Genomic DNA, 97,251 nt, shown 5'->3' on the forward strand with positions numbered 1-97,251 from the left:
GACGGATGGTGGCTGCTTTCGCAAGCCAATTGCACGCCCCGCCTTTCCGGTCGCGAGGGCGCGCGAGAATTCGCCACGGCCGGCGACAGCATCAAGGAGATAACAGTTGATGACATCAATCGATAACGCCGTCATTCAGGATCGGAGCGGAAACGCCAGCGCAGTCGTCGGACTTGTACTTGTGGCGCTGGCCGACGCCCTGCTCTTCCAGCGGCCGCTCGGCATCAATGCATTTCTGTTCACCATGGCCGTGGCGGTCGGGATCCTGGTATCCGGCGCCCGCCGCCTGACAGCAGCAGCAGCCGTCGCCCTGGCGGGGGCGTCATTCGCCGCATGCGCGCCGCTGCTGGAGGCGCCATCCGTCCTGGGTGCCCTGTCTTCTTTCGCTAATGAAAATTGTAGAACTCGCCCTGCTTGCAGCTCGAGTTCAAGTGAAAGCAACCCCATTTGGGCAATAGATTTCGCCGAGTTACGCAACCGACTGAATCTTAGCCCGTGTGACGACTTCCCCAAAGTGCCTCGATTGCAATTTATGATATATTAGAAATATGTTGTCAACTAGAGTTTGCGACTGCACGACTATCCTGGATTGATCCAACGCGGCAGGCGCGGACGCCAAAGACCTTGTTTTTTTCTGCCCGCAGGGCCTGCGTGAGGCGGTCGCTCAAAAAGAATAGTCGGGTCAGGTGCGGATCACCGGACAGGTGATGCTACAAAGGAAAGTCCATCTGGACGCCGCACGGGAACGACCTCTGAGTGAGTGTCGTTCCCGTTCGGGTTCCATCCATTATGTCGTCTGTCTGCGAGCATGAATTGCAGTTAGCGAAATGGGCCGCATGCCGCGAGACGTTGGAACTCAAGCAAGCGTCGACCTGAAAGCGCCACCGTCGAGCAGGATATTCTGGCCGACAATATAGCCTGCGTACTGGCTGCAAAGAAATGCCGCGGTAGCGCCGAACTCCTCAATCGTGCCGAAGCGCCCGGTCGGATTCTCCGCATGCGCCTCCTGCCGCGCCTGGTCGATTGAGATGCCCTTCATTTCTGCCCTTCGCTGGAGAAGCACGGCTACACGATCCGTCTCATGCGACCCTGGTAGGAGGTTGTTGATCGTTACGCCATGTTTCGCGACTTGCCTCGCCGTCCCTGCCACGAAACCGGTCAGTCCGCTGCGCGATGCGTTGGACAGGCCCAACTCCGGGATCGGTGACTTTACTGATGCGGAGGTGATGTTGACGACGCGCCCCCAGCTCCTACCGATCATGCCGGGCAGAACCGCTTTCATCAGCAAGATTGGGGTCAGCATGTTGGCGTTCAGTGCGTTCAACCATTCATTCGTCTCCCAATCAGACCATAGCCCAGGCGGCGGTCCCCCTGCATTGGTGACGAGGATGTCGGCTTTCGGTTCCGCTTCGAGAAGCTCTTGCCGTCCTTCCACGGTCGTTACGTCGGCGACCACGGCATAGACTTCGGCGTTTGCCAATTCGCGAAGCTCCCTCGCGGTGGCCTCCAGCGTGTCCCGGCTACGACCGTTCAGGGTAACGATCGCGCCCGCCTCCGCAAGCTTCTGCGCCACGCCTCTGCCCAGCCCTTTTGAACTCGCGCAGACGATCGCACGCTTGCCCCTTATTCCCAGATCCATCGCAGTTCCGTCCTTCTATTGGTTTGCATCTTTTGCGATTTGTTCAACCGCATAGACGAGGCCATCGACCTCCCCCGCGGTATTGAAGTAACTGACCGAGGCTCGGGCTATTTCCTGTAGTCCGCGCGCGGTCATGTCGAAGGGCGTGTAGGGTATGCCGTTTGCCCCGATTGAGATACTCTTCTCGGCTAGCTTGCTTCTCACAACCGATGCCGAAATTCCCTCCACGGTGAAAGAAACAAGGCCCGACTGTTTCTCCCCGAGATCGCGCACCTCAACCGCCGGAATGCGCTTCAACCCTTCCCGAAGCTGGGTTGCCAGGAGGGCGATGCGGACTTGGATCGCCTCGACACCCAACTCTGAAGCCAGCGCGATCGCTTCGCCGAGCCCCAGGAGCAGTGATATAGGCGCTTCGGATGTTTCGAATAGACGGGCGTCTTTCCTCAACTCGACCTTTCCATTCACCAGAGGGCCGGAGCTCACATCGACGAAACGGGGATTGAGCTTCTCAAGGAACTTAGAGCGAACGTACAAAAGAGCCGTTCCGCGCGGCCCTCTAACGTATTTCCTGCCGGCCGCCTTGAGAACATCGCAACCTATCCTCGACACATCGATAGGGAGCTGACCAAGTGCCTGCCCGGCATCGACGAAGTATGGGATGCCAGCCGCGTTGGCCACCCGCCCGATGGCTTCGGCGTCGTTTATCAGTCCCCCGTTGGCAGGAAGCCATGTAAGCGAGATCATGCGCACCTTGTCGTCGATCATTGCGGAAAGAGCGTTCGGATCGACACTGCCGTCTTCCCTGCAGGGAATGGTCTCGATACTTGCCCCGGCATGGCTTGCCGCACGCTGCATCGATGCGACATTACCGCCCCATTCCTGTCGGCCAATTAGAATGCGCTCGCCCGACCTCAGCTGTGGCAACGCGGCAAACACGTTCCCCCAAAGGGCAGACCCCGATCCACCGAACGCAACCTCGCCTTCGTCGGCGCCGATGAACTTGGCAGCGTTGGTACGAAGCATCGCGAGTTCGTCCGCAACCAGTGCGGCAGCTTCCATCGGACCTCGCGTCGATTCCAGCATCAAGTGTCCGACAATTGCTTCGGTGACCCGCCTCGGTGGGAGCGAAGCTCCGGCGTGATTGAAGTGCCTCCGCTCGGCGCAGCCGGGTGTGTCGTTGCGCAGGCTGTCGATTTTTGCGTCGGTCAGCACCTGGTCTCCTCCAGTTCCACAACCGCATCGATCTCGACGGCTGCCCCCGAGGGAAGCGAACTGACACCAATGGCGGCCCTCGTGTGCTGCCCGGCTTCGCCGAACACCGCAACCATCAGGTCGGAGGCACCGTTTGCAACCTTCGACTGATCCTTGAACTCGCTCGTTGCCGCGACGAATACGCCAAGCTTCACGATGCGACGGACAGACGAAAGCGAGCCGTCTGTATTGGCAGCGATCTGTCCGAGAAGGTTGAGGGCTGCGATACGCGCCGCTTGCACCCCCTGCTCGTGAGATATGACCGCACCCAGGGTGCCTGCAATGATCTCACCATCCGGGGCCTTGCTGATCTGACCGGAAATGAACAAGAGGTTGCCCGTGTGGACCACCGAAATGTAGTTCGCAGCCGGAGTAGTCGGTGCGGGCAGTTCTAGGCCAAGAGTAGCCAGTTTTTCACGGATGGAAATCGTCATCGCTTTCTCCTTTTCTTTCTTGCTTCATGAAAGAAATCCGAGGAGCCCGCCAATTCAAAGCTTTGCGCCCTGCGATCGAATTCGTTAATGTCAGCCGTCATTAATCCGCGAGGCATCGGCACGTTGCGCAGTTCCCCATTCCTCCCACCCCTTTCCGCGGCCAGGGTCTTCCAGGTGGTAGCAAATCGAGGGAGCTTTCGATTGGCGGGCGAGGAACTGCTAATTACGCAAAGCGCGGTGAGCCACCACATCAAGCAGCTCGAGAGTGCTCTGGGTACTCCACTCTTTCGTCGCAAGAGTAAGAGCATAGAGCTGACCGAGGCAGGCACGATGTTTCTTGCCACCGTCGACGAGGCCTTCACTGTGCTGTCGGAGGGCACCGCGAGGGTGCGCTCGCGATCCGGGCAGACCAGGTTGCGTGTGAGCCTGCTCCCCTCTTTCGCCGCGAACTGGCTGGTCAACAGACTTGGCGGTTTCCTCAAGAGCCATCCAGCGATCGAACTCGAATTGGATCCGACCCTGCGAATTGTCGATGTAGGGCGCGGAGAAGCGGATATCGCGATTCGATTTGGCGATTTTGGCGCGAGCAAGCAGTCCTGTGTGCACCTCGCAAACGAAGATTTGTCTCCGGTGTTGAGCCCGGCGCTGTACGGAGACGGCTCCCAGTTTCAATCCCCCCTGGACCTTCTCAACCATGAGATACTGCAGGCCAAGAGCGGCCTCGAATGGCAGCTGTGGTCGGAGGCAGCCGGATTTCCACTTGAGAAGGCCAAACAGACCCGCCTGACGGACTACAACATTGTATTGCAAGCTGCTCTTGATGGTCAGGGTGTCGCCATGGGGCGAGGCCTTCTTGTTCGGGAGCATATTCGGACGGGGCGGCTGGTCAGGCCCTTGTCAGCTTCCTTGAGCTCACAGAAAGCAGCGTACTGGGCAGCCTTCGACCCGCTCTCGAGGAAACTTCCAGCGATAGACGCTCTTGTCGGCTGGTTGAAAAACGAGATGACCCTATCGGCGCAGAGAACGTCCGGCACCATTTTTTGATCGATGCAATCGCCGTCCCAGCGGTAAGATCTGCCGGCGGATACCTCTTGGCGCGCCCCACCAAGTATTTCTGCACAATGCCCGAATTTTGGATGAACATGCAGGCCGGCTTTAACCTCAAGACAGAGGAAATTCGTCAAGTTTGTTAAGTTCGTAAACATACGGCGGCATTCGGGTAGTGCAGGTTCGCGTCCTGCCGGGCCCACCATTATCACCTCGAGCGTCACTACCCTGCCCGGCACACCCAGAAGCGATGATCAGTACGGCCCGTATTCGGTGCCATTCATTCCGTGGAATAGAGCTCCTCCTCGCGCGTGTTTAGCATTCCCGCCAATGTGCGCAAGCCGCTGTCGAGCTGATCCATCGTCGGGGTCCCGACGGCGCGCGGTTATAATGCTTTGGCAGAAACTTATAACATTGACAGTTTGCTCACAGCGTTATAAGTTCTTGGCAGAAAATTATAACGGCGACCAAGATGAGCGACCACGACTTTGGTCAAAGGGAAGCGCGCGTCAGGCAGATCGCTGCGCTTGTCGGCGCTTTCAAAAGGACGAAATGCCAATGATGAGAGAGATCGACATCAGCTATCGGACGATGTTCGCGGAGCTGACGCAACGGACGCTCGACGGTCAGTTTTTGGCAGACTTCCCCATGGAAGGATGGTTCGTGACCGTGACCGTCAAAGACCGCAATTACTGGTATTTCGACCTCCCAGATGGCGAGGGCAAATACAAGCGAAGCTATGTCGGTCCAGAAAGCGACGAAGAGATCACGGCACGGGTGAAGGCGCACAAGCAGATCAAGGACGATCTCCGGGAGCGGAGGCGCATGGCGAGCACGCTACGTCGCGCCGGTCTCCCCGGTCCCGACACCTTCGCGGGCGATATCACGAAGGCGCTTGCCGACGCCGGCTTGTTCCGGCTACGTGCGGTGCTGATTGGGTCGGTGGCATTCAGCACCTATGCGGGGATGCTTGGCGTCCGACTGCCCTCGTCTGCCATGCAGACAGGCGACGCGGATTTCGCGCAAGACTTCGCGATCTCGGCCGGGGTGCAGGACAGCCTTCCGCCCATTCTAGATATCCTCCAGTCGGTCGATCCTGATTTCCGGACCGTGCCGCACCAAGCGGACAAAGCCAAGGTGGTCGCCTTCCAGAACGGTAGGGGCTACCGAGTGGAGTTCCTGACTGGAAACCGAGGATCGGACGAATACACGGGCAAGCCGTCTCCCATGCCCGCCCTCGGCGGCGCTTCGGCAGAAAACCTCCGGTTCCTGGACTTCCTGATCTACGAACCTGTCCGCACGGTGCTTCTCTTCCGCGAAGGCGTGAACGTCCTGGTCCCCGCTCCCGAGCGGTATGCCGTCCATAAGCTTATCGTTGCCTCGAGAAGGCTCACTGACACGCTAGGACGCGTGAAATCGGACAAAGACCTGGTGCAGGCCTCCCTACTATTCGAAGCCCTAGTAGAGACGCGCCACGAATACGAGTTAGTCGATGCTTGGGAAGAGGCGTGGGATCGGGGAGATTCTTGGAAGGAAGGCCTTTGCAACGGCCTCTTGAGGCTATCAGCCAAAGGTGTGAAGGCGCTTGGTAAGGCGCTCGGATCGAAGATGCCTGACTTGGAAAAGTTGAGAGCTGATGATCGTTCCAAATGACTTCCCCGGCCACGCAAGCCGCTCCTTCGCGCCGCAACGGCCGTCGGCGTCGCGGATCGCCAGCAACGGCCTCTGGTCTCACGTCGACACGAACAGCGTCCCCGGCGTGCGTTTGTCAGCCTTCCCTAAAGCAGCCACCGTGGGCATCAACGCCGGTGGCCGTGCGGGTGACTAAAAAACCGGCCACGAAAAACAGCATTCCAGTCGATACATTATGCGATTTTGGAAGCACATAACGAGAACGCGCCCACGTCCAGCGTTCACGCAAGACGCCGAATTTGGTTCATGACAGCATTTCTTCAATCAACGAACCCGGACAGCAACAACCAGTCACTTAAGCCAGCGTGTAGGCGGTCTTGACGGTTGTGTAGAATTCGGCGGCGTAGCGTCCCTGCTCGCGCGAGCCGTGGGACGAGCCCTTGCGGCCGCCGAAGGGCACATGGAAATCGACGCCAGCCGTCGGCAGGTTGACCATGACCATGCCGGCCTCGGCATTGCGCTTGAAATGGGTCGCATGCTTGAGGCTGGTGGTGGCGATGCCGGAGGACAGGCCGAAGGGGGTGTCGTTGGCCACCGCGAGCGCCTCGTCGTAGTCCCTGACGCGGATGACGGACGCGACCGGCCCGAAGATCTCTTCCCGCGAAATGCGCATCTGATTGGTCGCCTCGGTGAACAGCGCTGGCTGCAGGTAGAAGCCGGGCGTGTCGCGCTTCAGCAGCTCGCCGCCAAAGGCGAGCTTGGCGCCCTCCTGTTTGCCGATGGCGATATAGTCGGTGTCCTGGTTGAGCTGGCCCTCATCGACCACCGGGCCGATATGGGTGCCGGCCTTCAGCGCGTCGTCGATTGTCAGCCCCTTGATCCGTTCGCCCATTGCGGCCACGAAACGATCGTGAATGCCCTCGGTGACGATGAGGCGGGAAGACGCCGTGCAGCGCTGGCCGGTGGAGAAGAAGGCGGAATTGACCGCCGCTTCGACCGCAACACTGAGATCGGCATCGTCGAGCACGACGAAGGGGTTCTTGCCGCCCATCTCCAGCTGGTATTTGCGATTGTGCTCGACCGAGGCCAACGCGACGCGTTTTCCCGTGCCGGTCGAGCCGGTGAAGGTGATGGCGTGCACATCGGGGCTGTCGAGCATCGCCTGGCCGACGACCGAGCCCTTGCCCATGACGAGGTTCAACACACCCTTCGGCAGGCCGGCGCGGTGGAGAATGTCGACGATGGCCCAGGAACTGCCGGGCACCAGCTCGGCCGGCTTGAAGACGACGGTGTTGCCGTAACAAAGCGCCGGCGCGATCTTCCAGGCGGGAATGGCGATCGGGAAGTTCCAGGGCGTGATGATGCCGACGACGCCGACCGGCTCGCGGGTGATCTCGACGCCGATATTGGGCCGCGCCGAGGGCAGCACCTCGCCGGCCAACCGCAGGCACTCGCCAGCGAAGAAGTCGAAGATCTGGCCGGCGCGCACGGTCTCGCCGATGCCTTCGGCAAGCGTCTTGCCTTCCTCGCGCGACAGCAGCCTGCCGAGCTCGTCCTTGCGGGCGAGGATCTCGTCGGCGGTCTTCCTCAGGATCGCGTGGCGCTCGAGGATGCCGGAGTGCGACCAGGCCGGAAACGCTTCCTTTGCAGCGGCGATCGCGGCGCGGGCATCGTCGGCAGAGGCGCGGGCATACTCGCCCACCACGTCGTTAGTGTTCGAAGGGTTGATGTTCGCAACCCCGTCGCCACCGACCCATTCGCCGGCAATCAGGTTCTGGTGGATGGTCATGGGCTTTCCTCTTTTTCATTCTACGACGAGGGCCGCCTCCGCGCGAAGGCGGCCCACTTTTCTCACTGACGCTTATGTTTTCCGATAAGGGTTTCCATCATAGCCATTTCCTCTGGTGTCAGGTCATGGAGTGGCGAGCGAACCGGACCGGCATCGAAGCCCTGGAGCCGCACCCCGGCCTTGATGGCCGAGACGGCATAGCCCTTCGCACGGCTACGGATCGCCATGAACGGATAGAAGAAATCAATCAGGATTTTCTCGCACCTGGCGCGTTCGCCCGCGCGCAATGCCTTGTAAAAATCCATGGCGAGGCCGGGCACGAAGTTGAAGACCGCCGAAGAATAGGTGGTAAAGCCTGCACCAAGGTAGGCCTCAGCGAAGAGTTCGGCCGTCGGCATGCCGCCAAGATAGGTCAAGCGGTCCCCCATCTTGGCTGTGATCTGCCGCACGAGGCCGATGTCGCCGGTGCCATCCTTGAAGCCGACGAGGTTCGGGCAAGCGTCGCAAAGGCGCGCCAGCGTATCGGCCTGCAGAACGGAATTGTCGCGATTATAGACCATCACGCCCATACCCGTGGCCTGGCACACGGCCTTGATATGCCGGTAGAGCCCTTCCTGCGGCGCATCGATCAGGTAGTGCGGCAAAAGCAGGATGCCGTCTGCGCCGGCCTTTTCGACGGACTTGGCGATCGAGACGGCGATATTGGTGCCGTAGCCGCAACCCGAGACGATCGGCGTCTTGCCGGCGGCTTCCTTGGCCACGCGGACGATCTGCGGAATTTCCTCCGGCGCCAGCGAAAAGAACTCCCCCGTACCACCAGCGGCAAACAGCGTGGCCGCCTCGAAGCCGGAAAGCCAGTTGACGTGTTCGGCATAGCTTTTGGCGTTGAAATTGCCCTCCGCATCAAAATGCGTCACCGGGAATGAAAGCAGACCGGCGCCAAGCGCATGTTTCAATTCTTCAGTTTTCATGGGTGTGACCCTCCTTTGAAGGAAGCATCGGGGAATGCCGATGCCCCTGGTTGATCTGGTTGGCTGGGGGACGCTTCCTCAGGCCGCGAGCGACCGCACCATCGCGGCAAGGCGGTCGAAGGCACCCTCCAGCTCGCGGTCGGAGGCCGCAATTGACAGGCGGATGAAACCGGGCGCGCCGAACGCGGCGCCGGGTACGCTCGACAGGCCGAACTGTTGAAGCAGATGGGAGGCAAGGGCCATGTCGTCGGCGATCACCGCTCCTTCCGCCGTCGTCCGGCCGAGCAGCTTTGTAACGCCGATGAAGGCATAGAAGGCGCCATCCGGCGGGGTGAACTCGAGCTTGTCGATCTGCGCAAGACGCTGCGAAACGATCTTCGCCCGGCCGGCGAAGGTTTCCGCCGCTTTCGCGACGAAAGCCTGGTCACCTGTCAGCGCGGCGAGAGCCGCCACCTGCGCCACCGTCGAGACGGATGTCACGCTCTGCGACTGCATCTTGTTGAGCGCGGCAATCAGGGTTTTCGGACCGGCGGCATAGCCCACACGCCAGCCGGTCATCGCATAGGCCTTTGAGACACCGTTGACGATCAGCGTCCTGTCACGCAGTTCGGGGCAGGCCGACACAAAGGATGCGAAGGGTACGTCCTTCAACAAAATGTGCTCGTAGATCTCGTCCGAGAGCACCAGGATCTGCGGATGGAGGGCGAGCACCTCCGCAAGCGCGCGATATTCATCGGCGGAATAGATTGCGCCCGTCGGATTGGACGGCGAATTCAGCATCAGCCAGCGCGTCTTCGGCGTGATCGACGCCTCCAGCCTCTCGGCGGTGATCTTGAAGCCGGCGTCAGGCCCGCAATTGACATAGACCGGCTCGCCGCCATGCAGGGACACGATATCGCCGTAGGATACCCAGCAGGGCGTGGGGATGATGACCTCGTCACCGGTTTCCAGCGTCGCGAGGAACGCGTCAAACAGGATCTGCTTGGCGCCATTTGCGACCATCACCTCGTCGATGGCATAATCCAGCCTGTTTTCCGTCTTGAACTTGCTGACGATTGCCGCGCGCAGGCTTTCCATACCCGCCGGCACGCCATAGCGCACCCTGCCCTTGCGAATGGCTTCGCAGGCTGCGTCGGCGACGTGGGCTGGCGGCTCGAAATCCGGCTCGCCGAGCGACAGATCGATGATGTCGCGGCCTTCGGCAGCCAGTTTCTTGGCGGCCATGGCGATCGCCATGCTGGGGGACGACTTGATGCCCCCAGCGCGCTTGTTTTCGAACTTCATCTCCGGCTTCCTTGAATTGATCTGGCATTTGGGACAGGACGACGCTCTCGCCTCGCCCGGTCCCCGGGAGGACTATCTGGCGACGACGTAATCGAAAGCACTGTCGCGCTTGGCGGCAGCCGGATCGCGCTTATCGGCCGGACCATAGCCGCCACCGCCGGGAAGCTCGAGGATGAGCCGGCGCCCCGCCGGCACATGCTGCCGTCCCTTCGACGTAAGGCGTGTGCCGTCATCGAGCAGCACGGCTCCGGGGGCACCGTTCTCGCCGCCCTCACGGCCGCGCGCCGGATGCTCGACGCGGTCGAACATGGCGTTGAAATGAATCTCGTGACCTTCGGTCGGCGAGATTTCCACGACCTGGCCAAGGCCGCCGCGGAACTGGCCGGCGCCGCCCGATCCGTCGCGCAGTTCCTTGCGCCAGAAGATGACCGGGCCGACATGCTCCGTCGCCTCGATCGACATTGAGTGCACGCCGCTCGGGAATGCCGTCGCGCTCAGGCCGTCAAGCGTCGAACGCGCACCGGCGCCGCCGCTGTTGAACAGCAGCACTTCGGCGCGCTGACCGCCGTCGGCCGGGGCCTTCTCGCCCTGCAGCGGGCGTACACTGACATGCAAGTTCCAGAGCGCGCCCGCCCCTTCCGCCGGCACGCGGCCCGGCAGTATCTTGTGCACGGCGCCGAGCACGGCATCGGGAACGAGATGGCCGAGGACGTGACGCACAGATACAGGCGCCGGATGCTGCGCGTTGAGGATGCAGTTCTCCGGCGCTATGACGCGGAACGGCAGCAGGGATGCGTGATTGTTCGGAATCTCTGGCGCGATCGAGCACTTCAGACCATAGCAGGCATAGGCTGCGGAATAGATGAACGGGCAGTTGATACCCTTCGGGCTCGGCGGCGACGTGCCGTCGAAATCGGCTAGGATATGGTCGTCGGCCACATCAAGGCGAACGGCGATATCGATCGGCGAGCCATAGCCATCGACGCGCATTACATTGGAATAGGAGCCCTTCGGCAGGGCCGCGATCCGCTCCAGCGTCGCATCGTAGCTGCGATTGAAGATGAAGTCGGCCAGCGTTTCCAGATCCGCAAGATCGAACTCGTCCATCATGTCCATCAGGCGGCGATGGCCGATCTCGTTGCAGGCCGCGAGCGAGTAGACGTCGCCGACCACCTGATGGCTTTCGCGCACGTTGTTGCGGAGAATGTTCACGAGATCCTTGTTGACCTTGCCACGCTCCGCAAATTTCATGATCGGGACGAAGATGCCTTCCTCGTAAACCTCGTTTGCATCCGGGCCGAAGCCACGGCCGCCAACATCCACCACATGCGCGGTGCAGGCGAAGTAGCCGACCAAAGAACCGTTGCGAAAGCTCGGCGAGACGACGGTAAAGTCGTGCAGGTGGCCGGTGCCCTTCCAGGGATCATTGGTGATGTAGACGTCACCTTCGAAGATGTTCTCCGGACCGATATCGCGGATGAAATGGCCGACGGCTTCCGCCATGGCGTTGACGTGGCCGGGCGTGCCGGTCACCGCCTGGGCGATCATCTTACCGCCGCGGTTGAACACGCCGGCGGACAGGTCGCCGGATTCTCGTACGCTGGTGCTGAAGGCGGTTCGGATCAGCGTTACGGCCTGCTCCTCGACCACGGAGATCAGCCGGTTCCACATGATCTGCATGTGGACGTCGGAAAGTGCATTGGTTTTCATGGATTATCCTCCGTTCAGGCGGCTTGCTTGGCGCACACGAGCAGGCAGCCATCGGCCTGCATGACGACCTCGCGGCTCGCCGTAATGATGGTCGAGGTTTCGCGTTCGGTGATGACCGCCGGACCTGCGACCCAGTCGCCCGGCTTCATGTCGTGGCGGGAGACGACCGAGGCCTGCTGGAAGCGGCCTTCCTGGACATCGAAAATCTCGCGGGTGCCGCGCACCGTAGCGCCGCCAGCCTTCCCGACCTTGCTGATCCTGGCCGGCGGCGTGACTTTCGATGTCGCTCTCAGCGACCAACTGACGATCTCGACATCGAGGCCGCCAATCACTCGGCCGAAGAAATGCTCGTACTGCGCGTCGAAGAGAGCGCGGAATAGGGCACCATCGACATCGGCATAGTCACGCACATCGATCGTGATGGGAACTTCCCAGCCCTGGCCGACATAGCGCATGTATGCGGTACACTCGAGATTAGGATCGGCATCCGGTGCGCCGGAGCGCACGAAGGACGTCGCTTCCGCGACGAGCTCCGAAATCGTCCGGTTGATCGCATCTGCGTCGAAACGGCTGAGGCGGCTATAGGCGCTGCGAACCGACTCGAAGCCGAAGGGCGCGCGCAGGAACCCGATGGCCGAGCCGACGCCGGCTCCCGGCGGGATCAGTAGATTCGCCATGCCGAGCTTCTCGCAAAGGCGGGCGGCGTGGATGGGCGCGGCGCCACCGAAGGCGATCATGGTGAACTCTGAAAGCTCCTTGCCATTTTCGACTGCATGCATGCGGGCGGCGTTGCTCATGTTCTCGTCCACGACCTCGCTGAGGCCGTAGGCCGCAGTGGCAATGTCGGTGTCGAGTTTCGACGCGATGTCGGCATGCATCGCCCGATCGGAGGCGGGCGCATTAAGCTTCATCGCCCCGCCTGCAAACTCGTCGGCATCGAGGCGGCCGAGGATCAGGTCGGCGTCAGTTACCGTCGGGCTTTCCCCGCCACGGCCATAGCAGGCCGGCCCCGGTTCGGAACCGGCACTGTGCGGCCCGACACGGATCTGACGCATACTGTCGACGGTGGCGATCGATCCGCCGCCGGCGCCGATCTCTACCATCTCGATAACCGGGATGGAGATCGGCATGCCGCTGCCCTTCTTGAAACGCCAGGTGCGGGCCACCTCAAAGGTTTTCGAGGTCTTCGGCGTCTGGTTCTCTATCAGGCAGATTTTTGCGGTCGTGCCGCCCATATCGTAGGAGAGGACCTGATCGAGCCCGTAACTGCTGGCAATATGCGCGGCGAAGATCGCGCCGCCCGCCGGACCGGATTCGAGGAGGCGAACCGGAAACTCGATAGCGCTCTCGACGCTGATGATACCGCCGCCCGAATGGATCATGAAGACCGGGCTGCGCATGCCCTCTTCCGCCAGCCTGCCGACGAGACGATTGAGATAAGACGCCATCAGCGGCTTGACGAACGCGTTGGCGCAGACCGTGTTAAAACGCTGGAACTCGCGCATCTGCGGCGAGACCTCCGAGGAAATCGAAACGGACAGATCCGGCTTCCTCGCCAGCAATCGGTCGCGCACCGCCTTTTCATGCGCGCCATTCAGGTATGAATGGATGAAGCCGATTGCGACGCTTTCATAGCCTGCGGCGATAATACGGTCGCAGAGGGCGTCGACCTCGGCAAGATCGAGCGGCTTCAGGACACCACCGTCGGCGCCGATCCGCTCGTCGATGACGAAGCGTTCGTTGCGGGGCACAAGCGGCGCAGGCAGCACAATATTGAGATCATACTGTTCGAAGCGGCTTTCGGTCCGCATCTCGATGACATCGCGAAAGCCCTTGGTGGTGATGAAGGCAGTGCGCGCGCCGCGCCGCTCGATCAGCGCGTTCGTCGCGAGCGTCGTGCCATGGATGACGGTGTCGATCTCTGACAGTTCGACGCCTGCCAACTCGGCGACCTGCCGGATGCCCCTGACGATCGCGTTTTCCGGATAGGAATAATCGGTCAGCACTTTGATCGAATGGAGCGTGGTGCCTACCTCCATCGCAACGTCGGTGAAGGTGCCGCCGATGTCGACACCGACCCTGATCTGCATACCATCTTTCGCCATTTTCTTGACTTTGCTCCGTGAACGAACTTCTCTTCCACACCGCGCCCAAGGGCTTGCTTTCGACATGCGGTGGGCATTCCCCGCCCGCACTTGCAGGCGGAGGCTAAAGCTCTTCGATTGTTGATGTTTCGGGGTGCCCTGCGCAGCGGTTGCGCAGGGCAGGCGCGTTATTGCTTGCCGGTGAAGTCTACGCCCGGCAGCGTTGTCGGAAGTTTTGCGCGATCGACGCCGATCCATTTCTTGTAAAGTGCGTCGAGCGAGCCATCAGCCGTGTGACTGGTCACAAAATCGGTGAGGAAGTTGAGCATTTCCCGGTCGCCCTTGCGAACGGCCATGCCCTGAAAATTATCGGCCACCTTGTACTTGCGCTCGAACTCCGCTTCGTGTCCCGTCTCCTTGATGACGAGACCGTAGGTCACGCTGCCAAGGATGGCGTCGACCTGGCCGGACAGGAGGGCCTGCACGGTCGTCGCATCGTCGTCAAAGCGTTTGATCTCGGTCGTTGGCGGTGCAGCCTTGACGAGGATCGGCTCGAACACGCTACCACGGTTCACGCCGATGACGTATTTGCCAAGGTCGTCGTTGCCCTTGATCGCCGCATCCTTCTTTGCCCAGACCGTGATATCGTTCGACGAGTAGGGGATGACGTACTGGATGACCTTGGCGCGCTCCTCGGTGATCGTCATCGATGGCACGAGGAAGTCGACATTGCCGTTGACCAGCAGCGGAATGCGATTCTGCCCGGTGATGCGCTCGAACTTGACCTCTACACCAAGTTCCTTGGCGATCAGCTTGGCGATTTCGATGTCGAAGCCGTCATTCTGGCCATTCTGGTCGATGAAACCCCAGGGGAACTGGTCCATCTGCACGCCGATGGTCGCCGTGCCCTTGGCCTTCAGTTCCTCCGGTGTTATGGCCAGCGCCGTCGTCGCGAACAAGGTCGTGGCCAAAAGCGCGGCGGCAAACACGCCGGGAACGTTCGAACGCGAAAAGGGCAATGCTATCTTGAACATGTGGTCACCTCTGGTTGGTTTTGTCATGCGTTCTTGTTTTACCGATCGGCATTCAGCCGCCGTTCGATCCGAGCGCTGCTGAAGGTCAGCGGAAGGCATATGAAGAAGTAGACGAGGGCGACTGCGCCATAGACCTGCAGCGGCTGGAACGTGATGTTCGCCATCAGCTGGCCGGACCGGGTGAGCTCCGTCAGTCCGAGCAGAGCAGCAAGCGCGGTACCCTTGATGAGGTTCACAAGGAAGCTGATTGTCGCAGGCAGGCCGATGCGGAACGCCTGCGGCAGGACGACGTCCACCATCCGGTGCACATAGCCGATCCCGAGAGCGCGGGCGGCCTCACTCTGGCCATCGGGAACCGCCTGGATGCTGCCACGCCAGATCTCGCCTAGGAACGCGCTGGTATGCAGCGAAAGCCCGATCGTCAGCGCCACCCAGACATCCACCTTAAGACCCAGAAGCGGCAGGCCGAAATAGACGAAGAACAGCTGGACCAGCAGCGGGGTGCCCTGAAAGATCTGAATGTAGGTGGCCATCAGGATACGCAGCAGCCTCCACTTGCTCGTGCGGCCGAGCGCCACGCCCAGCCCGAGCGCGCCGCCGAAGGTGAAGGCGAGAAGCGTCAGGACCACCGTCCAGCGCGCGCCCTCGAGCAGAAAGAGGAACTCTCCCCAGCCAAATTGACGGATCATCGCAAGGCCCTCACTTCGTCGGATAGGAGAAATAGACCCTGCCGATCACGCCAAGCGCGGCAGAGAAGAACTGGGACAGCACGAGATAGATGACGCCAAGCGTGAGATAGATCTCGAAGCTGCGGAACGTCTGGGAATCCAGGGTCTGGGCGAAGTACGTCAATTCCTCCGCCGAGACGGAAGACACCAGACTGGAGTTCAACATCATCAGGATGAACTGGCTGCAGAGCGCCGGGTACACCGCACGGATAGCCGGACGAAACACAACGAAACGGTAGATGTCGGCCGTGTGTAGGCCGAGCGCCCTGCCAGCCTCGATCTGCCCGGGTCGGATCGACTGTACTCCGCCGCGCACGATCTCCGCGGCATAGGCCGCGCAGTTAAGCGTCATGGCGAGGATCGCCGCCTGTTCCCCACTCAGCCGGATACCGATGGCCGGCATGCCGAAGAAGACGAAGAAGACCTGCACGAGGATCGGCGTGTTGCGGATCAGCTCGATGTAACCGATCGCCATCGCCCGAAGAGCGTTGCTTTTGCTCATGCGCATCAGCATGAACACGATGCCGAGGTTCAGGCCGAAGACCATGGAGAGCGATGACATTCTCAGTGTGCCGATCACGCCCTCCAAAAGCATGGGCCATGCGGCAAAAACCGGTGCGAAATCGAAGGAGTAGTTCATCGGCCGCCCTCAGTGGTTGAGGATCTGGCTGAGGAACGCCCTGGTGCGTTCGTGGCCCGGATTATTGAAGAAGACGTCCGGCTTGGCGCTCTCGATGATCTCGCCGCGGTCCATGAAGATGACACGGTGCGCGACGGCACGCGCGAACCCCATTTCATGCGTCACGCAGATCATCGTGATACCGTCGTCGGCAAGCGAGATCATCGTGTCCAGCACTTCCTTGACCATTTCCGGATCGAGCGCCGAGGTCGGTTCGTCGAACAGCATGATCTTCGGATCCATGCAGAGCGCGCGGGCGATCGCTACGCGCTGCTGCTGGCCGCCGGAAAGCTGAGCGGGGTATTTCTGCGCCTGCTCGGCAATGTGCACGCGCTCCAGATGCCGCATCGCTTTCGCCTTGGCATCCGCCGCCGACGCCTTTCGGACCCGGCGCTGGGCCAGCATGCAGTTTTCCAGAACGGTCATATGGGGGAAGAGGTTGAACTGCTGGAAAACCATGCCGACGTCGCGGCGAATGTGATCGGCGTTCGACCCTTTCTGGTTGAGCGCAGTTCCATTGACGACGATCCTGCCCTGCTGGACTTCCTCAAGGTGATTGATGCAGCGAATGAGTGTGGACTTTCCCGACCCTGACGGGCCACAGAGGACGATATGCTCGCCCCGCGCAACGTTGAGTTCGACGCCCTTAAGTACCTGCAACGGACCATACCATTTGTTGACACCCGTCATTTCGATGGCTTTTTCGTTGCTTTCATTCTCGCCCATGGCCAATTCCCTTTCCTGTAACCGTCAGGATTTCGCTGCGACTTCAAACACGGCGTCCACTTCGACCGACGATCCACGTGGAAGCGATCCGGCCCCCAGTGCCGTGCGCACATGACGCCCCTTTTCGCCCAGAATTTCGACGAAAAGGTCGGACGCACCATCGACGATCGCGGGGTGACCTTTGAAATCCGCCTGCGCGTTGACGAAGCCACGGACCTGAACGCAGGCCACTACCCGGTCGAGATCGCCGTCGAGCGCGTCGTTGACACGGGCAAGGATGTTCAAGGCACAAAGCCGCGCCGCCTGATAGCCCTCTTCAAGCGAGACATCCTGCCCCACGACCCCGGCAAAATGCTCCACGCCGTCAATCCGAGGGATTTGCCCGGAAACGAAGAGAAGGTTCCCGGCAAACCGATACGGAATGTAGTTGCCTGAGGGCGAGGCAATCGAAGGCAACACGATGCCGAGCTCGGAGAGGCGTGCGGAGACGTCACCCATAGCGGTTTTCCACCTGATTTTGTGCGCGCGCCGTTGCGCGCAGTTCCTGTTCCCGGAGCTATTCGCCACGTTCGCTTGAGGATCGTGGCGCTGGCTCGCTTTTTCTGACGAAGAGATTAGTGAAATAGTATCTCATGTCAACATAAAAGTTAGAGATACTATCTCTTTGCTCTGAGAAACCAATCCAGCGGGATTAATCACAAAATATCAGATAGTTAACCACTAAGCATTGGTTCTATAAAACTGTGAATTCTCGCCAACGTAAAAAAAAATTTCGCAACGAGCTCCAAAAAAAGCCAGAAATGAGATGGCCAGGCCCCACTATTCGGCAGAGAGTGCGCACACCTGACGAGCGAAAATTTCAGTTGAGGTAGCATCACCTCACTGCGTCATGCTACCTTGTCAAAGACACAACAAATCCCTATCAGTTGGCAAACGTCGCTCACGCGTGCGACCAAGCAGACGGGTGGAATCTTGAGTACTTTGGCAAGCCGGACGATACAGGCCCTGAAGGCCCATATCGTCGACAATCAACTGGACAAGGGCCACAAACTTGGATCGCTGAATGAACTGGCGCAGCAGTTTAACGTCAGCCGCACGATCATCAGGGAGGCCGTCTCCGCGTTACGGTCGGAGGGAGTTGTCGAGGCACGTCATGGCGTCGGTGTGTTCGTGCACGAGAAACCTAAGCCGGAAGACCCATACGACTACGATCCGGAACTTGTCCTGGCGCCCTTGCAGCGCCTGAAAACATCATTCATGGACCTCCTTGAACTGCGGATGGCATTCGAGGTCCATGCCGCAGGCCTTGCTGCGACTCGCCGTTCATGGGCGCAGGAATCGAATATCTGGAATGCCGCACGGCAGTTCGAAGCCTCGCTCGACGACGAGGCCGCCCTCGACCACCTGGATTTCGTGTTCCACCGATCGATCGCGGAAGCGACGAATAACGGCGCCTTCATAGAGTTCTTTAACCTGATGAGCCTCCAGATCCTCCCCCAACCGGCTTTCTCGAAACAGGTGAACCCCGAGCTCATCACACCAGAGTATGTGCAGAACACGGTTCGGGAGCACAGGGCGATCTGCGAAGCGATCAGCACCGGCAATTCCGAACAGGCCCGTGAAGCGATGCGGGCGCATTTGAACCGTAGCCACTTACGCTACAGGGGCTTCTCGAATGGTGGCGCTTCTCCCTTGAGCAATGTCGCGCGGGATGAATAGAAGGCGATCGCTTGACCAGATTGAACTGTCGACATGCCAACGGCCAACGTAAGACCTGCAGAAAACGTCGACATGGTCATTTGGCCACTATGCAGGTATTGATGGATTGAGAGTGCAACAGGAAATAGCGCCCCTCCTCGCGAAACGCCCTTCCAGTCGATACATTATGCGATCCTAAACGCACAAACCGGAAACAAACCCGGCACATGATAGTGGCGGCTTCCTACTTTACCTCCCCATGCAGATCCTCCTATTTAAAATACAAATCATCGAAATTCAGTTGATCTGGGGAAATAAAAGGGTCGTGCAGTTTGTTACTTGACGGCGCTGGCGCGACAAGCGGCCTGTTCAAGATCATGCGGCTTACGTCAGCTTCCTTTGGGACAGCTGTTGTGGCATCCATGCTGCCGCCGGAGTGACTTCAGCCTTTTGTCAGGCGACCGCCTGTGCACCGGTGATTTCCACCAGCGATCCACACATGAAGGCTGCCTCGTCGGACGCAAGGAAGGCGACGAGGGCTGCGACTTCTTCCGGCTTGCCAATGCGGCCAAAGGGAACGAGTTTGTCAAGGTCAGCAATCGTTCGTCCGGAGCGCTTTACACCGGCTTCCAACATGGGCGTGTGAATTTCGCCCGGGCAGACGGCATTGACGCGGATCTTGTTCGGCGCGTAGTCGCGGGCAAGGTTCTGCGTGAAGCTCGCCACGGCCGCCTTCGTCACGTTATAGGCGATGTGGTTCGGCGCCGGATAAAGCCCCCACTGGGATGCCGTGTTGACGATGGCGCCGCCGCCCGCCTGGATCATGTGGGGCAGCGCCGCCTGGCAAAGATGGAAAATCGCGTCGACATTGACCGCAAAGCTCAGCCGCCAATCCTCCCGCGTCAACGAGAGAAGATTGCCGCGGCGGTTGATGCCGGCATTGTTGCAGAGCACATCGATGCGCCCTTCGGTCGAGATCACATTGTCGATGATGGCGCGGCAACCCTCAGCGCCCGAGATATCGCTGGCGAGCGCCCGCGCGCTGCCGCCCTTGCCCGCAATCTCCGCGACGGTCGCCTCGGCGCCCTCCCCATTCATGTCGGTGACGATGACCCTTGCGCCCTCGTCAGCGAAACGGGCACTGATCGCCCCGCCGATGCCACCTGCTGCGCCGGTGACGATTACGATCTTGTCCTTGAAACGCATGGAAATTACCTCAGATAGCTGCCGCCGTTCACGTCAAGCACAGCGCCATTGAGGGAGGCCTGCGAAGGACGGAAGGCAAATGCGGTGATCTCGCCGATCTCTTCAGGCGCGGCCATCCTGGCGATGGGAATGCCGGCCAATGCCGCAGCCTCGCCATGCTCGGCGATATAGGCTTCGGCCATTTCGGTGCGCACCCAGCCGGGCGCCAGTGCCACCGCGGTCACGCCTTCATGTCCGTGGCTCTGCGCGATGGACTTGGTGAGGTTGATCAGTGCCGCCTTCGAGGCTCCGTAGGCCATCGCGCTGGAGGTGTAGCCGCGCTGTCCGGCGCGGCTTGCCATATTGATGATCCGCCCACCGCCATGGGCGCGGAAATGCTGGATGGCGAGTTTCGACAGATCAACCGCCGAAAGGAAGTTGACGCGCATTTCACGCGCCCAGACCCGCTGCCATTCATCCATGGGCGCATCGACTGCAACCTCGGAGCGGATGCCGGCATTGTTGACCAGCCCTGTGAGCCGGCCAGCAACGGAGACGGCCTGATCCCACAGGGCCTGAGGGCCGGCCGGGTCCGACAGATCGGCCGGCACGCACCAACCTCTGCCGTCGAGCCCGTTCACAAGCGCTTCGGCGGCATCGCGATTGCGGCCGTAGTGGACGACGACATTCGCCCCATCAGCCGCGAGAGCATGGCAGATCGCCTGCCCGATGGCGCCGGTTGCACCCGTTACCAAAACGGTTTGTCCCTTGAGGTTCATAGCTCCCCCACCTGCGGTCCCCACGTGTCCGACATGGCAAAACCCTGAGCGAACCGATCATGCGGATCCAGCCGCAACTGCTGCCGGCCGAAGACGTAGCCTTGGCCCGTGATACGCGGCAGAACCGCCGGGCGGTTGCCGACCGTGGTCTCGCCCAAGATCTCGGCGGTGAACGTACCACCTATGATACTGCGCGAGAGACGTCTGTCGCCGGTTTTCGCCTTGCCCCGCGCATGGAGCACCGCAAGATTGGCGGAGGATCCGGTACCGCAGGGCGAGCGATCCACGCGACCGGGTTTCAGCGTCGTGCATGTTACCACTGAGCCATCCTGCTGGTAGTCGCGGAACATCACGTAAGCGATCTCGTTAAGTCCAGGGATGTCCGGGTGGCTTACCGCGATCTGATCGGCGAGCAGCGACTTGATCTCGGTTCCGGCTTCGGCGAGCGCCCAGGCCGCATCTGGCGCGATGCGAAGCCCGATCTGATCCACGTCCATCAGTGCATAGAAGACGCCGCCAAAGGCGATGTCGCCCTTAATACGCCCCCATCTGCGCGTGTCGATCGCGGCGTCGAGTTGCTGAACAAAGGCGGGAACATTGTCGAGGCTGACCGAAAGGCATCGACCGTTTTCGCAATGCGCCCGGGCGACGATGAGCCCGGCGGCGGTGTCGAGCCGCACGACGGTTTCCGGCTCGCACATTTCCACCCGACCACTTTCCAGGAGCGCAGTAACCACGCAGATGCAGTTGGACCCCGACATCGGATGGGCGCGGTCCGGCTGCAAGACGATGAAGGCAGCATCGGCGTCCGGCCGGGTCGGATCGAGAAGCAGGTTTGTCGTATGAACGACCTGCGCTCGCGGTTCGCGCGTCAGGAACAGGCGCAATGACGGATCGACATTGTTCAGATGGTTCATCTTCTCAAGAATGGTCGCGCCCGGAATAGCTGGCGCGCCACCGATCAGGACATTGCCGCTTTCGCCCTGGCAATGGACAAGCAGGATATCGAGGGACTTGTCGAAGGTCATTTCAGATACCATCCCCAGGGTGCATCGCTGACGAGGCGAGTGATCTGTTTGGTCTCGAGATAGTTGTCGAGGCCCCAGCGACCAAGCTCGCGGCCGATGCCGGACTGCTTGTAGCCGCCCCACGGCGCCTCGGTAAAAGTCGGTTGCGAGCAGTTGATCCAGACGATGCCCGCCCGGAAGGCAGCGGCCACACGCTCGCATCGTTCGTCATCGGTCGACATGACTGCGGCGGCAAGCCCGAAGCGTGAGTCGTTGGCGAGGCGGATCGCCTCCTTCTCGGTCTCGAAGGGACGGATGCAGACGACCGGTCCGAAGATCTCCTCGACCCAGGCATCACTCTCGAGCGTCATATCGGTGAGGATCGTCGGCGCGACCCAGAAGCCCTTGTCGAAGCCATCGTATCTACCGCCACAGGCAACTCTTGCGCCCTGCTCGACGGCGCGCTCGATATGGCCGAGAACATCCTCATACTGCCCCTTGTTGACGAGCGGCCCGAGCAGCGTGCCCTCTTCGAGACCGTTGCCGATCCGGATTTTCCTGGCTTCCTCGACCAGCCGGTCCAATAGCTTCGGATAGAGCGGCGCCTCCACCAGCACCCGCGAAGTCGCCGAACACACCTGGCCCTGGTTCCAGAAGATACCAAACATGATCCATTCGACGGCCTTCTCGATATCGCTGTCGGCAAAGACGACGAAAGGAGACTTGCCGCCGAGTTCGAGGCTGATGCGTTTGATGTCCTTGGCGCCGGCGGCCATGATGCGGGAGCCGACCGGGCCCGACCCGGTGAACGCCACCTTGTCCACCTGCGAATGCTCGACCAGCGCCTGGCCGACGACCGAACCCTTGCCGGAGAGGATGTTCAGCACGCCTTTGGGAAGGCCCGCAGCCTCCGCGATCGCACCCAGTTCCAGCGCGGTCAGCGAGGTGGTTTCGGCGGGCTTCAGGATCATGGTGCAACCCGCCGCAAGCGCCGGTGCCACTTTCCACGAGGCCATGAGCAGCGGATAGTTCCATGGAACGATAGCAACCGCCACTCCGAGCGGCTCGCGCACGGCCTTGGAGACGAAGCGCTGGTCCGCAAGCTTCACTTCTTCGACTTCGCCATCGAGTTCCTCAGCGAGATCGGCATAGAAGTCGAAGCAGCCGGCGGCGTCCGCCAGGTCCCATTCGGACTCGGGCAACGGCTTGCCGTTGTCGCGTGTTTCCATGTGCGCCAATTCCGGCAGTCGATCACGGATGCCTTGTGCCATGGCGCGCAGATATCTTGCACGCTCCTTGCCCGAAAGGCGTGGCCAAGGCCCATTGTCGAAAGCCTCGCGGGCCGCCTTGACCGCTGCGTCGGCCTCTGCGACGCCGGCGGCAGCGATGTGGTGAAAGACCTCTTCGGTCGCCGGATCGATCACGGGAAGCAGGCTTCCGTCGGCTGGTGCGATCCATTGTCCATCGATGAAAAGCTTGTTCTGCATGGTGTCCTCACATGGAATGCGTTTGTGCGGTCGCCCTTTAGAAGCGGTCGACGCGATAGGGGAGCATGTCGATGGGTGGCGTCCGGCCAGTGATGAGGTCGCCCATCAGGCGCGCGGTCGTGGCCGCATAGGTGACCCCCAGATGCCCATGGCCGGCGGCGTAAAAGACGCCTGGAGTTTTGGCCGAGGCCGACATGACAGGCACGGTGTCTGGAAGCGCCGGACGATGGCCCATCCACTCGGTAAAGTTCTCGCAGCGCAGGTTCGGCAACGCCGTTTGGGCCCGCCGCACGGTTATCTTCGAGCGGCGATAGTCGGGTGCGGCGTCGAGGCCCGCCATTTCGACCGTGCCGCCGACTCGGATACCGCCTGCCGTCGGCGTGACCATGAAGGCGCGGGCTGGCCAGATGATAGAGTGGCGCATGGAAACGCCGGGAGCCATGATCTGGGTATGATAGCCACGCTCGGTTTCGAGCGGCATCGGTTCGCCCAGCATCTTCGACAGCAGGCCGCTATGGGCTCCCGCTGAGATCACAACCTCATCGGCGGCGATTGGATCTCCCCCGACGAGCCGGACGGCAGTGACGCGGGAGGAGCGGTCGAAGCCAGCCACGGCGCAGCGGCGGAATTCTCCACCGAGTGCGGTGAACCTTTGCGCAAGTTTGTTCACCAACCGAAACGGATCGCGCAAACTTCGGTTCTCGGGGAAGAGGACGGCGAGACCGATGCGGTCCGACAGCTCCGGTTCGAGCTCCCGCGCCTCAGCACCCGTCAGGCGCTGGTGCGGAAAGTCGAAACGCTCGAGGATTTCGATATGTTCGCGGTCGGCGCGAAACTCCGCTTCGTTGCTGTAAAGCGACAGGCAGCCCTCTTCTGTCAGTTCGCCTTCCAGCCCCGTCTCGCGCAGCAAGGGCAGGAGGTCGTCATAGACACGGCTGCAGAGAGCTGCCCCTTCGGCCTCCAGTTGTCGAAGCCTGGCCGGTCGCGAGGCGGCGACAAAACGTGCAAACCAGGGGAGCAGTTTCGGCATGTAGCTCGGGCGGACACGGACGGGACCTTCCGGATCAAGCATCCATCCGGGAATCTGCTTCCAGATCGACGGGCGCGAGGCAGGCATGAACTCGGTCACCGCGATCGACGCCATGTTGCCGTAGGAGGCGCCGCGCCCCACCTCGCCCTTGTCAAGCAAGATGACCCGCCGCCCTCGCTTTTGCAGTTCGTAGGCGATGGTTGTGCCGATGATGCCTGCGCCGACAACCACGGTGGTCATGCTAGCCTTGCTCCTGCTCGTTTTCCTTGGATGGCGGCCGGACGTCAGCCCGGCCGCACTCGATTACCAATTGAGGATCGGTTCCATGGCGGTGCGGAATTCGGCTTTTTCCTCGTCCGTGAGCGGACCGAGGGGCGCTCGGCACTCGCCGACCGGCGTGCCCTGCACTTCGCAACCATATTTGAGCTTCTGCACGAACTTGCCCGATTCCAGGATGTTCATCGCCTTGTAGAGGGTCGCCATTTGCCTCTTGGCTTTGGCGAGATCGCCAGACTTGAAGGTGCGGTCGAGATCGCAGACGGCTTTCGCCATGCAGTTGGCCGGGCCGCAGATCCAGCTCTCGGCGCCCCAGATCATGAAGTCGAGCGCGATGTCGTCCGATCCGGAAACCAGCTGGAGGCGTCCCTCGTAGCGGGTCGCAATGCCGATGGCGCGCTGAAGCGACCCGGAGCTTTCCTTGATGCCGATGATGCGCGGATCGTCGGCGAGCGCGTCAAGAACCTCCCAGCCCAGCTCAACTCCGTCCTTATCCGGATAGCTGTAGAGCACGATCTTCATGTCGGTCGCTTCAAGGACAGCCTTGAAGTGCGCAACTAGCTCGGCCTGCGTGGGTTTCGTATAAAAGGGCGTTGCGAGAAGCACGGCGTCGTAACCCATCGCCTTGGCGCGCAGCGTGTTGGCAATGACGCCGGCCGTCGATGGCGCGTTGGTGCCGGCGATCAGGATCTCGCCAGGCTTGGCGAATTCCTTGACGAACTTCAGCACCTCATCGCGCTCTTCATCGGACATGAAGCTGTATTCGCCCGAGGAGCCGCAAGGCACCCAGCCCGTGACGCCTGCTGCGCGCAGATTGGCCAGATGCTTTCCAAATGCGGCAAAGTCGATCCTACCTTGACGGTCGAAGGGGGTAACGAGGGCTGGCAAGACGCCTGAAAGTTTCATGGGACTATCTCCATTCGGGGGTTCGAAGGGTGGCGTCAGAGAGCCAACCGCTTGAGAATGCGTCGCTCGATGACCGTGACGGCGCGCGTCAGCGGAAAGGCGATGACGAAGTAGATGAGTGCGACGATCGTCAGCACCTCGATTGGCCGGGCCGTGTTGTTGGAAATGTTCTGGCCGACGAACATGAGGTCCGCCATACCGACGGCCGAGACGAGTGCGCTTTCCTTGAAGAGGCTGACGCAATTTGACAAAAGCGTCGGCGCGGCGCGTAGCACGGCTTGCGGAAGGACGACGTTGGTCGTGCGCGCCCAATGAGAAAGACCGAGCGCCACGCAGGCATCCAGCTGCTCGCGGCCGACCGATTTGAGCGAGGCCCGGAACGTCTCGCTGCTGATCGCCCCCATATAGAGCGTCAAGGCGATCACGCCGGACGTCATGTTGGACAACTCGACACCGAGGATCAGCGGCAGGCAGAAAAAGATCCAGAAGAGTTGAACAAGCACGGGCGTGCCGCGGAAAAATTCCACATAGACACTCGAGGCTGCACGCAGGATGGCATTTTTCGAGGTCCTCGCAAGCGCAACAAGAAAGCCAAGGGCGCAACCGAGCACGATGCAGATCAGCGTCAGTTTGAGCGTCATCCAGAGGCCAAGAAAGAGAGCCTCCTGGAACTTGAGTACGACGGCAAAATTGAAGGTCATCGTTTGTCTCCCTCAGCTTGCCAGGGCTTCGCGGCGGCGTTCCAAATAGCCAACGATCTGGGAGACCGGGAACGACACGGCGAAGTAGAAGAGTGCAACGATCGTGAAGGTTTCGATCGGGCGGTATGTCTGCGTGGCCAAGGTCTTGCCCTGGTACATCAGGTCCTGGACGGCAACGATCGCGACCAGCGCGCTTTGCTGGAAAATGCCGATCCCGTTGGTCAAAAGAACCGGTATCGAATTGCGGACCGCCGTCGGCAGAACAATGTAGAACACCCTCTGGAACGGGGTCAGGCCGAGCGCCACGCCGGCGTCAAGCTGCTCCCTTGGAACCGCCTGGATGGCGGCACGATAAGCCTCCGCGTTGAATGCCGCGAGATTGAGCCCGAGCGCCAGGATGCCCATCGTGACCGATCCGAGGAACACGTTGAAAAGCATCGGGACGCAATAGAAGAACCACACGATCTGGATGATCGCTGGCGTGCAGCGGAAGAACTCGATGAAGAGTGTGACCGGCAGCCGGACCACCGGCGAGCGGCTCATGACAAGCAATGCCAGCACGAAGCCGAATGTCAGTCCGATGGCATTGGCAGCGATCGTCAGTTCGATCGTGACGAGCAAACCGTCCCACAATGGTCCGAAATTGCGAAAGACGGACGCGAAGTCAAAACTGTAGTTCATCGTTCGTCCTTCAGTGCTTGATGTGGAAGACCCGCTCGATGAACTCGCGCGTTCGCTCTTCTCTCGGAGAACCGAGCACCTGTTCCGGCGGACCGTCTTCCACGACCACACCGCCGGCGCAGAAAATCACGCGGGAGGCGATATTCTTGGCGAACCACATGTCGTGGGTCACGATCACCATCGGCATCTGCTGCTTGGCAAGCTGCAGGATCACCTGCTCGACTTCAGCCACGAGTTCCGGATCGAGCGCCGAAGTGACCTCGTCGAAAAGCATCAGCTTCGGATCAAGCATCAGGGCGCGGGCAATCGCGACACGCTGCTTTTGACCGCCGGAAAGCTGCGCCGGATAGCTTTTTGCCTTTTGCGCAAGTCCGAAACGCGTCAACAGCGCCATCGCCCTTGCCTCAGCCTCGGCCTTCTTCTCCCCCCTCACCTTCATCGGCGCGAGGATCAGGTTGCCGATGACATCGAGATGCGGGAAGAGCGTGTAGTGTTGGAATACCATGCCGATCGAGCGACGGACCTTGGCATCGATCGCGGTCTTGCCGTTGCCATTGGCCGAAATGTAGGGCTTGCCGCCAAAGACGATGGACCCGCCGTCGATTTGTTCGAGCCCCATCAGCACGCGCAGGAGGGTGGACTTGCCGCCGCCGGACGGCCCGATGACGACTACGCGGTCGCCCGCCTTCATCTCGATGTCCAAGCCCTGCAGCACCTTCACGACGCCGCCATAGCTCTTGTGCAGTCCTTCGATCTTAACCAGGGGTGCGGTATCCGACATCGTCCAAAACTCTCCACCTCAGGGACAGGGAACGGAGCCGCCACAGGCAGCTCCGTAGGCTTGGTGACCGGGCTCAGTTGCCGGCCTTGAGGACTTCGTCCACGGCCTTCTTGATCAGGGCATCCACGTGGCCGGTCGCGACCCGCTCCTCGAGGAAGATGTTGACCACTTCGACATCTGACGCCGAAAGCTGATGCGGCAATCCGAACGCCACGCCCTGCTGGGCGAGCGCCGGCGCCGGATTGAGCGCTACCGCCCAGTCGGGGTTCGACTGGGTGAAAAGCTGGTTTGTGTCGGAGGCATCGACCAGGATGTCGGCACGACGCGAAACGACCGCAAGGCGTGTTTCGTCGTTGGTCGGCAGGCGCAGGATCGTCGCTGTCTTGACCGCGGCGGAAATCGCCTTGTCCTGGGCCGTGCCGGACATGACGGCAAGCGTGACGTCCGCCTTGTCGATGTCGGCAACGGAAGCCGCACTCGCTGGGATCTTCGGGTTGTCCTTGTTGTAGGCGAGTGAGATCTGGTACTCCATCGCCGGTACTGAGAACTGGACAGCCATGGCCCGAGCCGGCGTACGATTCAGCGCCAGGGAGACGTCCCATTTTCCGGCCTGAAGGCCCGCAACGATGTTGTCCCAGGTCGTGTCGACGAATTCGGGCTTCACCTGCAGAACTTCAGCGAATTCGCGGCAGAGGTCGGCAAAGAAGCCGGAGTACTCGCCGCTTGCAGGATCGCGCATCACATAGGGCGGCGCAACAGCCGCTCCGCAGCGCAGCGTGCCGCTCTTTTGGACACCCTGCCAGTATCCTTCGGCCGTTTCAGCCATCGCCGTAGTCGACAGCCCAACCGCCAGGGCGAGCGCGGCCGTCGCCCGCAGAGCGGACGTCATCACATTTCTGAACATGTGCATTCCCCAATTTTGAGCGCGTGAGACGCGCGGTTCGACCTGTCGGCTTTGGCCGTTCTTAGTGTTTTCGTGTCGGCTCCGTGTCGACTGACAAAACTATGTCGTCTCCGTGTCGACAAAGTCAAGCGAAAAGTTTACGATTGCTGCGTGCCGATTTTTCTGGCCCAATGACCGGAAGAGACGGAAAGGGGCGTAAGTGTCTGACGAAATTGAAATGAAACGGGTGCGCGGTACGGGCTGGAAAAGTGTCTACGACACGCTGCGCAATGAGATCCTTGCCCTCACCTTGCCGCCGGGCCAGTTGCTCGACGAAATGACGCTCGCCGAGCGCTTCGACATGTCGCGTTCGCCAGTGCGCGAAGCGCTCATACGGCTTGCCGGCGAAGACCTGGTGGTCACGCTTTCCAACCGCAGCACCATCGTCGCTCCCATCGAGGTGGCGAGCTTTCCGAAATATGTCGAGGCGCTCGACGTCGCCCAGCGCATGAACACTCGGCTGGCGGCAGCGTTGCGCACCGAGGCGGACCTGAAGATCATCGCAAAGCGTCAGAAGGAATTCGAAATAGCGGTCAAAACCGGCATTCACCTGAAGATGTCGGAGGCCAACAAGCAGTTTCACATGGCGGTCGCCTATGCGGGCAAGAACGGCTATCTGGCGTCGTTCTACGAGCGACTACTGAACCAGGGTCAGCGCATGCTTCACCTCCATTTCGAATACCTGGAGCGCACCGGTGACGGTTATCTTTTGACCGACGAGCACGAATTGATGCTGGAGGCGATCCGCGCCAAGGATGTCGAGCGTGCAGACGAGCTGGCGCATGCCCATACCCGCCAGTTTCAGAACAACTTCATCGCCTTCCTGCGCGAAAACTACACGACCGAAGTGTCTTTCGGGCCGCTTGCGGCGGCGGAGTAACCATGCCCCTGCCCGAACGCATAGGTTTTATCGGCACTGGCGCGATCACGGATGCGATGGTGCGCGGCCTTCTTGCAGAACCTGCCGCAATTCCGCAGGTCGTCGTGTCTCAACGCAGCGCGGACATTTCGGCCAGGCTTGCCTCCGATTTCCCGCAGGTACACGTGTCGCCAGACAACCAGGCGATTGTTGACGGCTGCGACACGGTCGTGCTGGCAATCCGTCCGCAAGTCGCCGAAGGGGTTATTCGTCCTCTGCAGTTTCGCGAGGGCCAGAAGATCATCAGTGTCATTGCGGCAACCGACCGGCCAAAGCTCCTCGACTGGATCGGCACAGAGGTCCGCCTCACCCAGGCGATCCCCCTGCCCTTCGTCGCCCGCCGCAAGGGCGTCACCGCGGTCTTTCCGGCGGACGCAGGCACGGCCGCAATCTTCGACGTGCTTGGCAACGCCGTCGAATGCGAGACCAAGGCGGAATATGACCTTCTGGCCGCAGCAAGCGCATTGATGGCCACCTATTTCGGCATCCTGCACCGCACGACCGAGTGGCTCGCCGAAAATGGTCTGCCGGAAGATAAGGGCCGCGCATATCTCGCGCCGCTCTTTGCCGGTCTTTCCGAAGCAGCACTTCACGCTGGTACAGATGTCGACTTCTTCGAGATGAGCCGCGAATTTGCCACCAAGGGCGGCCTCAACGAACAGGTTTTCCGGGATTTCGACGAGCGGGGCGGAACCGAAGCGCTGACGCGAGCGCTAAGCAGTGTGTTCGAGCGCATCACCAACCGTTAGCAGACGGCTCTCGCCACGATCGAACCTCAGACCAGGCATGCGGCGGCCGACGACCCACATGAGGCGCTACCCGCGTTCCTGTCAAAGAAGGGACCGACAACCCTGCCGAGCCCGAAAACCGCAGTGCGCGTGCATGCGCGATTGCCGCAAAGGGCGACGCTGGATAAGCTCCAGCGGCAAAACGCAGACCACTCAGCTGACGAGGATGACTATGGCAAACGGTACCGTTAAGTTTTTCAACCAGGACAAGGGTTTTGGCTTCATCACGCCTGACAACGGTGGAGCGGACGTCTTTGTCCATGTGTCGGCGGTGGAAGACGCAAGCCCTCTGCGCGACGGTCAAAAGGTCAGCTATGAGCTTGGCCAGGACCGCAAGACCGGAAAATCGAAGGCCGAAAACGTCAGGTCAGCCTGAACGTCGCATCCTACGCCTCGGGAATTCGCTTCATTGCATTCGCTCACCTGCCCGGCCGCGCCAGCGACCGGGCAATGTCGATGATGTCGTCACGTGACGCGGTCGGGTCTTCCTTGTTCCAGGCAACACCAAGCCCGATCTTGAGATCGACGCCGCGCACCGGCCTGAGCTCGAAGTTGCGATTGGGCAGATCCTTCGTCCATTCCGGCGCAAAGCCGATGCCGAGGCCTGCGGAGACCAGTGACACCAGCGAGAAGGTGTCGTCGCAGCTATAAGCGATGTTGCAGGTCAAACCATGGATCTCGAACATCTCGGAGAAATAGCGCTCCGAGTAAGAGAGGTTTTGACGGGAAAAGGCGATGATCTTTTCCGAGCGAAGGTCTTCGATGTCGATCTCGCTGCGAAGCGCCAGCGGACTCGTCTTTTCGACCGCCAGCAGATAGCGCTCATGCGCGATCGAGAAGAAGCGCAAGGAGCCGATGTTTTCGACCGGACGGATAAAGCCAAGATTGATCTGGCCATTTTCGATCGACCGGATGATGTCGTTGGTCGAGCCGCTCGTCACATGCAGCGCGACATCCGGAAACTTCCGGCCGATACGGGCCAGGAACGCCGGCAGCACGCCTGTCGTTGCCGGATAGACGGTTCCGATCCTAATCGTGCGCGCCGCCTTGCCGGCAACTGAGCGCGCCACCTCAACCGACAGTCCGACATCGCCAATGATCCGGACCGCCCGATCGTAGAACGCCTCCCCCGCCCGCGTCAGTTCGACCTTCCGCGTCGACCGCTCCAACAGCCGGACGCCGAGTTCCTTCTCCAGCGCCTGGATGTGGGAGCTCAACGCCGGCTGAGCGATGCACATCCGCGCCGCCGCCCGATTGAAGTGCAGTTCTTCGGCCACCGCAACGAAGTAGGAAAGTTGGCGTAGTTCCATATGAGTTACACCGAAATCACGGATATTATCTGAATTTAAGATAACTGAAAATCAGATATAAATGAAGCCCCCATCTCAAGGCAGGTGGGAAAATCGTGGCCAAGACTCTCGGTACGGGACGGCATAGAGCGCTGATTGCGCTGCTTATTGCAAAGCGTGAGTCTGCAGGACTTACGCAAACAGAACTTGCGGCAAAGTTGGGAGAGTATCAGTCCTTCGTGGCGCGCCTTGAAAGTGGTCAACGTCGCGTGGACGTCGTCGAGTTTCTGGAGCTCGCAGACCTCTTAGGCTTCGATCCCCACGAAGCATTGGATCGGCTCTCCCGCATCAAGGAATGATCTGAATTATCGGCGGCCTGAAGGCATTCCAGTCGATACATTATGCGATCTTATTGGCCCAAAAGTGAACATACGCGCAACAAGCCGTCCACGACGCTCGTGAAGTACGGCTCCGTGTTGCTCAGGCGGACGTCGCTCGCATCTTAAGTGAAATGCATCATGCCAATGGGCAGGGGCAGCTTCCGGCAGTATGCAACACTTCGGCCGGCCTCCTGCCGGCCCGGTGTCGACGCGCGTCACGCCGCCTTCAGCCCATGCGCTCTGACGCGTAGGAGCCCGGAGATGCAGGAAACACCACAGTCTTGTTGCCGTCGATGAACACACGTCCGTGGATGTGGGCGTGGATCGCACGCGCGAGCACCTGGCTTTCGACGTCGCGCCCGAGACTCACGTAATCCTCGCCGCTCTGCGCATGGGTGACCCGAACGATGTCCTGTTCGATGATCGGCCCCTCGTCCAGATCCGCCGTGACGTAGTGCGACGTCGCGCCGATTAGCTTCACACCCCGCTCGTAGGCCTGCTTGTAGGGATTGGCGCCCTTAAAACTTGGCAGGAAGGAGTGATGGATGTTGATGATACGGCCGGACATCTTGCGGCACATTTCGTCGGACAGAACCTGCATGTAACGGGCGAGCACGATGAGCTCCGCACCGGAATCCTCCACGATCTGCATCTGAGTTGCCTCGGCCTCCGGCTTGTTCTCCTTGGTGACCTTGATGCAGTGGAATGGGATATCGTGGTTCACGACGACCCGTTGATAGTCCAGGTGGTTCGAGATGACGCCGACGATGTCGATCGGCAGCGCGCCGATCCGCCAGCGATAGAGAAGATCGTTGAGGCAGTGGCCAAAGCGGCTCACCATCAGGATGACCTTCTTCTTCTCGGTCTCATCGAAGAACTCGGTGTTCGCCTCGTATTTCTCCGCGATCGGCTTGAAGCCTTCACGAAGCTGCTCAAGGGTGCGCCCCTCTTTCGGCTGGAAGCTGACGCGCATGAAGTAGCGGTCGGTGTCAGCGTCATCGAACTGGGCGCTGTCGGAAATGTTGCACCCATTCTGCGAGAGATAGGTGGCAATGGCTGCCGTCACCCCGCGTATGGAGGGGCATGCAACACGCAGGGCATAACGAGGGGCGGTGGTCGTCATTTCAGATGTCCTTGAGTCTTAGGCCGCAATGGCCAAGATGTGATGCCGACGGAAGGCTGTCAGTGTGTTAGAGAGCAGGCAGGCGATAGTCATCGGTCCGACACCGCCCGGAACGGGGGTGATCGCGCGTGCGTGACCCGCCTCCCCGTAAACAACGTCACCGACGATCCGCGACTTTCCGTCTACCTGTATCCGGTTGATGCCGACGTCGATGACGACAGCGCCGGGCTTGATCCAGTCTCCGCGGACAAGACCGGCGCGGCCGGCTGCTACCACCAGAATATCAGCCGCACGGCAGAACTCTGCCGTGTTCTTCGTCTGCGAATGGACAACGGTCACGGTGCAGTGAGCGTTCATGAGCATCTGGGCCATCGGTTTGCCGACGATGTTCGACTTGCCGACGATGACGGCGTGCATACCCGCCAGGTTCTCGCCCAGGGTATCCTTCAGGAGCATCATGCAGCCCAACGGCGTGCACGGAACGAGCGCCGGATTTCCGGTCGCAAGCCGTCCCGCGTTCGAGACATGGAAACCATCGACGTCTTTGTCCGGATTGATCGCCTGGATCACCGCATTCGGATCGAGATGCGCGGGCAAGGGCAACTGCACGAGGATACCATGGATCTCCGGATCCACGTTGAGGCGGTTCACGAGTACAAGAAGCTCGGCTTGGGTGGTTTCCGCAGGCAGACGATGCTCGAAGGACTTCATGCCAGCGGCCATAGTCTGCTTATGCTTGGATGCCACGTAGAGGGCGCTAGCCGGATCTTCCCCGACCAGAACCACCGCCAGACCGGGAACAACGCCGGTCTCGGCCTTCACTGCCTCGACGTCAGCTTTGACGCGCTCCAGCAGCCCTGTGGCGAACTGCTTTCCATCGATGTCCGTGGCGCGTGTGAATCTGTCCATTGGGTTACGTCTCCATTGGATTCAAGCTCGAACCAGCAAGCTGCTCTGAGAATAGAAATGCCGCGCGTTCGATTTGCCCGCGCGGCATCGAATGCGTCCGGCGTTGGCGGATTACTGCCCGTAGACCGGGAACGTGTTCGTCAGCTCGGCTATTTTGGCCTTGGCGCCTTCGACGACGTCGTCGGCCTTGCCGGCGACCTCGGCGTCAATGAGGTCCGCGATCACGGTACCCAGCACTCGGAACTCCGCCTCCTTCAAGCCCCGAGTCGTTGCCGCTGATGAGCCGAGGCGCATACCGACCCATTCCGGAGGACGCGGGCTGTCGCCAGGGATCGGGTTCTTGTTAGAGGTGATATTCGCCTTGGCGAGCAACGTCTCAGCCTGTTTTCCAAGCAGTCCCTTGCTCGCAAGATCGAGGAGGACGATGTGGGTGTCGGTCCCGCCCGAAACGATCCGGACGCCGCGTTCGGCAAGCGTGTTCGCGAGAACCTTCGCGTTTGCGACCACCTGCCGTGCGTAGACCTTAAAGTCATCGAGCATCGCCTCGCCGAGGCAGATCGCCTTTGCCGCAAGAACGTTGCTGTGCAGCGACCCCTGAACACCGGGGAAAACGGCGGCCTGCAGTTTCTTGTACCACTCCTCATTGTTGGTGAGGATTAAGCCCCCGCGGGGACCGCGAAGCGTCTTAGTCGTGGTGCATGTCACAATATCCGCATGCGGGAACGGCGACGGATGCACGCCGCCTGCAACGAGACCTGCGATATGGGCCATGTCGACCAGGAAGTATGCGCCGACCTTCTTCGCGATCCTCGACATGCGTTCGAAGTCCAACTCTCGCGGGTATGCGGAACCGCCTGTGATCAGCAGTTTCGGTCGGATTTCCTCGGCAAGCCGCTCCATCTCGTCGAGATCAATGACTTCGTTCTGCGGATTGACGTTGTAGTTAGTGGCGTCGAACCAGCGACCCGAGAGGTTCGCTTTCATGCCGTGCGAGAGATGACCGCCTGCTGCCAGATCAAGCGAAAGCACCTTCTCGCCTGGCTTCAGGAGCAGGAAGAAAACGGCGAGGTTGGCCTGGGTGCCCGAATGGGGCTGCACGTTGGCGTAACCGCAGTTAAAGAGCTGTTTGGCGCGGTCGATCGCCGCCTGCTCCGCGATATCGACGAACTGGCCGCCACCATGGAAGCGGTTGCCGGGATAGCCTTCAAGCGTCTTGTTGGTGATCTCGTGCCCCAGTGCGTCGAGGACCGCGCGGCTGACGATGTTCTCCGAGGCGATCAACTCGATCTGATTTTGTTGACGGCCCCGTTCCGATGCAAGGGCATCGGCCAGGAGAGGGTCAACTTCTCCAACAGTCATAGTAAAATGCGCTCTGGTGGCGTGATCCATCTCGTTCTCCAATCTCTCGAAAATCGTGAGTGGAGCCTAGTTCGATCGAAAGGCCAGAAAAAGTTAATAATAATTGTATATACGTTCAGATGTGCTAATGATTTCGAGAGAATTCTGGGAGGTAGCCGTGGACATCGGACGCTTGCGCGCTCTTCGGGAGCTGTCGATACGGAAGACCATGGCTGCCGTGGCGGAGGCACTTTATGTCTCGCCCTCGGCAGTTTCGCAGCAGATATCCCTTCTTGAGGAGGAGGTCGGAATCCGGCTCGTCGAACGGCGCGGTAGAGGCGTTGTCATGACTCCGGCAGGCCACCAGCTCGTGCAGCGAGCTGAGAAGATCCTCACCGAGATTGAATCGGCGAAGGCCGATATCGCTGAACTGAAGAGCGTCGTGTCCGGAGAGCTTCGCGTCGCTGCCTTCCCATCGGTCGCAGCGGCTATCATCCCGAAGGTGGTTTACGACCTCGCTGAGCGCCATCCTCACCTCACCGTACAGTTCGACGAGATGGAACCTGCAGAAAGCGTCGCCGCACTTCGGAGTTGGCAGACGGACGTCGCGATCATCGACGACCTCAACATGCCAACGGGCGCACTCGACCCGAATATCGAGACGATCTTTCTGATGGAGGACGTCTTCAACGTGATGGTGTCCAAGGATCACCGCCTGTCAGACCATCCCACAGTTGGTCTTCGGGAACTCCGCGACGAGCGCTGGGCGATCGACACGGCATCGGACACCTATACCAGGATGCTTGCCGAAGCCTGTCAACGGGAAGGCTTCAAGCCCAACATTGTCGCGCGGTGCAAAGGATTCGAAGTCACCATCGCCTTGATACGGCAAAACTACGGGATTTCGATCCTGCCTGGTCTCCGCGCAAGCTACGATCTTGAGGACGTCTGGGTGTGTCGGCTTGTGCCAGAAATCCGGCGACGGATTTTCCTCGCCTTCCGGCGAGAGGAGAAGCGGAGCCCCGCACTTCAGGTGTTCCTGGATCGTATAGCTGAGAAGCCGCCCCTCTCGTAATTCGACCTCCTCGCGGCATCTCTTGAGACGACGCATTACCAAGCCCTTGCCGCACCCGCAACGCCCTCAAGTCGTGCCCCCATCCTCCGTGTCTCCGCGTCTTGCGCTTGTCCCCGCCAATGCTGGTGTCGGGAAACGTCGCTCCATCGAGGGTCGGAGGGCGGAAAGCAACAGTTTTGCTAACGTATCCATCAAGGAGAATTAAGTATATTTGAATTGAGCCGCTTCCTATGATCCTAACGCCAACTGATGGGACTGGGAGCGAGGATCGCACGTCGACCGTGGCCAATAACGGGACGACGCGTCCAGAATGGCGACAACGCCACTAGCGTCCGACCAACTTTCGATCAGGCCGACCCTCATTGCTTGGCATCACCTTCGCTATCGCGATCCGAAAGGGGAACCAAGATGAATCTATTGAAAATCCTGACCGCCGGGGTGTTTGCAACCGTCGCATTCAGTGCCGCCCAGGCATCCGCATCGGTGCTGGATACGGTCAAACAGCGCGACGTACTGAACTGCGGCACGGACAATACCGCTCCGGGATTCGGCTACCTCAATACGACGACAGGCCAGATGGAGGGTCTCGACGTCGACTTCTGCAAGGCGGTAGCGGCCGGAGTCCTTGGCGACGCGTCCAAGGTGAAGTTCGTCACCGTAACCGACAAGAGCCGATTTGACGCCGTGCTGACGGGCCAAGTCGACGTCGTCTTCGCACACACCACGATCAAGCCGGCTCGTGAATCATCCATCGCGATCGACTTCCTTCCGATCAACTTCTACGACGGCACGGGACTGATGGTGAAGGCGGACGCCGGGATCAAGGAATTCGGCGATCTCGACGGCGCGACGATCTGCACAACGCAGGGGTCCGCGACAGAGACCGTCCTGACGGCGGCCTTCAAGGCGCGTGGCTGGAAGGACTCCAAGGTCCTGACCTACGAAAACCTGGAGAAGCTTTTCTCCGCACTCAATTCCGGCCGTTGCAACGCAATGAGCACCGACAAGTCCGCGCTCGCCGCCTGGGCCGGAAACGCGCCTGCGCCCACCGACTATCTCATCCTCCCGGACACGCTGGATAAGTCACCGTTCGGCGGCTTCGTCATCGCCAACGACTCCAAGTGGCGCAACGCGCTGCGCTGGATTGAATATGGCCTCTTCCAGGCTGAAGAATCCGACATCTCGCAGGCCAATCTCGCCGAGAAGCTCAAGAGCGAAGACCCGTTCGTCCAGAAGTTCCTGGGTGTCGATGGCGGCTATGGCAAGGACTTCGGTCTCTCGGACGACTTCATCGCTCAGGCGATCAAGGCCGTCGGCAACTACGGCGAAGTCTACGACCGCAATCTCGGCCCGAAGACCAAGATGTATCTTGATCGCAAGGGCACGCCCAATGCGCTCTGGACGCAGGGTGGAGCAATCTACTCCCCGCTCTGGAACTGATGCATGCCGAGGGTCGGGGCTCAAGCTCCGGCCCTCCGGTACTGGGAGCTGAAAATGACAATCCATGAAACGAGTGCGGTCCGCGGCATGGTAGACCATGATCACCTGAAGTCACGGCGCCTGCGCAACCGAATACGACACGAGGCAATCCAATTTGGCGTCATCGCCATCGTCGTGGCGCTCCTCGGAATGCTGGCCTATGCGGTCAAGTCCGGACTGGCGGAGAAGGGCATCCGGTTCAGTTTCTCGTTCCTTGCGAACACGGCGGGCTTCGACATCAGTGAAGGCTGGACTCTAACCTCCGGCGAGAGCTTCCTTCCCGACTTCACGCTCTTTTCGCCCGACATGACCGTTGCTTCGGCTTTCGTCACGGGCATCTTCAATACCGCGAAGGTCGCGATCCTTGCGATCATCCTCAGCACCGTTCTCGGCACGATGCTCGGGGTCGGCCGCCTCTCGACCAACTGGGTCGTGCGCAATCTCTGTTTCTGGATCGTCGAATTCGTACGCAACACGCCGCTGCTGATCCAGCTCGTATTCTGGTATTTCGCTGTCGTCCTGCGCTTTCCGCCCATTGCGCCGCGTCTGCGTTGCTGCAGCCGTCATCTGCTTCGCACTTCTCTTCGTCAGGGGCGGCGTAGAACTGAACTTCCCGGTTGCCAACAAATTCAAGGCCAGTGGCGGCACCAGCATCAGCCCGGAAATGGCGGCTCTCCTCCTTGCGATCGTCGTGAACAGCGCGTCGTTCATCGCCGAGACTGTCCGAGGTGCTATCGACGCGCTCCCCAAGTCTCAATGGGAGGCCGCAGCGTCACTCGGACTGAGCCGACGGTACACCGTGAACGACATCGTGCTTCCCCAGGTGTTTCGCGTGGTCCTGCCGTCCTTCGGCAACCAGTACATAAGCCTGACGAAGAACACGGCGCTGGGCATCGCTGTCGGCTATCCCGATCTCTTCAACATCTACGGGACGATCGCCAACCAGACAGGCCATAGCCTCGAAGGCATCATCATCGTGATGGCATCCTATCTGATCCTGAGCTGGATCATCAGCACGCTCGTCTACTGGGCAAACCGCCGTCTGAATCCAACGGGAGTTCCGCGATGATCGCCACCTCAATCAAGTGGACCCGTCACAACCTTTTCGGCAAGCCCTTGGACGTCGTCCTGTCCCTGCTTGTCATTCCGGGCGTCCTCTGGCTCGCCTACACAATAACCGACTGGGCATTTGCGTCAGCGAAGTGGGACATCGTCGTGCAGAGCCTTCGGGTTCTCATGATCGGCGTGTTTCCGGCAGACCAGGCGTGGCGTGCCTGGACTGCTTCGGCAATCATCGGCGCAATCCTCGGGGCGGGCCTCGGCTGTGTCTTTTGTTTCAAGCCGCACCACGGCCTCGTTCTTCTGCTGGTGCCGGTTCTGCTGCTGATCGTGGATGGCGGTCTCTCAAACGCACTGCCCGCCACCGGCATCATCGCATCGACCATACTTGGCTGGGCACTGACATCCTATGTGCCTTTGTCCCGAAAGGTCCTTCCGGCCGCCGCGTTTACAGGGTTCATCGTTATCGTGGCCGTCATGGCCCCTCCTGGCGTCGGACTTTGGGGTGGATTGCTGCTCAGCGTGCTCCTTACGCTCGTAACATCGGTTCTTTCCCTGCCGATCGGAATCCTTCTTGCCTTCGGTCGCCAGAGCCGCCTGTCGAGCCTGAGGATCATCTGCACCTGGTACATCGAAGTGATGCGTTCGGTCCCTCTGATCCTGGTCGTCTACTGGATCTGGATCCTGATGCCGGTATTGGCGCCCCAGTGGGGATTGGCCGACGTCGCGCGTGGCATGATCGGCTTCACGATATTCTACTCGGCCTACGTGGCCGAATACGTTCGAAGCGGCCTTCAAGCAGTGCCACGGGCGCAGACCGAAGCAGCGCGTTCTCTTGGCATGAGCGAGTTCGATATCAACCGCTCCATCGTCTTGCCGCAGGCGCTACGGGTTGTCGTCGCCCCGTTGGTCGGCAACGTGCTCGACATCTTCAACTCGGCACCGCTGGTGTTCATCATCGGCCTCACGGACTTCCTGCGCGCCGGGCAGATGATCCTCGCGAACCCGCAGTACGGCGACCGGACGTTCGAAGTCCTCTCGTTCCTTCTCGTTACCTACTTCGTGATCGGCTCGATGATCACCTATGCGGCAAGAAAACTCGAAGACCACATGGCAACTGGCACCCGCTGATCCGATGAACAACGGAGACACAACGATGAACGCCATCGTCGAAATGAAGAGCATGAACAAGTTCTACGGCACTCACCATGTGCTCAAGGACATTGACCTGGCCGTCACCCGGGGTGAAGTCATGGTCATCCTCGGAGCCAGCGGATCCGGCAAGTCGACACTGATCCGATGCGTCAATGGTCTTGAGATGTATCAGCACGGCCGCCTCGTCGTGGACGGCTTCGAGATGCCGGTCGAGGCGGACCGGAGACTTGGCGGTGAGCGCGAACTGGCTCAGATCCGCAAGGGCGTTGGCATGGTGTTCCAGCAGTTCGGTCTTTTTCCGCACAAGACCGTGCTCGACAACATCACTATCGCTCCGATGCGCGTGCGCAAGAAGTCGCGCGAAGAAGCCGAGGCGACGGCGATGAAACTTCTCGACCGCGTCGGGCTGAGAGCGCATGCTAACAAGTATCCCGGGCAACTGTCCGGCGGCCAGCAGCAGCGCGTGGCAATCGCCCGCTCGCTGGCAATGGAACCGCACCTGATGCTGTTCGACGAGCCCACCAGCGCACTCGACCCGGAAATGGTCGGCGAAGTCCTCGATGTCATGCGCGAGCTTGCCTCCTCCGGCATGACGATGATGGTCGTGACGCACGAGATGGGTTTCGCACGGGAAGTGGCTGACCGCGTGGTCTACATCGACCAGGGATCAATCCTCGAGATCGGCAAGCCCGACGAATTCTTTGACAATCCCAAGAACGATCGCGCGCGCTCCTTCCTTGCGCGTGTCCTTAAGCACTGATGGGGGAGCCGTATGTCCCGCTCCACGGAAACATTGGAAATTGACATGAACGCAATTCTGCCTGCCGAGCCCGCTCGCGACGACGTCCTCGCTGCCCGCCCTACGCTTTGGCTCAATCCACTGTATCGACAGCAGGCGATCGAGTCCCCGGACCTGCCGATTTCGACGACCGACGTTGATCAGGCTCGCTCGAACTGGCAGCGCCTTGCCCCCCTCCTCGCCAAGTGCTTCCCGGAACTTAAAGCCACTGAGGGTGCAATCCGTTCCGAACTGGTCGAACTCAAGGAACTCCGCGAGGCGCTCGGCTACGGCACGCGAGAGTTCGGAAATGTGTTCATCAAGGCTGACAGCCACTTGCCCGTCGCTGGTTCGATTAAAGCACGCGGCGGCGTCTACGAAGTCTTCCTGTTTTCCGAGGGCCTGGCGCGTGAAAACGGGTTGCTTGCGGACGGAGAGGACATCCGCAAGCTGGCTACCGATGAAGTCCGGATGTTCTTCTCGAAATACACCGTTGCTGTCGGCAGCACGGGCAATCTGGGCCTGAGTGTCGGGATCGCCGCACGTTCTCTCGGTTTCAAGGCGACCGTGCACATGTCTTCGGACGCCAAGGTCTGGAAGGTCGAGCGTCTCCGGAAGCTTGGCGTCGAGGTCATTCAGCACGAAGCGGACTACACGACTGCCGTCGAGAACGCCCGCGACATCGCCGACGCCGATCCAACCATCTATTTTGTCGATGACGAGCAGTCCAAACATCTATTCCTGGGCTACAGCGCGGCTGCATCGGAGCTGGCGGAGCAACTGGACGAACGCGGGATCAAGGTCGATGCCGACAATCCACTGTTCCTCTATCTGCCCTGCGGCATCGGTGGCGCGCCCGGCGGCGTGGCATTCGGGGCCAAGGCGATCTTCGGCGACAATGTGCATGCTTTCTTCGTCGAACCTGTGCAGTCGCCATGTGCCCTCGTCCACATGATGTCCGGCTCGCAGGAATTGGTTTCGGTCTATGACGTTGGGCTGACGAACAAGACGGAAGCCGATGGCATGGCTGTCGCCCGAATGTCCGCTTTTGTGGCGACAGTGATGCGCGAAATGCTCGCGGGTGTCTTCACCGTCGCTGACGACGAACTGCTCAAGCTGGTTCAGACGGCATGGATTGCACAGGGCCAAAGGTTGGAGCCGTCGGCTGCAGCGGCTCTTTTAGGACCACGGTTTCTGGTCGGCCATAAGGAGGGCCAGAGGTTCCAGGATAAACACGGCCTCGGCGACAAGATGGCGAAGGCCACCCACGTTCTTTGGACGACGGGAGGCTCGTACGTTCCCGAGGAACAGTTTCAAGCCTTTCTTCGGCAAGCGGGAGCGCTGGGGTACTAACTTCAACTAAGGTACATCGCCCCAAGCAACCCGCGCCGGTGCGCGGGTTCCGCTCGATACATTATGCGATCCTGAACGCACAAAACCGGAACATAGGGAAACCGCTGCCCCAAAAGCCTGGAAACCAGGGCAGCACTGGATATCGACACCGGCGAACCTACCCGGCCGCACCACGTTCCTACAGAAGCGACGGATTGGGTTTCATGATCCCAGAAACTAGCGTTCGTCCATCGGTTTGGCTCACCACATCCGGTCCCCTGTGTTGGGAAACGCGACCTATCGATCGTGAAAATGTCAGCCCTGGCGTTTTCTCAGATCTGGCTTGAAGCTGATCAGCAAGGATTTCAGCTCGATTTCGCGCACGCGCCGAGCCGCCTCACTTGGACTGAACCAGTCGAGAACGCGCTGCCCTCGCTCTTTGAAATTGGGGCTGATTTCAGTCACTTCAATCTGGAACAGCTCCACAATGCAGGGAGTGACATTGCCTTCGCTAAGTTCCTTTAGGTAGGTGTAGCGGCCGACCGGATCCTTTTTTACCCGACCACGCACACCGGCTTCTTCCCATGCTTCGACGGCAGCCGCCTCGTAGGGCTTCTTGCCCTTCATCGGCCATCCCTTGGGAATGACCCATCGTCGGCTTCCGCGCGAGGTAACTACCAGGATTTCGATCTCGGAACGGTCTTCCTTGTAGCGAAAACACAAGGCACCGTACTGCTGGCCAAAACCTTTCCCAAAAAGGGCATCCGGGGTTTGAGCGAGCTGCTGGAGCAACGTCTCTGATTTGCCCGCATCGGGCCTAACGCCTGGCTTCGCTGACTTCATGGCAATCGAGGTTGTCAAATTTCGCTTTCGGCCTCAATGGCCTTCCGACAAACGCGGCTTGATACTTGAGCAACCTCCCCAAGTTCGATCGGCTGCATGAGCCGGTAATTAAGCGCTTGAATCCTGGATCGAGACGGTGCTTCATCTCATTCCTGACCGGCTTGCATGATCCGAAGCGCCCGGATGATGTCCGCCGCGTCGCGCGCGACGACGCCACCTGCAAGTCGATCAGAACGTCCCGCGCGCGCCGACTACCAAACCGTCCGGCCTGCTCACGGATATCGCGGATCGTGTCGACAGATTGGTCAAGAAGACGGCTCATTTCGTTCGGTGCCAGCTTCTCGACCTCATTGGCGGCTCTGATCAATTCGGAGATAAAGGCGGGGACGGAGGACATGGCGGGCAAACGGGCGGTCTTGCTTTGAGACTTCGATATTGGATTCGTTGCTCGTCCTTCGGGTCTGATGGGCGTCAATGATGCGAGCCGCTCAGATCACGATGCGCCAAACCGCGATAGCAATCTTTCAAGCTGCTTGTTCTGCAAACGCAGTTTTTCTGTAAGCTGCCGTCTCAGCTGCCGGACCTCTTCATCCAGAGCAGCAACTTCCTCGGACAACGTCGGCGGCGACCGCACATCCCAGGGCGCCTCTCGGGGGCGGATGTCTTCAGCCACAGCAACGGGTCTGGCGCCTGTCTTCCTGGCGCGCCGCGGGACTGTCTGCGGGCGCCGCTGGGCCGATGGTGCGACTTCCGAGGCGTGATCGACGGCGCGAGGCCGGTCGACCCTGATGGCCGCAGCCACCTGCTCGATTATCTCAACTGGGTCAACAACGTTCCCGGTCAGGTCTGCCGTCCGGCTCGACGCGTCAACTGTCGGGGTTGCAGCACCTTCCGCCCGATCCAAGGGTGCCGGAGTGCCTTCTTCCGGAGCTGCGGATAGTCTGTTCTGCTTCGCAATCTCGGCCTCCGGCGGGCTCGCAGACTCCTTGGCTGTCCGGCCAAGCGACGCCAGTTCAATCAAATATTTCCAGGGTGACTTCATCGTGCGCCCTCAGCTCAACCGCTCGCACCGGCACCCATTGCGAGGCCGCTCAGCAACCAAAATGTAGGGAGGGGGCCGATCGCGAACTCCAATCGGCCAGCACCGGGGATCAGGCAAGACCAAGGCGCTTGCGTAGATCCGCGTTTTCGGCCCGCAGTTTCTCGGCCAGCGTCTTGCGCAAGCGCGCATTCTCTTCTTCGAGGTGAAGCAGGTCCGTAATGTCATCAAGAACCGGAGCTACCACTGGGGTGGCTTGCTTCTGAGCTGAGGTTTTACCGGCGCCCTTGGCTGCTTTCTTTGCCCGGGTCTTGCCGACGGTCTCGACCAAGGCCACGTCGTCGGCCGACCTCGAGGCATTCTTCCGGCGTCCCCTTCCCGCCTTGGCACCATCTGCCGTCGGAGCGGTCTCGGCGGTTGCTTCCGTAGCGACGTTCTTCGCCCTTGGCCCCCGGCGTTTCTTCGCCGGCGCAATTTCTGCCGGGGTCGTCGTCTCGACGGTCTCGATATTGTTCTCGTCTGCCATGAGTTGTTCCCTCTTCAACTAGCAGTCTTATTTCAAACGCGGACAGAGCAGAGTCAATGAGACCAATCGGACCGGAAACGCGTAAGTGACTCACCATAACCTGCGGTCTAGTTGCGCGGTGAGCAACGGTACCGCCGCGGCCCCCGGGGCGCCGAGACGAAACTCCTGTACCAGACGCGCGAGAACAAAGGAGGTCGCAGCCGTGACGACAATCCTCAGCCAGGAGTGAAGGACGCCGCGCGATCGAGGCGTATCTATCCCATCCGTCTGTTCACGGATTGCTACCAACCGAGCGTGGAGCTCTGCGACCACGCCGCGCAACTCCGCGATCTCTTCCGCAGGGGAAAGAACGGCTTCTGCCACCGAGGGATCTTCGGCGGGACTTTCCTGCTCAAGCTCGTCCAGGTGCTCCCGCAAATGCGATGGGCTCTCAAATCCCCTGGCTTTAATATTTGTCATCGGGCTTTCTCTCGTTTTGCCGCCACTCGATCCTAGTGAAACTCATGCGACTGACGGGAGTTCCCCCGAAGCCACACAAAGAAGATCTTGAGGGAGACCGCACCGGCGCCGAAATGCCGCTGTTCGCCTCCCTCGTCCTGCTCGACAGCCCAGAGGGGCGCGAGATGCTGCGGCGCTACGCGGTTTCGTATTTCGACTTGGCTCAGGTCGCGAGTCGGGGCTTTGTGACACGCCGACCTGGGCGCCAATGGCGGCTGGGGGCCGAAAGTTCGGGCTCGACGACGCTGGGATCCGGGACGTCAACCGGTGCGCCATCGCCTTCGCCCGCGATCTGCGTGGCGCCCATTGTCATTCGGTTTGCAAATTTTAATGCCAAGCAAACAATTAACCATTACCCTGAATTGGTATGAACCAATTTACGTAGCGCGGTCGGGGACGGGAACGAAAGCTGCGCGCTCCGGGGGTCTGCCAACTTTCGCGCTAAAGGGGGTCAGCTTGCACATGAATGATTGGAGCAAAGACGCACGGGGAAATCTTCGAGCATCAACCGTCATCGATTGGAAGGCCGAAGCCGTCACCGCAGACGGGAGTGGTGACATCGTCTTGAGGATCGAATTCAGTGTTGACCCGGGGCGAACGGATGTGTCGTCACTGCAGTTTAGATTGACCGAGCAGCAGGCAAAAAGCATGGGTGCGGCGTTGAGTTCAGCCTCTAACCAACCACCGCAATCGTCGGATCTGATCTACCGCAGCGCCCGACAGCGTGTGCGTACATAGGCGCGGAGCAACAAATGTAGCGCGGCGCCTATGCCAATTGGCATCCCGCGGTTCAATCCGTTCAAACCCATCGCAAGCGAGTACCCTTCGCTGTAGCGCCAAGCATCACGAGCCTGCCAGAGGTACGCAATGAAAACTGACGAAATGTCGCTCAAGTATTTCACTCTCCGGCCCGATGGGGCTGTTGTGGAGATTGAGTTGAATCAGGATATCGCCGCCACGCTCGCACGGCTTCCTGATGATCCTTCGCTTTACTTCGATCTTGGCGAACCACACCTCCTTATTCCGCTGAAGCAGTTGGTCAACGCGCGTGCGCGCGAAAGAGGCATCGTCAATGCCAACCGCCATATGTTGGCCGCGGCGAAAGGCAATCAGGAGAAACGCAAACCCCTGACGGTTCACTCCTTGGACAACGCGCTGTGGCTCGTGGTGGACGGCAATTCGACTTTGCTCAACGCTCGTCATTCGAAGTGGCGGGCGATACCTTGCTGCACTAGATAGTTAGATCCCACTGTCTCGATCACCGGAATCGGCCTCAAGGGTCGAAACAAAACCCACGATGAGCAGGCGGAGAGAAACCCGTGGCGGCCGGCTCGCACTAGAAACCGGGCGACCGCACTAGGACGAGAGAAAGCAGTGTCGACATCCCGCGTTCGCGTCATCGATCTGGAAACGGCCGGCAATGGACCGAACGACGTTTGTGAGATCGGGTGGCAGGATGTGGTCCTTGAAGACCATGGACGTTGGGCCGTCAACGATGAACGTGGCGCACTGATGGTCAATCCAGGACGGCCGATTTCGCCCGACACGATGGCCATCCATCACATTCTCGACGAACAAGTCGCCGGCGCGCCCTACTGGAAAGATGTCGCGCCAGGAGTGTTGCGTCCGCCCGGCAGGATCGACGCTCTTGCTGCACATCGTGCGGCCTTCGAGCAGCGGTACTGCACCACTCGCCTGACCGGCGGCTCACCCTGGATTTGTACCTGGAAGTGCGCCCTACGGGTTTGGCCCGAGCTCCCGCGGTTTTCCAATCAGATGCTCCGCTACCAGCGTATGCCGGAAGGTCTCGTTCACGAGATAGGACTGCCGGCCCATCGAGGCATGCCGGATGCCTATGTCACGGCTCATCATCTGCGCGACCTGTTGAACGCGACATCGCTCGATCAGTTGCTGGCGTGGAGCGCCGAGCCGGGGCTCCTGCCGCGCGTGCCGTCCGGGCCAGATCGCGGGAAGGGTTGGGATCGTCTTAGCACCGAGACGCTCACGGAATTTCTTCACGATAGAGATAGCGATATCCGTTTCAGCGCCCAGACCGAGTTGGCAAGGCGGGGTGAACTCGAGCCGCCCGCTGTTATCGAGCCAGTGCAGCGAACCTTGCTATGAAAGCGACCGACGCGTCGCGCACGCGCCGGAGGGTGGGCGATGCCAAGGTGGCGCTTGGTGAAGATGGCCCTATCTGGTGGGACGACGGCGAACCGGATCTTAGCCGGCGTCTCGTGAAGAACACGCAGCCTGCGCTTGCACATCTGCCGTCGTAAGGCACATTGCCCCCACCCAGCATCGACAGGACTTTGGCTTGAAGACCCGCAAACCGCTCATCCTCACCGCCCGGATCGCGGAGACAGACCTTGAACCGTTCGATCGCCTTCGAAAGGCGCATTTTCCGTCGGATCGAAACTTCCTTCGAGCTCACCTGACGATGTTTCAGCGGCTACCGGGTGAACACCTCGAGCGGATCGTCGGAGAATTGCAGTCTGCTGCCACCAAGCGTGGCCAGATTCGCGCGGAGGTAGCCAGTGTTCGCCATCTCGGCGCGGGTGTCGCGTTCACGATAAGAAGTCTTGCACTTGAGCAGCTCTATGCAGAGTTAAGAACCGCTTTCATGCCATGGTTGGGTGGCCAGGACATGCAGGGGTGGCAGCCGCATATCACCGTCCAAAACAGAGTTTCGAGGACAGCCGCAGACACCTTGCACCAACAACTTACACACGATTTCAAACCGCGATCGGTGATGCTGGAAGGCCTGGACCTCTGGAGATATCTAGGCGGGCCTTGGCAGCTCGAACGAACGGTCAGTTTCGCAGTGGTGCCCGCTCTCCGTGCAGAGGCCATAAATGCCGGTTCAGCGATGCTCGAGGACGATCGTCGATATCGAACCATCTATTCGAAAAAACCGTTGCGAGTATCCGCAAAACTGCCATGAGGCGCGGCCGGAGAGATTCCTACGCGGCATCCAAACCATGAGATCCAACAACACGTCGGTCTGCCATTCACGAACAGAGGCTCAGTCAGGACTTCGGATCGCCCTCACGATAGCGGCAGTGGAGGCCGGCGCGGCAATGGTTAGCAGCGGTCATCTGCCGCTGGCGTGGCTCCGCACTCCGGACATGATCTCCGGCACCTAGGGGCTAACACATGCGCCGTACGGGCCGCTTTGGTAGATGTCGCACGTGACGAGTTCTCCGATGGCAACGGCACAGAGATTTCGGTCTCGGTGCGGAGCGATGAGAGGAAACTCATTTTCCGTAGCGAGTCTTACGTTTTGCGTTGGCTCAATTGACACCGTTGAGGCGATGAGACTGGAAGCAGCCCTGGGCAGTCCGGGGTGCGGCCTGTTGGGACAGCCAGTCATCCGCCCCTACGCGATGGCGGCCCCCGCGGCTTGAGGTGCCAGATGCATGCCACCGGCCGGCCCGACGCGTTCTACCCGCGGCCGGCGTTTTTAAGACTTCTGTCTTGTCCTAAAAACGAACGACGGTCGCCCCGGCCAAGGCCCCCAAGGGTGGCCGGACGCTTCCGCATAGGCGATCGTATACAATACGTATATCATATGTTGACAATAGTGTATTTTAGGATTTCCTTACAGTATTCCGGCTGCGCCAATTCGCGCCGGGAATGCCAAAAATGGGGAGTGAGATGATCAACAGACGCTCGACATTGAAATCGTTGGCGCTCGGCGCCGTTTCGATCCTGGCAATTACAGTCGCAAGCACCTTTCCCGCACAAGCGGAGAACAAGGAACTCAAGATTGGCTTTGTCGGCGTGACCAGCGGTCCCGCCGCAGCCTGGGGCACATCCAATGTTCGCTCGATGCAGACACGCGCCGATTGGCTCAACGAGGCCGGCGGCGTGAAGATCGGCGAGGACACCTACAACATCACCATCGTGACCTTTGACGACCAGAAGGATCCTAAGCGGGCCATCGCCGGCATGGAGAAGATGGCCCAAGAAGGCATCCACTATGTCGTCGGACCGAATGTCGATGACGGCGCGGCGGCCGTTCGTCCCGTGGCGGAATCCAAGGGGATTATCTATTTCCCCTACGCCTTCCCGAAATCGCTTTATGTCGCACCGGCCGCGAACGCGGTCCTCGGCATGGTCGCCAACTATCAATCCGGCCCGGCGATCTACAAATATCTGAAGGAAAACAAGGGCGTGAAGAAGGTGGCTTTCATCGCCGCCAACGAATCCGACCCAATCAGCCAGCGTGACAGCGGCGTCGCTGCCGCTAAGGAACTCGGGCTGGAAGTGGTCGCCGAGACCGACACCTACCAGAACGACACACGCGACTTCACACCGGTGCTGACGCCGATCGTCCAGTTGAAGCCGGATCTGCTCGTCCTGTCCGGTGTGGCCCCCGCCAACGCACCCCTGCTCATCCGCGCGGCGCGCGAACTCGGCTATGGGGGCCTGATCTCGGCCGAAACAGCACAGGATGCGACCGTGCTGCAGGAAGGCGCGGGCGAACTCGCCAACGGCTTCATCTCCGTCGGCGGCGCTTCGACCCCGGAGATCCGTACGCCATTGATGGAGGAGTTCATCGATCGCTACACCAAGAAGTTCGGCGAATACAACGACGAGTCCAACACCAAGGTCTATGCACTCGAATACATCATCGAGACGCTGAAGGCGAACCCCAAGGCAATCGACAATGTCGAAGAGTTCAAGAAGACCATGGACAGCTTCTCCGCGCCTAACCCCTACGCCAAGGGTGGCACGCTGAAATATGTCGGCATGACCTCATTCGGCCAGAAACGACAGGTTTCGGTACCGATGGTGGTGACCGAGTTCGAAAACGGAGCCTTCAAAACGTTGTTCGTCGGCGAAGTGGACTGACATGACCTGATTAAAAGTCAATCGAGGTTCGGGGCCGGTCCCGGACCTCCCCGTCGACCGGATTTGCAGCCATGGAACAAGTCATTGCCAACGGTCTCTATCTGGGTGCCCAATATGCGCTGATCGCGCTCGGTTTGACGCTGATCTTCGCGCTTATGAACGTTCTCAACTTCGCGCACGGACAGATGTACGTGCTGGGCGGCTTCGTGACATACTCGGTTTACGGCCAGCTCAAGCTGCCCTTCGTGGTCGCGCTGATCTGTTCGGGGGTGACGCTGGCGGTCGTCGGCGCGCTGATGGAGAAATTCCTTTTCCGGCCGGTGATCAGACGCAGCAAGCGCGAGGAAAGCACGATGCTGCTCGCCGCTGCCACCGCATTCTTCCTCGATGCCATCATCCTGCTTCTGTTCGGCGAGAAACAGCGTGGCGTGCCGAAGATCGTCAGCGGCGTTTTCATCTCCGACAGTGTGATCTTGCCTTACGATCGTATCGTCGTCGGCGTGGTCGCGATACTGATGATCGCCGCCTTCATGCTCTACATGCAATACAGCAAACCGGGGCGCGCCATGCGGGCACTGGCGCAAGACCGCATTGCCGCACAGTTGATGGGCGTCAAGGTCGAGCGCTATTCGATGATCGGCTTCGCACTCGGGGCGATGCTCGCCGGGGTCGTCGGCGGCTTACTCGTCAGTATCACCGGCGTCAATTCCGGCATCGGCGGACCGATCTCGATCAAGGCCTTTCTGATGGTGATGATCGGCGGCGCTGGCGTGGTTGCCGGCGCCATTGCCGGCGGCTTCATCCTCGGCATGATGGAATCGGTTGGTCTCACCGTGCTGCGCGCATATGGCGACGTCACCTATCTCGTCATCTTCGCGTTGCTGATGGTCTTCCTGAGCATCCGCCCGAACGGGCTGATGGGCAAACCGTGGGGCTGATGCGATGAAAACATCCGCAACTCCCAAAATCGTCGCGGCCGCACTCTTCCTACTCGTGCTTCTCGTCGGGGTGCCGTTGCTCATCAGCGCCACCGGGCGGACCGATCTCTATTACACGCTGACCTCGGTGGCGCTGCTCAGCATCATCAGCGCGGGCGTGTGGATCACCTTCTATATCGGCCGCATCAACATCGGCCAGGGCGCCTACGCGCTGATGGGCGGTTATGTTTCCGCCATCCTGGTGATGAACTATGGAGTGTCTTTCTGGCTGACCCTGCCGCTGGCGGGCCTATTCTGTGCTGCGGCAAGCGTTCTCATCGGGCTGCCCATTCTGCGCCTGCGCGGCGTTTATTTCGCCATGGTGACGCTGGTGCTGACGGAAGTGGCGCGCCTGCTTGCCCTTGCCATACCGATCACCAACGGCGCCAAAGGCATTGTCAGCATCCCCTTGCCCACCGGTATAAGCTTTTTCGGCATCACTCTCGTTCCGGATTTCTCGAACCTCGCCAATCCCCGGCTTGCCTTCTACATCGTCGCCGTGTTGCTGATGGCGCTGTGTTTCCTCGGTCTCTATCGGCTTGCCCATTCGCGCATCGGCCAGCTCTGCCAATCGCTGCAGCAGAACGAGGAGCTCGCCTCTTCGATCGGCGTCAACATCGCCTACCTCCGGGTCGTCGCCTATGCGCTCTCGTCCTTCCTCGGTGGTGTGGGTGGGGCGATGTTCGCGTCGATCTCCCAGTCGATCTATCCGTCGAGCTTCACGGTCGCCGACTCGGTCAATTTCATGCTCAATTGCTTCCTCGGTGGACTCGGCTATGTGCTCGGACCGATGCTTGGAACCTTTGTTCTTTATTTCGGCTGGGACGTGCTGTTCCAGACGGGCGAATACCAGCTCCTGATCTTCTCGACGGTGCTGATCCTGCTGATGCTGGTCCTGCCCAACGGTCTGCTGAGCCTGGCCTTGCCCGGCAAGAGGAGCGTCTAGCGCCATGGCCGACATTCTAGAAATTATCGGCCTTACCAAACGTTTCGGCGGGCTCGTCGCAGTCAACGACGTCTCGTTTTCGGTGCGCGAGCGCGAGATCCTTTCGGTCATCGGGCCAAACGGCGCCGGCAAGTCGACCCTGTTCAAGCTGGTCGCCTCGTTCCTGCGACCGACCGAAGGCGAAGTGAGGTTCAAGGGGAAGCGAATCTCCGGGCTCTCGCCGCACATCGTGGCCCGCAAGGGTGTTGTGCGGACCTTCCAGGAGACGACGATCTTCAAGAACATGACCGTGCGCGACAATGTCGTGACGGCGCATCACTTGCGATCGAGCGCCACCCTCGCCGGCTTCTACTTCGGCAGTGCCTCGGCACGCAGCGATCTGGACGCGTTCGGGAGATCCGCGGACGAGATCCTCGACTTCCTTGGGCTGGGCGCGATGCAGGCCGAGATTGCCAGCAACCTGCCCCACGGGCATCTCAGGGCGCTCGGTATCGCCATCGCACTTGCCACCGATCCGTCCGTGATCCTGCTCGACGAGCCCTTCGCGGGCATGAACCACGACGAGACCAGGCGCGCGGTCGAAATCGTGCGAAAGTTGCGTGATCGCGGTATCACCGTACTCCTAGTTGAGCACGACATGCCGGCCGTCATGAACATTTCCGACCGCATCGTCGTACTCAACTTCGGCCTGAAGATCGCCGAGGGTACTCCTGCAGAAATCAAGCAGAACCCGGACGTCATCGAAGCCTATCTCGGTGTCGAAGACGAATCGATCGGATTGTAGGCCATGGAACCGCTCCTCAAATTGGATGACGTTGAACTCTACTACGACCACGTCTACGCCCTGAAGGGCGTGTCGATCGAGGTTAAGGAAGGCGAGACCGTCGCCCTGATCGGGGCCAACGGTGCGGGCAAGTCGTCGATCCTGCGGGCCATCACCGGCCTCAGAAAGATCCGCAAAGGTGAAATCCGCTATCGCGGCAACCGCATTGACGGCGTCGCGCCCGATGAGATCGTCCGTATGGGTATCTCGATGGTGCCCGAAGCGCGTCGTGTCTTCCCGTTCATGACGGTGCGCGACAACCTTCTGATGGGCGCCTTCACCCGCTCCGACAAGGTCGAGATCCAACAGAGCATGGACATGGTGCTGACGCGCTTCCCGCGACTCAAGGAGCGTTACGCGCAGCAAGCGGGGACGATGAGCGGCGGCGAGCAGCAGATGCTGGTTATCGGCCGAGCACTGATGGCGCGCCCTCGCCTATTGCTGCTCGACGAACCGTCGCTTGGCGTCGCGCCGAAGCTGGTCCAGGACATCGCCCGTTCTATCGTGGCGATCAATCGCGACGAAAAGGTCAGCGTGCTGCTTGTCGAGCAGAACTCGCGCATGGCGCTGCGCATCTCCCAGCGCGCCTACGCGTTGACGACCGGCAAGGTGGCGCTCAGCGGCGATTCGGCCGAATTGCTAAATGACGACCGCGTCAGACATCTCTATCTCGGCGGCGAAGTGTAGGCGGGACCGGATATGCGCATCCTTGTCATAAACCCTAATACGACGGCCTCGATGACCGACAAGATCGGCAAAGCAGCAAAAATCGCGGCGTCGGCGGGAACCAAGATCATCGCAGTCAATCCCAAGGACGGCCCACCAAGCATCGAGGGCTATTTCGATGAGGCCTTCGTGGTGCCAGGCATCCTCGCCGAAATGTTCAAGGCAGAAGATATGGACGCCTTTGTGATCGCATGTTTCGACGATACGGGTCTCGATGCGGCGCGCTGCGCTACGAGCGCGCCGGTCATTGGAATAGGCGAAGCGGCGTTTCACCTTGCAACGCTGATTGCCGGCAAGTTCAGCGTCGTCACCACGCTCGCGCGCTCAGTGCCGGCGATCGAGCACAATCTATCGAAATACGGCCTATCCTCTCGCTGCGCCAAGGTCAGGGCCTCGGATGTCGCCGTACTTGACCTCGAAAAGCCGGGTTCTGAAGCCCGTCAGAAGATCTCGGTTGAAATTGCCCGTGCGATGGCCGAAGACAAAGCCGAGGCGATCGTACTCGGTTGTGCAGGGATGGCCGATTTGGCCCACCAGCTTTCCAGCGAACATGGGGTGCCGGTGCTCGACGGTGTGGCCTGTGCGGTCAGGCTTGCCGAAGTTATCTCGAGCTTGGGTCTTAAAACCTCGAAGGTCGGCGGTTATGCCACGCCGCTCGTCAAGCAATTTGCTGGTCACTACGCGCCATTGTCGCCGGGGTTGAGCAAGCTTCGATAAGGATGCATCGGGATGCCCAAGGATGTTGCCCGTCGGCGGGCGAGACAAAAGACGAGCCCCCCAGAAGCGATGAATATGTCGGCGATACACGATCCGGAAACCCACAGTCGGATGCCGGCCACGCGCTGGTCGCCGATTTATCACGGCCTCCGGGACGCAGTCGTCGGTCATCGGCTCGCTCCGGGCACGAAGCTACCGGAAGACGAGCTCGCTTCGCTTTATTCGGTCAGCCGCACGGTCATCCGCGCCGCTCTTCAGGCGCTTGCCCACGACCGTCTCGTAAGACTAGAACCCAATCGCGGTGCCTTTGTGGCCCAGCCGTCAACCCAAGAGGCGCGCGAGGTTTTCGAAGCGCGCGCACTGATCGAACCCAGAGTCGCCGCCCTTGCTGCGCAAGTGGCTAAGCCGGAGGACGTTTTGCTGCTGCGTCGCCATCTCGACAAGGAGCATGAGGCGCTGCATGCCGGCCGCGACAGCGACGCGATCATGTTGTCGGCGCGATTTCATGTGGGTATCGCGGAAATTGCCGGGCATTCCATTCTGACCGGCTTCGTCCGTGATCTCGTCTCCCACTCCTCCCTGATTATCGCTCTTTACTGGAAGCGGCGCGACACTACCTGCGAAAGCCACGCGCATCATGCGCTTGTGGATGCCATCGAAGCAGGCGAATCCGACAGGGCCGCGGACCTGATGAAGGAACATTTGCTCGATCTTCTATCTGGCCTGGAGCTCGCTCGATCGCCAAAGAAGCCGCAGAGCCTTGCAGAGATGCTACGCTGATTTCACCGCTGGGCCTTCCCAAGCGATAAGTCGAGGAGCGCAAGCGACGCCGGTTGAGGCCGAAGAAGGGATTTTCGACGCCCCGCCGTGTCAGAAATGCCAACATAAGCGACGAGGAGCACGACCCTGAGCGATTGCCGTGTCAAGCTGTTTGCGACGAACGTCTGGCAGACAACCGAGAACCAATAAAAAGCAAAATGTACGGCAGGCATAAGCTAGCCGTCCAAAGTATAGCGCGTTGGAGCGGCTTGCCAAAATACATCGACTGGAACAGAGGACCTTGCACACCATCGACAACCCGTGCGCACGAGGTTGTCACCCATGTCTTAGGAACAAACTTTACCTGTAATTGCGCAACCGAAAAGCACACGTTAAAAATGAGATTCATGCTGGTTTTATTGCCGCGCAATTCCTCAATTTTAAGAACGCGCACCGTGGTTGAGCCTCCGCCCTGCGGAGGCTCAACCCAAAATGGGGTCCCGGCTTTCATCAGACGCTAGAAGATCAGCCACCGCCCCTCACCTGCCCGACCGCGCCAGCGACCGGGCGATGTCGATGATGTCGTCCCGTGCCGCGGTTGGGTCTTCTTTGTTCCAGGCAACACCAAGCCCGATCTTCAGATCGACGCCGCGCACGGGCTTAAGCTCGAAGTTGCGGTTCGGCAGATCCTTCGTCCATTCCGGGGCAAAGCCGATGCCGAGGCCCGCTGAGACCAGCGATACCAGCGAGAAGGTGTCGTCGCAGCTATAGGCAATGTTTCCGGTCAGACCATGGGTCTCGAACATCTCGAAGAAATAGCGCTCCGAGTAGGAGAGATTCTGACGGGAAAAGGCGATGATCTTTTCGGAGCGAAGGTCCTCGATGTCGATCTCGCTTCGAAGCGCCAGCGGGCTCGCCTTTTCGACGGCCAGCAGATAGCGCTCATGAGCAATCGAGAAAAAGCGCAAGGAGCCGATGTTTTCGACCGGACGGATGAAGCCAAGATTGATCTGGCCGTTTTCTAGTCCGCGGATGATGTCGCTGGTCGAACCACTTGTCACATGCAGCGTGACATCCGGAAACTTCCGACCGATGCGCGCGAGAAACGCCGGCAGCACGCCGATGGTCGCCGGATAGACAGTTCCGATCTTGATCGTGCGTGCCGCCTTGCCGGCAACCGACCGCGCCACCTCGGCCGATAGTCCGACATCGCCAATGATCCGGACCGCCCGATCGTAGAACACCTCCCCTGCCCGCGTCAGTTCGACCCGCCGTGTCGACCGCTCCAGCAGCCGAACACCGAGCTCCTTCTCCAGCGCCTGGATGTGGGAGCTCAACGCCGGCTGAGCGATGCACATCCGCGCCGCCGCCCGATTAAAATGCAGCTCCTCGGCCACCGCAACGAAGTAGGAGAGTTGGCGTAGTTCCATGTTCGCTCTCCAATCACCGGGCACGACACGTCGTATTCGGCAACGAAGAATGCCGCTGCAGAGCACACGTTTCTGAGAAATATGTAGAATATATTCTATGGATTAACGCTACGCAAGGTGGTGGCGATGCCTTATGGACACCCGCGCGCGCATAGCCTGGAATCTCCGGCGAATTAGAACTTCGAAAAAGATCACGCAGGAGAATCTGGCCGTCGATGCGAATGTCGACCGGACGGCGATCAGCGGAATAGAGCGCAGCGAATATAACCCTTCCGTCGACCTTCTCGATCGCTTAGTGGCCGCACTAGGTATCGACATCTCGGAGCTATTTGCGGTTCCAGCGGAATCAGCCCTACCGCCGGATCCGTTGAAGGCCGGCAGGAAGCCGAAATAGCGCCTAAGTCAACGGAACCCGAGTTCCGTTGGATACATTATGCGATCCTCGTGGCCCAAAGGGTGAACATCAAGGCCTGCAGGGCTCTTGGAAGCACAGTTCTGTCCGGCCCGTAAGGCGCGCCCACGCTTAGGTCTGCAAACGACAGCATTGCGCCGCCATTTCAGCCGTAGAAGCAAACTTTGCTTCTACCTGAAGCGGACATTGCTGTATGCCGAAGGTCGCGTTGGCGCTGCCGCCTATCGCAGATGGTCGAGCAGCTCCTTGGCATCGACAAGGTCGAGCGTATCGAAGCCTTCGGTGAACCAGGCGTAGACGGGGCCGAGAAGGCTTCGGCTCTCTTTGTCGCGCCGCTTGTCGATGTAGAGGCGCGCGAGGCTTGTTGCAGCTCTCAGCTCCGGCAATTTCGTACTCTCGGAGCGAGCGGCCATCAGAGATTGCTGAAACCATCCCTCAACGGCATCGTCGTGCGCATGCAGCCGCGACAACAGCTCACCCTTCGTGCGCAGCAACTCAGGCAGCAGATGCTTCGTGCCGGATTTGGCGATGATGCCGAACGCCTTCTCCAGCAGGGTCAACCCCTCGCTTGCGTCGCCGAGCTCACCGTAGGCTTGCGCGAGGACACAAAGATAAAAGTTCATGCCCGCCTCTGCGCCGGTCGCGGCAATTCCTTCGACCGCCTTGCGCATTTCCTGGATACCGTCCTGCAATTCTCCTTGCTGGGCGAGCGCCCAACCAACGTGGAAACGGGCTGTCCCTGCCAAGAGCGGCAAGTCGAATTTAATGGCTACTTCAAGTTGCCGTTGCGCCCATTCAAGTCCAGCCTCGGGTTCGCGCCGCAGGAGATGGACAAAGGCCAGGGTGGACTGCGCGACGGCAATTGTGACGGAATGGGATTCTCGCTCCGCCAGCGACATCCCCTCTCGACCGCGCTGAAGAGCCTGGTCTGGATACCCACGAATCCAGAGCATCATCGCAGAGAAGTTCCGGCAACAAACGCCGGGATCATGGCCTGTGTAGATATAAGTCAGACGATGATCCCTGTCTGGGTCGTAGGTCGCCATTCCCCAGTCTGCGTGCTTCTCCGCGGCTAGATAGTCTCCCATGTAGAATTTGGTCGCCCACAACTGATGATGCGCTTCGAGGAGAAGGTCTAAATCATTCGCGGACTGAGCGATCTGCAGACATTGACAGCCGAGGTCATCGGCCTCGCGCAGATGCCCGGATACCATGTGGTATGAGGCTTCGCCCCGAACCGCGACGAAGAGCTCTTTGCTATCGGCCAGTTTCTCGCAAAGTTTGCGTGCCGACGAGAAGGCGCGCAGCACTTCCGGAGCGCCCCAACCTTTAATAGCCATTGCGGCCACTCCCATGGCATTGTGCAAATGAATTTCGCGCCGTAAGCGGGCCTCGGTGCCGGGCAGGGACGCGACCAGCCCCAACCCGTTGCCGAGGTGGGCCATGGCTTCGACATTCGCCGATCGCTTCAGTGCCTGCTGCCCAGCCTTCAGCCAGTACGCTCCGCCCTGGTCGGCAAGCCCGGCGGCCGTGTAGTGATGCGCGAGCGTCTCAGGCTCGATCTCGGCAACTTCCGGAAACTGCGCTTCCAGCGTTGACGCGATGATCGCGTGGATCTGGTGTCGCCGCCTCTTGAGCAGACTCTGATAGGCGGCGTCCTGCACCAGTGCATGCTTGAAGACGTAGGTAGCTTCGGGGACGACGCCGCTTCGAAAGACGAGCCCGGATTTTTCCAGATCTTGAAGATCATCGCTGAGCATGGCGGCATCAGTTCCGGTGACGGCGGCCAGCAGCCGATAGTGAAAGACGCGACCGATGCACGCGCCGATCTGAGCCACGCTCTTGACCGAGGAGAGTCGATCGAGGCGAGCCATCAATGAGTCTTGCAGCGTTGACGGAATGGCTGATAGGACCAATGGGCCTGTCAATCGATAGTGATTGCCAGCCTCGACAAGGAAGTCTGATTCGAGAACCGTGTTGGTCAGCTCCTCGACAAACAGCGGTACGCCTTCGGTTTTGGCGAGGATGTGGTTGGTGACCTCCGATGGCAGGATCTTGCCGCCCGTTATACGGTGTATGATTGCCGCTCCCGCATCTCGCCCGAGACTGCTGAGCGGTATCGGCGTCACATGTGACAATTCCAGCCAAGGCGGCCGGAATTCGGGACGAAAGGTGACGATGAGAAGCACTGGCAGGGAGCGCAAGCGGTCAACGAGCATGTCGAGCCACTGGCCCGTCGTCGGGTCGATCCAGTGAGTGTCCTCGACGACGATCAAAACAGGTTGGTAGGCCGCGATCCCTTCAAGCTGTTGGATGAGCACCCTTAGCGTGCGGGCCTTCTGCGATTGCGGTGTCAGTTTGATCGGTGGATAGCGGCCGGTGAAGTCGATCGAAAGCAGGGCAGCCAAAAGCGGGCCTACTTCAGTCTTGTCCGCGACCGATTGGAGCATGAATAACTCGAGCTTGTCGAGCTTCGTGCTCGCGCTGTCGTTTCCGCCGAGTCCGGCAGCGCGTCCAAGCTGCTGGATCACGGGGTAGAGCGGGCTGTTGACGTGGTACGGAGTGCAGAAGTAACGCAACCGTGCGTGCGGCTCGGCCATCAATCGCTCTTCCAACGCGGCAGTCAGCCGCGACTTGCCAATGCCCGGTTCGCCCGACAGCATCACCGCCTGGCCTTTACCTGCCCGAGCCTGCCGCCAGCGCTGAAGCAGAAGATCGAGTTCCTCCAATCGCCCCACCAGCGGTGTCGCGACGCCGTGCAGCGCATCAAAACGCCCCTCCGTATCAGCCTCGCCGATGATGCGCCAGGCGGGGACGGGCGTTGCGAAGCCCTTGAGCTGCTGGAGACCGAGATCGATCATCTCAAACAACCCGACAACCAGCCGCTGGGTACCGGCAGCGATCACGATGGTGTTTGGCTTGGCAAGGGCCTGCAGGCGTGCCGCGAGGTTGGGCGTCTCGCCAACCACCGCTTGCTCCTGTGCTGCTCCTTCGCCAATCAGGTCGCCGACCACGACGAGACCGGTGGCAATGCCAATACGGGCTGCAAGGGATTCGCCCAACAAGGGGGGCGTCAACCTGGCGGTCGACGCCGCTGCCGCCAGGCCGGCCCGCACGGCCCGTTCGGCATCGTCTTCATGCGCCTTCGGCCAACCGAAATAGGCGAGCACGCCATCGCCCATGAGCTTGGCCACATAGCCCTCGTAGCGTGCAATTTCCGCCGACACGGCACTTTGGTAGACACGGAAGACGTCCTGCATTTCCTCCGGGTCGAGCCGCTGTGACAGCTCGGTCGAGCCCACGAGGTCAATGAACATCACGGTTAGCTGCCGCCGCTCGGCTTCGTGCCCCGGCGGCGCTGGGGCGGACACGGAACTCGCTGGCGACATGGTGTCATCGACCATTGCCGCAATCGCCGCCAGAACCTTGCGACGTGGGCCGATGGGTAAACCCAGCTCTCTCAGGTCATCATCACTGAGATGCCGAAGCGCATCTGAATCAACTTCGTTGGCGGTGAACGCATCTATGTACTTGTCCAACCCGAGGCGGGCCAGCCAAGCCGCGATGTCCGACATGACAACCACCTCGCTGCGAGCAAGGATAGCACGACTGCCGCACATCGCACATAACACTTGGCCATTGCCAAGCTGATCTTCGTATCAGCGTCAATGATCCGGACGCGCCTGTTGCGGTGGAAGACATGTGGGCGCTTGTTCACGAGCGTATCCCCGGAGGCTATCTCGGCATCTTAGACAACCAGACGCCATAGACATGTGAGGATGGATTGCAACATTGCGTCCGTTTTCGAAGGTGTGGCACCAGAACCAGACCAGCGGGAATCGGCCCCAATTGAGACGCTCGGTCATATTGGCCAAGTATCCGCTCCTGACGCTTCCTGGCGTTCAGATCAAGGGCAGTAACGCGAACTTCTCCACTCGACTGAGGCGACGGGAAGCCGACAACATGCCGCCCGGTCCGGATGTCTCCTATCCCTCGCCTTGAATGGCTTGGAACCACCGATCGCGGCTTGGCCTCCATGAGGCGTGGCCGTCGCTTCTATCTGCGTATGCGAGTCAAATCATTCCGACAGCGCACACTCACTGCACGGGCTTCAGGGCAATTGACCTCTGGCGGCACATGAAATTCCCGATTTCTGCACTTCACATCTCAGCGTACCACAGGTGCCGTAGCGCCGGCGGCTCGAACTCTTGCGCCTAGGTCATCCAATAGGAATACTCTGCTCGGCGGCCATCATCCGATGGGGCGGATCATCCCCCTTCCGTCGGCTTACGCGCCAGATGACGTTGCCGACGTCGTCTGCCACAAGCAGCGCGCCGCTCTTGTCGATCGCTACTCCGACCGGACGACCCATCGCCTTGTTGTCGCGGCCGATAAAGCCCTTGAGGATATCCTGCGGCCGGCAACCTGGGCAGCCGATCCGCCCTCGATCTCCTGGGGAGTCCAGTCATTTGGGCCTGCGCGCTTGGCTCACCATAAGCAAGGCTGGGAGGTCCCACCTCTGCATTGACATGCAACGGATGTTTTCCGAAGGGACTCCCTGGCAAGCGCCTTGGATACCCAAGGTTTTCGACCAGGTTGCCGAGATTGCTACCCGGTTTCCCGACCGCACAATATTCACTCGTTTCGTGACGCCGTCATCGCCAGAGCGACCAGGAATGTGGCGAACCTACTGCGCATGATGATGATGATGATGACCGAGCTCGACCCGATTCTAGTTGACTTTATTCCGGAACTGGAATGCCTGATTCCGCCAGCACGCGTCTGTGACAAAGTCACCTACTCACCTTGGATCAACGGCCAGCTTCATCGCGCTTTAACCGAGCAGGATATCGGAACGCTGGTTGTGACAGGAGGGGAGACGGACATCTGCGTGTTGGCGACAACCATCGGGCCGTCGATCTTGGCTACAAATAATCCTGGTTAAGGACGCGCTCTGGAGTTCTGCCGTCAAACCCACGACGCGTAGCTTCAACTCTTAGACCGATTCTCGAGGGGAACGTATCGGCTTGGCAACGGTTGGGTTCGGTGAAAGGAGGTTGACATGAACCAGATTATCTATCTCGTCGGCCTTGTCGTTATTGTGGTCGCAATCCTCGCCTTTTTCGGGATTGGCTAAGATCGTTCATAAATCTCCGCTCAGCAGGCGGGAGCTTTGCCGTCCTCGAAGGCAACCGGACGTTCCTGATCATCATGACGCTGGGACATTCATCGGAGGCAGGTTGCTCAGAATTGCGATGCAGTACTGTTGGCTGCGTTGGCAGCGATCCTTTTGCTTTCCGCGTGGAAGGTCTGGCGGCACTAATAGCATGCCCACAGCCTGCAGCCATCGGAGATGGTCCAGGTCATGTTCCCGCCCCAAGGGGATAATCGCCTCCTGGCCAGCCTGCGCTCCGCACAGTAATTTAGGCAATTCCCAGCAAGTTGGCGGTCGACAGCACATGGCTGCCTCCCTCTACGAGCCCATAAACGTCTATAAGCCGCTAGCGCCGGACAGCGGCGTCGTCGATGCGCGATGAGAGAATTTGACTGTGGACGGTATCAGGTTGCCGCTTCCCTTCACAAACGCGAATGACGGTGGTGGGTGTCTTTCAAGGTTACACACGGGCGGCGGAGCAGGCAGGCAGCTCAAATGGTGAAGCCTCTGTCATTGATCGCCCGGTGATGAAGGCCACCTCGTCAAGCATTGCAAGGGCCACCGCGCGAGTTACATTTGATACTTGAAAAGCACAATCGTATGCCCTCGGGTCCACCATTTTGGGGAGAACCCCATGACCGCCTCCCTCGACCATGCACCGGCTCATGCGAATACTCTGCGCCAGTTTCTCGTGCTCACCCTTGGGTCGGTAGGCGTTGTCTACGGCGACATCGGAACAAGTCCGCTTTATGCCTTCCGTGAAGCGCTTCGCCCGTTTGCGGAGGGTGGTCTGGGGCGCGAAGAGGTCGTCGGTCTCATTTCGCTGATGATCTGGACACTGACGATGATCGTCACCTGCAAATACGTGCTCTTCTTGCTCCGTGCCGACAACGATGGCGAGGGTGGCACGCTGTCCTTGCTTGCCTTACTCCTCAAAAAGGCCCCGCGATATGCGACGGGCATGTTCGTGGCAGGTATCCTGGGTGCCGCCCTTTTCATCGGCGATGCCATGATCACGCCGGCGCTCTCAGTTCTTTCGGCCGTGGAGGGGCTGAAACTCGTCACGCCAGCTTTTGATGATTACGTCCTGCCGATCTCGGCCGCCATCATGGTGCTGCTGTTTGCCGTGCAGTCCCGCGGCACGGGAGCCGTCTCCAGCTTCTTCGGGCCGATCACTCTCGTCTGGTTTTTCGTTATGGGAGCAGCCGGGGTCGCCCATATTGGGGACGATCTGGCGATCCTCGCAGCCTTCAATCCCATCCATGCGGTTACCTTTTTGTGGAGTGCCGGTCTTGTCGGCTTCATCGTGCTCGGCGCCGTCTTCCTCACGGTGACAGGAGCCGAGGCGCTGTACGCCGATCTCGGCCATTTCGGTCGCCACCCGATTCAGGCGGCCTGGTTCGCAATCGCGTTTCCGGCACTGGCATTGAACTATCTCGGACAGGGCGCGCTGGTGCTGTCCCATCCCGAAGCCATTTCCGATCCATTTTTCCTGATGTTCCCGCGCTGGGCCCTTTTGCCCGTGGTGATCCTTGCCACTGCCGCGACGATCATCGCCAGCCAGTCGGTGATCACCGGAGCGTTTTCGCTCGTGCGGCAAGCGATCCATCTCGGCTTCCTGCCAAGGTTCGAGATCTGCTACACCTCGGAAACCCAGACGGGCCAGATTTACCTCCCATTGGTCAACACCGCGATCCTGACCGGGGTACTTGTCCTCATGTTTGTATTCGGCAGTTCGGAATCTCTTGCCCCCGCCTATGGCGTATCAATCACCGGCGCCATGGTGATCGACACAATCCTCGCCTTTGCGTTCGTCCGCAACCAGTGGAATTGGCCGGCCCTCACCGCTATTGCGGTCCTGCTTCCCCTGTTTTTGCTCGAATTGGTCTTTCTCGGCGCCAACTTGTTCAAGATACACGATGGCGGTTACGTGCCCATCCTCATCGCCGGCACACTAATGACGATGATGTGGACCTGGCGCAAAGGCGTCAGCCTCCTGCGCCAGAAGACGGCCCGGCAGGAAATCCCTCTCAACCAATTCATAGCCGCAGTCGAGCGAATGTCCGAACATGCTCCCGTGATAGTACCGGGAACCGCTATCTTCCTGACCGCTACACCCGACAGTACCCCTGCGGTCCTCTTGCACAACATCAAGCACAACCACGTGATTCATCAGCACAACATCATTCTGACCATCAAGACGGCCAGAGTCCCCTATGTCCCGGAAAAGGATCGCTACACGCTCACAAAGCTTTCCGAACGGTTCAGCAAGCTGGAGCTACGCTTCGGCTTCATGGACGATCAAAATGCATCGCAGGCGCTCGCACAGTGCCGGAAGGCCGGCCTCAAGTTCGAGATCATGACGACGTCATTTTATCTTGGCCGGCGCAAGCTGGTTGCCGACCCGCACTCAGGCTTGCCGAGATGGCAGGACAAGCTGTTCATAGCGATGGCGAACTCTGCGATTGATCCCACCGACTATTTCCACCTGCCCGCAAATCGCGTTGTCGAGTTGGGAGAACAGGTTATCATTTAGGTGCGCGCGTACTGCGCGATAACCTGGCCGGGTAATGACGAATCCATGCTTGCCCTGGCGCGCGACAACGCATTGGCCATCAGCGCCGACGACACGTTCCTGATCTTCCTGGGCGACGGATTCCCGTCAACGTGCTGGAACGCCGAACGTCGTGAAGTTCCTGGAGCTCGCTGTTCTCTTGGGCTTCGATCCGCACGAAGCAATGAAACAGTTATCTCGAGGCCAGGAATAGCACTACGCAGGCGATCCGATATGAAGTGGGATCAGGAGCGTTCCACTCGATACATTATGCGATCATTTTGGCCCTCCCCCCCCGAACGTGAACAACCTAGCAACACGCCGTTTGCACGGGGCTCGTGAAGGACGGTTCCGTCGCCTCCATTGCGGTTCTCGGGGGAGGAGCCTGACGGGAAAATCGTGCCCCACAGCGGTCTTCTGATTTTGGCCGGCAGTGGTTAGCTGTACGTTGACCTGGAAGCTGGATCCCACCACCGCGAGCGCGCCACCCGGTTACCTTTCTTGCAATTATCAGCTAACTGTTCGAATGAGTCATCCCGGTCTTCGGGCCGACCAACAGCCATGTCGTCATCTTGCCCTTGCCCTTTATGTCAACGGGCCCCCGACATTCGAATTCGAATTGATCGTTCGCCTGCGCGTAGGTCTCAGGAGAAACCTGGACCCGGCCGGGCACGCCTGTAGTCTCCATCCGCGATGCGACGTTCACCGCATCGCCCCAGACATCATAGAAGAACTTCTTCACTCCCACGACGCCCGCAACAACCGGGCCGCTGGCTATGCCGATGCGAATGCACACGGTGCGTTCATGCGGATCATGCAATCGGCCGGCAGCATTGAGCATTTCGATCCCAAGACGAACCAGGGCAGCGGCATGATCCGATCGCGCCACGGGCACGCCGCTGACAACCATATAGTTGTCGCCCGTGGTTTTGATTTTCTCTAGGCCATGGCGCTCAACCAGCTGATCAAAGGCCGTGAAAACGTCGTTGAGGAATTCGACAAGTCGAACAGGCGAAGTTTGGCTCGCTTCGGCGGTGAACCCTGCCATGTCGGCGAAAAGAATGGCTCTGTTGCAAAAATCCCGTTGATGTCCGAACGAACGCCGAAGATTTGCAGCGAGACTATTGATGAGCGATTTCAAGTGGCGCCATTTTCAGGGTGAAGTGATTTTGTGGGCGGTGCGATGGTATTGTCGGTATGGGGTGAGCTACCGCGACCTTGAGCATATGATGGGAGAACGAGGTGTGCCCGTCGACCATTCCACGATCTATCGTTGGGTCCAGAGATATGCGCCGGAGATTGAAAAGCGGCTGCGCTGGCACTGGCGCCGGCCGCGGTCAACGAGCTGGCGCGTAGACGAAACCTATGTGAAAGTCCGGGGACAATGGACCTACCTTTACCGGGCCGTCGACAAATTCGGCAACACGATCGATTTCTATCTGTCCCCGACTCGCAATGCCAAAGCCGCCAAGCGCTTTCTCGGCAAGGCGTTGAATCGCCTGAAGGACTGGGAACAGCCAACCGTCATCAACACCGACAAGGCTCCGACTTATGGCATTGCCATTGCCCAATTGAAGGCCGAAGGCAAATGTCCCGGAGGCCTTGTGCACCGGCAGGTCAAATATCTGAACAACGTCGTTGAGGCCGATCACGGCAAGCTGAAGCAACTGATCAAACCGGTGAGAGGATTCAAGACGCTGAAAACGGCCTATGCGACGATCAAAGGTTTCGAGGTCATGCGCGCTTTGCGCAAAGGACAGGCCGCGATCTTCAACCTGACGGGTGACGTCCGTGGAGAAGCACGCATCGTTGAACGCGCTTTCGGCGTCGGACCGAGTGCGCTGACGGAGGCTGTAGCACTGCTCGCTCAGAATTTCGAAAGCCGCGAGGCTGCCAGGTAATCGACGTCCCGACCAACGGCCAACATAACCAAAATGGGAGTTTGCAACAGAGCCCTCGCGACCACAGGGTTTTCATCCGTTCCCTGCCATTTCGGGTTTTCCGAACAGCCTAGCCCGTCACAATGCGCTGTGACCAGCGGAAACCGATCTCGTGGAAATACAGGTCGGCGTGCTGCGGGCTGATATGATGAAAGACACCGGCAATGGTGCGGCGGATGCGGGCATTGAAACCTTCGACCGAATTGACATGAACGGCGTCACGAACGTATTCGCGGCTGGAATGCTTCACAGTGTCATGCCTGGCATAGTTCTCGCCAAGGGCTATGAACGCTGTCGCCTCATCGCTCATCAAATAGGCGTCGGGGTCGATCTGCGCTTCGGCGGCGCGCGCCGCTGCACGGAGCGAAAGACCCGTCACCACCGCAGCACGCGCGTCACCGGCCGGAGTGCCGGGTGTGACGTCATCTGGCCGCTGCACGATCACCATGACCGGCGTCTTCTGGGTATTCGGTAGACCTTTTCGGCCTCGTCCAGGTGGTGGATCGTCCGGATTTATTCTTGCTCGTCCACCGAGATAAAAATGGTCGATCTCCACCGTGCCATCGAGCATGTGTTCGCGCGCCGCCATGAGACGCAGCGCGTGTCCCATCCGCCAGGCCGTGGGTTGGCTCACGCCCAGAGCCTCGGCCAGGCGCACCGAGGACAAACCTTTATCCGACTGCAGCATCAGCCACATGCCCCTCAGCCAGACACTCAGGGGAAGCTTTGTGGAATGCAGCGGCGTGTGTGTCGTCACCGTAAACTGGAAGCGACAATCGCCGCTGGAGCATTGATAGAGACCCGGACGCGCACGCCGCTTGCCCATATCGCGCCCGGCGATCGCGATCGAGCGCTTGTAACCACAGGCGGGGCACTCCCAGTATCATCCAAATGCCCACAAGCGGGACGCGGCAACATCCGCAAGGACCGAAAGTGCCAGCGACGCAGAGTCTCGCGCAGGGCCGAACAGGCCGATCGGCGCCTTGATACGTGCCAGTTCGATTTCGCTGTGCCCCAGTCTCAACAATCGGTCGAGACGCTGTCGGTGCGTCCGCCTGCTCCCCAGAGCGCCAAGGTAAAAGCATGAGGTTTGCAGCGCCGCTTCAAGCACCGGAATTTCCTGCTCCAAGTCATGATGCAGAAGCAGGACGGCCGAAAAGGGGTCAACGATCTCTCGGATCAAACTCGATCCTCTGTCTGGAGCCAAGACAGTTACCTCAAATCCCGAACATTCGGCGAGGCGTGCAACGCTTCGCACTTCGATCGTCTGCCCTGAGATGATCACTTTTATGCTGGGACGATAGACGGTCAAAAAACTGCCGCCTACCCATCTGGCGCGGTCCGCCGGGCTGGCCAGCACCAGCGACTGTCGCTCTGGCCAGTACCGGAGACCGATGGCTTGGCGTTGCTTCAGGTATGTGAGGGCTTTTTCGATTTCTTCGACGCGTCGCAAGACATGGATTGCGACCGTGATCCCGCCTCCGCAAGGAAGCACAACGTCGAGGAACGGGGATCCATCACCGAACGACACGGTACGGTCGCATCCGTCTACCATGGCAAGAAGTGCTTCAGCGGCGACCGCAGCTTCGACACATCCACCGGAAACGTACCCCGCAAAGCGACCGTCGCTTAGGATGATCACCTGAGAGCCGAGTGCACGAGCCGCGCCGCCGCGAATCTCGACGAGTGTTGCTATCGCAACCTGTCCTGCCTTGAAGGCGTCAGCGGCGAACGTGAGGAGTTCAATCGGTTCATCCGTGAGAAGCGCTCTGACAGGTGTTGGCAGCGCGTGAAGTGAGATATCGTTCATCAGATCCATACGGTCGACCGGCGCCGCCTCCTCGGCGCCAGCTTTAACGGCAAGAATGGAGGCGCCCCGCTTGCCGCGCGGTGTCTTCAACTGCGCGGCAACGGCGATTCAGGTGGGATTACCCTCCCCGGCAGCTTGTCTCAGTCTCAAACCCGCAACAACGCCTTGATCGCGCGGCGTTCGTCCATCGCACGGTAACCTTCTGCGACGTCAGCGAGGGGAATTTCGAGATCGAAGACCTTACCCGGGTTTATTTCCCGGTTAAGCACCAAATCCATCAAGTACGGAAGATAGCGACGGACGGGAGCCGGGCCGCCCATCAGACTCTTCTGGGCAAAGAACAAGGTCTGTCCGTCGATCTGAACACCATGGGGAACTCCGACAAAGCCGATGTGCCCCCCGGGTCGAGCGCAGTTCATCGCCTGCGTCATGGCTTCTTGCGTTCCTACGCATTCAAGCACGGATTCGCCGGTCAGTTCCTTGATCCGGGCCACACCTTCGTCGCCTCGTTCCGAAACGATATGTGTGGCGCCGAATTCCAGCGCGAGATCCTGACGGGCTTTGTGGCGGCTCATGGCGATGATCTTGTCGGCCCCCATCTGCTTGGCGGAAAGCACACCCATCAGCCCGACGGCCCCGTCGCCGACGACGACCGCCGTCGAACCCGGCTGGACTCGTGCCGCATCTGCTGCATACCAGCCCGTGCCAAGAACATCCGAAACGGCTAAAAGGCTCGGAATGAGATCGTCGGCCGGCATCTCCGGCGTTGCGACCAGGGTGCCGTCAGCAAGAGGAATTCTGGCATAGGGCGCCTGCGCACCCGACATGAACTCGCGCTGTTCGCAGGAGGATGGAAACCCGAAGCGGCAATGGGGGCATGTATTGTCGGAGATGCAGAATGATCCCACGACAAACTGGCCAGGCTTCACCGTCTTGACCTCGTCGCCGACTTCGACGACCACGCCGCAATATTCATGACCCATATGAGCCGGCCCGCCCATCGGCTGGAGCCCGCGGTAGGGCCAGAGATCGGAACCACAAACACAGGACGCCGCCAGCTTGATGATAGCGTCGGTGGGCTTGAGGATTTTCGGCTCGGCGACCTCCTCACAACGGATGTCGCCTTTGCCGTGCAGAACCGTAGCCAGCATGCTTCACTCCCTTTCGATGGTGTCAGGACAAGCGCTCGATGCGAAGCGGAAATTCGCCGCGCGTCAGCAGGGGCTCGACGCCGCCATCAACGCGACCGAGCCGGATGAGATCTCTGGTGGAGACGTAATTTCCGTAGAAGAAGGCGAGATTGCCCCACGGGATATAGTAGCAGAGGTCCCCGGGGGCTGTGTCTGGAAAGGGGCCTCTTGCTTCCAGGTTGAGCTTACGCGGCATATAGGCAATTTTCTCATTGCCGAAATCCGAGAACGTCAAATCGAGCGGAAGCATCGAGGCAAAGTCACGTGCAGACTGATTGTCGTAGAGTGTCACCGTGACGTCGTGGTCGGCAAAAATGAAGCGTACCTTCATGTTCGTCTCCTCAGTCCATCCGAGGCGCGGCTGGATCGCGCCGTCAACGCCACCGCTGAGCAAAGTCGGTGTGTGAGCGCGCGGGCCTGTTTCATTTTGAACGCTCCCAATCAATGCACGCCGCCCAAGCGGCCACCGACGAACCCAGCAGAAGTGCTGCCGCCAAAGTGAACGAACTCCACCATCCGCTCCAGTCGAACAGGATCCCACCAGCAGCCGCGCCAACGGTAATGGCAAACTGGATGACAGCGACCTGGAGGCCCCCGCCCGCCTCCGCGTCGTCGTGGAGAACCCTGCTCAGCCATGTTCCCCATCCGACAGGGGCGGCGGTGCCAAAGAAGCCCCAAGCAATTAATAGAGCAGCGACTGCGGTTTTTTCCGAGCCCAGTGCAATGAGCATTACAGCTATCGCCGCCATGACAAGGGGAATGCCGATAACGATCGAATAGAGACGCGTAGCAAGCAGCGAACTGATGCTCCAGGTCCCGATGACGCCGGCGAGGCCCATCAACAACAGCACCAGAGACAAAGCGGAAACGGAGTAGCCTGAGACGGACTCGAGGAAAGGTCTTAGATAGGTGAACAGGGCGAATTGGCCCATGAACAGCAACAGAATTGCTGTCATGCCAATCGCAACCTGCCTGCGCTTGAGCAGTCGGAAAACATTGCCGGTAGCGCTTCTTTGGCGCGGCGGCAGCGAGGGCATGCTCAGCCATTGCCAGACAAGCGCAGTCAGTGCCAGCGGTACCACAAAAAAGAATGCCCCACGCCAACCAATGTAGTCGCCCAGAAAGCTGCCCAGCGGTGCGGAAATTGTCGCCGCAATCGCGTTCCCAGCATTCAGGATCGCAAGACCCTTCGGCACAGCGCTCGCCGGCAGAAGGCGCATGACAATCGCGGTAGACATCGACCAAAAGCCGCCAATTGCGATACCGAGCAAGGCGCGGCCGATCATCAGGAGTGTGTAGTTCGGGGCAAACGTAACGATGAGCCCCGAAACGACCAAGAGAAGCGACAACGAGGACAGGACGGCCTTGCGATCGATGTTGCGTGTGATGCCTGCGATGAACAGGCTTGTCACCACGGCGAACAGTCCCGAAATCGAGATTGCCTGTCCGGCCTGGCCCTCGGTCATGGCAAGATCGTTTGCGATCGGCGTCAAAAGACTGACGGGCATGAACTCAGAGGCGATCAGCACCGCGACGCACAGTGCCATGGAAACAACGGCGCCCCACGCTGCAGCGGGACTCGTTATCGTTTTATCGTATGTCACTTGTGTCATGATGTTTCGCCCTTCAGCTCACGGGTGGTTTTCTCCCTCCCAACTGACTAGCATTGTGGAAGCAATCGAATTAGCCGCCGCGCTTCGCTTGCATTAATGGAAGTGACCCATAAATCCGCGACCGCGCAAAGTACCGGGTGGCAACGCCGCGTACGACGCCGCCACACGCCGGATTGTTTCCAAAGCCCTAGTGCGAGCCAAGGAACTCGATAATCGCGCGCCGCTCTTCGGCGTTGTTGAAGCGCTGCGTCATGCGCGTTCCGCGGACCATCGCGCCGGGGTTTGTCAGGTAGGTCTCCAAGGTCTCCGGCGTCCACGTCACGCCGGATCCTTTAAGGGCGGGAGAATACTTGAAGCCCTCGACACTTCCGGCCGACCGGCCGATCACACCCTGCAGATGAGGTCCAACACCGTTCCGATTGGTGGCAAGTTGATGGCAGGCGCCGCAGCGCTGTTCAAACAACCGCTCGCCTGGCGACGCGTCCGTTCCTAGGGCATAAGCAGGCGCACAAGCGCCTGCCATCACGAGAGAGGCCAATGAGGCAAGGATGAGCGTTTTCAACCGTCGACTTCCTTGAGATCGAGTTTGGACAGAGGCAGGCTTCGGATGCGCTTGCCGGCGAGCACGGACAGAGCGTTGGCCACCGCCGGTGGGACCCCAGGTAAGCCCGGTTCACCGATACCGCCCATGGGCGCCCCGCTTTCTACGATCCGGACATGGACCCGCGGCATGCGATCCGGAGTCAGGATCTGATAGCCGTCGTAGTTGCGCGCTTGCGGCATGCCGTCCACGTAGACCACTTCTTCAAGGAGGGCCGAGGAAAGACCAAGGGCAACGGCCGAGTTCATCTGCGCTTCGATGATTGCGGGATTGACGATGCTGCCCGGATCGATTGCCACCCAGACATCGTGGACGGCGATGTCACCGTCTCGCAGCGATACTTCGGCGATCGTCGCAACCTCGCTGCCAAAGGGTGAGGCCATGGCAACCCCTCTCGCCCGCCGGGTGCCGTCTTCGGCAACAAACGGACCTCGTTTCCACCCGCCGGCGAGATCGGCCACCGCTTCAAGAAGCGTCCTGTGGCGCGGACTGCCGGCCAGCAGACGATGACGCAACTCGTAAGGATCCTGCTGACCTGCATCGGCCAACTCGTCGAGGAACGTCTCGTAGAAGAAGTCGTTCATCGAGTGGCCGACGGAACGCCAGAAGCCGATGATGGCGGGATCATCCACGTGGATCTGACCGACACGGCGGTTGGGGATTGCATAGACTTTGCCGGCGATACCCTCGACGGCGGAGCTGTCGACCTTGTCGGGCTGGCGACCAAACCAGCGGCCCGTGGGTCCTTCTCCGACCGCGACCGCCGAGAGTGCCACCGGCATACCTTTGGCATCAAGTCCGCCGCGGAAACGGACCGCCGCCATCGGCCTGAGCGCGTCACGCAAGAACTCCTCCTCACGGCTCCAAAGAAGCTTGATCGGACGCCCGACCGCCTTCGCAAGCTGGATCGCCTGGGGATACGGGTTCGCTGTCTGATAGAGAAAATGCCGCCCGAAGAAGCCACCGAGCATCGGCGAATGAATGATAACCTTTTCCGGAGCAATGCCAGCAAACTTCGCGGCATCGGCCTGGAACATCTCGGGTGCCTGGTTGGGTAGCCATAACTCGAGGGATCCATCCTCGTTCCAGCGCGCGAGCGCCGATGGGGGTTCGAGCTGGCCGTGCACGAGATAAGGCGCGTCATAGACCGCCTCGACAACGCGAGCTGCGCCCGCAAGCGCACCAACCGCATCGCCCTCCGTTTCGAAGGCTACGCCGTCGCCGGACGCCGCTTTCAATTTCGCCATATGCGCTGCGGACGAAAAATCGGCTGGCATCGGGTGCGATGCCGTGGAAGCGGCCTCAGTCCAGTTCACCTGCAAGGCCTCGACAGCGCGGCGGGCGCGCCACCAACTGTTGGCGACCACGGCAACTGCGCCCGGAAGTCTGTGGACGGAATGGACGCCGGGCATGCCGCGAACCTCAGCTTCATTCTGCATGGCCCCTGGCTCGCCGCCGAGCCGCGGGCTGTGCTGGACAGCGGCGTAGAGCATGCCGTCGATCTTCTGATCGATGGAGTACTTCGCCTTGCCCGTTGATTTGTCGCGCGCGTCAAGCCGCGCAAACGGCTTGCCGATCCAGCGGAAGTTCGCCCGATCTCGGAGCGGAACCTCAGCCGGCAATGGCAACGCGGCAGCGTCGTCGGCTATTTCGCCATAAGGGACCGTACGACTTGATGCGGCGTGGATCACTTTGCCTGGTTCAGTCGAAAGCTCGGATACAGGCACGCCAAGCTTTGCTGCCGCCGCCTGAAGGAGCATGTGCCGCGCGGACGCGCCGAGTTTGCGCATCGTGTCGTAGCTCATGCGGACGGACATACTGCCGCCTGTGAAACGCCCGCCGCCCGTCAGGAGGTAGTCGGGACCGGGCGGCGCACCTTCGACAACGAAGTTCGCGGGATCGACATCCAGCTCCTCACCGACGATCTGCGCCATGGCGGTGAAGATCCCCTGCCCTCCTTCGATGAAGGCACTGCGGAAAAGGACGGTGCTATCGGGCCGGATTTCCAGGAATGCCGCAACCCGGGAGCCCGGCGTGATAGCCGCAGGCGCGGCCGCCAACGCGCGGGTCCGGCTCGCCGGAAGGGTAACGCCAAGAACAAGCGCACCCAGGGACGCGCCAAGAAAGCCGCGACGGGATACCTTGAAAGGCTTGCCGTTCTCGCTGGCCAGAACCTCGGGGGCAATGGGCCTCATGTCATTCATGGTGCACCTCCGATCAAGCTTGGGCGGCGTCGCGGACGGCCGCGGCGATTGCGTTGTAGGTGCCACAGCGACAGAGGTTGACCATCGCGCCGGCAATGTCGTCATCACTCGGTTTGGGCGTTTGCTTCAAAAGCGCGGTGGCCGCCATAACCTGGCCGGACTGGCAGTAGCCGCATTGGGCGACCTGGTTGGAGACCCAGGCCTCGACAACTTTCTGGCCGATCGGATCATCAGCAACGGCTTCGATCGTCATAATCTCGGTGCCGGCGACGCTTTCTACGGGTGTGACGCAAGACCGCGTTGACTGCCCATCGACAAGCACCGTGCAGGCGCCGCATTGGGCGAGGCCGCAACCATATTTCGTGCCCGTCATTCCAAGCTCGTCGCGCAGAACCCAAAGCAGCGGCGTATCGGGTTCGATGTCGACCTGATGTTTTGTCCCATTGATCGTGAGTTCCATAGTGGTCTCCTCGGGTTGCACGTGATGCCTCGAACCAGGGCCGAACTGTCTCACCGCACACGCTAGCAAAGGACGCGGCTATGGATTAGTTGCCGTGCTTCGCTTACATTTATCGATGTGACGCATAAATGGGCTAGGGCAGGACCAAGCGGGAAGCGATGGCCAGAGAAGACTTCAACGACCTCCTATGGTTCCTCGCCGTTGCTGAGGAACGAAACTTTACGAGGGCGGCCGCCAAACTTGGCATAACCCAGTCGACGCTAAGCCATACGATAAAGCGGCTTGAAACCAGAATGGGGCTAAGACTGCTGACACGTACCACTCGAAGCGTTGCGTTGACCGAAGCCGGAGATCGCGTCTTTCAATCGCTTTCGCCCAGGATATCCGCCATCAGGAGCGATTTGGCGGCACTTACGGCGTTGCGCGACACGCCGTCGGGTACGATTAAGATCACCCTGTCGGACCATGCGCTCGAAACCATCGTTTGGCCAAAACTGCAGCCGGTCCTTTCGAAATATCCCGACATCAAGATCGAATTGAGCCGTGACAATGGCCTGCGCAACATCGTGGAGGATGGCTTTGACGCTGGCGTGAGGCTGGGCGAGAGTATCGAGAAAGATATGATCGCGGTCAGAATTGGACCCGACTGGCGTATGTTGGCCGTCGCCTCGCCCAGGTATCTTGCCGGTCGAGTCGTTCCCCAACATCCGCAGGATCTGATGCAGCACGACTGCATCAACATGCGGCAGCCAACCGGCGGCGGCCTCTATACCTGGGAATTTGAGAAGAACGGGCAGGAGCTTCGCGTCAGGGTCGACGGACAACTCACGTTCAACACTTCCTACCCCATGGTAGATGCTGCGCTGGCTGGCCATGGAATTGCTTTTTTGCCGGAAGACCTGGCGACCACACATATTGAAGCGGGACGTCTGGTCGCGCTGCTGTCAGACTGGTCCCCACCCTTCTCCGGCTATTATATTTACTATCCGAGCCGACATCAGAACTCGCCGGCATTCAAGGTGGTGGTGGACGCATTGCGGTATCAAAGATCGTAAGTGCGGTTCACAGGTGCGTTTCAATCCACTTGCTCCATCTCGCTCGGGACCGCGTGCTGACGCCGGCTCGCTCCCCTTCCACTTTGCTGCTGTTCGGTGGGAGGGAGATACCAGACCGCGATCGGTCGGCGACGCCCGCGCACGAAGCGGACCTGGTCTGGCTGCAGTCCCTGGACAATGGACGCCGGGTTCGAGCTTTGAGCTCTTGCTGCGGTAAGGAGATCCTCGCTGACTGCGAGTGGCGTGCCGATTTTGCGCGTCAGCCGTTCGAGTCTGCTTGCAACGTTCACGGTGTCACCCAATACGGTGTATTCCAGGCGGCGCTCGTCTCCGATATTTCCGACGATTACCTCGCCATAGTGAACGCCGATGCCAACCTCAATGACATAGTCGCCGCGAGCGACGCGCTGCTCATTCCAGAGCCGGATCTGCTCCAGCATTTCACGGGCGCATAACAGCGCTCGCGCTGCGTCATCGGGCCGGGGACGTGGCGTGCCGAAGTGCACCATGATCTCGTCGCCGATGTATTTGTCCACTGTCCCGCCATGGTCAAACGCAACGGTCGCCAGGCGGGCATGGAACTCCTTCAGCAGCTTCACGAGATCCTCCGGCGCAAGCCGCTCCGATATTTTGGTAAAACCAACCATGTCGGCAAACAGGATCGCGGCAGTCTGGAGCGTGGGTTCCCCGAAGCCGCTCGGCACGCTCGACAGCTCACGCACGATGTTCGGCGAAAAGTAGCGTGACAAGGCACTGCGCTGAGCTTCTGCTGCAACCTGCCTGCGCACCAGCCTGCGTGAGCGCCAAACAGAAATCGCAAGGATGACCGTGACAAGCACCAGGAACATCGTCTGATAGGAGAGGTTGATCAGGCTGACAGAGCGGGGATCGAGCACCAGCGCAATGATGTCTGCGTCACTAACGCCACCATTCAGCAAATCACTTCCATAGGCGATCGAGTTGGGCCGCGTGGCGATCCAGCAGTAGGCAATGTTCCAGATGACGATCGTGACCACGCCGCTCCAGATGACCAGGGCCGGCGAGTAGCTGAGCGCCATGCTCACAAGGAAAACGCCCAGATACAGGAAGTTCGGCAGCCGAAGATTGAGTTGAGACGTCCAGCCTTCGACAGCGAACGGCGATGGCGTCACAAAGATATAGGTCAAGACCGCGGCATCCACGGCCACGAACAACCAAGTCGCCACCGTCGCGTAGCGACTGTTGCGAGCCAAGCCAAAGGAAACTGCATTGAGAAGTGCAAACGCTACGATGGCCACCACATAGAGGCCCGAGCGGTCGAGAGGCACGGCAAGGAGCGCCCCCGCTGCGAGCGTGCCGAGGGCGACCAGTCGGCCCCAGAACATATAGGCGAGACCCTCATTGACTTCGCGGTCGATAGCGTCTCCAAGCGCATTCGACGAGCCGGACGAAGCGCCCCTTTCACCTACCGCGAACCGCTTGCTCGCGAGCCGTGCGACGCCCCTCAAGGCTGTCCTCCAAAGCTGCAGGTCTGCATGAAATCGCATTCTCGTCGATGCTTTCCTTGAAAAAGATCCGTGCGGTTGCCGAGGTGGTGCGCGCTCCGTCCGATGTGGTGGGGATTATAGCCGCCATCGCCAGGATCGATTAGAGCTGGAAACGCGCAAGCGGTTATGATGAGGCTCAATGAATTGTATCGACAGCCACACCCCACTCCCGCTCTTTCCGAGCACGGTCCCGCTGTCGAGTTCGATCGCGTATTCTACTCCTGGCAACCAATGGACGTTCCAGCCCACAGAAAGCGGAGGCAGTATCCTCGACGCTTGCCGCCTCGCGCAGCATTCATGAAATACACCCATGACTGCAAACGATCCGACAGAGGTAATCGGATCACGTTCGGCCAGTTATAGTCGCCGATATCGAACGAATGCGCGGCGTTTCGCCCCGCGACCGTTGCATCGGGCAGCGTGTCCCAGTTGAAGTGTCGAAGAGAATCGAACAAATGCGAAGCCCCAACCGCCAAATGACTGCGATCCTTTTCGCAACCTTCTTCACTACTTTGGCTCCCAGCGCCTTCGCTCAGACAAAGCATCGCAAGGCGACGCCTGTAGTCGGCACGGTGGTGCGGTTCACCGGCGGATCGACGTCGGTGGACGTAAAAATAGGCGAAGACAACCCAGCAGTCCGTGACTTTCTTTCAATGCTCCCGCTCAAGCTGAAGCTTGAGGAGTTCGCCGGTCGCGAAAAAATCAGCTATCTCCCTCGGAAACTTAAGCACACCGGATCACCCGGATCCGATCCTGAAGACGGTGACCTCATCTACTTCATTCCCTGGGGAAATCTCGGCTTCTATTACAATACGGCCGGAATCGATTACTCGAACCAAACCATTCACATCGGCACCTACAAGGCGTCGTTGGGTACACTCGAGAAGCTTGCGGACCAGCCAGTCACCGTCAAGATTCTCCAATAGCGGCTGCCATGGCGCCACAGTCATGCGTCGAGCAAACCACGATCAGGCAGCGGGTCGAATAGTTGCTGAAGGTTTTTTGAATGCACGGCGAGAAGTGACGGTTGCCACCCTGTGTGTTCCGGCCCGCGTTGGAAAACCTTGGAAAGGCGGAGGCCCTGGGACGCCTCGATCTATCGGCGATTGACCGTCGACGGCGCACCCCTCGCCTTGAAAGGAATCGAACCGCCGACAGCCAAAAGAATTGGCGTAGGATTTACTCGTCGCCGAGCTCAAAGGGCCATATCTGGGCACCGTGCAGAATGCGCAGAATGCGAACGCGGTCGACTGTCACCGTGTAGGCGGCGATGTAGGGAGTGCGAGGAATTACCAACTCCCGCGTTCCCTCAATTCGACCAGGGCGGCCGCTTTCGGGAAAGTCGAGGAGACGCCGAACTGCATGCGCAATCTCCTCGTCGACGTGCACCGCCGCTTTCGGGTTTTCACTTTCAATGTAGCTGAAGATAGCGTCTCGATCGTCAAGCGCATACTGCGCCCAGACAAGCCTCATCGGTCGCCAGCCCCGGCCTTACGCAGAGCTGCCGCCCGGCGCTCGCGAAAGCGAGCCTCAGCATCAGCGTCCTCGTAGTCAGGTCGCGTGTCCTCAAGTGCCTCCAACACCTTGGCGCGGAACCAGGCATCATGGGCGTCACTGCTACCGACCAACTCCAGCGGAAGTGAGCCTTCGTTCGCCGTTCGCGTTAGAAGGATACGAACGGCATCCGAGACCGTCAGCCCCATGTTCTGCAGGACAGCGGTGGCGCGGTCCTTAATGTCGGCATCAATCCGCGTCTGGACCAGTGCATTTGCAGCCATCATAGATCTCCTTCATGAGACGAATGTAGTGCAATTGCATGACATAATCCAGTATCGTGCGCCTAGTAAAAACTTCAGCCTCGGCCATCCGCGTTCCCGACGATACATTATGCGATCAATTTGGAACAAACAGTGCACACGGGGACGTTTAAGGCGTACGTTCAATTGAAGAACTTTTCGACCAGGTCTCCGTGCGCCTCAGTTAAACGCTGCGGGCATGCGCTCATCGTGGGGAGAGCCTCCGGCGCCCCTGTTTTGACAGGTGTGTGCGCAGTCAAAACACCTTTCCTTCCCTCAGATGGGTGGTCGTCCCGTTAACCAGGTGGTCGCCCAGCACCCTCGCCTTGTGCGAGAGGGGGTTGTGGTTGAGTACGGTGCGGATGTTGCGCCAGTGCCGATCGAAGTTGTTGTTGCGGGACGTCGCCGAGCCGCCGCCGAGCTCAAACATGCGCTCCGCACTTCGCAATCCGAGCTGGCCAATTACAAGCTGCGCTTGCGCTGTCGCACGGGAGCTGGCGATCAAGGCGTCCTCGATCTCGGCGTCCACCCCCTCGCCAAGCGCGGCAACTGTCTGATCGAGGGCAACTGCCGCCGCGGCAATCGCCGTGTCGATCGCGAAGGAATTGGCCGAAATTTCGCCGATGACCTGCTGGACGAAAGGATCCTGATTGGCCGTTTCGGCGCTGCTGTGGGCGGCGGAGCGCGCCTGCTTGCGGACATAGGCAAGTCCATCGGAAAGGACGTTGCGCACTGCGCCGGCAGCACTTGCCGCCAGGTGCAACTGTCGCAGCGTCGAGCAATGGCGCCCCACGAGATTGTCGAGGGCGCGGCGGGCCATCTCGTGCGGGAACACCTCGACATTGTCGAGGATCACGCCTCCACTTGCAGTCAGCCGCTGTCCCATGCCATCCCAATCGTCGAGAATGGTGATGCCCTCCCTGTCGACCGGCAGGAGAACACTGACGGCCTGCCCTTCCTCGTCCAGCGCACTGAACGAGGCGAAGTCGGCGAAGGCCGTGCCTGTGGCGTACCATTTGCGGCCATTCAGCCTGTAGGTGTCGCCCTGCCTGACGGTCGTCGTCGTCACCTGGCCGGGACGCGCCGTACCTTGTTCGGTATGGGCGCCGCCAAAGAGTTTTCCAGCAAGGATCAATTCAATGGCCCCTGCATCCCGCTCGCGCGGCTCGCTGAGGATGACGTTTTCGACATAGTTGAAATGCGACCTTAGGGCGTGCGCCACGTTGGAATCGGCTGCACCGATTGCGGCGATCATCTCGATATAGTCGGCGACCGACCCGCCCGGTCCCCCGAGTGCGACCGGGATGCGCAAGGTTCCAAGCTCCAGTTCGCGGAAGAGCTCGAAAGCTTCGAAGGGAAGCTTGCGCGACAGATCTCGCTCGGCCGCGCCCTTGGCGACCTCGGACACAAAGCCCGGAACGCGCGCGAGAAGTTCCGCGCGTGTCGGACGGGAAACGGTCAGCACCTTGGTTATCGTCACACATCAACTCCGAGACTGAACAAAAGGAGCGTGCAGCCGGGTAGCACCTCGGCTGCACGCGCGCCTTCGATGATCACGCGTCGAGATCATTTACGATTGCCCGTCGAGATAAATGTCTGCGCCGTTGCTCCAAAGATGCTCGACGCCGAGCTTCAGGTTCTTCACCCGCTTGTCGTAGACGGTGATGACAGCCGGTGTGACGATATCGAGCGTCGGCAGATCCTGAACGACCAGCTTCTGGAACTCGTTGAAGAGCTGCAGGCGCTTCTTTGGATCGATCTCAACGGCCGCCGTCTCGAGCAGTCGGTCGACGTCCGGATTGGAATACTTGGAGCCGTTGGTGAAGGGGACACCCGGCTTGAAGTTCTTCGACCAGTAGAGGCGCTGGACGCCGACGGTCGGATCGTAGAGGTTGCTCATGCCTTCGATGGCGATGTCGAAGTCGCGATCGGTGAAGACGCGCTTCACGAAGGTCGCAAAGTCCTGCGTTCGCAGTTCCACCTTGATGCCGACCTTGGCAAGCGCCTGTGCGATATATTCCGCGGTCTGTTTGGGAGGACCTGACGGCTGGGTCGGATCGATGAACAGCTTGAAGCGGAAACCGTCAGCGCCGCGGGCGTAGCCTGCCTCGTCAAGAAGCTTCTCTGCCTTGGCAGGGTCGAACTCGTACTTGGGAAGGTCCGGCGTGTAGAACTTCGCGAGATCCGGGCTCACAGGCCCGTCGAGCCGGGTCGCGTAGCCGAGATAGACGGTGTTGACGATGAAGTCCTTGTCGACCGCATGGGCAATCGCGTGGCGGACCTTGATGTCGGCCAGATACTTGTTTTCGAGGTTGAACTCGGCGCGGGCGATGCTTGGCGAATAGGGCGCCGGGTCGGTATCGACGACAAGGTTCGGATTGGCCTTCAGCCGGTCGATGTCGGTCAGCGGCAGGTTGGCCGTCGAGACCTGCACCTCGCCGGTTTCGATCGCCGCAACGGCTGCGGCCGGATCGATGATGAAGCGGAAGATGATCTGGTCAAGATATGGCTTGGGCGAACCCCAATAGTCCTCGTTCCGCACGAAAAGCGCGTGGCTGCCGCGCACCCATTCGACGAACTTGTAGGGGCCGGTGCCGACCGGCGCGACGTTGTGCGGGTTTTCCGCGATCTTCGTGCCCTCGTAGAGGTGTTTCGGAACGATCGGCGCCTCGAAGCTGGCAAAGGCGGTCAGCAGATAGGGAGCTGGTTTGGCAAGGATCAGTTCCACCTCATGCGAATTGAGGACATTTGCCTCCTTCACATGGGCGAAGGTCGCCCGGCCGCGCGGATGGTTTTCCTTCAGAGCGAGGATCGAAAAAGCAACGTCCTCGGCGGTGAAATCCTTGCCGTCGTGCCAGCGAACACCCTGGCGCAGCTTGAACCAGTAGCGCAGGCCGTCTTCGCTCACCGTCCACTCCGTGGCAAGCAACGGCTGAGGATTGAAATCCTTGTCATAGGTCAGCAGGCTTTCGGTCGCCTTGCCGCTGATGTAGTAGGCAGCGCCCGCGCTATGGGCAATGAGCACGAGAACCGGCGGCTCGGTACCGATATTGATCGATACGCTGCCGCCGCGCGTTGGCTCTTCGGCGGCGAACGTGGGCACCGGCAGCATCGGCACGGCAATCGCGGTCGCGAGCGCAACGGAGGATAGGAGGAACGCGCGGCGCGTCGACTTCAAAGTCCCGGTCTTTCTAGATGTCATCTGAATATCCCCAAGCAGGCGAAGCACAGGCCACGCCGATTTCTCCAGCACCCACCAGGGTGATCGCCAGACCTTATAAAATCTACTATATTTATCGAGATAGTGTAATTCTAAAGTCCGCGGCTTTTCTGAAAAAAGCTACTCAGGCCACTCCGTTTGCCGCGTCCCTGATGTTCACACGGAGAGGGTGACGCGCCGGCAGGACCGTTTCGATGGAGGAAAAGTTCTCGTTTCGATGAGCGCGCGACAATCCATCCCAAGATCCACCGGCAAAACGCAATCGACAAAATACATCAAATAAATAGATTACATCATTCACGTGCTTGCTTTCCGAAGGAGTTCCCATGCGACCCGAATTTATCGGCCACACGTCAAACAGGGAGGGGTCCGACATCGTCCCCGCCTCCGGTCCGGTCATCGATAAGGCCTACATCCGCAATCATGTTCAGGCGGCGGAAGCGGCGGGCATCGACCGTCTGCTGATCGGCCAATTCGCGCAATGGCCCGACAACAACCAGATCGCCGCCTATGTCTTCAGCCAGACGGAACGGATCGGGGCGCTGCTTGCCCACCGGCCCGGCCTGATGGCCCCGACACTCGGCGCGCGCCAGCTTGCCACCCTCGATCAGTTCTCCGAGGGCCGCTTGTGGGTGCATATCATCACCGGCGGATCCGACACGGACCAGGCTCGCGACGGCGACTTCGAGGATCACGACACCCGCTACGCCCGCACCGACGAGTACCTGCAAGTGCTGAGGAAAGTCTGGGAGAGCGATCAGCCCTTCGATCACGAGGGGCGCTTCTACAGGTTCAAGGGCGCCTATAGCCAGGTGAAACCGTTCCAGAAGCCGCGCATCCCGATCTCCTTCGGCGGCTCGTCGGACGCAGCGATCGCCGTTGCCGGCAAGCACGCGGATGTCTATGCGCTCTGGGGTGAACCGCTCGACGGTGCGCGGGAAACCATTGGCAAAGTGCGGGCGGCGGCGATCGCCAATGGTCGTGCGGCCGAGGATGTCCGCTTCACCCTCGCCTTTCGCACCGTGGTGGCGGAAACCGAAGACGCAGCCTGGGCAAAGGCGGCGGATATCCTCGATAAGGTCAAGTCGCAGGTTGCGCGCTCGGCCGGCGGCAATGGCGAGAAGCTGCCGTCGAACGTCGGTTCTGTTCGCCTGCGGGAGGCCGCCAGACGCGGCAAGGTGCTGGACAAGCGGCTCTGGACCGAGGTCGCAGAAGCGAGTGGCGCCGGCGGAAACTCGACCGCGCTGGTCGGAACGCCCGAACAGGTCGCCGACGCCATCCTCGACTACTATGACGCCGGCGTTTCAAACTTCCTCGTCCGCGGTTTCTACCCGACGGAGGATACCGTCACCTATGGCCGCGATGTCGTGCCCCTCGTCAAAGCCGGTATCGCTGAACGCGAAGCGAGAAAGGTTGCCGCCGCATGACCACGCCGCTCGATATCGTCGACATCCATGCCCATCTCTGGCCGCCAGCCTGGCGCCCCGGCGGGAGATACGAAAAGCCTGCTGGTGCATTTGCGCCGGACATACACCGAAAGATCACCACGCCCCAGGCGCTGGTCGATGAGCTTGAACAAAGCGGTGTATCGCTTGCCGTGGTCACCGCGACGATCGAAAGCCTCTTCGGAATGAAAGGGAGCGTGCCGCTCGAAGCGGTCCGGGAAGCCAACGACTGGCTGGCGACGCTTTCTCGCGAGCATCCGACACTCACCGGATTTGCCGTCGTCGATGCCTTCGCCGGCGATGAAGCGGCACGCGAGGCCGAACGGGCGATCGTGGAGCTGGACCTTTCAGGACTGGTTATCGACTCTTCGCGCGACGGCAAGTTCATCGCCGATCCCGCAGTCCGACCAACACTCGAAGTCGCGGCGCGTCACAGGGTTCCGGTTTTTGTGCATCCCGTTGCCCACCCGGACGCCGGGGTTCTGATCGACGGCGCCGGCAATCTCGGCAATTCGCTCGGGCGTGGGTTGATGAACGGCGTCGCCTTCCTGTCGGTCATCCAGTCTTCGCTGCTCGACGAACTGCCGGACCTGCATCTGGTCTTTGCAACACTCGGCCTTGGGGCAATCGTCCAGGCGGCACGCGGCGGCATCTATGCTCGCTCCCACCGTGAAGCGGGGCGACGGCCCAATATCTACTTCGACACGATGGGGCATGATCCGGACATCGTGCGCACGCTGACAGGCTTTTTCGGCGCAGACCGCGTGCTTGCCGGCACGGACTGGCCAATTCTTCCCGCGCTCGATGCGGACTCGTTGCGGCAGAGCTTGGCGCAATCCGGGCTAAGCGATCAGGAGGCACGTCTCGTTGCTGGCGGCAACGCCCGGCGCCTCCTCGGCCTGCGCCACGATCAGGCGGTGGCGGCGGAATAAACCCGGGCAAAACGAAGACCCGGATCAATGATCCGGGGCTTTTGCAACTCGACCGCCATCTGCCTGACGGCGCCGACACGAAACCTGTCAGGCAACGCGCTGCGAACGGGCAAGCGGAATGATCTCGGCTTCCGCAGCTCCGAAACGCGGCTCGCGTCCCTCGAGCGGATGGCCTGGATCGGTGAAGCCCGGGGTTGACGGATGACCAGGCGCGACGAGCCGGTCGACCAAAGCCTCGTCTTCCGCATCGAGCTTGATGTCAAGCGCGCGGATATAGGCATCCCAATGCTCTTCCGTGCGCGGCCCTGCGATGGTCGAGGTGATCAGCCGATTGTTCAGCACCCACGCGAGCGCAAAATCGGCGGCCGCAATTCCCTTGGCCTGAGCGTGCGCTGCGATCTGCTTGGCGATCGCAATCGATTCCTCGCGAAACTCGACGTCGTGCATGCGCTTGTCGCCACGCCCGGCGCGTGTGTCCGCAGCCGGGGCTTCGCCCGGATTGTACTTGCCCGTCAGAACGCCGCGGGCGAGCGGGCTGTAGGATACGGCACCCAGACCGTAGGCGGCAGCCGCCGGCAACTGCTCGGCCTCGGCGGTGCGGTTGACGATGTTGTAGAGCGGCTGGCTTGCAATAGGCCGGTCAATGCCGAGCTGGTCGGCGAGATGGGCGACTTCCGCGATGCGCCATCCCCGGAAGTTCGAGACCCCGAAATAGCGCAGCTTGCCGGCCTTGATCAGGTCGGCGATCGCCCGCACCGGCTCTTCGAGCGGAGCATCGAAGACGGCGCGGTGGAAGTAGAGAATGTCGATGTAGTCCGTGCCGAGATTGCGCAGCGAGTTTTCGACTGTCTGATAGACCCATTTGCGCGAATAGCCGCCGAGGTTCGGCCCCTTCGCACGCGAATTGACGAACTTCGTCGCCACGACCCAATGGTCGCGATGCGCCTTGATGCCGCGTCCGACCACCTCTTCCGACTTGCCGTCGTGGTAGACGTCGGCCGTGTCGATGAAGTTAATGCCTTGCTCGCGCGCCTTGTCGATGATGCGGAAGGCAACGTCGTCCGGCGTCTGGTTGCCGAACATCATGGATCCGAGCGTCAGCGGCGACACTTTGAGGGCGCTGCGCCCAAGATAGCGATACTCAACCATTCAGTTTCTCCATTTCAGTTGATGTGATCCGCGACATGACAGGCCACCTGATGGCCGGGTTTGATCGTGCGGAATTCGGGTTCAGTGACGCGGCAAAGCTCTGTCGCCAGCGAGCATCGGGTGTGGAACCGACAACCCGATGGGATGTTGCTCGGGCTCGGCAGGTCGCCGCCAAGAGGAGCCGCCTGCCTTGGCCGCGAGGGATCGGGAACGGCCGCCATCAGCGCACGGGTATATGGATGGCGTGGGTCGGACCAGAGCGTCTCGTTGTCGGCGCTTTCGACGATCCGGCCGAGATACATGACCAGAACCCGGTCGCAGAAATAGCGCACCACAGACAGGTCATGGCTGATGAAGAGATAGGAAAGACCGAACTCCTTCTTCATCTCCACTAAAAGGTTCAGGATCTGCGCCTGGATCGACAGGTCGAGCGCCGAAACCGGCTCGTCGCAGACGATCAGCTCCGGGTTGAGCAGCAGCGCCCGGGCAATGCCGATCCTTTGCCGCTGGCCGCCGGAGAATTCGTGGGGGTAACGATTGATGGCATCGGCGGGCAGCCCGACCTTGGCGATGATACCGGCGACAGTGCGCCGCCGCTCCGGCCGGCCGCCAGCCTTGTGGACGACCAGCGGTGCTTCGAGGATTTCACCGATCGTGTGGCGCGGATTGAGCGAGGCGAAGGGATCCTGGAAGATCATCTGGATCGACTTGCGAACGTTTCGGAGCCGCCCCTGATCAAGGGTCGTGATGTCTTCGCCCTTGAATTCGATCCGTCCAGCGGTCGGATCGACCAACCGCAACAGCGTCTTGCCAAGGGTCGATTTGCCACAGCCGCTTTCGCCGACTAGCCCGACGGTTTCACCGCGCTCGACCACGAGATCGACGCCATCGACGGAGCGCAAGAGGCCGTCGCGGGTGTTGTAATGGGTCTTGAGATCAGAGGCTGAGAGAAGCGGCATCGGGGACGGCCTTGAGGGACGAGGTGAACGGGCAGGCAACGAGCCTCTCCGGCGTCTGAGCAATCAGCGGCGGCACCTGATGGCCGCAGCTCGCACGCGCCTGGCGACAGCGCGGCCTGAAGGGACAGCCGGCCTCGCCGGCCGCCGAGACGATCGACCCGGGGATCTCGGTCAAGCGACCGCTCAGATAGTGAAAGTCGCTCTTCAGACGTGGCGAGGCCGAAAGCAGCCCGCGCGTATAGGGATGCAGCGGATCGTTGAAGAGATCCCCGGGGAGAGCCTGCTCGACCTTGCGGCCGGCATACATGACGACGACCTTGTCGGCCCATTGCGCGACGACGCCGAGGTCGTGGGTGATCAACACCACCGCCATCTGCAGTTCGCGTCTGAGCGTGTCGAGCAGGTCGAGCACCTGCGCCTGGATCGTCACGTCGAGCGCGGTCGTCGGTTCGTCGGCGATCAAGAGTTTCGGCCGGCAGGCAACGGCCATGGCGATCATAACCCGCTGTCGCATGCCGCCCGAGAGCTGGTGGGGATAGTCGTCGACCCGCTTTTCGGCGGCCGGGATGCGCACGAGCCTCAGGAGTTCGATCGCCCGTTCGCGCGCCGCCCTGCCCGAGAGCTTCTCATGCACCTTCAGCACTTCGCCGATCTGCCGGCCGATCGACATGACGGGATTGAGGCTCGTCATCGGCTCCTGAAAGATCATGGCGATCTCGCGCCCGCGCAGCTGCCGCATCTCGCGCGCATCGAGACCGAGAAGATCGCGGTCGTCAAAGACGATGCGGCCACTGGTGACCCGTGCTGTGCGCGGCAGCAACTGCATCAGGGCAAGTGCCGTCAGCGATTTGCCCGAGCCGGATTCTCCGACGATCGCCAGTGTCTCGCCGGCGCTGACCTCAAAGGAAAGATCCCGGACCGGTTCAGCGCGCGGAAAGCCGATGGTGAGGTTTTCGACCTGAAGCAGCGGCGCCATCGTCAACGATCCTGCGTGAAGCGGGGGTTGAGGGCATCGTTCAACCCGTCGCCGATGAGATTGAGCGCAAGCACCGTGAAGACGATCGCCAGGCCCGGAAGGGCCGTCAGGTACCAGGCCGTTCTGACCAGCTCGCGACCGGTGCCTATCATCGAGCCCCAGCTCACGACATTGGGGTCGCCGAGACCCATGAAGGAAAGTGCGGATTCCATCAGGATTGCGGTTGCGACCATGACCGATGACGTCACGATGATCGGCGGCAGCGCGTTCGGCAGGATCTCGCGGAAGATGATCCGTCCATGGCCAAAGCCGAGGCTGCGGGCGGCCATGACGAAATCCTTCTCGCGGATCGCGCGAAACTCGGCCCTCGTCAGCCGCGCGACCGTTGGCCAGGAGATAACGGCGATCGCAAGCGTCACCGTCGTGGCCGAGGGTTGGACGATCGCAACCAGAACGACAAGAAGCACGAAGCTCGGCAGGGTCTGGAAGATCTCGATGAGCCTCACCAGAAGGTCGTCGACCCAGCCGCCGAAATAACCGGCAATCGCGCCGACGACCACGCCGAAGGTGAGGCCGAGGGCCGTCGCCACCAGCCCCACGAACAGGGAGATGCGCGAACCATGCAGGATGCCGGCGAGCACGTCGCGCCCCAGTGAATCCGTACCGAGCGGGAAAGCCGGATCCTGGCACGGCCACAGGAACGGTTTTCCGACCATCGACAGGGGGTCGTCGGGGTAGAGCACCGGCGCCAGCAGCGCGACGGCGATGACGAGTGCAAGGAATGCGGTGCCGAACAGCGCATTGGGGTTGGCGAAGAAGACCTTCAGCGCCCGGTGCCCATTGGTGACGGCGACCGCAGCGTTTGGCTGGGAACGCGCGTCAGGCGCCTTCATGTTTGACCAGGACGGACGTTCCGGCGCGGTTGCCTGCTCGTTCGTCGCCGGAGCAGCATAGGCGCCGCCGGTGACAGCAGGAAAAGCCCCGAAGTCGGTGGTGGACATCAGCGCGCTCCAATTCGAGGGTCGAGCCAGGCGTGGACGAGGTCCACGGCGGCATTGGCAATGATGACGAGAAGAGAGGACAGAAGCAGGATGCCGAGCAGCACGGTGAAATCCCGGCCCATGACCGCCTCGAAGGCAAGCCTGCCGAGACCCGGCCAACTGTAGACGGTTTCCACCACCACGGCGCCGCCGAGCATACCGCCGATATGCATGCCGGCCATGGTCGTGATCGGGATCAGCGCGTTGCGCAGAATGTGCCTTGCCGTCACGCCAAACGGCGTCAACCCCTTGGCATAGGCGGTGCGGACGAAATCTTGGTTCTTGACTTCGAGCATGGCGGCACGGGTCAGCCGCGCGTAGATCGCAACGTAGAACAGCGCGAGCGAGGTCGCCGGCAGCACCATGTAGCGGGCCTTGTCGAGCAACGCCGGGAATCCTTTCAGCTGGGATCCGATCGTGCCCGCACCGCCGCTCGGCAGCCAGCCGAGCTTGACCGAAAAGAGCACGATCAGCATCAGGCCGATCCAGAAGCTCGGGATCGAGTAGAAGAGCAACGAGAACACCGACAGCAGGCGGTCGGGGATCCGGCCCGCAAAGGTCGCCATCAGCGATCCGAGGATGACACCGAGCAGGATCGCGATGAGGAGCGCGACCGCCATCAGCGTCAGTGTTCCGGGCAGCCGCTGGGCAATCAGATCGGCGACCGGCATGCCGTAGCGCGGGGAAAAGCCGAGGCTGAATTGCGCGAGGTTGCCGAGATAGGTGGCCAATTGTTCGAGCACCGGGCTATCCAGCCCGAAGCGGGCTCTCAGCGCCGCAACGCTTTCTTCGGTCGCCGAACCCGCCTCGCCGGCCAGAACATCGGCCGCGTCGCCGGGAGCCAGCTGCAAAAGGAAGAAATTCAGGATCACAATTCCAAGGATCGTCGGAACCGCCTGCAGAAGCGTTCGTCGAAGCGTTCGCGCAATTCTGATCAGCACCGGCATCGATGTCGCCTCTCCGTTTGGCCGTCCGCCAACAGCGAACCTTCACCTCGGCCTGACCCTTCGCCGCGGATGATTTTTATAGTTGACTAATTACATAGTCTTTGTCAAATCTGTTTTAGTAATTTCGCCCTGAGATTAGCCACTTACAGGAACACTATTCCTGCGATTTATTGCTATTTGAACTCGTATTGGAATACTAATCCGAAATCGGTACAGCTCTCGCAATGAGTGACTAGGAAGACGCACTCGAACGAAAAACCCTTCCCGGCACATCCCATTGAAGACAGCGGAGAAACCCCGTGACACGCAAAAATGCCATCTCGCAAATCTGGTACACGCGCTGCCCTGTCCCGACACCCGTGGGGCTCGCCACCCAGCTCGGCCTGCTCGACAAGGCGTTTGCCGCGGAGGGCATTACGCTTAACTCGATCATCGACAGCAAGGACCGCTCCGTCCGATCCAGCCACTTCGATCACCATCTCGATTATTCGTTTCGCCATGGCGGCAACGTCCCGCCGATCCGCGCCCGCTCGGAAGGCAACCCGACACGCCTGGTCGGCATCACTTGGACCGACGAATTCCAGGCCATCATCACGTTGCCCGGGACCGGGATCAAAACGACGCGCGATCTTGTCGGCCGACGCTTCGGCATTGCGCGCCGACCACCCGGTATCATCGACTTCATGGCCGCAACGGCGCTGAAGGGCCTGGTTTCCGCTCTGTCGCTCGAAGGGCTCACGCCCTCCGATGTCCAGATCGTCGATATCCCGCTTTCCGAAAGCGTTCTTGATGGCAGGGAGGGCCCGCAGCTCTACGGCCTCAGAAACCGGCAGGCCTACGGGCCGGAAGTGGCCGCACTGCTGCGCGGCGAGGTGGACGCGATTTATGTCAAAGGCACGCCCGGTATTGCCGTTGCCAATCTCTTTGCGGCTCACACAATCGCGGAATTCGGTTTCCACCCGGACCCGAAGATCCGCATCAATTCCGGCTCCCCACGGGTGCTGACCGTCGATGAACGGCTGGCGGAAGATCGTCCTGACCTCGTCGCCAAGCTGATCGCGACGCTAAAGCAAGCCGGCGCCTGGGCCGAAGAGCACCCCGAAGAGGCGCGCCGCTTCGTTGCTCGCGAAGTCGGCGCATCCGAAGAGGTCGTGGCTGCGGCCAACGGTCCGGATCTGCACAGGCATCTCGGCATCGGCCTCGAACCGGAACTCGTCGCGGCGATCGGGCACTACAAGGACTTCCTGCATCAATGGGGGTTCCTGGCCGAGAACTTCGACATCGACGCATGGGTCGACCACCGTCCCTGGGCGGAACTCGACATCCGCGCTGTCGCCTGAACGAGAGCAACAAATGACCGATCCCACACGTTTCGAGCTGGTGATTGCCAAGGCCGAAGAGCTCGGAAAACGCTTCGCCCTCACAGCGCGCCACTACGATGAAACCGGCGAATTCCCTTTCGCCAATTTCGACGCGCTCCATGAGGCGGGACTGCTTGGCCTGGTAACGGCGCCCGAGCACGGCGGCCTCGGCGGCGGATTGACGGAGGCGCTCGCCGTCATCTCGGCAATAGCCCGCGGAGAGCCGTCGACCGCCCTCGTTCTTTCAATGCACTACAACCAGCACTATTCGGTGCGCACCTCAGGCAAGTGGCCACAGCACCTGGTCGAGCGTGTTACCAGGGCCAATCGCGAGGGCGTCGCGCTGATCAATGCCGCGCAGGTGGAGCCGCGCGTCGGTTCGCCATCGCATGGGTCGTTGCCGGAAACCATTGCCCGGCGCGTTGGCGACCAGTGGCGCATCACCGGCCACAAGACCTATGCCACCGGCATCCCGCTGCTGCGCTGGGTGGCGGTCCTTGCGGTCACCGACGAGCCGGAGCCGAGGCTGGGTTCGTTCCTCGTACCGACGTCGGCCGATGGTATTCGCGTCGAAAAGACCTGGAACGCCACGGGCATGCGGGCAACCAACAGCGACGACCTGATCCTCGATGACGTCGCGATCCCGCTGGAGGATGTTCTCGACATCGCGCCGGCGAGGGAGGGCCTGAAACGCGACGAACGCATGGGTGCCTGGTATTTCAGCCTTGTCCCGGCAATCTATGACGGCGCCGCGCAGGGCGCCCGCGACTGGCTGATCGACTTTACCACCTCGCGGGCACCGGCAAGCCTCGGCGCACCGCTTTCGACTGTCCCCCGCATTCAGGACGGCCTTGGCGAGATCGAGGTCTTGCTGACAGTCAATCGCAGGCTCCTGCGTTCGATTGCCGAGGATTTCGATACGGGGCGCGCCTTCGGCGCTGACGCTGCCGCGGTCAAACATACGGTGATCGCCAATGCAATCACGGTGACAACCCTTGCCCTTGAGCTTGGCGGCAACCCCGGCATCAGCCGCGACAATCCGCTGGAGCGTCACCATCGTGACGCCCTCTCTGGCAAGGCGCACGCGCCGCAGAACAACCTCATCCGGACGATGCTCGCCAAGGCCGCGTTCAGCCGCCACGCCGCAGCACCTGCCGTTGCGCTGGAGCCGGTGCCGGTTCGGTCTCACCACCAGCCCCGCCTTGCGGTCGTCGGCCGCAGCTAGGAGTTTTATGATGTCTTCCCTCGATTCCGTCTGGTACACACGCTGCCCCGCCCCGACCCCGCTGTCGATCGCCCATCAACTCGGCTGGCTCGACAAACAGTTTCAGAACGCCGGCGTTGCCGTGCGCTCGATCCGCGACAGCAAGGATCCGTCGGTCCGGCAGAGCCACTTTACCCATGCGCTGGATTACTCGTTCCGGCAGGGCGGCAACATTCCACCGATTTGGGCGCGATCCGGTGGTCGCGAGACACGCGTCGTCGGCATCACCACGACAGACGAATTCCAGGCGATCATCGCGCTTCCAGGTTCCGGCATCGCTGTGGCGAAAGACTTGAAAGGACGCCGCATCGGCGTGCCACGCAAACCCAATTCCGACGTCGTAGACTTCCAGCGGGCCACCGCCTTGAAAGGCATCGTCTCGGCGCTTTCGCTCGACGGCCTCGATCCCGGCAATGTCGAACTCGTCTATCTCGACACCGAGGAGGGCAACCTGGTCGAACGGGGTAATGCCGCCTTCCTGGGCTTGAAGCGCCGATATCCCTATGGCGACGAACTTTTGGCCCTGGCCTCGGGCAAGATCGACGCTTTCTTCGTCAAGGGTGCCGAAGGTATCGTGCTCGCCAATCAGATCGGTGCAGTGGTGGTGGCGGAATTCGGCTTCCATCCGGATCCGAAGATCCGCATCAACAATGGCACGCCGAGACCACTGACGGTCGACGCTCGCTTTCTTGACGAACATTTCGACCTCGTTGTCGATCTTGTGTCGACCGTCGCCAGCGTCGGCGATTGGGCGGCCTCGAACCCGGATACGGCTGTTCGCTTCATCGCCAACGAGATCGGCGTCGGCGAGGACGCGGTCTGGGCTGCCAACGGCCCGGACGTCAATCTCCATCTTGGATTGGCACTGGACGAACTCCAGATCGCCGCGTTTGATCACTTCAAACGCTTCCTTCTCGATTGGGATTTCATTCCAGCCGATTTCGACGTCTTCAGTTGGATCGATCACCGGCCGCTGGAGGCCGCATTGCAGCGGTCCGCCGCATGAGCGCCACGCCGATCCTCGTTACCGGCGCCACGGGCAAACTCGGGCGGCTGATCGTCGAGCGGCTAGTGGCGCTCGGGCAACCGGTTCGCGTCTTTACCCGACGCCCGGAGACGGCACGTGCCCTGTTCGGCGAGACTGTCCAGATAGCCGCAGGCGATTTCGGCGACCGCGCCGCGCTCGACGCGGCCGTTCGAGGTGTGGAGCGCCTTCTTCTGCTGTCCCCCATCAGCGCCAGACTCGTGATGGATCAGACCGCTGTCGCCGATGCTGCCGCCGCCGGAAACGTTGCCCGCATCGTCAAGATATCGGGCTCCGACTGGACGATCGAACCGGCCGGCAATTCGATCTCCGGGGCCGCACACGCTGCCGTCGAACGTCACCTGCAAGGCCTGCCGGTGGAGACCGTTTCGCTTCGGCCCAACGCCTGGATGCAGGTCTCGCTCGCCAACACCATCAGGCACGCGGTCACGAGTGGCCAGGTCGCCACCGCCAACCTCGACGCCGGCATCGGCTACATCGACGCCCGTGACATTGCCGATATCGCCGTGCATCAACTCCTGGCCGATCGCGTCCGGGGCCGCACGCTCAGCCTCACCGGCCCGGACGTAGTCTCATTGCGTCAGGTCGCTTCTCTACTGACGACAGCCTTGAAACGGCCGATTGCCGCCCTCGAGAAGCCACCACAGACGGTTCCCAAAGATGGTGACTTCGAACACCGCGCCGTTGCGCAATTTTCAAGGTTGATCGCTGCCGGCCGTGCCGCGACGACGACCGACATCGTACCGACACTGCTCGGCCGCCCGCCCCGGACCGTCGAAGCGTTCATCTTGGAACAGGTCGCTACAGCGGCTGCAGTTCCCGAGTATCAGCCATGACCATACCCTTCGTCGACGTCGCCATCATCGGTGGAGGACCGGGCGGCCTCGCCCTGGCGCAGGGCCTCAGGAAGAACGGCATCGACACCGCCATCTTCGAGCGCGACCCGGTCCGCTCGGACTATGTACAAGGCTTCCGAATGCGGATCCGGCAACGCGGTATTGACGCGCTTCAGGCGAACCTGCCGGCCCATCTCTTTCACGCTTTCCTCGATACGCTTGGGCTTGCGCCGACCGAGAACCTGGTCCTCGACGAAAGGTTCAACCGTCTGGAGGATGCCGGACAGGCGGCCCCAGAGCCCGAAGATACCCACATCGAGAAGTCGGTCAGCCGGATCACACTCCGCCAGATCCTTCTGTCCGGGCTCGACGGCGTCTTTCACACAGGCAAACGGTTCGAGCGCTACGAGCAGCTTGCCGACGGAACGGTGCTTGCGCATTTCTCCGACGGCTTGGCCGTGCGCGCCAATCTTCTGGTCGGGGCCGATGGAGCGGGATCGGCGGTACGCCGCCAGCTCCTGCCGGACCTCAAGAGCATCGACACCGGCGTGCGCCGGCTGGCCGGCAAGATCACGATCGACGAGGCTGAGCGACGGGGCATCTCACCGCTTCTCACGGAGTTCAATACCAACATTCGCCCGCGCGACGGCCGCGGCCTGATGATCACCAGCCACCGGGTCGATCCATCCGTCTATGCCCGCTACGACTTTGTCAGTGCAGAAGACCCCGGCCACCGCGACATCCCCGGCTTCCACTTCAACAACTCGACCAGCTACACCTGGTGGAACACGGCCTACGATACCGACGAGCTCGGGCCAGACGAGGAGCTTGAATCTCTCGACGGTGATGCCCTGCTCGAAACGCTCCTTCAGCGCATCGGACACTGGGACGAGCGCATCCTGAAGCTCATTCGCCACAGCGACCCGTCGACGGTGGCCTTCCTCAAGGTCAAGAGCTCCACCCCCGGCGCGGTATGGCAAAGCGGGCCGGTGACGCTGCTCGGCGACGCGATCCACGCGATGACCTATTTCCGCGCGCTTGGCGGCAACACCGCCCTCTACGATGCCGGATTGCTCGTTCGCGAGCTTGTCGCCGCACGGCGCTTCGGCAAGCCACAGCTTGCCGCCGTGAACGACTACGAAAACGCCATGCGCGAACACGGCTACGAAGCCGTGCGGTCCTCGCTTTCCGCCATGCAGCGCAATGTCGGCGCCAATCGACCGCTCAAGGCGATACCTGCCCTCTAGCCCCCAGGAAAATCGATCATGTCTATCGTCGTCTTCGGTGCGTCCGGAAATATCGGCAGCAACATTCGCAAAGAGGCCCTGTCGCGCGGCCATCGGGTGACCGCGGTAACACATGCCTCCGATGTGGAGCCTGCCGAACGCCTGACCGTTCTGAAAGCGGATATTGCCGACCCGGAGGAGGTGGCAAAGATCGTGGCCGGCCACGACGCGGTCATCAGCGCCTATAGTCCTGGTCTTCGTCGGCATTCGGCGGAAGATGCGGCGGTTCTCATCGAGAAAGCGCATGCCTCCCTTTTCGAAGGCGTCAAGCGCACGGGCGTTGGCCGCATCATCATCGTCGGCGGCGTTGGAAGCCTGGAGGCAAGCCCCGGCATCGACGTCGTCGACAGCGATTTTTATCCCGCCGAACACAAGGCCCATACCCTGCGCAACCGCGAGATCCTTCGCAGCTTGAAACGCGGCGAGCACGACCTCGACTGGACCTATGTCTCCCCGCCTCTCTCCATCAAATCCGGCGAGAGGACCGGCCGCTTCCGGCTCGGCGAAGATGCGCTGCTGCGCGACGAAGCGGGCGAAAGCCGGATCTCCGAAGCGGATTTCGCCATCGCCATTCTCGATGAACTCGACAAGAGACAGTTCATCCGCCGCCGTTTCACCGCGGCCTACTGAAGGACCTTCATTCGCATGCCCCGAACGCTCAACATCAATGTCGGCATCAATACTACCGGCTACCTGCCGGCCGCCTGGAAATACCGCAGCGGCAGCCGCCATGACATCTATGATCCGCAATACTACAGACGCCTGACCGAACTCGCCCACAAAGGTCGGTTTGACGCCGTGTTCTTTTCCGATCATCCGGCATTGATGACTGACCCGGACAGCCGGCCATTCCATACCATCGACCCGCTGATCCTCTGTACGGCGCTTGCGGCACAGGTGCCTGACATCGGCTTTGTCGCAACGATGTCGTCCACCTACAATTCGCCCTACAATCTTGCCCGCCGCACCCAATCGACCGACATCGTTTCCGGCGGCCGCCTGATCATCAACATCGTCTCCTCCTTCAATCCGAACGTGGCCGCCAATTTCGGCTCCGCACCGCTGCCTCCGAGAGCGGAGCGCTACGCGAAAGCGTCCGAATTCCTCGACGTCGCCAAGAAGCTCTGGGCGAGCTAGGATCCAGCCCGGGAAGGCGATGTGCCCGACGAACGGTTCTGGGATGCCGAGAGTGCGCATTCGATCGACCACGAGGGCGATCATTTCACCGTCAAGGGACCGCTGAATGTGCCGCGCGGCCCGCAGGGCCATCCGGTGATTGCGCAGGCGGGTGCGTCCGAAGGGGGCATCGAGCTCGCCGCCCGCCACGGCGAGATCATCTATTGCAACATCCTCTCCCGGCCGGCCGGCCAGGCCTTCGGCAAGAAGGTCAGGGATCGCGCCGCAGCGCTTGGTCGTGACCCCAAGGGTATCCGGATCGTGCCCGGGGTAGTGGTGATCCTCGGCGAGACGAAAGAAGAAGCCTTGCGCAAGCACGAACTCTTCAGCGGCGCCGGTTCGGAAGACGGCCTGATCGCACGGTTCGTCAAGGAGAACGGCATCGATCCTGACGGTTTCGATCCAGACGCGGCGCTGGATGCCGAGCGCTTTATCCCGGATCCCAACCGTCTTCAGGCGGTCGGTATGGGTCTCGGGCTTTCCGATCTGCTGACACATGAGAAACTAACGGCAAGGCAGGCAGTACGCCGCTCGGAGGGGCACCACCGTCTGCTGCTTGGAACGCCGGAAGAGGTTGCCGATGCGCTCATCGATCTTTGGGAGGACGGGACCGTCGACGGCTACACGCTTCAGCCGCCACGAGCGCCTGACGATATCGAGGAGTTCGTAAAGAAGGTCGTCCCCATCCTGCAGGACCGCGGTGTCTATCGCAGCCACTATGAAGAGCGAACCGTCAGGGAGCGCTACGGTCTGCCTTTTCCGGCTGATTGAAAACCAAAAACCGGCGAATCCCGCAGATATCTTGATTCTGGATATTGAGGCGAACGGCCTTACCGAAACCGTGGACGTCTTAAAACTCCTGACCTGCGACGCTGTAGGCCAAGTCTTATTCCCTTTGATACATTATGCGATCTTCGTGGCCCAAAAGGTACATTCTAATTTGAAGTGCGACATGCCAATGATTTCAATGGTTTCCCCTTGGAGATTTTGGCATGTCCCGACGCTATTCGCAGCTGAATCTGGCCGATCGACGCCGCCTCTTCCACTTTGTC

General features: G+C 60.4%; 90 protein-coding genes and 5 pseudogenes. 42 read left to right on the forward strand and 53 right to left on the reverse strand.

The features are described 5' to 3' along the window. The first annotated feature begins 109 nt into the window (after positions 1–109). Entirely contained in the window at positions 110–544 is a 435-nt protein-coding gene (locus tag IB265_RS20055) for a hypothetical protein (protein WP_192495090.1), read from the forward strand. Positions 545–856: 312 nt separating this feature from the next. Here the strand turns inward: IB265_RS20055 and IB265_RS20060 are convergent, their stop codons facing one another. Genes IB265_RS20060 through IB265_RS20070 form a run of 3 tightly spaced genes read right to left on the reverse strand, consistent with a single transcriptional unit; the run spans position 857 to position 3,324 of the window. Beyond that, the gene (locus tag IB265_RS20060) at positions 857–1,639 is read right to left on the reverse strand and encodes an SDR family oxidoreductase (protein ID WP_057251577.1); all 783 of its coding nucleotides are present in this window, start codon (positions 1,637–1,639) and stop codon (positions 857–859) included. A 15-nt stretch (positions 1,640–1,654) separates the two neighbouring features. After that, on the reverse strand, positions 1,655–2,851 hold the full coding sequence (locus tag IB265_RS20065; protein ID WP_309140398.1) for an aminotransferase class V-fold PLP-dependent enzyme: 1,197 nt from the start codon (positions 2,849–2,851) through the stop codon (positions 1,655–1,657). Continuing rightward, entirely contained in the window at positions 2,845–3,324 is a 480-nt protein-coding gene (locus IB265_RS20070) for a RidA family protein (protein ID WP_057251578.1), read from the reverse strand. Before IB265_RS20070 ends, IB265_RS20065 begins: the two co-directional genes overlap by 7 nt. Positions 3,325–3,411: 87 nt before the next feature. On the opposite strand from IB265_RS20070, the gene IB265_RS20075 reads away from it, so the two are divergent. Continuing rightward, positions 3,412–4,368: a LysR substrate-binding domain-containing protein gene (locus IB265_RS20075; protein WP_256436660.1), complete on the forward strand. Its 957-nt coding sequence runs from the start codon at positions 3,412–3,414 to the stop codon at positions 4,366–4,368. A 561-nt stretch (positions 4,369–4,929) separates the two neighbouring features. Beyond that, positions 4,930–6,024 carry a GSU2403 family nucleotidyltransferase fold protein gene (locus tag IB265_RS20080; protein WP_192495091.1) on the forward strand — a complete coding sequence of 365 codons (1,095 nt, stop codon included), beginning with the start codon at positions 4,930–4,932 and terminating at the stop codon, positions 6,022–6,024. Positions 6,025–6,358: 334 nt separating this feature from the next. Here the strand turns inward: IB265_RS20080 and IB265_RS20085 are convergent, their stop codons facing one another. From IB265_RS20085 to IB265_RS20130, 10 genes are all read right to left on the reverse strand, one after another. Next, entirely contained in the window at positions 6,359–7,792 is a 1,434-nt protein-coding gene (locus IB265_RS20085; RefSeq protein ID WP_192495092.1) for an aldehyde dehydrogenase family protein, read from the reverse strand. Positions 7,793–7,854: 62 nt separating this feature from the next. After that, positions 7,855–8,763 (reverse strand): 5-dehydro-4-deoxyglucarate dehydratase, encoded by a 909-nt coding sequence (kdgD, locus tag IB265_RS20090; RefSeq protein WP_192495093.1) that lies wholly within the window; start codon positions 8,761–8,763, stop codon positions 7,855–7,857. Positions 8,764–8,841: 78 nt separating this feature from the next. Continuing rightward, on the reverse strand, positions 8,842–10,047 hold the full coding sequence (locus IB265_RS20095; protein WP_192495094.1) for a pyridoxal phosphate-dependent aminotransferase: 1,206 nt from the start codon (positions 10,045–10,047) through the stop codon (positions 8,842–8,844). A gap of 72 nt (positions 10,048–10,119) precedes the next feature. Beyond that, on the reverse strand, positions 10,120–11,757 hold the full coding sequence (locus IB265_RS20100) for a hydantoinase B/oxoprolinase family protein (RefSeq protein ID WP_112997247.1): 1,638 nt from the start codon (positions 11,755–11,757) through the stop codon (positions 10,120–10,122). Positions 11,758–11,771: 14 nt separating this feature from the next. Next, a complete protein-coding gene (locus IB265_RS20105; protein ID WP_057248672.1) occupies positions 11,772–13,862 on the reverse strand; it encodes a hydantoinase/oxoprolinase family protein in 2,091 nt (696 codons plus the stop codon). A 167-nt stretch (positions 13,863–14,029) separates the two neighbouring features. Continuing rightward, the gene (locus IB265_RS20110; RefSeq protein WP_057248671.1) at positions 14,030–14,875 is read right to left on the reverse strand and encodes a transporter substrate-binding domain-containing protein; all 846 of its coding nucleotides are present in this window, start codon (positions 14,873–14,875) and stop codon (positions 14,030–14,032) included. A gap of 38 nt (positions 14,876–14,913) precedes the next feature. Continuing rightward, a complete protein-coding gene (locus IB265_RS20115; protein ID WP_192495095.1) occupies positions 14,914–15,564 on the reverse strand; it encodes an amino acid ABC transporter permease in 651 nt (216 codons plus the stop codon). Between the two features lie 10 nt (positions 15,565–15,574). Beyond that, positions 15,575–16,243, reverse strand: coding sequence for an amino acid ABC transporter permease (locus tag IB265_RS20120; protein WP_192495096.1), 669 nt, complete (start codon positions 16,241–16,243; stop codon positions 15,575–15,577). 9 nt (positions 16,244–16,252) lie between these two features. Continuing rightward, positions 16,253–17,008, reverse strand: coding sequence for an amino acid ABC transporter ATP-binding protein (locus IB265_RS20125; RefSeq protein WP_057248668.1), 756 nt, complete (start codon positions 17,006–17,008; stop codon positions 16,253–16,255). A gap of 24 nt (positions 17,009–17,032) precedes the next feature. Beyond that, positions 17,033–17,506 (reverse strand): RidA family protein, encoded by a 474-nt coding sequence (locus IB265_RS20130; RefSeq protein ID WP_058325940.1) that lies wholly within the window; start codon positions 17,504–17,506, stop codon positions 17,033–17,035. A 474-nt stretch (positions 17,507–17,980) separates the two neighbouring features. Here IB265_RS20130 and IB265_RS20135 point away from each other — a divergent pair, with 474 nt between their 5' ends. Then, entirely contained in the window at positions 17,981–18,727 is a 747-nt protein-coding gene (locus IB265_RS20135; protein WP_058325941.1) for a FadR/GntR family transcriptional regulator, read from the forward strand. Between the two features lie 432 nt (positions 18,728–19,159). Here IB265_RS20135 and IB265_RS20140 read toward each other — a convergent pair whose 3' ends face one another. The 10 genes from IB265_RS20140 to IB265_RS20185 all read right to left on the reverse strand — a co-directional run bounded on the left by IB265_RS20140 (position 19,160) and on the right by IB265_RS20185 (position 28,443). Beyond that, positions 19,160–19,912: an SDR family NAD(P)-dependent oxidoreductase gene (locus IB265_RS20140; RefSeq protein ID WP_057248666.1), complete on the reverse strand. Its 753-nt coding sequence runs from the start codon at positions 19,910–19,912 to the stop codon at positions 19,160–19,162. Positions 19,913–19,917: 5 nt separating this feature from the next. Next, complete coding sequence (locus IB265_RS20145) at positions 19,918–20,670, reverse strand: SDR family NAD(P)-dependent oxidoreductase (protein WP_113736936.1); 753 nt, start codon at positions 20,668–20,670, stop codon at positions 19,918–19,920. Next, complete coding sequence (locus tag IB265_RS20150; protein WP_113736937.1) at positions 20,667–21,698, reverse strand: proline racemase family protein; 1,032 nt, start codon at positions 21,696–21,698, stop codon at positions 20,667–20,669. Before IB265_RS20150 ends, IB265_RS20145 begins: the two co-directional genes overlap by 4 nt. Further along, positions 21,695–23,164, reverse strand: a complete 1,470-nt coding sequence (locus IB265_RS20155) for an aldehyde dehydrogenase family protein (protein ID WP_113736938.1) — start codon at positions 23,162–23,164, stop codon at positions 21,695–21,697. Before IB265_RS20155 ends, IB265_RS20150 begins: the two co-directional genes overlap by 4 nt. Positions 23,165–23,201: 37 nt before the next feature. After that, the gene (locus IB265_RS20160; protein ID WP_192495097.1) at positions 23,202–24,434 is read right to left on the reverse strand and encodes an FAD-binding oxidoreductase; all 1,233 of its coding nucleotides are present in this window, start codon (positions 24,432–24,434) and stop codon (positions 23,202–23,204) included. Between the two features lie 63 nt (positions 24,435–24,497). After that, complete coding sequence (locus IB265_RS20165; RefSeq protein WP_192495098.1) at positions 24,498–25,376, reverse strand: dihydrodipicolinate synthase family protein; 879 nt, start codon at positions 25,374–25,376, stop codon at positions 24,498–24,500. Positions 25,377–25,411: 35 nt separating this feature from the next. Continuing rightward, complete coding sequence (locus tag IB265_RS20170) at positions 25,412–26,077, reverse strand: amino acid ABC transporter permease (RefSeq protein WP_057248660.1); 666 nt, start codon at positions 26,075–26,077, stop codon at positions 25,412–25,414. Positions 26,078–26,089: 12 nt separating this feature from the next. Further along, a complete protein-coding gene (locus IB265_RS20175; protein WP_057248659.1) occupies positions 26,090–26,758 on the reverse strand; it encodes an amino acid ABC transporter permease in 669 nt (222 codons plus the stop codon). A gap of 10 nt (positions 26,759–26,768) precedes the next feature. After that, entirely contained in the window at positions 26,769–27,539 is a 771-nt protein-coding gene (locus IB265_RS20180) for an amino acid ABC transporter ATP-binding protein (RefSeq protein ID WP_057248658.1), read from the reverse strand. 73 nt (positions 27,540–27,612) lie between these two features. Next, complete coding sequence (locus IB265_RS20185) at positions 27,613–28,443, reverse strand: ABC transporter substrate-binding protein (RefSeq protein WP_192495099.1); 831 nt, start codon at positions 28,441–28,443, stop codon at positions 27,613–27,615. A gap of 199 nt (positions 28,444–28,642) precedes the next feature. On the opposite strand from IB265_RS20185, the gene IB265_RS20190 reads away from it, so the two are divergent. The 3 genes from IB265_RS20190 to IB265_RS20200 all read left to right on the forward strand — a co-directional run bounded on the left by IB265_RS20190 (position 28,643) and on the right by IB265_RS20200 (position 30,565). Further along, positions 28,643–29,362 carry a GntR family transcriptional regulator gene (locus IB265_RS20190; RefSeq protein WP_192495100.1) on the forward strand — a complete coding sequence of 240 codons (720 nt, stop codon included), beginning with the start codon at positions 28,643–28,645 and terminating at the stop codon, positions 29,360–29,362. Between the two features lie 2 nt (positions 29,363–29,364). After that, on the forward strand, positions 29,365–30,150 hold the full coding sequence (locus tag IB265_RS20195; RefSeq protein ID WP_192495101.1) for a pyrroline-5-carboxylate reductase: 786 nt from the start codon (positions 29,365–29,367) through the stop codon (positions 30,148–30,150). 211 nt (positions 30,151–30,361) lie between these two features. Beyond that, positions 30,362–30,565, forward strand: coding sequence for a cold-shock protein (locus IB265_RS20200; RefSeq protein WP_192494983.1), 204 nt, complete (start codon positions 30,362–30,364; stop codon positions 30,563–30,565). Between the two features lie 43 nt (positions 30,566–30,608). Here IB265_RS20200 and IB265_RS20205 read toward each other — a convergent pair whose 3' ends face one another. Then, positions 30,609–31,499, reverse strand: a complete 891-nt coding sequence (locus IB265_RS20205) for a LysR family transcriptional regulator (RefSeq protein WP_192495102.1) — start codon at positions 31,497–31,499, stop codon at positions 30,609–30,611. Positions 31,500–31,594: 95 nt separating this feature from the next. Here IB265_RS20205 and IB265_RS20210 point away from each other — a divergent pair, with 95 nt between their 5' ends. After that, positions 31,595–31,837 (forward strand): helix-turn-helix transcriptional regulator, encoded by a 243-nt coding sequence (locus IB265_RS20210; protein WP_192495103.1) that lies wholly within the window; start codon positions 31,595–31,597, stop codon positions 31,835–31,837. 247 nt (positions 31,838–32,084) lie between these two features. Here the strand turns inward: IB265_RS20210 and purU are convergent, their stop codons facing one another. From purU to glyA, 3 genes are all read right to left on the reverse strand, one after another. Then, positions 32,085–32,981, reverse strand: coding sequence for a formyltetrahydrofolate deformylase (gene purU / locus IB265_RS20215; protein WP_057248653.1), 897 nt, complete (start codon positions 32,979–32,981; stop codon positions 32,085–32,087). A gap of 18 nt (positions 32,982–32,999) precedes the next feature. Next, a complete protein-coding gene (folD, locus tag IB265_RS20220) occupies positions 33,000–33,890 on the reverse strand; it encodes a bifunctional methylenetetrahydrofolate dehydrogenase/methenyltetrahydrofolate cyclohydrolase FolD (RefSeq protein WP_057248652.1) in 891 nt (296 codons plus the stop codon). A 111-nt stretch (positions 33,891–34,001) separates the two neighbouring features. Then, positions 34,002–35,279 (reverse strand): serine hydroxymethyltransferase, encoded by a 1,278-nt coding sequence (glyA, locus tag IB265_RS20225; protein WP_305853079.1) that lies wholly within the window; start codon positions 35,277–35,279, stop codon positions 34,002–34,004. A gap of 127 nt (positions 35,280–35,406) precedes the next feature. Between glyA and IB265_RS20230 the strand changes: the two genes are divergently transcribed. From IB265_RS20230 to IB265_RS20255, 7 genes and pseudogenes are all read left to right on the forward strand, one after another. Then, positions 35,407–36,303 (forward strand): LysR substrate-binding domain-containing protein, encoded by an 897-nt coding sequence (locus IB265_RS20230; RefSeq protein WP_040962667.1) that lies wholly within the window; start codon positions 35,407–35,409, stop codon positions 36,301–36,303. Positions 36,304–36,711: 408 nt separating this feature from the next. After that, positions 36,712–37,743, forward strand: coding sequence for a transporter substrate-binding domain-containing protein (locus IB265_RS20235; RefSeq protein ID WP_057248650.1), 1,032 nt, complete (start codon positions 36,712–36,714; stop codon positions 37,741–37,743). A gap of 345 nt (positions 37,744–38,088) precedes the next feature. After that, positions 38,089–38,238, forward strand: a pseudogene (locus tag IB265_RS36860) (ABC transporter permease); the annotation flags it as partial. A 208-nt stretch (positions 38,239–38,446) separates the two neighbouring features. Further along, on the forward strand, positions 38,447–38,851 hold the full coding sequence (locus IB265_RS36865) for an ABC transporter permease subunit (RefSeq protein ID WP_246806002.1): 405 nt from the start codon (positions 38,447–38,449) through the stop codon (positions 38,849–38,851). Next, the gene (locus tag IB265_RS20245) at positions 38,848–39,972 is read left to right on the forward strand and encodes an amino acid ABC transporter permease (protein ID WP_192495104.1); all 1,125 of its coding nucleotides are present in this window, start codon (positions 38,848–38,850) and stop codon (positions 39,970–39,972) included. Before IB265_RS36865 ends, IB265_RS20245 begins: the two co-directional genes overlap by 4 nt. 25 nt (positions 39,973–39,997) lie before the next feature. Then, positions 39,998–40,756: an amino acid ABC transporter ATP-binding protein gene (locus IB265_RS20250; protein ID WP_057248647.1), complete on the forward strand. Its 759-nt coding sequence runs from the start codon at positions 39,998–40,000 to the stop codon at positions 40,754–40,756. Positions 40,757–40,801: 45 nt separating this feature from the next. Then, positions 40,802–42,127, forward strand: a complete 1,326-nt coding sequence (locus tag IB265_RS20255) for a D-serine ammonia-lyase (protein WP_192495147.1) — start codon at positions 40,802–40,804, stop codon at positions 42,125–42,127. 294 nt (positions 42,128–42,421) lie between these two features. Here the strand turns inward: IB265_RS20255 and IB265_RS20260 are convergent, their stop codons facing one another. From IB265_RS20260 to IB265_RS20275, 4 genes are all read right to left on the reverse strand, one after another. Further along, complete coding sequence (locus IB265_RS20260) at positions 42,422–42,949, reverse strand: NUDIX hydrolase (protein WP_192495148.1); 528 nt, start codon at positions 42,947–42,949, stop codon at positions 42,422–42,424. Further along, positions 42,924–43,355 carry a hypothetical protein gene (locus IB265_RS37795; protein ID WP_246806004.1) on the reverse strand — a complete coding sequence of 144 codons (432 nt, stop codon included), beginning with the start codon at positions 43,353–43,355 and terminating at the stop codon, positions 42,924–42,926. The genes IB265_RS20260 and IB265_RS37795 overlap by 26 nt, the downstream gene beginning before the upstream one ends. 745 nt (positions 43,356–44,100) lie before the next feature. Continuing rightward, positions 44,101–44,514 carry a SyrB-like regulator gene (locus tag IB265_RS20270; RefSeq protein WP_192495105.1) on the reverse strand — a complete coding sequence of 138 codons (414 nt, stop codon included), beginning with the start codon at positions 44,512–44,514 and terminating at the stop codon, positions 44,101–44,103. Between the two features lie 90 nt (positions 44,515–44,604). Then, on the reverse strand, positions 44,605–44,973 hold the full coding sequence (locus IB265_RS20275) for a hypothetical protein (RefSeq protein WP_057248642.1): 369 nt from the start codon (positions 44,971–44,973) through the stop codon (positions 44,605–44,607). 906 nt (positions 44,974–45,879) lie between these two features. Between IB265_RS20275 and IB265_RS20280 the strand changes: the two genes are divergently transcribed. From IB265_RS20280 to IB265_RS20330, 11 genes are all read left to right on the forward strand, one after another. Beyond that, positions 45,880–46,251, forward strand: a complete 372-nt coding sequence (locus IB265_RS20280; protein WP_192495106.1) for a hypothetical protein — start codon at positions 45,880–45,882, stop codon at positions 46,249–46,251. A gap of 135 nt (positions 46,252–46,386) precedes the next feature. Continuing rightward, positions 46,387–47,136, forward strand: coding sequence for an exonuclease domain-containing protein (locus IB265_RS20285; protein ID WP_057248638.1), 750 nt, complete (start codon positions 46,387–46,389; stop codon positions 47,134–47,136). Continuing rightward, positions 47,133–47,291: a hypothetical protein gene (locus IB265_RS20290; protein ID WP_156414582.1), complete on the forward strand. Its 159-nt coding sequence runs from the start codon at positions 47,133–47,135 to the stop codon at positions 47,289–47,291. Before IB265_RS20285 ends, IB265_RS20290 begins: the two co-directional genes overlap by 4 nt. Before the next feature lie 38 nt (positions 47,292–47,329). Further along, positions 47,330–47,956, forward strand: a complete 627-nt coding sequence (locus IB265_RS20295; protein WP_192495107.1) for a 2'-5' RNA ligase family protein — start codon at positions 47,330–47,332, stop codon at positions 47,954–47,956. Positions 47,957–48,669: 713 nt separating this feature from the next. Next, positions 48,670–49,869: an ABC transporter substrate-binding protein gene (locus tag IB265_RS20300; protein WP_192495108.1), complete on the forward strand. Its 1,200-nt coding sequence runs from the start codon at positions 48,670–48,672 to the stop codon at positions 49,867–49,869. 71 nt (positions 49,870–49,940) lie between these two features. Beyond that, positions 49,941–50,807 (forward strand): branched-chain amino acid ABC transporter permease, encoded by an 867-nt coding sequence (locus IB265_RS20305; protein ID WP_192495109.1) that lies wholly within the window; start codon positions 49,941–49,943, stop codon positions 50,805–50,807. Between the two features lie 4 nt (positions 50,808–50,811). After that, positions 50,812–51,792, forward strand: coding sequence for a branched-chain amino acid ABC transporter permease (locus IB265_RS20310; RefSeq protein ID WP_192495110.1), 981 nt, complete (start codon positions 50,812–50,814; stop codon positions 51,790–51,792). Between the two features lie 4 nt (positions 51,793–51,796). Next, entirely contained in the window at positions 51,797–52,576 is a 780-nt protein-coding gene (locus IB265_RS20315; protein ID WP_113131756.1) for an ABC transporter ATP-binding protein, read from the forward strand. 3 nt (positions 52,577–52,579) lie between these two features. Continuing rightward, complete coding sequence (locus tag IB265_RS20320; RefSeq protein WP_113131755.1) at positions 52,580–53,302, forward strand: ABC transporter ATP-binding protein; 723 nt, start codon at positions 52,580–52,582, stop codon at positions 53,300–53,302. Positions 53,303–53,314: 12 nt separating this feature from the next. After that, positions 53,315–54,058: an aspartate/glutamate racemase family protein gene (locus IB265_RS20325; protein WP_113131754.1), complete on the forward strand. Its 744-nt coding sequence runs from the start codon at positions 53,315–53,317 to the stop codon at positions 54,056–54,058. Between the two features lie 69 nt (positions 54,059–54,127). Further along, complete coding sequence (locus tag IB265_RS20330; protein WP_375293078.1) at positions 54,128–54,838, forward strand: GntR family transcriptional regulator; 711 nt, start codon at positions 54,128–54,130, stop codon at positions 54,836–54,838. A gap of 518 nt (positions 54,839–55,356) precedes the next feature. Here the strand turns inward: IB265_RS20330 and IB265_RS20335 are convergent. Further along, positions 55,357–56,247, reverse strand: a complete 891-nt coding sequence (locus IB265_RS20335; RefSeq protein WP_113131752.1) for a LysR family transcriptional regulator — start codon at positions 56,245–56,247, stop codon at positions 55,357–55,359. 133 nt (positions 56,248–56,380) lie between these two features. On the opposite strand from IB265_RS20335, the gene IB265_RS20340 reads away from it, so the two are divergent. Further along, positions 56,381–56,641 carry a helix-turn-helix domain-containing protein gene (locus IB265_RS20340; RefSeq protein WP_113131751.1) on the forward strand — a complete coding sequence of 87 codons (261 nt, stop codon included), beginning with the start codon at positions 56,381–56,383 and terminating at the stop codon, positions 56,639–56,641. 239 nt (positions 56,642–56,880) lie between these two features. On the opposite strand, the gene IB265_RS20345 is transcribed toward IB265_RS20340, so the two are convergent. Then, positions 56,881–60,234 carry an adenylate/guanylate cyclase domain-containing protein gene (locus IB265_RS20345; RefSeq protein ID WP_192495111.1) on the reverse strand — a complete coding sequence of 1,118 codons (3,354 nt, stop codon included), beginning with the start codon at positions 60,232–60,234 and terminating at the stop codon, positions 56,881–56,883. A 644-nt stretch (positions 60,235–60,878) separates the two neighbouring features. Then, positions 60,879–61,094: pseudogene (locus IB265_RS36875) on the reverse strand (hypothetical protein); the annotation flags it as partial. Between the two features lie 94 nt (positions 61,095–61,188). Between IB265_RS36875 and IB265_RS20350 the strand changes: the two are divergent. The 3 genes and pseudogenes from IB265_RS20350 to IB265_RS20360 form a co-directional block, all read left to right on the forward strand. Further along, positions 61,189–61,643 (forward strand): annotated as a pseudogene (locus IB265_RS20350) (cysteine hydrolase); the annotation flags it as partial. Between the two features lie 805 nt (positions 61,644–62,448). Then, positions 62,449–64,350: a potassium transporter Kup gene (locus IB265_RS20355; RefSeq protein WP_192495112.1), complete on the forward strand. Its 1,902-nt coding sequence runs from the start codon at positions 62,449–62,451 to the stop codon at positions 64,348–64,350. After that, a complete protein-coding gene (locus IB265_RS20360; RefSeq protein ID WP_309140404.1) occupies positions 64,351–64,710 on the forward strand; it encodes an adenosine-specific kinase in 360 nt (119 codons plus the stop codon). A gap of 172 nt (positions 64,711–64,882) precedes the next feature. Here the strand turns inward: IB265_RS20360 and IB265_RS20365 are convergent, their stop codons facing one another. After that, entirely contained in the window at positions 64,883–65,509 is a 627-nt protein-coding gene (locus IB265_RS20365) for an adenylate/guanylate cyclase domain-containing protein (protein WP_246806005.1), read from the reverse strand. Here IB265_RS20365 and IB265_RS20370 point away from each other — a divergent pair. Then, positions 65,496–66,269, forward strand: coding sequence for an IS6 family transposase (locus tag IB265_RS20370; protein ID WP_057248636.1), 774 nt, complete (start codon positions 65,496–65,498; stop codon positions 66,267–66,269). The two genes, IB265_RS20365 and IB265_RS20370, sit on opposite strands and share 14 nt — an antisense overlap. A 112-nt stretch (positions 66,270–66,381) precedes the next feature. Here the strand turns inward: IB265_RS20370 and IB265_RS20375 are convergent. From IB265_RS20375 to IB265_RS20410, 8 genes and pseudogenes are all read right to left on the reverse strand, one after another. After that, positions 66,382–67,182 (reverse strand): annotated as a pseudogene (locus tag IB265_RS20375) (IS1595-like element ISRm32 family transposase); the annotation flags it as partial. Positions 67,183–67,191: 9 nt separating this feature from the next. Then, a complete protein-coding gene (locus IB265_RS20380) occupies positions 67,192–68,118 on the reverse strand; it encodes an XdhC family protein (protein WP_057248796.1) in 927 nt (308 codons plus the stop codon). A 146-nt stretch (positions 68,119–68,264) separates the two neighbouring features. Continuing rightward, on the reverse strand, positions 68,265–69,269 hold the full coding sequence (locus IB265_RS20385) for a zinc-dependent alcohol dehydrogenase family protein (RefSeq protein WP_192495113.1): 1,005 nt from the start codon (positions 69,267–69,269) through the stop codon (positions 68,265–68,267). A gap of 22 nt (positions 69,270–69,291) precedes the next feature. Continuing rightward, positions 69,292–69,675: a cyclophilin-like fold protein gene (locus tag IB265_RS20390; RefSeq protein ID WP_375293079.1), complete on the reverse strand. Its 384-nt coding sequence runs from the start codon at positions 69,673–69,675 to the stop codon at positions 69,292–69,294. A gap of 55 nt (positions 69,676–69,730) precedes the next feature. Continuing rightward, on the reverse strand, positions 69,731–70,921 hold the full coding sequence (locus tag IB265_RS20395) for an MFS transporter (RefSeq protein WP_057248634.1): 1,191 nt from the start codon (positions 70,919–70,921) through the stop codon (positions 69,731–69,733). Positions 70,922–71,108: 187 nt separating this feature from the next. Next, positions 71,109–71,483, reverse strand: a complete 375-nt coding sequence (locus IB265_RS20400) for a cytochrome c family protein (protein ID WP_192495114.1) — start codon at positions 71,481–71,483, stop codon at positions 71,109–71,111. Next, the gene (locus IB265_RS20405) at positions 71,480–73,726 is read right to left on the reverse strand and encodes a xanthine dehydrogenase family protein molybdopterin-binding subunit (RefSeq protein WP_192495115.1); all 2,247 of its coding nucleotides are present in this window, start codon (positions 73,724–73,726) and stop codon (positions 71,480–71,482) included. The genes IB265_RS20400 and IB265_RS20405 overlap by 4 nt, the downstream gene beginning before the upstream one ends. 13 nt (positions 73,727–73,739) lie before the next feature. Next, positions 73,740–74,186: a (2Fe-2S)-binding protein gene (locus IB265_RS20410; RefSeq protein ID WP_057248632.1), complete on the reverse strand. Its 447-nt coding sequence runs from the start codon at positions 74,184–74,186 to the stop codon at positions 73,740–73,742. A 158-nt stretch (positions 74,187–74,344) separates the two neighbouring features. Between IB265_RS20410 and IB265_RS20415 the strand changes: the two genes are divergently transcribed. Continuing rightward, positions 74,345–75,241 carry a LysR family transcriptional regulator gene (locus tag IB265_RS20415; protein WP_057248631.1) on the forward strand — a complete coding sequence of 299 codons (897 nt, stop codon included), beginning with the start codon at positions 74,345–74,347 and terminating at the stop codon, positions 75,239–75,241. 20 nt (positions 75,242–75,261) lie between these two features. On the opposite strand, the gene IB265_RS20420 is transcribed toward IB265_RS20415, so the two are convergent. Then, a complete protein-coding gene (locus tag IB265_RS20420) occupies positions 75,262–76,728 on the reverse strand; it encodes an adenylate/guanylate cyclase domain-containing protein (protein ID WP_210334535.1) in 1,467 nt (488 codons plus the stop codon). 515 nt (positions 76,729–77,243) lie between these two features. Here IB265_RS20420 and IB265_RS20425 point away from each other — a divergent pair. Further along, positions 77,244–77,693: a cyclophilin-like fold protein gene (locus IB265_RS20425; RefSeq protein ID WP_200964158.1), complete on the forward strand. Its 450-nt coding sequence runs from the start codon at positions 77,244–77,246 to the stop codon at positions 77,691–77,693. 253 nt (positions 77,694–77,946) lie between these two features. Here IB265_RS20425 and IB265_RS20430 read toward each other — a convergent pair whose 3' ends face one another. The 4 genes from IB265_RS20430 to IB265_RS20445 all read right to left on the reverse strand — a co-directional run bounded on the left by IB265_RS20430 (position 77,947) and on the right by IB265_RS20445 (position 81,765). After that, positions 77,947–78,240: a type II toxin-antitoxin system mRNA interferase toxin, RelE/StbE family gene (locus tag IB265_RS20430; protein ID WP_057248628.1), complete on the reverse strand. Its 294-nt coding sequence runs from the start codon at positions 78,238–78,240 to the stop codon at positions 77,947–77,949. Beyond that, entirely contained in the window at positions 78,237–78,545 is a 309-nt protein-coding gene (locus tag IB265_RS20435; RefSeq protein ID WP_192495117.1) for a type II toxin-antitoxin system RelB/DinJ family antitoxin, read from the reverse strand. The genes IB265_RS20430 and IB265_RS20435 overlap by 4 nt, the downstream gene beginning before the upstream one ends. Before the next feature lie 274 nt (positions 78,546–78,819). Next, complete coding sequence (locus IB265_RS20440) at positions 78,820–80,043, reverse strand: acyl-CoA dehydrogenase family protein (RefSeq protein ID WP_192495118.1); 1,224 nt, start codon at positions 80,041–80,043, stop codon at positions 78,820–78,822. Positions 80,044–80,133: 90 nt separating this feature from the next. Beyond that, the gene (locus tag IB265_RS20445) at positions 80,134–81,765 is read right to left on the reverse strand and encodes an ABC transporter substrate-binding protein (protein ID WP_057248793.1); all 1,632 of its coding nucleotides are present in this window, start codon (positions 81,763–81,765) and stop codon (positions 80,134–80,136) included. A gap of 344 nt (positions 81,766–82,109) precedes the next feature. Between IB265_RS20445 and IB265_RS20450 the strand changes: the two genes are divergently transcribed. Continuing rightward, a complete protein-coding gene (locus tag IB265_RS20450) occupies positions 82,110–83,210 on the forward strand; it encodes an LLM class flavin-dependent oxidoreductase (protein ID WP_192495119.1) in 1,101 nt (366 codons plus the stop codon). Continuing rightward, positions 83,207–84,160, forward strand: a complete 954-nt coding sequence (locus IB265_RS20455; protein ID WP_192495120.1) for an amidohydrolase family protein — start codon at positions 83,207–83,209, stop codon at positions 84,158–84,160. Before IB265_RS20450 ends, IB265_RS20455 begins: the two co-directional genes overlap by 4 nt. Before the next feature lie 87 nt (positions 84,161–84,247). Here the strand turns inward: IB265_RS20455 and IB265_RS20460 are convergent, their stop codons facing one another. Genes IB265_RS20460 through IB265_RS20480 form a run of 5 tightly spaced genes read right to left on the reverse strand, consistent with a single transcriptional unit; the run spans position 84,248 to position 89,231 of the window. Beyond that, positions 84,248–85,309: an aldo/keto reductase gene (locus IB265_RS20460; RefSeq protein ID WP_113131739.1), complete on the reverse strand. Its 1,062-nt coding sequence runs from the start codon at positions 85,307–85,309 to the stop codon at positions 84,248–84,250. 14 nt (positions 85,310–85,323) lie between these two features. After that, positions 85,324–86,268: an ABC transporter ATP-binding protein gene (locus IB265_RS20465; protein ID WP_192495121.1), complete on the reverse strand. Its 945-nt coding sequence runs from the start codon at positions 86,266–86,268 to the stop codon at positions 85,324–85,326. Next, the gene (locus IB265_RS20470; protein ID WP_192495122.1) at positions 86,246–87,244 is read right to left on the reverse strand and encodes an ABC transporter ATP-binding protein; all 999 of its coding nucleotides are present in this window, start codon (positions 87,242–87,244) and stop codon (positions 86,246–86,248) included. The genes IB265_RS20465 and IB265_RS20470 overlap by 23 nt, the downstream gene beginning before the upstream one ends. A gap of 2 nt (positions 87,245–87,246) precedes the next feature. Then, the gene (locus IB265_RS20475) at positions 87,247–88,245 is read right to left on the reverse strand and encodes an ABC transporter permease (protein ID WP_192495123.1); all 999 of its coding nucleotides are present in this window, start codon (positions 88,243–88,245) and stop codon (positions 87,247–87,249) included. Beyond that, a complete protein-coding gene (locus IB265_RS20480) occupies positions 88,245–89,231 on the reverse strand; it encodes an ABC transporter permease (protein WP_057248620.1) in 987 nt (328 codons plus the stop codon). Before IB265_RS20480 ends, IB265_RS20475 begins: the two co-directional genes overlap by 1 nt. A gap of 299 nt (positions 89,232–89,530) precedes the next feature. Here IB265_RS20480 and IB265_RS20485 point away from each other — a divergent pair, with 299 nt between their 5' ends. The 7 genes and pseudogenes from IB265_RS20485 to IB265_RS20515 all read left to right on the forward strand — a co-directional run bounded on the left by IB265_RS20485 (position 89,531) and on the right by IB265_RS20515 (position 96,970). Further along, a complete protein-coding gene (locus tag IB265_RS20485; RefSeq protein ID WP_192495124.1) occupies positions 89,531–90,571 on the forward strand; it encodes an ABC transporter substrate-binding protein in 1,041 nt (346 codons plus the stop codon). Between the two features lie 13 nt (positions 90,572–90,584). Next, complete coding sequence (locus IB265_RS20490; protein ID WP_192495125.1) at positions 90,585–91,817, forward strand: acyl-CoA dehydrogenase family protein; 1,233 nt, start codon at positions 90,585–90,587, stop codon at positions 91,815–91,817. Between the two features lie 10 nt (positions 91,818–91,827). Beyond that, positions 91,828–92,862: an ABC transporter substrate-binding protein gene (locus IB265_RS20495; RefSeq protein ID WP_192495126.1), complete on the forward strand. Its 1,035-nt coding sequence runs from the start codon at positions 91,828–91,830 to the stop codon at positions 92,860–92,862. Next, on the forward strand, positions 92,859–93,737 hold the full coding sequence (locus IB265_RS20500; RefSeq protein WP_057248616.1) for an NmrA family NAD(P)-binding protein: 879 nt from the start codon (positions 92,859–92,861) through the stop codon (positions 93,735–93,737). The genes IB265_RS20495 and IB265_RS20500 overlap by 4 nt, the downstream gene beginning before the upstream one ends. Beyond that, positions 93,734–94,984, forward strand: coding sequence for an NAD(P)/FAD-dependent oxidoreductase (locus tag IB265_RS20505; protein WP_192495127.1), 1,251 nt, complete (start codon positions 93,734–93,736; stop codon positions 94,982–94,984). The genes IB265_RS20500 and IB265_RS20505 overlap by 4 nt, the downstream gene beginning before the upstream one ends. A gap of 18 nt (positions 94,985–95,002) precedes the next feature. Beyond that, entirely contained in the window at positions 95,003–95,653 is a 651-nt protein-coding gene (locus tag IB265_RS20510) for an NAD(P)-dependent oxidoreductase (RefSeq protein WP_057248614.1), read from the forward strand. A 15-nt stretch (positions 95,654–95,668) separates the two neighbouring features. Further along, positions 95,669–96,970, forward strand: a pseudogene (locus tag IB265_RS20515) (NtaA/DmoA family FMN-dependent monooxygenase). The last annotated feature ends 281 nt before the right edge of the window (positions 96,971–97,251 follow it).

It is taken from the genome of Ensifer sp. ENS10 (genome assembly GCF_014852025.1).
GTDB lineage: Bacteria > Pseudomonadota > Alphaproteobacteria > Rhizobiales > Rhizobiaceae > Ensifer.

Bases quoted from the DNA above. Each gene is read 5' to 3' on its own strand.
- IB265_RS20055 (WP_192495090.1), top strand. From the start codon at position 110: ATGACATCAATCGATAACGCCGTCATTCAGGATCGGAGCGGAAACGCC.
- IB265_RS20060 (WP_057251577.1), bottom strand. From the start codon at position 1,639: ATGGATCTGGGAATAAGGGGCAAGCGTGCGATCGTCTGCGCGAGTTCA.
- IB265_RS20070 (WP_057251578.1), bottom strand. From the start codon at position 3,324: ATGACGATTTCCATCCGTGAAAAACTGGCTACTCTTGGCCTAGAACTG.
- IB265_RS20075 (WP_256436660.1), top strand. From the start codon at position 3,412: ATGTCAGCCGTCATTAATCCGCGAGGCATCGGCACGTTGCGCAGTTCC.
- IB265_RS20080 (WP_192495091.1), top strand. From the start codon at position 4,930: ATGATGAGAGAGATCGACATCAGCTATCGGACGATGTTCGCGGAGCTG.
- IB265_RS20085 (WP_192495092.1), bottom strand. From the start codon at position 7,792: ATGACCATCCACCAGAACCTGATTGCCGGCGAATGGGTCGGTGGCGAC.
- kdgD (WP_192495093.1), bottom strand. From the start codon at position 8,763: ATGAAAACTGAAGAATTGAAACATGCGCTTGGCGCCGGTCTGCTTTCA.
- IB265_RS20095 (WP_192495094.1), bottom strand. From the start codon at position 10,047: ATGAAGTTCGAAAACAAGCGCGCTGGGGGCATCAAGTCGTCCCCCAGC.
- IB265_RS20100 (WP_112997247.1), bottom strand. From the start codon at position 11,757: ATGAAAACCAATGCACTTTCCGACGTCCACATGCAGATCATGTGGAAC.
- IB265_RS20105 (WP_057248672.1), bottom strand. From the start codon at position 13,862: ATGGCGAAAGATGGTATGCAGATCAGGGTCGGTGTCGACATCGGCGGC.
- IB265_RS20110 (WP_057248671.1), bottom strand. From the start codon at position 14,875: ATGTTCAAGATAGCATTGCCCTTTTCGCGTTCGAACGTTCCCGGCGTG.
- IB265_RS20115 (WP_192495095.1), bottom strand. From the start codon at position 15,564: ATGATCCGTCAATTTGGCTGGGGAGAGTTCCTCTTTCTGCTCGAGGGC.
- IB265_RS20120 (WP_192495096.1), bottom strand. From the start codon at position 16,243: ATGAACTACTCCTTCGATTTCGCACCGGTTTTTGCCGCATGGCCCATG.
- IB265_RS20125 (WP_057248668.1), bottom strand. From the start codon at position 17,008: ATGGGCGAGAATGAAAGCAACGAAAAAGCCATCGAAATGACGGGTGTC.
- IB265_RS20130 (WP_058325940.1), bottom strand. From the start codon at position 17,506: ATGGGTGACGTCTCCGCACGCCTCTCCGAGCTCGGCATCGTGTTGCCT.
- IB265_RS20140 (WP_057248666.1), bottom strand. From the start codon at position 19,912: ATGCGTTTCAAGGACAAGATCGTAATCGTCACCGGCGCAGCAGGTGGC.
- IB265_RS20145 (WP_113736936.1), bottom strand. From the start codon at position 20,670: ATGAACCTCAAGGGACAAACCGTTTTGGTAACGGGTGCAACCGGCGCC.
- IB265_RS20150 (WP_113736937.1), bottom strand. From the start codon at position 21,698: ATGACCTTCGACAAGTCCCTCGATATCCTGCTTGTCCATTGCCAGGGC.
- IB265_RS20155 (WP_113736938.1), bottom strand. From the start codon at position 23,164: ATGCAGAACAAGCTTTTCATCGATGGACAATGGATCGCACCAGCCGAC.
- IB265_RS20160 (WP_192495097.1), bottom strand. From the start codon at position 24,434: ATGACCACCGTGGTTGTCGGCGCAGGCATCATCGGCACAACCATCGCC.
- IB265_RS20165 (WP_192495098.1), bottom strand. From the start codon at position 25,376: ATGAAACTTTCAGGCGTCTTGCCAGCCCTCGTTACCCCCTTCGACCGT.
- IB265_RS20170 (WP_057248660.1), bottom strand. From the start codon at position 26,077: ATGACCTTCAATTTTGCCGTCGTACTCAAGTTCCAGGAGGCTCTCTTT.
- IB265_RS20175 (WP_057248659.1), bottom strand. From the start codon at position 26,758: ATGAACTACAGTTTTGACTTCGCGTCCGTCTTTCGCAATTTCGGACCA.
- IB265_RS20180 (WP_057248658.1), bottom strand. From the start codon at position 27,539: ATGTCGGATACCGCACCCCTGGTTAAGATCGAAGGACTGCACAAGAGC.
- IB265_RS20185 (WP_192495099.1), bottom strand. From the start codon at position 28,443: ATGTTCAGAAATGTGATGACGTCCGCTCTGCGGGCGACGGCCGCGCTC.
- IB265_RS20195 (WP_192495101.1), top strand. From the start codon at position 29,365: ATGCCCCTGCCCGAACGCATAGGTTTTATCGGCACTGGCGCGATCACG.
- IB265_RS20200 (WP_192494983.1), top strand. From the start codon at position 30,362: ATGGCAAACGGTACCGTTAAGTTTTTCAACCAGGACAAGGGTTTTGGC.
- IB265_RS20205 (WP_192495102.1), bottom strand. From the start codon at position 31,499: ATGGAACTACGCCAACTTTCCTACTTCGTTGCGGTGGCCGAAGAACTG.
- purU (WP_057248653.1), bottom strand. From the start codon at position 32,981: ATGACGACCACCGCCCCTCGTTATGCCCTGCGTGTTGCATGCCCCTCC.
- folD (WP_057248652.1), bottom strand. From the start codon at position 33,890: ATGGACAGATTCACACGCGCCACGGACATCGATGGAAAGCAGTTCGCC.
- glyA (WP_305853079.1), bottom strand. From the start codon at position 35,279: ATGGATCACGCCACCAGAGCGCATTTTACTATGACTGTTGGAGAAGTT.
- IB265_RS20235 (WP_057248650.1), top strand. From the start codon at position 36,712: ATGAATCTATTGAAAATCCTGACCGCCGGGGTGTTTGCAACCGTCGCA.
- IB265_RS36865 (WP_246806002.1), top strand. From the start codon at position 38,447: ATGGCGGCTCTCCTCCTTGCGATCGTCGTGAACAGCGCGTCGTTCATC.
- IB265_RS20245 (WP_192495104.1), top strand. From the start codon at position 38,848: ATGATCGCCACCTCAATCAAGTGGACCCGTCACAACCTTTTCGGCAAG.
- IB265_RS20250 (WP_057248647.1), top strand. From the start codon at position 39,998: ATGAACGCCATCGTCGAAATGAAGAGCATGAACAAGTTCTACGGCACT.
- IB265_RS20255 (WP_192495147.1), top strand. From the start codon at position 40,802: ATGAACGCAATTCTGCCTGCCGAGCCCGCTCGCGACGACGTCCTCGCT.
- IB265_RS20260 (WP_192495148.1), bottom strand. From the start codon at position 42,949: ATGAAGTCAGCGAAGCCAGGCGTTAGGCCCGATGCGGGCAAATCAGAG.
- IB265_RS20270 (WP_192495105.1), bottom strand. From the start codon at position 44,514: ATGGCAGACGAGAACAATATCGAGACCGTCGAGACGACGACCCCGGCA.
- IB265_RS20275 (WP_057248642.1), bottom strand. From the start codon at position 44,973: ATGACAAATATTAAAGCCAGGGGATTTGAGAGCCCATCGCATTTGCGG.
- IB265_RS20280 (WP_192495106.1), top strand. From the start codon at position 45,880: ATGAAAACTGACGAAATGTCGCTCAAGTATTTCACTCTCCGGCCCGAT.
- IB265_RS20290 (WP_156414582.1), top strand. From the start codon at position 47,133: ATGAAAGCGACCGACGCGTCGCGCACGCGCCGGAGGGTGGGCGATGCC.
- IB265_RS20300 (WP_192495108.1), top strand. From the start codon at position 48,670: ATGATCAACAGACGCTCGACATTGAAATCGTTGGCGCTCGGCGCCGTT.
- IB265_RS20305 (WP_192495109.1), top strand. From the start codon at position 49,941: ATGGAACAAGTCATTGCCAACGGTCTCTATCTGGGTGCCCAATATGCG.
- IB265_RS20310 (WP_192495110.1), top strand. From the start codon at position 50,812: ATGAAAACATCCGCAACTCCCAAAATCGTCGCGGCCGCACTCTTCCTA.
- IB265_RS20315 (WP_113131756.1), top strand. From the start codon at position 51,797: ATGGCCGACATTCTAGAAATTATCGGCCTTACCAAACGTTTCGGCGGG.
- IB265_RS20320 (WP_113131755.1), top strand. From the start codon at position 52,580: ATGGAACCGCTCCTCAAATTGGATGACGTTGAACTCTACTACGACCAC.
- IB265_RS20325 (WP_113131754.1), top strand. From the start codon at position 53,315: ATGCGCATCCTTGTCATAAACCCTAATACGACGGCCTCGATGACCGAC.
- IB265_RS20330 (WP_375293078.1), top strand. From the start codon at position 54,128: ATGAATATGTCGGCGATACACGATCCGGAAACCCACAGTCGGATGCCG.
- IB265_RS20335 (WP_113131752.1), bottom strand. From the start codon at position 56,247: ATGGAACTACGCCAACTCTCCTACTTCGTTGCGGTGGCCGAGGAGCTG.
- IB265_RS20340 (WP_113131751.1), top strand. From the start codon at position 56,381: ATGGACACCCGCGCGCGCATAGCCTGGAATCTCCGGCGAATTAGAACT.
- IB265_RS20345 (WP_192495111.1), bottom strand. From the start codon at position 60,234: ATGTCGGACATCGCGGCTTGGCTGGCCCGCCTCGGGTTGGACAAGTAC.
- IB265_RS20355 (WP_192495112.1), top strand. From the start codon at position 62,449: ATGACCGCCTCCCTCGACCATGCACCGGCTCATGCGAATACTCTGCGC.
- IB265_RS20370 (WP_057248636.1), top strand. From the start codon at position 65,496: ATGAGCGATTTCAAGTGGCGCCATTTTCAGGGTGAAGTGATTTTGTGG.
- IB265_RS20380 (WP_057248796.1), bottom strand. From the start codon at position 68,118: ATGAACGATATCTCACTTCACGCGCTGCCAACACCTGTCAGAGCGCTT.
- IB265_RS20385 (WP_192495113.1), bottom strand. From the start codon at position 69,269: ATGCTGGCTACGGTTCTGCACGGCAAAGGCGACATCCGTTGTGAGGAG.
- IB265_RS20395 (WP_057248634.1), bottom strand. From the start codon at position 70,921: ATGACACAAGTGACATACGATAAAACGATAACGAGTCCCGCTGCAGCG.
- IB265_RS20405 (WP_192495115.1), bottom strand. From the start codon at position 73,726: ATGAATGACATGAGGCCCATTGCCCCCGAGGTTCTGGCCAGCGAGAAC.
- IB265_RS20410 (WP_057248632.1), bottom strand. From the start codon at position 74,186: ATGGAACTCACGATCAATGGGACAAAACATCAGGTCGACATCGAACCC.
- IB265_RS20415 (WP_057248631.1), top strand. From the start codon at position 74,345: ATGGCCAGAGAAGACTTCAACGACCTCCTATGGTTCCTCGCCGTTGCT.
- IB265_RS20425 (WP_200964158.1), top strand. From the start codon at position 77,244: ATGACTGCGATCCTTTTCGCAACCTTCTTCACTACTTTGGCTCCCAGC.
- IB265_RS20430 (WP_057248628.1), bottom strand. From the start codon at position 78,240: ATGAGGCTTGTCTGGGCGCAGTATGCGCTTGACGATCGAGACGCTATC.
- IB265_RS20435 (WP_192495117.1), bottom strand. From the start codon at position 78,545: ATGGCTGCAAATGCACTGGTCCAGACGCGGATTGATGCCGACATTAAG.
- IB265_RS20445 (WP_057248793.1), bottom strand. From the start codon at position 81,765: ATGACATCTAGAAAGACCGGGACTTTGAAGTCGACGCGCCGCGCGTTC.
- IB265_RS20450 (WP_192495119.1), top strand. From the start codon at position 82,110: ATGCGACCCGAATTTATCGGCCACACGTCAAACAGGGAGGGGTCCGAC.
- IB265_RS20455 (WP_192495120.1), top strand. From the start codon at position 83,207: ATGACCACGCCGCTCGATATCGTCGACATCCATGCCCATCTCTGGCCG.
- IB265_RS20460 (WP_113131739.1), bottom strand. From the start codon at position 85,309: ATGGTTGAGTATCGCTATCTTGGGCGCAGCGCCCTCAAAGTGTCGCCG.
- IB265_RS20465 (WP_192495121.1), bottom strand. From the start codon at position 86,268: ATGCCGCTTCTCTCAGCCTCTGATCTCAAGACCCATTACAACACCCGC.
- IB265_RS20470 (WP_192495122.1), bottom strand. From the start codon at position 87,244: ATGGCGCCGCTGCTTCAGGTCGAAAACCTCACCATCGGCTTTCCGCGC.
- IB265_RS20475 (WP_192495123.1), bottom strand. From the start codon at position 88,245: ATGTCCACCACCGACTTCGGGGCTTTTCCTGCTGTCACCGGCGGCGCC.
- IB265_RS20480 (WP_057248620.1), bottom strand. From the start codon at position 89,231: ATGCCGGTGCTGATCAGAATTGCGCGAACGCTTCGACGAACGCTTCTG.
- IB265_RS20490 (WP_192495125.1), top strand. From the start codon at position 90,585: ATGACCGATCCCACACGTTTCGAGCTGGTGATTGCCAAGGCCGAAGAG.
- IB265_RS20495 (WP_192495126.1), top strand. From the start codon at position 91,828: ATGTCTTCCCTCGATTCCGTCTGGTACACACGCTGCCCCGCCCCGACC.
- IB265_RS20500 (WP_057248616.1), top strand. From the start codon at position 92,859: ATGAGCGCCACGCCGATCCTCGTTACCGGCGCCACGGGCAAACTCGGG.
- IB265_RS20505 (WP_192495127.1), top strand. From the start codon at position 93,734: ATGACCATACCCTTCGTCGACGTCGCCATCATCGGTGGAGGACCGGGC.
- IB265_RS20510 (WP_057248614.1), top strand. From the start codon at position 95,003: ATGTCTATCGTCGTCTTCGGTGCGTCCGGAAATATCGGCAGCAACATT.